We start from the raw sequence: 111,616 nt of genomic DNA, 5'->3' as shown, positions 1-111,616 counted from the left end.
AGCGGCTCTGGCCCGACCACCGGCGCATCCTCGCGGCGATCGACGCGGGCGACGTGGACGAGGCCGCCGAGCGCATGGCGTGGCACGTGCGCGAGAGCCGCATCGGCTACGCGGCCCGCTCCTCCCCCGAGCAGGCCGACGCCCTGCGCGAGGCCGGCCCCGCGGTCTGACGCGCCGGCCGCGCGGCCGAGGCTCGCGCCCGCGGACACGTTCGTGGCCCGGTGGCCGCGAAACTGTCCGCCCAGCCGAGCCTCGGGCAATCGCGCCGCCCCACCGCCCGCCGCTACAGCGTCGGGACGACCACCGCGCGACCGGACAGCTCGCCGGCCTCGAGCTTCCGGTACGCCTCGAGCGCGTCGCGCAGTGCGAACCGCTCGACGTCCGGCTCGATCTGCCCCGCCCGGTACATCGCGACGACCTCGTGCAGGTCCTCGATCGTGCCCCAGTAGGTGTTCGTGATCGTCGACTCGTACGGCGTCGAGAAGAAGTTCCACTCGACGGTCCCGCCGGCGATCCCGACGACCGTGAGCCGACCGCCGATCGCCATCGAGGCCTTCGCCGTCGCGATCGTCGGCGTCGCGCCCACGAAGTCGAACGCCGCGTCGACGCCCTTCCCGCCGGTGAGCTCGCGGATCGCAGCGGCCTGGTCGGGCCCCGCGGGCACGGTGATCGCGCCGCGGGCAGCCGCCCGCTCCATGGCGTCCTGCTTGGTGTCGGTCGCGATGACCGTGGCGCCGGTGAGCGCCGTCAGGATCTGCACCGCGATCTGTCCGAGCCCGCCGAGACCCACGACGAGCACGTGTCGACCACCGCCGGCCAGGTTCGGCAGCGCGGCCTTGATCGCGTGGTACGGCGTCAGGGCCGCGTCGCTGAGCGGAGCCGCCGCGATCGGGTCGGCGTCGCCGAGCGGCACGAGGTTGCGCGCCGGGACCGTGACGTACTCCGCCATGCCCCCGTCACGCCCGAGGCCGATGGCCGCGTACGGGTTCGTCGCGGCGTTCTCGCAGTAGGTGTCCTGCCCCTTCGAGCAGTACGAGCAGTGCCCACAGCCGACCGGCCCGTACACGAGGTACGCGTCACCCTCGGTGAACCCGGAGACGCCGTCACCGACGGCCTCGACCCAGCCGGAGTTCTCGTGGCCGAGCACGAACCCGGGGGCCTGCGCGCCCGGCTGCCCCTCCCGGAACTCGCGGTAGACGGCGACGTCGGAGTGGCAGGCTCCTGCGCCGGCGACCCTGAGGAGCACCTCCCCCGGGCCCGGGACGGGCTTCTCGACCTCGGTCAGGACGGGGAACGTCTGGTACTGCTCGAACACGACGGCGTGCATGGGTGTCCTCCTTCGACGTCATCCAGACTACGCCCGTCGCTCAGGACGACACGTGTTGCTCGGATGGAGGCTCCGGCGCAGGCGCGGACACCGCTGTCGACGACCAGGGAGCATCCCGCCGCCCCGCGAACGACCCCCGGTCGAACCGCGCCCCGTCCGGCCGCGACGACCGCAGCACCATCACGGCGAGCACGAGCGCGCCGAACGGCCCGAGGCACACCACGAGCAGGATCCACGCCCCGCTGTGGTCGCGGTCGTGCAGTCGTCGGACGAGCAGGGACCACCGTGGGACGAACGTCAGCGCGAGCCCGGCCAGCACGGCGAGGTCCCACCCGGACGGACGGACGTCGCGGCCCGCTCCGATCCCCCACCACGAGTGCTCCGAGGACACCAGCCGGAACGTCACCTGCGGCGCCGGGACGATCCCGAACGGGTCGGCCGAGAGCGTCCAGTGCGACGCGAGACCGGCGCGCTGCAGGAGCCACCAGACGCCGAGCGACACGGGGACCTCGAGGAGCAGGACCCACCAGTACTCGGAACGGCTCGCCCGCCCGTGGAAGCGCCACCCCTGTGTCCAGAACCGCAGCCACGCGACGACCGGGCGCGCCCCGACGTCGACCGGCCCCTGGTCGAGCACCTCGCCCCTGTCCCCCACGTGCCCGATCGTCGGGCAGACCTGCGTCTTCCCCGTGAGCCGGTTGCGAGAACGAGCGTTCTCCGATTGACTACCACACGTCGGCCCGCAGCGGGCCGGACCCCCACACGAAAGGAGCGGCCATGCCCACGCGCACCGCACGCACCGCCTGGAACGGCGGCCTCAACGACGGTTCCGGCCAGGTCGAACTGTCCAGCTCCAAGGTCGGCACCTACGACGTCTCGTTCCCGAAGCGCGCGGCCGACGAGGCCGGCGGCGCCACCAGCCCCGAGGAGCTCATCGCCGCGGCCCACTCGGCCTGCTACGCGATGCAGTTCTCCGCGATCCTCGGCGAGGCCGGCGGCACCGTCGAGGCCCTCGACGTCAAGGCCGACGTCTCGCTCGGCCCGGACAAGGACAACGGCGGCTTCAAGCTGACCGGCATCACCCTCACCGTCAACGGCGAGGTCTCCGGCATCGACGAGGCCGCCTTCCTCAAGGCCGCCGACGAGGCCAAGGCCACCTGCCCGGTCTCCAAGGCCCTCACCGGCGTCGACATCGAGCTCAAGGCGACCTTCGAGCAGTAGTCGTCACCAGCAGACGGACGGGAGGCGCGGTGTCGGCTGGCACCGCGCCTCCCGTCCGTCAGCCGCCTCTCCACAACACCGGCAGGCTTTCTTTCAAGTACGTCCCGCCCGGATATGCTTGCTCAACACCACCACAACAGGGAGCGTGCGCTTGCGATACCTCGGCGAGATACCGATTGAGAAGCTCCACCTAGACCTAGACAATCCGCGGCTGTCCCAGTTCCAGGGGCGTCGCACGGAAGGTGAGCTGCTGCGGGAGCTTTTCAAAACCGCGGCGCTCCACGAACTTGCAGAAAGTTACAAGGCCAACGGGTACTTCTCAAGCGAGCCGGTCATCGTTGGGGATGTCAGCAAAGATGGTGAATACACTGTACTGGAGGGTAATCGTCGCCTAGCAACAGCAATCATACTCACGGGCGACGAAAGAGCCCTAGAAGAGGGCCTTCGATTCTCCGAAGGTGCTGAGGGAACCGCCGCCGCAGAACTCACCGCGCTCCCCACAACGCAGGTTGACGATCCTGACGAGTTTAACGCATTCCTTGGCTACCGCCACATAAGCGGGTTGCGCGTTTGGGGTGCCGGTGAGAAAGCCAAGTACCTGTACGACGAGGTCAATCGCCTCAGAAGCAAGGAAGGCGACGCCACTTTCTACAGGATCGGTCGCACCGTGGGAAGCAATGCTCGGGGCGTGCGCTCGGCTTATGTCGCGTACGCTTTGCTTGCGCACGCCGCCGCCGAGGGACTACAGGCCGACCTTATCGATTACGTTCGCTCTCAGCGATTTGGCGTGTGGGTGCGGCTCCTTGGAACCGCCAACACTCCACGTTACTTCAATTACGATCCCGATGCGTCCACGCTGGGTGAAGTGGATGCCGCAATCAAGGCGGTCGACCTACGTAAGCTCACGGAAGTCCTCTCTGACCTCCGTCCGAAAGAAGGTCGAAGCCTTGCAGTCCTCAGCGATAGTCGACAAGTCACCGCGTATAGCGACGTACTCGCTCACGATACCGCGCGGAAGACCTTACGCCAGAATGACGATTTAGAGATTGCCCATTCAATCGCACGCGCTCCTAATCTGGCCGCCCAGTTGCGTCAAGTAGCAGACCGCCTTGGGAGCATCGTGGATCTTCTTGGTGAAGTCGACAGCGTGCCGCCGGACGCTGCGAGCGTCGCAAATCGTGTCGTGCGGCTAGCACGCCAGGTGTCGGCATCGGTTATCGCGTTCAACTCCGAAGAAGCGAGCGAGGATTGACTCAGCTCGCGCTATCTCTCGATCAATACGGACGGTACGCTCGCGGGTCTTGCCTCGCAGACTACATGGAACTTGTCGCCTTGAAGGGCACTGAAAGCGCCTCTGCAACCTCATTGGAGACAGCGCTGCGGCAAGCTGGATGGTGGAACACACGGCGAGGTTTGTTCACCGTCAATCCCGACATCGACCTCGATGAAGATCCCGAAGATAGCGAAGGCCTCGAAAGCAAAGACGATCCGGACTGGCCTGACTGGACTTTCAATCTACTGCGAGAGCGAGAGGAGGTGCTCGGCGAGCATTATCCCTTCGAGGTCAGGAGCAACGAGATCCACACGAAGGCTACGATCTCCGAGCACGCAGCCTACCTTCAACTGCTCGCAGTAACGGTCGCTCATTCGTACCAGGGCTCGACACGGAACGATCCGCGGCAGGTCTTCGAATTGATGGTCGTCTCTGCACTGCACTCCATGGGGCTGAGAGCAACGGGCATGGGGACAGCGACTACACAGGGCCGCGCGTTCCCCACAGAACTATTGGCAGCAGGGGAGAGAATCGGTCTCAAGCCATCCTTGGCGCCGTATCCTCGCAAGCGGTACGCGAAAGACGCCGGCGTCGACGCCGTGGCGGTCGCTGATTGGGCGGACCGGCGGACAGGGCAGCTCACCTTTCTCCTTCAGGCCACACTGGCGCGCAGCGAAGATTGGGAAAAGAAGATATCGGAGCCGCGTCCGGATCTTTGGGTGAACTATCTGAACGAGCGTTACCACCCAATCGCCGCCCTCGCCGTTCCTCATCACATAGAACGAGAACATCTGAATCACTTGATACGTGATAAGGCGACCGCCTTCGACCGCCTGCGACTCACGCGACTCGTAGATACCACGGTGGAGGGTATCGATGAGATTATCAATTGGCTTCTAGGCTGCGATGTCGCCTTGCTTTGATGTTGCCGGCGTTGCACCCAGTGCGCGCGCGAGACGCTTGGCAACCTCGGCAGCCAACGGCGGCGGTACCGCATTTCCAATCTGGCGAAACGCGACAGACCGAGGCAACACCCAGTCAATCTCGGTCGAAAAACCCTGCAGCCTCGCCGCTTCTGGAACGGAAAGTCGACGCCATGAACTTTCGATAGGTATCATTTTTCCAACGCGAAGAGCATCCATGTAGCGCCGAATCGAAGCTCCTCCCTCCTGTGGACTATCCAACCAAGCTTGGTCGACGATCGGCGTGTGATTCCCACCGAGGGAGGCGCTTATGGTTGGGGCGATACTGTCAAGGTTCAGGAATCTCCCCTGCCCGTTGAAAGGCATACCTGCGAAAGGTGACGTCCTCAAGACGGGCCGTGCGGCCGGAGTAATTTTAGCCGCACACTTGAGCGAGTCAGGCTGATCCTGAAAATGTTGAACTTCTTCTAATGCCTTCCGTACGCTTATCGAACACCTCGGAGAATTGGTACGAAGCTTTTGTAGATCTCGACGATTGCCGTCCCGTATGCCCATGAGAAACATACGCTTTCGCGACTGAGGCACTCCGTAATCCGCCGCATCGAGAACAATCAAAGCAGTAGCGTAGCCGCTTTTTTGCGCGGAGCGACGAACTGCCCGAAGCACCGGGATCCACCGCTCGTTTGTGGCAAGCGCGGCAACGTTCTCCATCACGAATGCGCGCGGTCTGACCGCGGCGACTGCTTCCATGAAGCGCCGAACATGCCTGGATCGCTCATCATTTGGATCCATTCTCCCGGCGCGAGAGAAACCCTGACATGGTGGGCCGCCGACAACAATTGCATCTTCGTTTGCAGCTAATTCGGCAAAATCTTCACTAATATCGCCCACCATATACCGATGTTCATCAGCCGCTTTCTTCTCAGCCACTGAATCAAGTACGGCTCGATAAGTAGATTCAGCCTTAGCGTCAATGTCATTGGCCATGAGCGGCTCGAACCCAACGCTAGCGAATCCTGAATCGAGTCCACCTATCCCCGAGTATAGAGAAATCATCGGTATATCGAGTCCCACTCGCAGGGCACCTTCCGCATTTGTAGCTGTCTCAGCCATCGCTTAGGACGATGATCTCACATCTGCGATCGCTCGTCTGCGCGCCCGCAGAGACGGCGCAAAGGGCGAATGTGCGCCGGCCGACGAGGCCGGCGGCGCCACCAGCCCCGAGGAGCTCATCGCCGCGGCCCACTCGGCCTGCTACGCGATGCAGTTCTCCGCGATCCTCGGCGAGGCCGGCGGCACCGTCGAGGCCCTCGACGTCAAGGCCGACGTCTCGCTCGGCCCGGACAAGGACAACGGCGGCTTCAAGCTGACCGGCATCACCCTCACCGTCAACGGCGAGGTCTCCGGCATCGACGAGGCCGCCTTCCTCAAGGCCGCCGACGAGGCCAAGGCCACCTGCCCGGTCTCCAAGGCCCTCACCGGCGTCGACATCGAGCTCAAGGCGACCTTCGAGCAGTAGTCGTCACCAGCAGACGGACGGGAGGCGCGGTGTCGGCTGGCACCGCGCCTCCCGTCCGTCCATCGGTACCGTGGGGCGCATGCGCCGCCTCTTCCGCACACCGACCCACGTCGTCCTGTGGACGGGGGTCCTCGTGGCCGTCGTCGGCGTCGTGCTCATCGCCACCACCCCGCAGTCGTTCGGCTGGTTCGGGTACGCGTCCTCGTCCGCGGAGCCGACGGACTTCGCCTTCGTCGCCGGTGCGCGGCCGTGGCAGTACGTCGTCGGACCGGTCCTCGTCCTCGTCGGTGCCGTCGTCGCAGCGTTCGCCGCCGGACGGTCCAGCGTCCAGCGCAACCGCTGAGCGCGTCCAGCCGACGTCCGGGCTCACGGCCGAGCGGCTGGCACCATGGACGGATGGCCGAGCAGTTCCTCCCGGGTGTCCCACGGCCCGGACGCCCCCCGCGGCCGGGCGTCCGCAACCTCGCACAGCACGACATCCGCGACGCCCGAGCGCGGCTCCGCGGCACGATCTACGAGGACGTGACTCCCGACACCCGGTCGCGCGAGCAGTACTCGCCCGTGCAGATCGTCGACTTCTGCCTCGACCTGGCCGAGGTGATGCTGGCCTCGGGCGCGGACACCCGCAGCGTCGAGACCGCCGTCGTCGCCGTGTCGACGAAGTGGAACCTCGCCCCGCTCGACCTCGACTTCTCGGGCAGCTCGGTGACGATCCAGTACGCCCCGTCCGACCACCCGCCGCTGGTGAAGGTCCGCACGGTGCAGTCCGACGGCTCCGACCTCGACCGCCTGGCACGGGCGAACCAGATCGTGGACGACCTCGTGCACGGCGTCCGGGACATGACCAGCGCGGTGAGCGCCCTGGTCGCCGTGCTCCGGATGCCGCCGCGGTGGCCGACGTGGCTCGCCGACGTCGGGCTGTCCGTGCTCGGCACCTCGATCGCGATGCAGGCCGGCGGCGGGTGGCGCGCGGGTGTCGGCGCGTTCGTGCTCATGCTCGGCATCATCGTGTCGGGCCGCTGGCTGACCGGCCGGGGCTTCCCGCAGTTCTTCGTCTCCGGCGCCCAGGCGGCGGTCGCCTCGGCGCTCGGCACGCTGGCCATCTGGGGCGACGTGCTCACGGCGACCGGCGCGGCGACCATGGTGGCGGCCCTGGTCGTCCTGCTCCTGCCGCACGTGTCCCTCGTCACCTGGGCCCAGGACGCGATCTCCGGCTTCCGGTCGATGGCGGTGGCCCGGGCGTTCTACATCGTGCTCGTGATCGCCGCGATCGTGGTCGGTGTCCCGGCCGGCATCGCGGTGCTGCACTGGCTCAGCATCGAGGTCGACCCGACCGGGATCGTCCTGCGCCCGCTGCCGCTCTGGGCGTCACTCTCGCTGACCGTCGTGTCCGCGGCGGCGAACTGCTTCGTGCAGCAGGCGAGCGCGCGGGTCATCCCCGTGGCGGTGGTCTTCTCGGTCGCGGCGGGGGCGTTCCTCTGGGAGCTCCGGCACCTCGGCATGCCGCTCCTCGGCGCGACCTTCGTGGCGTCGGTGCTGCTCGGCGTCCTGTCCACGATCGCGGCGGCACGGATGCGGACGGCCGTGGCGGCGATCGCGGTGCCGGCGTTCTGCGGCGCCCTGCTGCCCGGTGTCGCCGTGTCGAACGCACTGCTCAACTTCATGTCCGGCTCGTCCGGTGCCGCGCTCGACTTCATGGCGGCCGTGTCCGTCGCCCTGGGGATCGGCGCGGGTCTCGTGCTCGGCGGCCTCGTCGCGACCCCGGGGGCTCGACGCGCGCTGCGGCGGGCACGGCGGGTCACGGTGCACTCGGTCCACAACGACACGACCGCGATCCCGGTGCTGCGCGGGACCGGCTACGACCCGGGCAACGGCACCGTCCCGCGCTAGCCCGGCCGGCCCGGACACGAGACTCGGGCTGGGCGACCGTCCTCGGCCGGATCGGCTCGAGGAACGTCGCTCAGCCCGAGTCTCGGACCGCTCGGGCCCCGCAGGACGCAGGGCTCCGCGGATCAGTTCGCGTCGGAGACGGCCTTCGTCACCGCGGTCGGCGCGTCGTAGTCGCCGTCCGGGATGCCCTTGAGGGCCTCGAGGACGTCGTCCGGGGCGCTCTCCTTCTCGGCGGTCGCGACGATGTCGTCCTTCGACGCGGGGTAGTCGATGCCGCTGAGGTACTTCTGGACCTGGATCGGGTTCGGTGCTGCCATGTCGGCTCCTTCGCTCGGAGCGTCCAGCAGTACGCCGGAGGTCCTGCGTACCGGCCGGGCGAGTGCGTCCCCCGGCTCAGATCTCCCAGCTGCCGCCGTCGCTCCACCGCGAGAAGCGGGCTGCGGCCTGCGGCTCGTACCGCTCCATCCACCCGCGCTCGAGCCGTGCCACCGCCCGGTCGAAGGCGGGCACGAGGTCGAGGTCCGAGCGGAGCATGGCCTGCAGCTGCAGCCCCTCGTAGAGCGCGATGAGCTGCTCGGCACCGCGGCGCGGGTCCATCGTGTGGGGCGCCCGACCGACGGCGATGTCGTGCTCGAGACCGCGACGGATCTGTGACGTGAAGAGCTGGTAGCGCGAGCGCAGGTACGTGGCCATCGGGTGGGCGGGGTTCCCGGCGACGGACAGCAGGGCGACGAGGAGCCGCATGAGCGCCGGGTCCTCGGCGTTCGAGGCCACGATCGCCCGGAGCAGGTCGACCGTGGGGCCGCCGCCGACCTCGCGGGTGACCTCGTCCATCCGGTTGCCGTTCCACCGGTCGAGGGCCGCGAGCACGAGACCGTCCCACGAGGGGAAGTGCTGGTGCAGCTCGTCGACGGTGATGTCCATCCGGTCGGCGACCATGCCGGCGTGCGCCTCGTGGAAGGGCACGTCACGCAGCAGGTCGACGGTCGCCCCGACGATCGTGATCCGCAGGTGCAGGGTGGCGGCCGCGGCGGCTGCCGCCTGCGTGTCCGCACTGGTGTGTTCGAGCATCGTGCCCTCCGTCGTGCTGCGGACGTCCTGTCCGCTCCCCCATCAAACCGCAGACACGGGGGACACAGCAGCCCCGGTCCGGGTGTCAGCATGTCGGGGGACAACGACCGTCCCCGCAGCACCTCGTCGGGGTTCCGTGCGACCATGCCGGGATGCACCCGGAGGACCCCATCGCACAGGGACTCGCCACCATGGCGTCGGCGGGCTACGAGTTCGGCGGCGACGACGAACAGGTCGCGCACGACGTCCGGACGATGTGGCAGCAACTCGGCGCGCCCGAGGGCGCCTTCGACGCCGCGGCTCGGGCGATCGCCGGGTTGCCGCAGCGCCCGGAGGTCCCCGTCGCCGACCAGGCCCGGCGGCGGGCCTTCGAGCGCGCGGTCGGCATCAACCCGGTCGAGGTCGAGCTCACCGCGGCGATGTCCGCGCGCGAACTACTGGAGCGGATGGCGCGGTCCGTCGCCTGCTGAGACGACGGACGGCCTGGAGGCACGGTGCCAGCTGGCACCGTGCCTCCAGGCCGCGGACGGTTCCGTCTACGGGGTCGGCATGCCGCCGTCGACGTGGAGCGTCTCGCCGACCACGTAGGACGACTCGCCGCTCGCCAGGAACACGAACGCCGGCGCGAGCTCGGCGGGCTGGCCCCAGCGGCCGAGGTAGGTCTGCTCGCCCGCGGACGGCAGCGCCTCCGGCGGCTGGCCACCGGCCGGCTGCAGCGGGGTCCAGATCGGTCCCGGCGCGACGGCGTTGACGCGGATGCCCTTCGGCGCGAGCTGCGCGGCGAGGCCCTTCGCCATGTTGTTCACGGTCGCCTTGGTCGCGGCGTAGTGCACGAGGTGCGGGGACGGCGCGTAGGCCTGGATGGACGTCGTGTTGATGATCGTCGAGCCGGGCTGCAGGTGGGGGACCGCGGCCTTCGTGATGCGGAACGTGGCGTACGCGTTCGTCTTGAAGGTCTCGTCGAACTCCTCGTCGGAGATCTTCGTGATGTCGTCGACGTTCTGCTGCTTGCCGGCGTTGTTCACGAGGATGTCGAGCCCGCCGAGGCCGTCGACGGCCTGCTGGACGGCCTGCTCGCAGAACGCGAGGTCCTTGATGTCACCCGGGATCGCGACGGCCGTGCGACCGGCGGCCTCGATGAGCCCGACGATGCGGTCGGCGTCCTCCTGCTCCTCGGGGAGGTAGACGATCGCGACGTCGGCACCCTCGCGGGCGTAGGCGATCGCCACGGCGGCACCGATGCCGGAGTCGCCACCGGTGACGAGTGCCTTGCGGCCGGTCAGGCGACCCGAGCCGCGGTAGGTGTCCTCACCGTGGTCCGCGGGGACGTTCTCCGCCATCTCCTCGTCGGTACCGGCACCCGGGAGGTACTGCTCGTCGGGCTTCTTGTCGGCGTACATCTTCGTGGGGTCCTGCATCGTGTACTGGTCGATGCCGCCCTGGTCGTTCTGCTGCTCCGTCATGGCCTGGACGGTACGCACCCGGCCCGCTCCCGCCGTCCAGCCGGGTGTCCCCCGCGGTGGCGTCCTGTTGTGTCCCCGAGGTCACGAACACGTGACGACCGGGCTGCGATTCGGTAACACCTGTCGTCCGAGCAGTCGGGAGGTCGTACGGTCGAGTGGTGAACCTCCGTCCTGCGCTCGCGATCGGCACCGCCGTGCTCGCCGCCGTCGTCGGCACCGTGGGTGCGGACGCGAGCGGGATCGTCGCCGCGTCGCCGGCGTCCGCGGCCGAGGACCGCAGCGACCTCGTGTCGTCGCGACCCACCGTGCAGGTCACCAACCGCGAACTCCGACGGGTCGACTCGATCGAGCTCGACGCGGAGTCCCTCGTCTTCCGCGACGGGGACGACACCGTCGCCGACGTCTCCATGCGCGACTCCCGGTCGACGGTGGACCTGCTCGGCCGCCTGCTCGGCACGCCGTCCCGCACGCAGACCGCCGCCGGCGACGGGGGCGCGTGCTTCCCCGCCGGCACCACCTCGACGTGGGGCGGCGCGATCCGGGTCGCCGCGCTGCGGACCCCGGCCTCGGTGGGCAACGCCGTCGAGATCCGCGTGCTGAAGTCCTCGGTGCGCACCCGCATCGGGAGCCGCGTCGAGCTCACCGGGCCCGACGGCGTGCAGGTGGGCGACGACGTCGCGGACGAGCTGCACGACGCCCCGTCCGCCGACAAGGAGTCCTACGGCTCCGGCGACGCGCGCGCGTGGCAGCTGCTGCTCGAGCCCGGGTGGGAGGCGTCGGACGACGACGGGCCCCGGTCCGAGCACGACGCCGATGCCAACACCGACGCCGACGACCGCCATGGTGACGGCGACGACGAGCAGGGCTCGAACGGTGTGTCCGCGCTGACGGACGACACCGAGGTCACGGTCATCGGCGCCCCGATGCCCGTGCACGCCCGTCGCTCCTGCTGACCGCCCGCAGAAGCACGCCCGCTCAGACGCGCAGGGTGGCGACCACGGGGAAGTGGTCGCTCGCAGCCCAGGTCTCGGGACCGTCGTGGTCGATCACGACCCGCTCCACCTCGACGCCACCGCGGGTCAGCACCCAGTCGATGCGCTCCCCGGAGTCGACCGGTGCCTGCCAGCCGTTGAAGGACGCGGTGCGGTCGTCGGGATCGCCCGCGACGGCCCAGGCGTCCTGGTACCCGGCGTCGGCGAAGACCTGCCACGCCGGCCCCTGTCCGGCCGGCTCGTTGCAGTCGCCCGCGAACACCACCGGGCCCTCGACCGACCGGAGCCGCTCGACGACCAGGGCCGCGCTGCGCCGACGCACCTCGTCGCCGTGGTCGTTGTCCTCGTGGTCGAAGTGCGAGGTCAGGAGGGTGAAGGCCCCGCCGTCGACGTCGACGAAGAGCGCGTGGTTCGCGACGCGCGGGTACAGGCTGCCCCAGGTGTTCGACACCGGCTCGTCCGGGGTGTCCGACAACCAGAACGTGCCCGTGTCGACGGGGCGCAGGCGGTCGCGGCGGAAGAAGACGGCCGCGTGCTCGCCGGCGGTGCCGCCCTCGCGCCCCTGGCCGACGTCACCGTGGTCCGGCAGCCCGGCGCGGAGCGCGTCCATCTGGTGGTCGAACGCCTCCTGGACGCACAGCACGTCCGGGTCGTGTCGCCGGATGATGTCCAGGACCAGCGGCAGCCGTGCGGGCCAGTCGTGGCGGGGATCCGGGTTCTTCACGTTGTAGGTCATCAGGGTGATCGGACGCGCGACGTGGCTCACCGGTCGAACCTACCCGTCGACCCCCGTCAGTTGATGCAGACGCCTTCCTTGCCGTACGCCTTCACGTCGGTGGAGCTCGGCTTCGGCTCGGACGACCCCGACCCGTCGTCCTTCGGCGTCGCGGGTGCCGCGTCCTGCGTCCCGCCGTCAGCCGGCGCCGACGAGGCACCGCCGGCGGGGGCGGGAGCGCTCACGGTCTTCCCGTCGGACCCGAGCACCAGGGTCACACCGGTGACCCTCGTCGACCGGACCGCGACCGCACCGGGCACGACGGCGGCGACGGCCTTGGCCTGTGCCTCCTGCCCCGCCGGGTACTGCACCTGGGTGGTCTTCGTCGTCTCCGAGGAACCGGGGGCACCGGCCTGGAAGCCCCGCGCGGTCAGGTTCGCGCTCGCGGTGGCCGCGGCACCCTGGACCCCGCTGCCGTTCAGCACCGTCACGGTCGTGGACGCCGGCGCGGCGGCGGTGGCCTTCGTGTACTCCTCGGGCTCACCGACCAGGCCCTGCACGAACGCGGGGATGCCGACCGTGTCGACCTCGACGATGGACAGCGCGGACCCGTTCACGGTGATGGTCGGCGTCCCGAGGGTGGGGATCGTCGCCGACTGGATGTTGCCCGGGCGCAGGTCGCGCATCTGCGTCGCCAGGGAGACCAGGTCGGTGTCGGTCTGGATCGACCCGCCGACTGCGCTGAGGATCGCGTTCATCTTGATCGGGTTGAGGAGGGTGCCCGCCGAGAGCACCTTGCGGGCCTCCTGCGACAGGAAGTACTGCTGGCGGACGTTGCGGTCGAGGTCGCCGTTCGGCAGGCCGTGCCGCTGGCGGACGAACGAGAGCGCCTGCTTGGCGTCGAGCTGCGAGGTACCGGCGGGCAGGTCGACCCCGGAGTACGGGTCGTTCACCGCCTCGTTCAGGCACACCTCGACCGGCCCGAGCTCCTTGACCACCTGGTAGAAGCCGAGCAGCGACACCCGCACGTAGTGGTCGATCGACAGGCCGCTGAGGTCCTGGATCGTCTGGATGAGCAGCTTCGCGCCGCCGGTGTCGCCACCGCCGTTGAGGGTGCCGTAGTAGAAGGCGCTGTTGAGCTTGCCCTTGCCGACGCCGGGGATGTCGACGTACGAGTCGCGCGGGAAGGAGATCATCGTCGCCTGCGTGCCGTCGGCGTTGATGTGCAGGACGATCATCGTGTCGGTGTTGGTCGCACCACCGTCGCTGGTCGTGCTCAGCTCCGCCATCTGCTCGGGCGTCGCGTTGTCCGGCCGGTGGTCGTCACCGACGAGCAGGATGTTCTGGGCCGTGCCGTCCACGTCGTGGTCGCCCTGCGCCCGCGGGGCGATCGCGTCGATCTTCGTGACGCCGTTGTTCAGGCTCGTGAAGGCCGCCGCGGCGTAGCCGCCCATCAGGACCAGGCCCATCGTCAGCACACCGGCGATCGCGGGGAGGACGATCCCGCCCCCGCGCTTCTGGCGCCCGTGGCGCGGCGGCACGTGGCCGCGGCGTGCACGGCGCGTCGTCTGCTCGGGTTCGATGCTCACCCGGAAACCATAACCGCACAGCGTGGAACGGACAGGGAATCCGCTGAGGGTCGTGCGCGGACCCTGAGCGCGGTCAGTCCGCGCTGCGCGTGGGCAGGAGGTGGATGGCCTCCATCGCCAGCTCGGCCGCGATCGGGTCCTGTGCCAGCACGGCCGCGCGGAGCTCGTCGATCGCGGGACGGACCACGTCGGCCGGCACCATCTCGGTCAGCTCCGGCACGCGCAGCTTGAACGCCAGGCCGTCGGTGGTCGCCCGGCACAGCTGCGCGAGCGAGGCGTTGCCGCACGCCTCGACCCACATGGCGTAGATGTCGGAGCCCTCGCGGGCCACGTCGTCCATGTGCTCGCCGTCCACCCGCGCGGCGACGTCGTCGAGCATCGCCACGATCCTCTTCCGCTGCGCGGCCGTGAACCGCGGCACCGCGAGCCGCACGACACCGCCGTAGATGACGCCCAGCGTCCGGTAGGCGTCGAGGAGTTCGTCCTTCGTCGGCGCAGCGACACGGGTGTAGCGGTTCGGTGCCATCTCGATGAGCCCGGCACGCGCCAGCTCCGCCAGGGCCTCGCGGATCGGGGTCCGGGACACCCCGAGCCACGCGATCAGGTCGTCGTCGTTCAGGCGTTCGCCGGGCTCGAGCGTGCCGTCCATGATCGCTGCACGGATCTTGTCCTGCACGGTGTCACGGAGGAGCTTGCGTTCGGCGGCCGGCTGCGTCGAGGGGACTGGCATGGCACCAGCGTGTCACATGTGACGGCCGGTCGCGAGCAGGACGGTGGCCCCGGTTCCGCCCCGGCGCCGAGCAGTGCTGCCCGTAGGATCCGAGCATGCACGATCCCGCCGCGCAGTGGCCCCTCGGACGCCTGCTCTCGGCCGCCGCCCGTGCCGTCGAGCGCGAGTGGGACGAGCGTCTCCGCGCGGTCGGGCTGTCCCATGCGGCGCTCGTCGCCATCGACATCCTGCTGCGCACCGGGCCCACCGGCGCCGACACCATCGCCCGGACCGCGCGCGTGCAGCCCCAGACGATGTCGCGGACGCTCGAACGGGCTGAACGCGACGGCCTCGTGGCCCGCACAGCACACCCGGAGGACCGTCGTCGGCGGGTGGTGTCGGTCACCGCAGACGGTCGGCGCGCATGGGAGACCGCGCAGCACATCGAGCGCGAGGTCCTGCCCGAGGACGAGGGCCTGCGGGAGCGGCTCACCGCCCTCCTCCACAGCAGTACCGACTGAAATACTGCATCTGATAGACTGCCGGGGTCGGCGCAGGGCCGACCCGACCGGCAGGAGTCCCGCATGCCCGAACGTCGCGCCGATCGAGCAGCGGCCGCAGCAGCCCCGCCCGTGCGACGGCAGCGGCGACGGCGTCCGGTCCTCGTCGCACTGATCGCCTTGGTCGGGTCGCTCCTCGGCATCGCCACCGTCGTCGCGGTCGTGGCGGCGACCTTCGTGGGCGGTCTCGCCCGGAGCTTCGACGAGCACACCCAGGTCCTGGCCGAACCGTTCCCCACCGGGGCGCGTCCGTCGCCCACCGGGACCGCCGAGAACATCCTGCTCATCGGGTCGGACTCGCGGGCCGCCCTCGACACGGACGGCGACCACACGGCCGGCGGGCGATCGGACACCCTGATGCTCGCGCACGTCCCCGCGGACCGTCGTCACGTCTACCTCGTGTCGATCATGCGCGACTCGTGGGTCGACATCCCGGGGCACGGCACCGCGAAGATCAACGCGGCGTACTCCTGGGGCGGCATCCCCCTGACCGTGCAGACCGTCGAGCAGCTGCTCGACGTCCGGATCGACCACGTCGCCGAGATCGACTTCGCCGGGTTCGCCGGCATGACGGACGCCCTCGGCGGCGTCACGGTGCAGTCCTCCACCGACTTCACGGCGCGGGGTCACCACTTCACGCAGGGGCCGAACCACCTCGACGGCGAGCAGGCGCTGGCCTTCGTGCGCGAACGGTACGCCTTCTCCGACGGCGACCAGGCGCGTGTGCGGAACCAGCAGGCGTTCCTGCGGGGGGTGTTCCAGCAGGCGCTGTCCCGGGGCATCCTGACGGATCCCGGACGGATCGGGGACCTCGTGACCGCGACGAGCGAACACCTCGCGGTGGATCCGGGCCTCGACGTCCCGACGATCGCGCGCCTCGCGTGGTCGCTCCGGCACCTCGACGCGGACGACCTCGTCACGGTCACGATGCCGATCGAGGGGAGCGGGACGTCACCGGACGGACAGTCCTTCGTCCGGCTCAACGAACTCGAGCGTCGTGCGCTCTCGCAGTCCCTGCGGTCCGACGACCTCCAGCGGTGGGTCGATTCGCACGGGCGCTGACGCGCGAGCGGCGACACGACGCACGAGGCCCCGTGGCGTCGTGCCACGGGGCCTCGTGCTGGATCGGGAGGTCGATCAGGCCGGGAGCTGGAGCTCCTGGCCGGCGTAGATCAGGTTCGCGTCGTCCACGGTCGACGTGTTCGCGGCCCACAGCTTCATGTAGCCACCGTCGATGCCCAGCTGCGTCGCGATCTTGTCGAGCGTGTCGCCCGACTTGATCGTGTAGGTCTTGCCGCTGGTCGGGACCGCGGCCGGCTTGCTCGGCGCGGAGACCGCCGGCGCGGCCGGGGTGGTCGCCTTCGGGGCGGCCTGCTGCTGCGGCGCGGCCTGACGCTGGGGAGCGGCCTGCTGCGGGGCAGCCTGCTGCTGCGGCGCGGCCTGCTGGGGTGCGGCCTGCTGCGGCGCGGCAGCCTGCGGGGCGGCTCCGGCGGTACCGCTCAGGCCGAGCTTCGCGGAGCAGGCGGGCCATGCGCCCCAACCCTGGGACGCGAGGACACGCTCGGCCACGGCGATCTGGGTCGCGCGGCTCGCCGATGCGGGGTTGCCCGCGCCGCCGTTGGCCTGCCAGGTGCCGAGGTTGAACTGCAGGCCGCCGTAGTAGCCGTTGCCGGTGTTGATGGCCCAGTTGCCGCCGGACTCGCACTGCGCGAGGGCGTCCCAGGTCGAGCCGGACGCTGCGTTGGCGGGCGCTGCCGCGAGGCCGACACCGGTCGCGGCGATGCCGGCGAAGGCCAGGCCACCGACGATGGTGCGGGTACGGGAAAGCTTCTTCATGGTTGATCGCTCCACCGGGACCACGGACCGACGGACCGCCGGAGCGGTCTCGGTCGCCACTGCCCGTCCCGACCGATCGCGGTCGAGTTGTGGGGTGCGCCTCCGGGGGCAGTGGACTGGTGCCGGCGGCGTCTGGTCGGCAACCATAGGAAATTCGTCACTGTTATCAAACCGAGACAATGGGTTCTACCGGTAGATGCTATGTACCCCGACGGCGTTCCTGTACGTCCGCATCGGTACGGGGGCGGCGATCGGGACGTACCCGGGTACGCGACCTTGGCAGTTCCCTGGCAATGCCACGGACGGGAGGCCCGTGGCGGCCTGGCCGGGAGCCTCCCGTCCGCCTCCTGGTCACCGCCTGTTCACGCCCTGGACAGCAGGGTCACGGCTTCCAGGTGGCCGGTCTGCGGGAACATGTCGAGCACGCGTGCGCGCCGCAGGCGCAGCGAGGGCATGCGGGCGAGGTCCTTCGCGAGCGTCACCGGGTTGCAGCTCGAGTAGACGACGTGCTCGACCGAGGAGTCCTCCAGCCAGCTCGCGAGCGTCTCGCCGATGCCCCGTCGCGGCGGGTTCACCACGACGAGTCCCGGCACGGCGTCGGGGCGAGCACGGAGCGCGTGCTCGGTGGCGTCGTCGGCGGCGAAGCGGACGTCGGTCAGGCCGGCCTCCCGCGCCGACTGCTTCGCGGACCGGATCGCCTCACGACTCGTCTCGATGCCCGTGACCGCGCGGCCGGGTCGAGCGGCGTGCAGGGCGAACCCGCCGACGCCGCAGTACAGGTCCCACATCGACTCGGGCGCGACCTCGTCGATCCACGCGGACGCCTGGTCGTAGAGCTGGGCGGCGACGGCCGTGTTCGTCTGGAAGAAGCTCTGCGGGCGTAGGTGCATGGTGACCGCGTCGAAGCGCATCGGCAGGGTCTCCTGCTCCGTGAGCACCACCTCGCGGTTCCCCTCGGTGACGGCCTTGTGCTCGGGCAGCAGGTTCGCGGTCACCACGACGGCCTCCGGCAGCACCCGCCGCAGGGCATCGAGGTGGTCACGGAGCCGGGGCAGCTGCCCCTCCGAGCGCAGCACGAAGCGCACCATCAGGTCACCGTCGGGCGACTCCGTCACGAGGACGAACTTCAGCTCGCCACGGCGGGCGGCCACGTCGTAGGGGATGAGCCCGGCGTCGGCGACGAAGTCCGCCAGGATCGGCAGCGCGCGCCGGATGCCCGGCGTGCAGATCCCGCAGTGCCGCAGGTCCACCCCGCGCTGCCGGTGGTCGAGGATGCCCACCGTCGGCCGCTGCACCGTCCCACCGACGACCATCTTCGCCTTGTTCCGGTAGCCGGACTCGGGGCTGGTGATCGCCGGGAGCCACTCGACGGCCCCCGGGCCCCCGGACGCCTCGACCGCGTCGCGCAGGAGTTCGCGGGTGCGGATCTCCTTGTCGAGCACCTGGTCGGCGTAGGGCTGACCCATCAGGGTGCAGGACCGGCACACCCCGCGGTCGAAGTAGTCGCACTGCATGGCCGGGTCAGGATACGGCAGCGGCGTCCCGGGTCGTCGTCGCGATGCGGTACACCGACGTCGTCGCCGTCACGAACAGGGTCGTGCCGTCGTCGCCGCCGAAGCAGAGGTTCGCGACCACCTCGGGCACGGGCACGTCCCCGATGCGGGTGCCGTCCGCGGTGAAGACCGAGACGCCGCGGTGCGTGGAGGACCAGACGTTTCCGTGCTCGTCCACGCGGATGCCGTCCGGCACGCCCTCGCCCGCACCGAGCCGGACGACGACCCGGCCGTTCTTCACCCGGGCGCCGTCGACGTCGTACGCCCGCACGACCGGCTCGTCCGACGACGAGCTCGCGACGTAGAGCACGCGCTCGTCCGGCGAGAACGCGAGTCCGTTCGGCTCGTCGACGTCGAGGACGACCGGGCGGAGGTCCTCGCCGTCGGGACCGCACCGGAACAACCAGTGGTCGCCGTACTCCCGCTCGCCGGGGTGGCCCTCGCGCGGCTGCGTGATGCCGTAGGCGGGATCGGTGAACCAGACGCCGCCGTCCCGCGCGACGACGACGTCGTTCGGGGAGTTCAGCCGGCCGCCGCCCCACCCGTCGACGATGGGCGTGACGACCCCGTCACGGTCGCGCTCGACCCGTCGGCGTCCGTGCGAGCACTGGACGACCGACCCGTCTCGGTCGCGGGTGCGGCCGTTCGTGAACTCGACCCCGGCGGCGTACGTCGAGGTCTCGCCGGTGTCCTGGTGCCACTGGAGGATGCGGTCGCCCGGGATGTCCGACCACCGGAGCGTCCGCGAGGACGGGATCCAGCACGGCCCCTCGGCCCACGTGCTGCCGGTCGCGATCCGGTCGAGGGCGCTCGGGTCGGGGACGAGGTCGGTCAGCTGCACGGGTTCTCCTTCGAACGGCCAGCGGGGTCAGGCTGCGGCAGCGGCCTCGCTGCGTCGGCGCACGGCCTTCTCGATCGCCGAGATCGCGAGACCGAGCAGGATCGACGCCACGACCGCGAGCGTCGTGACGAGGAACGGCTGCTCGCGGCTCCAGTGCCCGGTGGCGGCGGCGATCCCGACGCAGTACGCGGCCCAGACGACGTCGGCGAGCGCGCAGCTGAGCAGGAACCGGCGGAGGTCGAGGCCGCTGTCGGCACCGACGAGGTTCGTCGTCAGTCGGCCCATCGGTATGAAGCGACCGAGGACCGCGATCCGGCCGGGCGCCCTGCGGTAGCGACCGTCGATGGCCTCGCGGGCCTTCCGGATCTTCGGACGCGTGAACCAGGCCCGGGAGCCGAGGTCGACGGAACGGGCCAGGCGCCAGAGCACGAGGTCCCCGAGCACCATGCCGACCGTCGCGGCCACGACGAGGAACAGCACGGGCAACAGACCACCGTCGCCCCCGACGAGCAGGGTGCCGATCGCGACGACCATCGCCTGGCTCGGCAGGAACACCGCGACACTGCCGACGGCGAGCACGAGGCCGACGGCGAGGAACGCCCACGGGGTGCCGACGAGCTGGACCACCACGTCCTGTGCTGCGTCCACCGGTCCACCTCCACGGGCGCGGGGAGGCACGCCGGCACCCATCATCCCAGGTCGGTGCGGGGTCCGTGCTCCGTCCGGTGCACGATCTCGCGCATCGTGTCGGCTGCGCCGTCCGCGTCCCCCGCGGCGACCGCCCGCGCGAGCGCGAGGTGGAGCCCGACGTCGTGGCGGTCGGGTCGGATGCTCCCGCGGTCCCGGAGGGCCTCGCCGACGACCCGGTGCAGTCGGCGGTAGAGGACGTTGCCGGACAGGTCGAGCACGCGCGCGTGGAACCGGATGTCCGCGCTCGTGAAGTCGAGGCGGCGGTCCTGGGCCGCGGCGGCGGCGAGCTCGTCCGCGGTGGCGAGCAGCGCCTCCCGTCCGGCCGCGCACTCGTCGAGCGACGCGCGTCGGGCCGCCGCGGCGGCTGCGAGCGGTTCCACGGCGGCACGGAGCTCGCGCAGCTCGGCCGATGCCCGCTCGCGGTCCGGGCCCTGCAGCCGCCACCGCACCACCCGCGGGTCGAGGACGTCCCACTCCACGGCGCCGAGGACGGTGATGCCGACCCGACGACCGGCGTGCAGCAGCCCGAGGGAGACCAGGACCCGGACGGCCTCGCGGACGATGCTGCGGCTCGCACCGGTCCAGGCGACCAGCTCGTCCGTGCTGCGTCGGCTGCCGCGGGCGAACTCCCCGGAGACGACCGCGGTGCCGATCGCGTCGAGGACCCGGTCGTAGGTGCTCGTCACCGCTGCGAGACGGGCGAGAGCACGAGTTCGTCGATCCGCACGTGCGCCGGCGACCCCAGCACGAACGCGACGGTCCGGCCGACGTCCTCCGGCTGGAGCATGCGCTGCCGCGCCGCTGCGTCGGGGACCTCGGGGCGCTGGTCGAGGAAGTCGGTCGCCACGTCGCCCGGGCAGAGGTGCGTCGCACGGACGCCGTGCTCGGCCTCCTGCTGGTTGAGCGTCCGGACGATCGACCCGAGCGCCGTCTTGCTCGCCGAGTACGCCACACCCGCGCCCGGCTGGAAGGACCACCCGGCGTAGGAGGACACCACGACGACGACACCGCCGGACGCCCGGAGCGCGGGCAGCGCGGCGTCGACGACGGTCACGACCGCGGTGGTGTTCGTGTCGAGGACCGCGCGGACGTCGGCGAGCGACTGGTCGGCCCACCGCCGGGCCGGGGTGTTGAGGCCCGCGGCAAGCACGAGGCCGTCGATCCGCCCGTGGCGTTCGAGCACCCGGTCCCGGGCGGCCACCACGGCGTCGGCGTCGGTGACGTCGAGCGGCAGCACCGTCGCGTTCCCGCCCGCGGCACGCACCGCGTCGGCGACCTGCTCGAGCCGGTCGGGGCGACGGCCGCTGAGCACGACCGTCCAGCCGTCCCGGGCCGCGGCGACCGCGCTGGCCGCACCCATCCCGCTGCCGCCACCCGTGGTCCAGAGCACCTTCGCCGTCATGCTCGAATAGTATGACCATTGGAGGCACGGGCGCCCACGGCACCCGGCCTCCGGAGAACGGGACCGACGGACCGGCCCGGTGAACGGGAGCGACGATGCACCTCGACCTGACCGACCGCGTGGTCGTCGTGACCGGAGCCGCCCGCGGCATCGGCCGGACCCTCGCCGCACGCTTCGTCACCGAGGGCTGCCGCGTGGTCGCCCTCGACCTCGCCTTCGACGACCCGGCGTCCCTCGGCGTCGACGAGGTGGTGTGCGACGTGGCCGACCCGGCGTCGGTGAGCGCCGCGATCGACGAGGTCGTCGCTCGGCACGGCACGATCGACGTGCTCGTCAACAACGCCGGCGTCAACGTCACCGGGACCGTCGCGGAGCTGGACTGGGACGCCTGGCGCCGGTGCATGGACGTCAACCTGGGCGGCACGTTCCTCGTCAGCCAGGCGGTGGCGCCCGTCATGCAGGCGGCGGGGCGCGGGCGCATCGTCAACGCGGCGTCCTTCGCGGCGATCGTGCCGAGCGTCGGCAGTGCGGCCTACGCGGCGTCGAAGTCGGCGGTCGTGGCGTTCACGCGCGTGCTCGCGTCCGAGCTCGGCCCGTGGGGCATCACCGTCAACGCCTACGCCCCCGGGATGGTCCCGACGGCGATGAACGGCTTCGCCGAGATGCCGACCGCCGAGCAGGACAGGCTGCTCGACACGTTGTCGCTGCGCCGGTGGGAGACCCCAGACGACGTCGCCGACCTGCTCGTGTTCCTGGCGAGCGACGCCGCGGGCTACATCACCGGCACGCTCGTCGACGTGTCGGGCGGGAAGTTGGCGACGCAGATCCCGGCGCGGGCGTACGGGCGCTGAGAACGGGACTGTCCGGCCGTTCAGGAAGTTGCCATCCGGCGTTCCGTAAGCTGTGAGGACCCAGTGAGCCGGACTGCTGCCCGACCCCGAGGAGGTGCCCGATGGTCTCCGTCCTCATCGCGTTCGCGATCGTCGCCCTGATCGTCCCCGCCCTGACCCCCCTGATCGGCCGCCGCGTCTTCTACGTGGCCGCACTCGCTCCCGCGGCCGCCGCGGTGCTGACGATCGCCCAGACCGACCGGGCGCTGCACGGCGGGGTGACGAGCCGGTGGCAGTGGATCCCGCAGCTCGACCTCGCGCTGTCGCTGCGGATGGACGCCCTGTCGTGGGTCCTCGCCCTCGTCGTCTCGGTCGTCGGTGCCCTCGTGCTCGTCTACTGCGCGTCGTACTTCGGCCGCGACGAGCCGGGACTCGGCCGGTTCGCCGGCGTCCTCACCGCCTTCGCCGGGTCGATGTACGGGCTGGTGGTCGCCGACGACGTCATCGTGCTCTTCGTGCTGTGGGAGGCCACGACGGTCTTCTCGTACCTGCTCATCGGCCACGACGCCGCGAAGCGTGCCAGTCGGGCGGCCGCGATGCAGGCGCTCGTCGTCACCACCGCCGGCGGTCTGGCGATGCTCGCGGGCCTCGTCGCGCTCTCGGTCACCGCGGGCACCACGAGCCTGTCCGGCATCATCGCGCAGGCTCCCGAGCTGGTCGACCGTCCGGGTCCGCTCGTGCCGGTGTCCGTCGTGCTCGTGCTGCTCGGCGCCCTGACGAAGTCGGCGATCGTCCCCTTCCACTTCTGGCTCCCGGCCGCCATGGCGGCACCGACCCCGGTCAGCGCGTACCTGCACGCCGCCGCGATGGTGAAGGCCGGCATCTACCTCGTCGCGCGCCTCGCCCCCGCGTTCGCCCTGATGACCGGCTGGCGCGAGACGGTCACGGTGCTCGGGGTGGCCGGCATGCTCGTCGGCGGGTACCGCGCGCTCCGGCAGACCGACCTCAAGCTCCTGCTCGCCTACGGCACCGTCGCGCAGCTCGGGTTCCTCGTGCTCGCCGCCGGTTGGGGCGCCCCCGCCGTGGCGCTGGGCGGCGTGGCGCTGCTCGTCGCACACGCCACGTTCAAGTCGACGCTCTTCCTGGTCGTCGGGTCGATCGACCACGTCACCGGCACCCGTGACCTCGGCAGGCTGAGCGGCCTCGGCCGTCGGATGCCGTGGCTCGTGGTGGTGGCCGTCCTCGCGCTGGCCTCGATGGCGGGGATCCCACCGACCATCGGGTTCGTCGCGAAGGAGGCCGTGCTGACCGGCTTCGTCGAGGAGCTGCACGGACCGCAGGGCGGGTGGGCCTGGGTCGCGCTCGTCGGCGTCACGCTCGGCTCGCTCCTCACCGTCGCGTACTCGCTCCGCTTCCTCTGGGGCGCCTTCGCCCGGAAGCCCGGCGTGCAGGAGACCGCACCGCACGGGCTGCACGGTCTCGGCGTCGTGCCGTCGGTCCTCGCGGTCACGGGCCTCGCACTCGGACTGCTCACCCCGGTCGTCGCGCACGGCATCGAGCCCGCGGCCACCGCGGCGGCGCTCCCCGAGGGCGAGGTCCCGCACCTGGCGCTCTGGCACGGCCTCGAGCCGGCGCTCGGCCTGTCCGCGATCACGCTCGTCGGCGGCGTCGCCCTGTTCCTGCTCCGGCGTCCCGTCGAGACCCTGCAGCACCGCCTCGCCGGCTCGCCGAGCGCCTCCGGCACCTACCGCGCGATCATGCGCGGGCTCGACCGCGTCGCCACGGGCCTGACCGCGGGCGTGCAGCGCGGGTCGCTCCCCTACTACCTGACCGTGATCCTCTCGGTGTTCGTCGCCGGGGCGCTCGCCAACCTCGTGCTCGGCGGCCCGTGGGCGTTCCACGTCCGGTTCGCCGACTCGTGGGGCCAGGTACCGGTCGTGATCGTCATGGCGGTCGCCGCGATCGCGGTGCTCACCGCCAAGACCCGGTTCGCCGCCGCCGTCCTCGTCGGGGTGACCGGCTACGGGATGTCCGTGCTGTTCGTCCTGCACGGCGCGGTCGACCTCGCGCTCACACAGCTCGTCGTCGAGACCGTCACGCTCATCGCCTTCGTGCTCGTGCTCCGTCGGCTCCCCCCGCGGATCGCGACGGCGAACCCCTCGCGCTTCCGGATCGCGCGTGCGCTGTTCGCCGCGCTGGCCGGCGTGACCCTGGCGATCGTCGTGATCGTCGCCGCCTCCGCACGGAACGCCGCACCGATCTGGCCGGACCTGCCCGCCCTGACGAGCTCGTTCGGCCACGGCCTGAACGTGGTGAACGTCGCGCTCGTCGACCTGCGCGGCTGGGACACCCTCGGCGAGCTGACGGTCGTCGTCGCCGCGGCCACCGGTGTCGCGAGCCTCATCTTCCTCGACTCGCGCGAGGACACGCTCCCCCGCCTGCGGGACATGCCCGCCAGCGTGGCCGAGGACAAGCACCGCCCCGACGGCGAGCCCCGCGCATGGCTGCCGACGAGCGCCGCGATCCCGACCGGGCGCTCCGCACTGCTCGACGTCGTCGTGCGGCTGCTGTTCCACGGCCTCGTGGTGCTCTCGCTCTACCTGCTGTTCGCCGGGCACAACGCGGCCGGCGGCGGCTTCGCCGGCGGCCTGGTCGCGGGCATCGCCCTCGCCGCCCGCTACCTGGCCGGCGGGCCCGCCGAGCTCGGTGCCGCCGCTCCGGTGCGTGCCGGTCGCCTGCTCGGGCTCGGCGTCGCGGTCGCCGCGACCACCGCCATCGTGCCGCTGTTCTTCGGCAAGCAGGCGCTCTACTCCGAGTTCTTCGAGGCGACCGTCCCCGTCCTCGGCCACGTCGAGTTCGTCACCGCCACCTTCTTCGACATCGGGGTGTACCTGGTCGTCGTCGGGCTCGTGCTCGACGTGCTCCGGAGCCTCGGCGCCGAGGTCGACCGGCAGCGCCTCGAGGACTCGCGTGCCCCGGTCCCGGACACCACCGAGGGCGACCCCGCCGACAACGTCGCAGCCACCACCCCGGAAGGGAGTGCCACATGACCATCACGCTGGTCCTCGTCATCGCGATGGCGGTGCTGTTCTCGTGCGGGGTGTACCTGCTGCTCGAACGGTCCCTGACCCGGATGCTGCTCGGCTTCCTGCTGCTCGGCAACGCCCTCAACCTGCTCCTGCTCGTCATGTCCGGCGCCGCCGGCAAGCCCCCGGTCGGCAAGTCGGCCGAGGGGATCACCGACCCGCTGCCGCAGGCGTTCGCCCTGACCGCCATCGTCATCACCTTCGCCGTCAGCGCCTTCCTGCTGGCGCTCATCCACCGGTCGTGGAAGCTCTCCCGCGCCGACGAGGTCGAGGTCGACGAGGCCGACGCCGCCATCGGCCGCGACCGCGACGACCCGGCCGACGAGGACCCCGAGATCGACACCGACCCCGAGGCCGCGCAGCGCGAGGAGGCCGCACGATGACCTGGCTCGTCCCGCTCCTCGTCCTGGTCCCGCTGCTCGGGGCCGCCGTCGCCCTCGGCCTCCTGCGCCACCGCAAGCTCCAGCGCGCGATCACCGTCGCGGTCCTCGCCGTCGCGGTGGCCGTCGCGGCGACGCTCATGGTGCTCGTCGACCAGCACGGCACCATCGTCGTGCAGGTCGGCGGCTGGCAGGCCCCGTACGGCATCTCGCTCGTGGTCGACCGGCTGAGCGCCCTGCTCCTCACCGTCAGCGCGAGCGTGCTCCTGCTCGTCCTGCTGTTCTCCATCGGCCAGGACCTCGCGCCCGACGACGAGGACGCCCCGGTCACGATCTTCTACCCGACGTACCTCGTGCTCGCCGCCGGCGTGCTCGACGCCTTCATGGCCGGCGACCTCTTCAACCTCTACGTCGCGTTCGAGATGCTGCTCGTGGCGAGCTACGTGCTCATCACCCTCGGCGGCAGCGAGCAGCGTGTCCGGGCCGGCACGACGTACATCGTCACGAGCCTCATCGCGTCGGCGATCTTCCTCGCCGCCATCGGCCTGGTCTACGGCGCGACCGGCACCGTGAACATCGCGCAGATCTCCGAGCGGGTCGCCGGTCTGCCGGAGCACGTGCAGCTCCTGCTCCACACGATGCTGCTCATCGGCTTCGGCATCAAGGCCGCCGTGTTCCCCCTGGCGTTCTGGCTGCCGGACTCGTACCCGACCGCACCGGCACCGGTCACGGCGGTGTTCGCGGGCCTGCTGACGAAGGTCGGCATCTACGCGATCATCCGGCTCGAGACCATCATCTTCCCCGGGCCGCAGCTCAACGACGTCCTGCTCGTCGTCGCGGTGCTCACGATGGTCGTCGGCGTGCTCGGCGCCGTCTCGCAGACCGACGTCAAGCGACTGCTGTCCTTCACGCTCATCAGCCACATCGGCTTCATGGTGATGGGCATCGGCCTCGGCTCGGTCGTGGGGACCGCCGCCGCGGTGTTCTACACCGTGCACCACATCGTGGTGCAGACCACGCTGTTCCTGGTGTCCGGCGTCATGGAGCGCATCGGCGGCACCACCTCGACACGGTCGCTCGGTGGTCTGCTCAAGGCCGCGCCGCTCCTCGCCGCGCTGTACCTCGTGCCGGCGTTCAACCTCGGTGGGATCCCGCCGTTCTCCGGGTTCATCGGCAAGCTCGGCCTCTTCCGGGCCGCGGCCGAGGACGGCTCCCCCATGGCGTGGGTGACGATCGGCGCCGGGGTCGTGACGAGCCTCCTCACCCTGTACGCGCTGATGCGCGTCTGGGACGCCGCCTTCTGGCGGCCCAAGCCGGCCGCCGAGGCGGCGGCGCCGCACGCCAGCACGGCGGAACCGCACGCGCACCTGCGGTCGCCGGAACCGGCGCCCCTCACCGTGTCCGAGGAGACCGGCGAGGCGTACCACCCGGGAGGCTCGACCACCGTCACCGACGCACCCCACGCGAGCAGTGCCTCCAGTCCGACCACCGGGCAGACCGCAGCGGTCGAGCCGTCGGCGCACACGCCGCTGCCGCGCATGCTGGTGGCCGTCACGACGGTGGCGGTCCTCGGTTCGGTCGCCCTGACCGTCGTCGCCGGTCCGCTCTACGGGTACGCGACCCGCGCAGCGGAGTCGCTGGAGTCGCCCGACCGCTACGTGCAGGCCGTCCTGGGAGGTGCACGATGAGCGACCTCCGCCGCACCTCGAACGCCCGACGCATCGCGCTCGCGTGGCGCTACGACGTCCCGCTCGTCGCCGGGCTGACCGTGCTGTGGGCGCTGCTCTGGGGGTCGTGGACCGTGCTGACGCTGCTCTGCGGCGTCGTGGTCGCGCTCCTCGTGACGCAGCTGCTGCCGCTCCCGCCGGTCCCGCTGTCGAAGCGCCTGTCGGTGCCGCGGCTGCTCTGGTTCCTCGTGGTCTGGGCGGGGCTCGTCGTCGTCGCGTCCTTCCGGGTCGCCTGGGTCGCCGTGCGACCGCGCGGTGTCCGCCGCAGCTCGATCGTGCTCGTGCAGATGCACACCACGTCCGAGATGACCTTCACGCTCGCCACCCTGGCGATCTCCCTCGTGCCCGGGTCGTTCGTCGCCGACGTCGACCTGCCGCGCCGTCGCCTGCTGCTGCACGTGCTCGACACCGAGCGCACCGAGCAGGTCGAGGCCGCCGCGCACGAGGCCCACCGCATCGAGGAGCTCGTCATCCGCGCCATCGGGTCGAAGCAGGACGTGTCCGAACTCGCCGAGCCGCTGCCGGCGGTGACCCGGTGAGCGCCGCCGTGGTCGTCATGGGCATCGGCGTCCTGCTCGTGCTCGCCCTGCTCGGGGCGACGCTCGCCCTGTCCGTCGGCCGGATCGTCCGCGGTCCGACCATCCTCGACCGCATGATCGGCTCGGACATCGTGCTGACCACCGCGCTCGTGGTGATCGCCGCGGCGATGGTCGTCCGGCAGGACCTGACCGCCGTCCCCGTGCTCGTGGTGATCGCGGCGACGAGCGTGTTCGCCACGATCGCCGTCGCCCGGATCGTCACGCCGTCCTCGGACCCGTCCGACGAGGGCGCCGACGCGACCACGCCGGAGCACGCCGTGGAGGAGGAGTCGAAGTGATCGCGATCCTGGAGTCCTTCGTCGACGGGGCCGGTGTCCGCGCCTGGATCGCCCTCGCGCTGCTGCTGGTCGCCTCGGCGCTCTCGCTCGCCGCCGCGATCGGCATCGTGCGGTTCCCCGACCCGCTCGTGCGCCTGCACGCGATGGCGAAGCCGCAGGTCCTGGGGTTGGCGCTCGCCCTCGCGGCGGTCGTCGTCGCGGTGTGGACGTGGACGGCGTTCTGGGTCGTCGTGCCGGTCCTCGTGTTCCAGCTGTTCCTGGTGCCGGTGTCGACGCACATGATCGCGCGCGCCGGTCTGCGGTCGAACGACTACCGGCACGAGGACCTGCTGGTGGACGACACCGAGGACTGACCCCGCCTGTTTCTAGGTTTAGACCGCTTTATCTGCGCACGATAAAGCTGCCGCAGCCGCTACCGCTGCCGTCGTCGCTGTCGGTGATCAACCGCACCGGACTGCGATCGAGCGTCGCCCGGCTCGAGCACGCGCGCATCGACGACACGGAGGACCGGCTCACCCCACGTGGGCCAGGACGGCGAGCTCGTCGTCGTCCGAGAGTCCTGCGCCGTGCGGGTGCACCGGCTGCAGTCGTTCCCACGCGAGCGTGTCCGCCAGCGTGTCGGCGAGTGGCCGCCGCGTCAGGCCTGCCGAGCGGGCGCGGTCCGAAGGACGGTCGTTCATGCCCTGGTGGTCGTCGTCGGGGATCCAGAGGGGCAGGGACCGCTCCCCCGCCCACGGTGCCACCCCGCGATCGAGAAGCACGTCGTCCGCCAGGGGCACGAGCTCGACGCCCGCGGCACCCGCGGCACGTGCGATCTCGAGGTGCCGCCCCAGCGTGACGACCCGACCGGTGACGTCGTGCACACCCGCTCGTCCACCTTCGGCCGCTCCGACGAGCCAGGCCGCGAGGTCACGGACGTCGATCACCGACGTGGGTCGCTCACTGCGCGCGGGGACGACCACCGCACAGCCGGTTGCGGCTGCACGAGCGAACCGCCACGGCCAGTACCCGGAGCGCCCGGTGTGGTCCCCCGGTCCGCCGACGAGTCCGGCTCGCGCGATCGACGCCCGCTCGGTCCCGAAGACGTCGAGGACCGCGCGCTCGCAGGCGACCTTGGCGGCCCCGTACTCGGCGGGGTCGTCGGACGACTCGAGGAGGGCGGTGTGCTCGTCGGCTCCCCGCTCCGCGTGTGAGGCGTACACGCTGACGGTCGAGACGAAGACGTAGCGCTCCGTCACGGGTTCGAGGGCACGGACGGATCGCCGCACGTGCTCGGGCGTCCGGGAGACGTCGACGACGGCGTCCCAGCGGACGTCGCCGGTCACCTCCGACAGTGCATCGTCCCGGTCGCGGTCGGCCACGACCGACCGGGCACCGTCGGGGACGTCGGAGCCCCGTGCCAGGCAGGTGACGTCGTGGCCGGCGTCGAGGGCGTGCTGGGCGACGGTCCGGCCGAGCCAGGCGGTGCCACCGAGGACGAGGATGCGCATGCCCCCAGCCTGCACCGCCCCCGGGTCAGGCGGTCGGCTCGGGCGCCGGCGAGCGGGTGTCCCGCCGCGCGAGCAGCAGGTCGGCCACGGCGGCGAGCACCACCAGCCCCGCCGCGAACGCCGGGAAGAGCATCGCGGCGCCCGTCCCCGCCCGCTCGGCGACCTCGCCGACGACCGCGGACGCGACCGACTGCCCGACGATGACCGCCGAACCGAGGATCGTCATCGTCGTCGCCGAGCGGCCGACCGGGGAGCGGTCCGACCCGAGGCTGTACTGCGCGACGAGCGTCGGACCGATGCCGATCCCCAGGATCCCGAGGACGAGCACGACGGACCCGATCGAGTCGGCACGGCTGAACGCGATCGCCCCGCCGAGCAGCACGAGGCCGAACACGAGCCAGCGCCACGTGACCCCGAAGGACCGTGGGAAGGCCGCCGAGCCGAGCGCGAGCGCCGCGGAGCCGATGCCCATGACACCGTAGAGCAGGCCCGCCTGGGACGCCTCGCCGTGACCTTCCACGAAGGCGGTCAGCGAGGTCAGCGTCGAGCCGAAGAACAGACCGACGCCGAGGATGCCGACGACCACGACGAGCAACCGGGGGCGGAGGAGCTGTCGGACGGGCGCCCGGGTCTCCTGCGCCGGCCCACCGACGACGAGCCTGCCGGTGGGGTGCAGCGCGAAGGCGGTGACGAACACGAGCGTCAGCGCAGCGGCCCCGGCGACGGCCACCCATGGTGCGATCGCACTCGCGAGCAGGCCGACCAGGAACGGGCCGATGATGAACACGGTCTCGTCGGCGGCAGACTCGTAGGCCATCGTGCCGCTGAAGACCCTGTCGCGACGGGCGGGCGACGTGTGGCGTCGGATGATCGCGACGAGTCGTGTCCGGGACATCGGGGCGACCTGCGGGGCGGTCGCGCCGATGCAGAACGACATCGCGAGGACCGCGAGGTCGGGCGCGGTCCCGGCGACGACGAGGGGCAGGACCCCGAGGAGGACGGCGTTCGCGAGGCCGACGGGCACGAGCACGGCGCGCTGGCCGAAGCGGTCGGCGGCGGCGCCGACGAGCGGGCCGAAGACGGCCGAGCCGATCCCGACGGACGCGGAGTTGATGCCGCCCAGCGCGACGGAGTCACGGGAGGCGACGACGAGTGTGAGGACGCCGACGACCATCATTGCGAAGGGCAGCCGGGCGATGAAGGCGATCGGGAAGTACCACCGACCGGCGAGGGAGACGAGGGACGCGTCGGCGCGACGTTCGTGGAGCATGAGGGGTGTGCCTTCTGGGGCCCGGCCTGGTCGGTCGACGGGCCCGTCGGGGTGCCGCCGTTGATCCGCCGGGGGTGCCGACGGCCGGTAGGTACACACTGCGTACTGTGGTGCCCGACCAGGGTAGCAAGCGTGACCGGGAGGCGGGCGGGAGGCGCGTGCCGGTCCCGCCACGCGCCTCCCGTCCGCCGTCAGTCCCGTCGGCGCAGGCCGTCGTCGATGCGCGCCAGCAGGTTCGCCGCTGCGGCGAGCCCCTCGTCGTCGCCCGCGAGGGCGGCACGGAGCCGCCCGGCCCAGTGCGCGTGCAGGCGCTCGATGCTCCCGTTCGCGCGGGACGTGGGGTGCAGCTGCACCGTGCGGGCGTCGTCCGGGTCGGTGCGGCGCTCGACCATGCCCTTCGCGACGAGCGAGCGGAGCGCGACGCTGCAGTTGCTGCGCTGGAGTGCGGTGGCGTCGGCCACGGCGCTCGGCGAGGCGCCGGGGTTCCGGTGCACCCAGCGCATCACGAGCGCCTCGGTCCCGGTGAGCGGCACGATGTCGGGGGCGTGCGGGCCGTGCGGGTCGACCTCGCGGCCGATGCGCAGGACGACGTCGGCGAACTCGGCGAGGGCGTCGTCGGAGACCGCTGGTGCCATGCCGTCACTGTACCGCTGCCGACGGATGAGTTATGGTTTCATAACCATGACGACCGACACCGGATCCATCCGCGCCGCGACGGCGAAGCCCTCCACCAGGCCGACGGGCATCACGACGCCGCTCCTGCTCGTGCTCGGCCTGCTCAGCGCGGTCGCGCCGTTCGCGACCGACCTCTACCTGCCGGCGTTCCCGCAGATGACGACCGAGCTCTCGGCGTCCGCGACCACCGTGCAGCTGACCCTGACCGCCTTCCTGGTCGGCGTGACCGCGGGGCAGCTCGTCTTCGGGCCGCTGTCCGACCGGTTCGGCCGCGTGCCGCCGCTGCTCGCGGGTGCCGCGCTGTGCGTGCTCGCGAGCGCGGCCGCGGTGCTCGCACCGAACGTCGGTGTGCTCGTCGTGGCACGCCTGCTGCAGGGCCTCGGCGGCGCGGCCGGCATGGTGATCGGACGCGCGGTCATCTCGGACCTCGCGACCGGCAGGCCCGCGGCCCGGGCGTTCTCGCTCATGATGATCGTCGGCGGGGTCGCGCCGGTGGTCGCACCGCTGCTCGGCGGGTTGCTCACCGGCCCGATCGGGTGGCGCGGGCTGCTCGCGATCGTCCTCGGCCTGTCGGTCGTGATGCTCGTGGCCGTGCTGGCGGTGGTCCGCGAGACGCACCTGCGCGAGCGTCGCGACGCACTGCGGGCCGAGCGCACCGCCTCCGGCTCCCCGCTCCGAGCGCTGCGCTCGCGGACGTTCGTCGGCTGGACCGCCGTGTTCGGCTTCGCGTTCGCGGTGATGATGGCGTACATCTCGGCGTCGCCCTTCCTGTACCAGGGCATGCTCGGCCTCGACACGGTCGGCTACGGACTCGCCTTCGGCCTGAACGCGCTCGCACTGATGGGCGTCAGCATCCTGTCCGCGAAGCTCACCGCGACCCGCTCCGTCGAGGGCGTCCTGACCCTCGGGATCGTCCTGGTGACGGCGTCGACCGTCGCGTTCGCGCTGCTCGTCGTCACCGGCGCGCCGGTCCTCTGGCTCGCGGTCCCGCTGTTCACCGCCGTCGGTTCGCTGGGCCTCGTGCTCGGCAACGCCACGGCGATGGCGCTCGGCGCGGTGCCCGGGGTGGCCGGCAGCGCCTCCGCCGTGCTCGGTGCGCTGCAGTTCGGGCTCGCGGCGCTCGTGTCACCCCTCGTGAGCATCGGCGGCGAGGGCACGGCGGCACCGCTCGCGATCGTCATGCTCGCCGCCGCGGTCGTCGCCGTCGTCGCGCTCGTCGTGGCGCGGCGCAGCCGGGCGTAGGACGTCGGCGGCGCGGCCGCGCGCGGGTTCGTCGGCAGGGCCGCGCGCGGGTTCCTCAGCGACGGACGCGCAGCGGGACGGCCGCTCCGTCGCGCGGGCGGAGGACCGGGATGCGCGGCATCACCCAGTCCACCCACACCACGCGCGCGGCGGGTGCCACGGCGACCGCCCAGAGGATCGACGCGGCCGCGTCGGTCGGGTAGTGCACGGCGTCGATCGACACCGACAGGAAGACGACCGCGATCGCGACGACGCCGAGGACCCGTGCCACCTGGTGCCACCGCGTCTCGCGGACGACCCAGACCAGGGCGATGACGAACGCGGTGATGTACACGGTGTGCCCGCTCGGGTAGCCGGGGTCCGGCTGCACGGGGAACGGGTGCGGCAGCAGTGCGACGTCCGGCCGTGCCCGGTGCACGAGCTCCTTCACCGCCGCCGACGGCAGCCAGGTGATCGCGATCGTCATGCCGAAGCCGAGGGCGGGGCGGACGTCGCGAGCCCGCCACCAGATGATCCCCGCGACGACGAACGTGATCGCGATCGCCGGCACCGGACTGATGACGTGGTAGACCGCCGTGGTGAACGCCCCGAGGGCGCCGACGTGCAGCGTGTTGAACGCCTTCGCGAGCCCCAGGTCGACCGTGCTGAGGAAGAACCCGACCACGGTGAGCACGAGCACGGCGACCACGGCGATCGCGATCGTCGACAGCGGACGGGGGTTCGGCTCGAGGATGCCGATGACGTCGGCCCTCCTGCGGCGGCGCTCGGGGTCGGTGCTCATCCGTCCATCGTCCCAGGGGATCGTCCGACCACCCGGCGTACCGGCCCCGCTCCGCATCAGAGACCGTTCAGCCCCGGCGCTGCGTTGCCACCGGTCGCGCATCCACAGGTCCCTCCGGGCGACTCCGCCCCGTGCGAGGCTGACGGGATGCTCGTCGCCTACGTCGATGAATCGTACGACCGCGACCGCTACTTCATCGGTGCCGCGATCGCGACGCTGGAGGGGTGGGAAGCGGTCTCATCGCGTCTCGCGGCGGTCCGGCAGCGAACTGCTCGTGAACACGGGACCGATCCCGAGATCGAGTTCCACGGGCACGAGCTCATGGGCGGCAGCGGCCCGTGGTCGCCACTGCGCGGCAAGCACCGCGAAGCCGCCGGCGTCTCACTCGCCGTCCTCGACGCCGCCCGGGACTGTGGCGTCCGGTACCTCTTCCGCGGCGTCGACGTGGCTCGACTCCATGCGCGATTCCGGTACCCGGCGCCTCCGCACGCCGTCGTCTTCGGTCACGTCCTCGAACAGATCGACCAGTACACCGCCGCGCACGGCGACGAGGAGCAGGCGATCGTGGTCGCGGACGAGATCGCGACACAGGCAGAACACCAACGCGCCTTCGCTGGCTACCAGGAGTTCGGGACGGGCGGCGCCGGATCGTCGATGCTCCGGCACATCTCGTCGCCGATCAACTTCGCCTGCTCCCGGTTCTCGGACGGGCTGCAGGTCGTCGACCTCGCCGTGTACGTCCACTTCCGACGTCAGCGCATCCACAACCCGCACCCCGCCGCCCGCCGGACGCTGGCCCGGCAATGGGCGGCGATCGCGCCCGCGGTGGCACACGAGCAGACCTGGGTGCCGTGAGCGGCACGACCCGGGCAGAACGAAGGCCCCGCGAGCGGGGCCTTCGGCTGGCGACGTCCCGGGAACCGGCCCGTCGTGCCCTCAAGGGTAGACGACTGTTCGCTCGCGCGCAGTCCGGGGGGTGCTTCGACTTCGCAACACCTAGGATGGACGGGTGCCCGCTCCCGTCCCGCCGCTCGACCCCGCCGAGCTCGGCGCGTACTTCTCGCTCATCGAGGTCAGCAGCCTGCTCCGGCACACGGTCGAGCAGCAGCTCAAGGACGTCGGCGGCCTGAGCTACGTGCAGTTCCAGCTGCTCGCGACGCTGGGCGACGCCCCCGACGGCAGCCTGCGCATGACCGACCTCGCCGACGGCGTCGTCTACAGCCGGAGCGGCCTGACCTACCAGGTCGGACTGCTCGAGCGCGACGGGCTCGTCGTGCGCGCGCCCTCGACCGAGGACGAGCGGAGCACCACGGTCGCGCTCACCGACGCCGGGCGCGACGTGCTCGGCCGGGTCTTCCCCGGGCACGTCGAGGTGCTCCGGCAGCTGTTCCTCGAGCCGCTGTCGGCCGACGACGTCCATGCCCTCGATGACGTGCTCGGACGGGTCCGCGACCACATGCGGACCGTCCCGCCGCGCTCTGCCCGTCCCCGACCGAAGCGCGGCTGACCCGCGCGTCAGTCGGCGACGTCGAACACCACGACCCGTCCGGCTGCCGCGCCGATCGCGTCGGCGACCGGGCGGTGCTCCGGGTGCGGCAGGTAGGCGGCGAGCGCGTCGGCGTCACGGAAGCGCACCGTCAGCATCCACCCGAAGTCCGCCTCGAGCCCCTCCGTGCTGATGCTCGTCCCCGAGTGCACCGACTCCACCCCGTCGATGCGCTGCAGGTGCTCGCGGCACAGCGCGTCGAGGCGCTCGGTGACACCTTTCCCGTCATCGGTCAGTGCCACCAGCACCACGTGCGTCACGCCAGCCATCCGCTGCTCCCGTCGTCGAGTCAACCCTGCCACCGGGGTACTGGGACACCACTCCGCCTGTGTCCGCACGCAACCCGGCGACCTACCGTCTCCCCCGTACGCAACGACGACGAGAGGCATCACCATGGCAAGTGGAGTGGCAGCGGTCTGGGTACCGGTCAGTGACATGCAGCGCGCGGTCGCGTTCTACCGCGACGCGCTCGGCCTGACGGTGAAGAGCGAGGACGACGACTGGAGCGAGATCGACGCGAACGGGCTGCTCATCGGTCTGAACGGACGAGAGTCGGCGGGTCCGTCGAGCGACGGCGGCGCGGTCGTGTCGTTCCAGCCGGACGGCCGCATCGAGGACGAGGTGGCCGATCTCAAGGCGAAGGGCGTCGACTTCGCGGGCGACGTCAGCGAGCACCCGTGGGGCAAGATCATCCCGTTCAAGGACAGCGAGGGCAACGACCTGCAGCTGTACTCGCCGCCGCAGGGCTGAGGCGAGCCGGTCGCAGACGCGACCCGGTGACGGACTGGAGGCGCGTGGCGGACCCGCCACGCGCCTCCAGTCCGTTGCTGGTCCTGCCTAGAACGCGGGCGTCCCACCGGCGATCGTGATGGTCGAACCGGACTGGTAGCTCGACTCCGGGCTCACCAGGTGCACGTACGCGGCACCGAGTTCGGCGGGCTGGCCCGGGCGACCGAACGGCGACTGCTCGCCGAAGTGCGCGACGGTCTCCGCGTCGTCGGAGCCGGGCTGCAGCGGCGTCCACACCGGACCCGGCGCGACCGAGTTCACGCGGATGCCCTTCGGGGCGAGCTGCTGCGCGACGGCTTCGGTGAAGGTCTTCACGGCGCTCTTCGAGATCGCGTAGTCGATCTTGTCCGGCGACGGCGTCGCGGCCTGGATCGACCCGGTGGTGACGATCGTCGAGCCGGGCTCGAGGTGCGGGACCGCGGCCTGGGTCAGCCAGAAGAGCGAGTAGATGTTCGTCTTGAACGTCGAGTCGAAGTGCTCGGTGGTGAGCGTGAGGATGTCGTCGTTGCTGTCCATGCGACCGGCGACCATGACGAGGGTGTCGAGCCCGCCGAGCTCGTCGACGGCCTTCTGGACGAGGTCCTTGCAGTACTGCTCGTCGGAAATGTCCCCCGGGACGAGGACGGCCTTGCGCCCCTCGGACTCGAGGAGGTCGCGGACCTGCTCGGCGTCCTCCTGCTCGTCGGGCAGGTAGGAGAGGACGAGGTCGGCGCCCTCGCGCGAGAGCGCGATGGCGGCGGCACGGCCGATGCCGGAGTCCGCGCCGGTGACGATGCCGCGGTAGCCGGTCAGGCGCTCCTTGCCGACGTAGCTCTGCTCGCCGTGGTCGGGCTCCGGGTCCATCTTCCAGGCGGCACCCGGCAGCGACTGCTCCTGCTCCGGGAAGGGAGGCTTCGGGTAGAGGCTGTTCGGATCGCGCTTCTCGTACTGGCTCATGGGGCCATGGTGCTCGCACGTGCCTCCGCGCCGGTCCAGTCGTCCGACTGTCACCCGGGCACCCAGGTGGCGCCAGGGCGACGGGCGTTGCCTGCTCGCCGTCACTCGAACAGCAACTGGAGGCAGCGAATGGCCAAGACCTGGTTCATCACCGGAGCGTCGAAGGGCTTCGGCCGCGAGTGGGCGGAAGCCGCCCTGGAGCGCGGGGACTCCGTCGCCGGCACCGCGCGGAACACCGACGACGTGCAGGCACTCGTCGAGCAGTACCCGGACACCTTCCTGGCGATCCGGCTCGACGTCACCGACAAGGCCGCCGACACCGCCGCGGTGCAGCAGGCCGCCGAGCACTTCGGTCGGCTCGACGTCGTCGTGAACAACGCGGGGTTCGGCCACTTCGGCATGGTCGAGGAGCTGACCGAGGACGAGGTCCGCGCGCAGCTCGAGACGAACTTCTTCGGCGCCCTCTGGGTCACGCAGGCGGCACTGCCGATCATGCGTGAGCAGGGCTCGGGCCACATCGTGCAGGTCTCGAGCATCGGCGGGATCAGCGCGTTCCCCACGGTCGGCGCCTACCACGCGTCGAAGTGGGCGCTCGAGGGCCTGTCGCAGTCGCTGTCGCAGGAGGTCGCGGGCTTCGGCATCTCCGTCACGCTCGTCGAGCCGGGCGGGTTCTCGACCGACTGGTCGGGTCCGTCCTCGAAGCACAGCGAGGAGCTCGACGCCTACGCGGACGTCCGCGAGGCCGCCTCGAAGCGCCCGTCCGCGTCGGACCCGGGCAAGCCCGAGGCCACGCGGTCGGCGATCCTCAAGGTCGTCGACGCCGAGCAGCCGCCGCTGCGGGTCTTCTTCGGCAAGGCGCCGCTCGGCATCGCGGAGCAGGACTACGAGTCGCGTCTCGCGACGTGGCGCGAGTGGCAGCCGGTCGCCGAGGAGGCGCACGGCGCCTGAAGCGAGCGTTGACGGACGGGAGGCGCGGTGCTGGCTGGCACCGCGCCTCCCGTCCGTCCGTGGGTTGCGCTGGTCAGACGCCCGCCGTGGAGCGGATCCACGAGGACGACTGCGACAGCAGCGCGTAGTTCGACCCTGCCTGGGTGTTCGCACCCGGGTCGGCGCTGTCGCCGGTGGAGCAGACGGCGACCACCTTGCCGTTGACGAGGAGCGGGCCGCCCGAGTCACCGTGGTTCGAGGCGCCGGTGACACCCGTGACGTGCTGCGCGCGACCGCTGTAGGCGTCCCGCGTCGAGCCGGTCAGGGACACCGTCGCCTGGTACAGCCCGTCCGACTGCTGCGCGTTCGCCCGCAGACCGTAGCCCTGGATGACGCCGGTCCCGCTCGACTTCGCCGCCGCCGTCAGGTCGAGGGGCGCGTAGGTGGAGAGCGCGTACGCGCTGCGCAGGTGCACGAGCGCAATGTCCCCGGCCGGTGCGGCACTGACCCGGTCGACGGCGACGGCGGACCCGCGGTTCGTGGTGGAGTTCGAGTGGTAGACGTTCATCGCACCGATGCCGTCGATGCAGTGCCGCGCGGTGAGGATCCACGAGGCGTTGATCTGCTCCCCCGTGCAGTTGCTCACGTAGCCGGACGGGATCGTCCCGCCGGAGGCCTCGAGCTGGACCGCCCAGCTCGTGGTGGGGGCCTGCTCGCCGCCGACGACCTCGATGTGCGCGGGCAGCGCGGAGGCGGGGGTGGCGGCGAACACGCCGCCGGCGACGACGGCGACGGCGGCGAGCGCCGCTGCGAGGGTGTGCTTCATGTGGACTCCTCGATCAAGGACCCTGCGACGTTGCAGGGTGCAACCAGGTGGCCATCCTGACCCTCGTCCGAGGGGCGTACCAGTCCGCACTTCCACCGACACCGGGGCTGCGTGACCGCTCCCTATGCTGATCCCGTGTCCGACCCAGCCGTCACCGCCACCGCCGCGCCCGCTGCACGTCGCCCGGTGATCGCGATCGCCGGACTCGCGATCGAGACGTCGACGTTCACGCCGACCCGCACCCTCGCGCCCGCCTTCCACCCGGACCGCGGCGACGAGGTCGTGGCGCGGTACCCGTTCCTGGCGTCGTACGCGGACTCCGCCGACTTCCGCGGGGCGCTCATCGGCCACGCACTGCCCGGCGGGGTCGTCGCCCGGCCGGCGTACGAGGAACTCGCCGACGAGATCGTCGCGCGCCTGACGGACATCGGGCCGGTCGACGGCCTCTGGTACGACATCCACGGCGCGATGGTGGTCGAGGGGCTCGACGACGCCGAGACCGACCTGCTCGGCCGCGTCCGTGCGGTCGTCGGGCCGGACGTCATCGTGTCGGCATCGATGGACCTGCACGGCAACGTCACGCGGGAGCTCGCGCACCAGGTGGACCTCGTCACCTGCTACCGGACGGCCCCGCACGAGGACGTCCTCGAGACGAAGGAGCGCGCGGTCCGGAACCTGGTCGACGTGCTCGCCACCCGGCCGGTCGGTCGACAGCGCCCGGTGAAGGCGTGGATCCCGATCCCGGTGCTGCTACCCGGCGAGCAGACGTCGACCCGCATCGAACCCGCGGCGTCGATCTACGCGCAGGTACCGGAGGTCGAACAGGAGGACGGCGTGCTCGACGCCGCGATCTGGGTCGGGTACGCCTGGGCCGACCAGCCCCGCGACCGTGCCGTCACCGTCGTCACCGGGTGGGACCGCGACGTCGTGGCCGCCGGCGCCGAGCGCCTGGCCCGGGCGTTCTGGGACGCCCGCGAGGACTTCGCGTTCGTGGCACCGACGGGCTCCTTCGACGAGTGCCTCGCCGCCGCGCTCGCACCCGGCGCCGCGCGCCCGTTCTTCGTCTCGGACTCCGGCGACAACCCGACCGCCGGTGGTTCCGGCGACATGACGTGGGGACTGACGCAGGTGCTCGCGCACCCGGCGTTCGCCGCGCCGGACGGCCCCACGCTGATCTACGCGAGCATCCCCGGCCCGGCCGCCGTCGCCGAGGCCGTGGCCGCCGGGGTCGGGGCGACCGTCACGGTGACCGCGGGCGCCGAGGTCGACGACGTGCACGCGGGGCCGGTCACGCTGACCGGTCGGGTGCACGCGGTGCGGCACGGCGACCGGGACGCCGAGACCGAGGTCGTGCTGCAGGTCGGCAGCGTCTTCGCGATCCTGACGACGCTCCGCAAGCCGTACCACCACGAGCACGACTTCACCGATCTCGACCTCGCCCCGCGAGACGCCGACGTCGTCGTGGTGAAGATCGGGTACCTCGAGCCGGAGCTGTTCGACATGGCGGCGGACTGGATGCTGGCGCTCACCCCCGGCGGCGTCGACCAGGACCTGCTGCGCCTCGGGCACCACCGGATCGAGCGCCCGGTGTTCCCCTACGATCGGGAGTTCGCGACGCCGCCGGACCTGACCGCGCGCATCGTGCCACCGTCGAACGAACCCCTCGGAGCCGCCTGATGTCCGTCGCCCTCGAGATCGCCGTGACCTCGCCCACCGGGGCACTGGTCGCCCGTGACGGGGGCGCCGACCGGGTCGAGCTCTGCGTCGGCCTGGAGCTGGGCGGACTGACGCCCTCGCAGGCCCTGGTCGAGGCCACGCACGAGACCGGGATCCCGGCGCACGCCCTGGTGCGCTGCCGGCCCGGCGGGTTCACGTACGACGACGGCGAGCTCGCGCTCATGGAGCGGGAGGTCCGCACGGTCCTGCGCTCGGGAGCAGCCGGGGTGGTGGTCGGTGCCCTCCGCCCGGACCGGACCCTCGACGAGGACGCCCTCCGCCGGTTCGTGGACGCCACCCGCTCGGTCTCCGCGCACGCCGAGGTCACGCTTCACCGGGCGGTCGACCACGCTGCCGACCCGGTCGCGACCGCCGCGCGGCTGGCAGACCTCGGGCTGACCCGGGTGCTGACGTCGGGCGGAGCCGCGAGTGCCCCGGCGGGGGCGGCGACGATCGCCCGGATGGTCGAGGCAGCCGGTCCGGTGCAGGTCATGGCGGGTGCGGGCGTGCGGCCCGAGGACGTCTCGGCCCTGGTGGCGACCGGTGTCGCCGCGGTGCACCTCTCCGCGAAGCGCCCGGTCGGCGCGACGGAGCACGGCGGTGTGCCGATGGGCAGCGGGGACGACGGTTCGACGTTCACGGTGACCGACCCCCGGGTGGTCGCCGCGGCGCGGGCCGCGCTCGACACCGACGGCTGACGCCGGAGCAGCCCGGAGCAGCAAGGGTCAGCCCGGAGCAGCCGGGTCAGTCGAGTGTCACGACCCGGTCGGCCGCCGTGATGGCCACGGGATCGTGGGCGGCGTGCACGACGACGACCCCGGCGGACGCCTCGTCGGCGAGCGCCGCCGTCACGAGTGCCGCCGACCCGGCGTCGACCCCCGCGGTCGGCTCGTCGACGAGCAGGACCGGCGCGCGCTGCGCGAGACCGAGGGCGACGAGCGTGCGCTGCCGCTGCCCGCCGGACAGCTCGTCGAGCGGCCGGTCGGCGAGGTCGGTGATGCCCATCCGCTCCAGCTGGGCGTCGACCACCGCGTGGTCCGCCCGTCCGAGCGGTCGCCACCAGGGCCGTGCCCGCCACCGCCCCATCGCGACGGTCGACCGCACGGTCAGCGGGAGCGCGGTCGGCGGGACGGCCTGGGTCACGTACGCGACACCGCCGGACGGGAGGCCCGACACGGCTCCGCCGACGGGCGTCACCACCCCGGCGAGCGCGTCGAGCAGGGTCGACTTGCCGGACCCGTTGGGCCCGGTGAGCGCCGTGACGACCCCGGCGGGGAACGTCGCGTCGAAGCCGTCGAGCACCGTCCGGTCGCCGCGTCGGACGACGAGGTGCGCGACCTCGAGGGCAGGGAGGACCGCGGTGGTGAGCACCTGAACACGCTATCAGTATCGATAGTCGTTTTCATGTAGCGTCTCGCAGCGTGACCTGGCTGACCGATCCGTTCTCCGTCGACTTCATGCTGCGCGCGCTCGTGGGCGGCACCCTGGCGGCGGTCCTCTGCGCGGTCGTCGGCACGTGGGTGCTCGTCCGCGGCATGGCGTTCCTCGGCGAGGCCCTGGCGCACGGCATGCTCCCCGGCGTCGCGGTCGCCACCCTGACCGGGATCCCGGCGATCCTCGGCGCCGCGGTGAGCGCGGGCGTGATGGTGCTCGGCGTCGGGGCACTCCGCCGCCGGGCGCGGCTGTCGTACGACACCTCGATCGGGCTGCTCTTCGTCGGCATGCTCGCGCTCGGGGTCATCATCGTGTCGTCGTCGCGGTCCTTCGCCACCGACGTGACAGCGATCCTGTTCGGGGACGTGCTCGCCGTGACCCGCGCGGACCTCGGCGGACTCGCGATCGCCGTCGTCGTCGCGCTCGTGCTCGCCGCCGTGTTCCACCGGCCCTTCACCGCGGCGGCGTTCGACGTCCGGAAGGCCACGACCCTCGGGCTCCGCCCCCGGCTGGCCGAGGTCGTGCTCATCGGCCTCGTGACGCTCGCCGTCGTCGCGTCCTACCGGGCGGTCGGCACCCTGCTCGTCGTCGGGCTCCTGCTCGCCCCGGCCGCGGCCGCCCGCGCGTGGACGAAGCACGTCGGGTCGACGATGCTCCTCGCCGCGGGCACCGGCACCGTCGCGGTCGCGGTCGGCCTGCTCGTGTCCTGGCACCTCGGCACCGCCGCCGGAGCGAGCATCGCAGCCGTCGCCGTCGCCTCGGTCGCCGTCTCCCGCGCCCTCGCGGCCCTCCGCCCGCGGGTGTCCGGCTCGCGACCGACCACACGCACACCAGCACCAGCACCAGCACCAGCACCAGCACCAGCACCAGCACCACGAGAGGCAGCATGAACCAGCCCACGAAGCGACGCACTCCCGCGCGCCTGGCCACCACCACCGCGATCGCGGCCGCCCTGGCGATCACCGCCACCGCCTGCTCGACGGGCGGGTCCACCGGGCCGGCGGCCGACGGACCGACCGGCACCGCGAAGCCCCACGGCTACGTCGCGGGCGCGAGCGAGGCACAGGAGCCGCAGGTGCGCCTCCTGGCCGTGTCCGCCACCGGCGCGACCGCGGTCCACGACCTACTCACCGGGGAGACCACCGACCTGGACAGGGTCGACGCCCCCGAGCACGCCGCCACCGACGGTCGCTTCCTCGTGACGAGCACCGACGACCGGACGACGATCGTCGACGGCGGCTCCTGGACGGTCGACCACGGCGACCACACGCACTACTACGCCGCGCGGCCGCGGGTCGTCGACACGATCGACGGCGGCGGTCCGGTCGAGGTGCACTCCTCGGAGACCATGACGACCATCACCTGGCCGGAGCGCGGCGAGGCGGTCGTCCTCGACCGCGCGGCCCTCGGGCAGGGCGAGGTCGAGGAGACGACCCGGGTCGACGCGACCGTCCTGCTGCCGTTCGGCGAGCAGCTCGTGGCCGGGGACGGTGACGTCGTCCGCCTGCTCGACGCCGACGGCGAACCGACCGGCACCGAGCAGGCGTGCGCCGACGCCGCGGGCGGCATCGTGACCCGCGCCGGGGCGATGGTCGGCTGCGCGGACGGCGCGGTCGTCGTCGGCGACGACGGCGGGACCGCCGTCGTCGCACTACCGGCCGGCGCGGAACGGCCGACGGCGTTCTCGGCACGCTCCGGGCGTCCCACGGTCGCCGGGCTCGCCGGGGACCGGGGCGCGTGGCTGCTCGACGTCCGTGAGGGCACCTGGCGCCTGGTCGAGACCGAGCGGCCGCTGCGCGCGGTGACGGCGGTCGACGACGAGGACGAGCACGTGGTGGGCGTCGACGACCAGGGACAGGTCGTGGTCGTCACGGCGTCGACCGGGGCCGTCGCCACCACGGAGCCGCTCCTGGACCCCGCTGCCGAGCCGCTCCTGCAGCTCGACGCGCAGCGCGCCTACGTCACGGACGCGTCCGGGGAGCAGGTGCACGAGGTCGACTTCGCCGACGGCGCCCGGGTCGCGCGGTCGATCGAGCTGCCCGAGGCCCCGGTGGCCCTCGCCGAGGTCGGGCTGTGACGCGCCGCCTCCGGGCCGCCGCCGCACTGGCCGTGGCCGCCGGACTCGTCGTGACCACGGCGAGCTGCTCGTCCGCCGGGTCGGACCGACCCCTCGTCGCGGTCACGACGAACATCCTCGGGGACGTCGTGACCGAGGTGGTCGGGGACGCCGCCGACGTCATGGTGCTCATGCCCGCGGGTGCCGACCCGCACTCGTTCGAGGTCTCCGCGAAGGAGGCCGCACAGCTGCGGACCGCAGACCTGGTCGTCGAGAACGGCCTGGGGCTCGAGGAGGGGGTCGCCCGTCACGTCGAGGCAGCTGCCTCCGACGGCGTCCCGGTGTTCACCGCCGGCGACCACGTCGACGCGCTCGAGTGGACGACCGAGGACGACAGCGGGCCCGACCCGCACCTCTGGACCGACCCCGAGCGCATGGTCGACGTCGTCGAGGCGCTCGACGCCGACCTGCGCGACGCCGGTGTCGAACCGACCGGCACCGACGCGTACCTCGACGAGCTGGCGACGCTGGACGGCGAGATGACCGAGGCGTTCGCGGGCATCCCCGAGGAGCGGAGGGCGCTCGTCACGAACCACCACGTGTTCGGGTACCTGGCCGACCGGTACGGCTTCCGCGTCGTCGGCGCCGTGATCCCGAGCGGCACCACGCTGGCCTCGCCGAGCGCTGCCGACCTGCGCGACCTGGCCACCGCGATCGACGAGGCGGGCGTCCCGACGATCTTCGCCGACCTCTCGCAGCCCGCACGGCTGGCCGAGGTGCTCGCCGACGAGGTGGACGTGCACGTCCGGATCCGGTCCCTCGCGACCGAGTCCCTGACCGCGGACGGCGACGCCTCCACCTACCTCGGGATGATGCGCTCCAACACGGATGCGATCGTCGCGGGCCTGTCGACTTCTGATTGAGAATGAGAATCAGTACAGTGATCGGCATGACACCACTGCGCACCACGCTCGCCCCCGCTGCCCTGCTCGGCGCCGCCGCCCTCGTCCTGACCGGCTGCTCGACCGGGCCCGCTGCCGAGGTCGAGGGCACCCGCACCACGAAGGCCGCATCCGCCGGAGGCGACCGCATCGTCCTCACCTACGACGGCGGCCTGCTCACCCTCGACCAGGACCTGCGGGTCGTCGCCGACGACGCGATCGACGGCTTCACCCGCGTGAACCCCGCCGGGGACGGCCGCCACGTGCTCGTCACGGTGCCCGAGGGCTTCCGGGTCCTCGACACCGCCGCGGCGCCCGCCCTGACCGACGCGGTCTTCCCCGCCGACACCGGCGGCCACGCCGTCGTCCACGGCGAGAAGACCGTCCTGTTCGCCGATGGTTCCGGCGACGTGACCGTGTTCGACCACGACGAACTCGACGGCGACCGCCTGCCCGACGTCGAGACCACGGAGTCCGAGGCCGCCCACCACGGCGTCGCGATCGTGCTGGAGGACGGCACGCTCCTCAGCACGATCGGCACCGAGGAGGAGCGCACCGGCGTCCGCGCACTCGACGAGGACGGCGAGGAGCTGGCCCGCTCCGAGGCGTGCCCGAACGTGCACGGCGAGGGGGCGGTGCAGGGCGAGGTCGCGGTCTTCGGCTGCACCGACGGCGCCCTCGTGTACCAGGACGGCGCGTTCACGAAGATCGACGCCCCGACCGAGTACGGCCGCACCGGCAACCTCTTCACCACCGAGGACTCGTCCGTCGCCGTCGGCGACTACAACGACGACCCGGACAGCGAGGGGTACCTGCTCGACCAGGTCGCACTCATCGACGCGGCCTCCGGCGAGTACCGCGTGGCGGACATGCCCGAGGGCGTCGGCTTCACCTTCCGCGACCTGGCCCGGGGCCCTGGCGACGAGGCCGTGGTCCTCGGCTCCGACGGCGCACTGCACACCTTCGACGAGCAGACGGGCGAGCCGATCGACTCCTTCGACGTCATCGACGCGTGGGAGGGTCCGACCGAGTGGCAGGACGCTCACCCCGCGCTCAAGGTCGTCGGCGACGTCGCCTACGTCACCGACCCGGCCGAGCAGAAGGTCCACGCCGTGGACCTGACCACCGGGAAGGTCGTCGCGTCGAGCGACGAGCTGCCGGGCGTCCCGAACGAGATCGCGGTCGCCTGACGGCGTACTGTCCGCGACATGCCCGCTCTCACCGACACGTTCACCCTGTCCAACGGCCTGCACATCCCGAAGATCGGCTTCGGGACGTGGCAGATCCCCACCGGCTCCGAGGCGTACGACGCCACGAAGACCGCCCTCGAGGCCGGCTACCGGCACATCGACACCGCGCTGGCGTACGGCAACGAGGCCAGCGTGGGCGAGGCGATCCGCGACAGCGGCATCGCGCGCGACGAGGTCTTCGTCACCACGAAGCTGCCCGCCGAGGTGAAGACCGCCGACGGCGCCCGCAGCGCCTTCGAGGAGTCGTCCCGCAACCTCGACCTCGGACACGTCGACCTGTACCTGATCCACGCGCCGTGGCCGTGGAGCGACATGGGCTCCGACCACCGTGACGGCAACGTCGAGGTGTGGAAGGTCTTCGAGGAGCTGTACGAGGCCGGCCGCACGAAGAGCATCGGTGTCTCGAACTTCGACGTCGCCGACCTGCAGGACCTGCTCGGCCGCACCGACGTCGTCCCGCACGCCAACCAGATCCGCTGGTTCATCGGCAACACGCAGGACGAGACCACCGCGTTCGACCGCGAGCACGACATCCTCACCGAGGGCTACTCACCGCTCGCGACGGGCGGCCTGCTCGAGAACGCGGCCATCCGCGAGATCGCCGGCAAGTACGACAAGTCGGTGGCCCAGGTCGCGATCCGTTACCTGCTCGACAAGGACGTCCTGCCCCTGCCGAAGTCGACCACGCCGTCCCGCATCGCGGAGAACGCGGACGTCGACTTCATGCTGTCCGCCGAGGACGTCGCGACGCTCGACGGGCTGCACGACACCGACAGCTAGCCCCTGCGCGCCCGTGGCCGCCCGGCCGAAGCCGGTGCCGGTGCCCTCCAATGGTCATACCATTGGAGGGCATCGGCGCGAGTTCCGGTCGCGGCTCGGGAGTCGATGCGACGGCCTCGTCCCGGGTCGTCGACGGCGACGAGTGAGCGAACCGCCGACCATCAGCGCCAGGTCCGTGCGACCACCCAACCGTCACCCTCGGGGACGATGTCGACGACGACCGCGTCCTCGTCGGCGCTCACCTGGAAGCGCCACCCGACCGTGCGCTCCGGCGCGTGCGTCATCGCCGACGGCAGGAACTCCGCCGTCGCGGTCAGCCGCGTCGGGCTGTCGCTCACCCGCCAGCGGCGATCCCGCCACACCATGCGGTCCGGTACCCCGCGCTCCCACCACACCGTGGCGACCTCGTGCGTCAGCATCATCCCGACCTCCCGTTCGAACGTGTGTTCGAATGCTAGACCACCGTCCGGACGTCCGCACGGTGCTCGCCAGGCCCACCGACCGTGAGCGGACAGCGTCATCAGCGGCCTGTGCGGTGGCGGGCGCACCATGGACCACGACCCGGGAACACGCGCCCGGGGTCGCCGGTTGCACCCGGTGATGCCGCAGCCAGCGGCAACGACGACGCCCAGGAGGCCAGCATGACCACGACCGAGACCGCCATCCTCGCCGGCGGGTGTTTCTGGGGAGCGCAGCAGCTCCTCCGCCGCCGACCCGGCGTCATCAGCACGCGCGTCGGCTACTCCGGCGGGGACACTCCGAACGCCACGTACCGGAACCACGGCGACCACGCCGAGGCCGTCGAGATCGTCTTCGACCCGTCGCAGATCTCGTACCGCGACCTGCTCGAGTTCTTCTTCCAGATCCACGACCCGTCCACCAAGGACCGGCAGGGCAACGACGTCGGTCGCAGCTACCGCTCGGCGATCTACTTCACCAACGACGAGCAGCGCCAGGTCGCACTCGACACCATCGCGGACGTGGACGCCTCCGGCATCTGGCCGGGCAAGGTCGTCACCGAGGTCGAGCCCGCGGGCGACTTCTGGGAGGCCGAGGAGGAGCACCAGGACTACCTCGAGAAGTACCCGGCGGGGTACACCTGCCACTTCGTGCGTCCAGGCTGGAAGCTCCCGCACCGCGACGAGGCGACCGCCACGGTCTGATGTCCTGATGTGACGGACGGGAGGCGCGGTGCCAGCTGGCACCGTTCTCCCTCGCAGGCTCGGTCGGCGCGTCCCGCGCAACGCTTCGCGTTGCCCTTGAGCGGGGCGCGCCCGTCCGTCGTCGGTCCGGCATGTCCGGGGTACGTCACCGACGCGCAGGGCACAGTCGCTGACCACTACAAGTGGGAGCATGACCACTTCCTCCCGCACCCCGCTCGGCGTGACGCTCGTCGACGGCGGCGCCAACGTCGCGCTCTTCTCCAGCACCGCCGAGCGTGTCGAGTTCTGCCGCTTCGACGAGGACGGCACCGAGCACCGCACCGAGTTGCGCAACCGCACCGGCTACACCTTCCACGACGTCGTGCCGGACGTGACCGTCGGCACCCGGTACGGCTTCCGCGTGCACGGCGCCTGGGACCCGGCGAACGGCCTGCGCCACAACGCCGCGAAGCTCCTGCTCGACCCGTACGCCACGGCCGTCGACGGCTCGTACGAGTGGGGCCAGGCCCTGTTCGGCCACGACATGGAGGACCCGGAGCAGATCGACGAGACCGACTCGGCGAGCGCCATGCCGAAGTCCGTCGTCGCCGACCGCGCGTTCGACTGGGACGGCGACCAGCTGCTCCACACCCCGTACGCCGACACGGTCGTGTACGAGGTCCACGTCAAGGGCTTCACGAAGCAGCACCCGGACGTGCCCGAGGAGATCCGCGGCACCTACGCGGGCCTCGCACACCCCGCCGCGATCAAGCACCTCACCGACCTGGGCGTGACCGCCGTCGAGCTGCTGCCGACGCACCAGTTCGTGCAGGACTCGACCCTCGCCGACAAGGGCCTCCGGAACTACTGGGGCTACAACAGCATCGGCTTCTTCGCCCCGCACGACGAGTACTCGTCCTCGGGCACGGCCGGCCAGCAGGTCACCGAGTTCAAGGAGATGGTCAAGGCCCTGCACGCCGCGGGGCTCGAGGTCATCATGGACGTCGTCTACAACCACACCGCCGAGGGCAACCACATGGGCCCGACGCTGTCCTTCAAGGGCATCGACAACGCGTCGTACTACCGCCTGGTCGAGGGCGACGAGGGCAACTACTTCGACACGACCGGCACGGGCAACAGCCTCAACGTCTCGCACCCCTCCGCGCTCGGGCTCATCACGGACTCGCTGCGCTACTGGGTCGAGGAGATGCACGTCGACGGCTTCCGCTTCGACCTCGCGACGACCCTGACCCGTCAGGACGGCGAGGCCGAGAAGCACTCCGCGTTCCTCGACATCATCCACCAGGACCCGGTGCTCCGCGAGGTCAAGATGATCGCCGAGCCCTGGGACACCGCCGGCTACCAGGTGGGCGGCTTCCCGGCCGACTGGTCGGAGTGGAACGGCAAGTACCGCGACGACCTGCGCTCCTTCTGGCGCGGCGACGAGGGCACGCTCGGCGACGCCGTGCAGCGCACCCTCGGCAGCCCGGACGTCTACGAGGGCTCCCGCCGCTCCCCGCTCTGCTCGGTGAACTTCGTCACCGCGCACGACGGCTTCACCCTGGCCGACCTCACGATGTACGCCGAGAAGCACAACGAGGCGAACGGCGAGGACAACAACGACGGCGAGAGCAACAACACCTCGTTCAACGGCGGCATCGAGGGCCCGACCGACGACGGCGCGGTGAACGACTACCGCGACCGCCAGCGCCGGAACTTCCTCGGCACGCTCATGCTCTCGGCCGGTGTCCCGATGATGCTCGGCGGTGACGAGATCGCCCGCTCGCAGGGCGGCAACAACAACGCCTACTGCCAGGACGACGAGATCTCGTGGTTCGACTGGGAGGCCGCCGACCAGGACCTGCTCGCCTTCACGACCGCGGCGATCGCGTTCCGCAAGCAGCACGCGGCGCTCCGCCCGATCTGGTACCGCACGGCGCCCGGCGACTCCGAGTCGACCGTGCAGGTGCTCCGCGCCGACGCGCAGGGCTTCGAGGACGGCGACTGGGCCGACGCGGGCAACCGTGCCGTGATCCTGGTGCTGCAGCAGGGCGACGACACCGTCGCGGTGCTCATGAACGCCTCGGACACCACCGTCGAGTTCACGCTGCCGGAGAAGCCGGGCGGTGGCACGTGGTCGCTCGGCCTGTCGAGCGACCCCGACCAGGCGGTCGAGGGTGACGCGACGTCGCTGCTCGTGCGCGACGCGTCCTTCACGGCGCTGGTGTAGTCGGGCACGACCCGCTGCGGACGGGAGGCGCGGTGCCAGCTGGCACCGCGCCTCCCGTCCGTCCTGAGGTCGTCTCGATGACTGGACAGGCGTTGTACATGTACACTCCTGTCCATGCCGGTCTCATCGAAGCGTCGTCTCGTCGCCGACGCGCTCCGCGACGCGATCGCGTCGGGCCGGTACCGCGCGGGTGAGCGCCTGCCCGGCGAGCACGACCTCGCCGAACGGTTCGCGGTGAGCCGCGGGACCATCCGGGCCGCCCTCGCCGACCTGGCCGACGACGAGTACATCGCCACCCGCGGAGGCATCGGCTCCGTCGTCACGTTCGACGGCGCCACACTCGACCCGCGCGGCGGCTGGGCCCGGTCGATCGCCGCGTCGGGCACCGAGGTGACCACGCGCATCCTGCGGCTCGTCCGGCTGGACGACCCGCGCCTCCAGACCGAGGTGGACGCGGCGGAGGCGACCTTCGTCGCCGTCGACCGGCTCCGCACCGTCGTCGGCGGGCGACCCGTGTCCCTCGAGCGCAGCGTGCTGCCGCACGTCGGGCGCCTGGCGGCGGCGACGACCGACGGCCTGGTCGACGACTCGCTCACCGCGACCATCGCCGAGGCCGGCCTCGTCCCCGCGGAGGCCGAGCAGTGGGTCGACGTCGTCCCGCTCGACGTCGACGACGCGGCGCTGCTCGACCGGCCCGCGGGCACCCCGTTCCTCCGGAGCCGCCGCGTCTCCCGCACCGCCGACGGCGCGTTCGTCGAGCGCGTCGACAGCCTCCTCGACCCCGACCGCTTCCGGCTGCACATGCGCTTCGGGACGGCACGATGACGACCCGACAGGACCCCGTGGACGACCAGACCGCAGCCCTCGCCGCCCTCACCGGACTCGCGATCGGCGACGCCCTCGGCATGCCGACTCAGTCGATGTCGCTCGCACAGATCCGCGCCGACCACGGTGTCCTGACGGGCTTCGTGGACGCCGGGCCGCACCAGCGGATCGCCGCCGGCATGCCCGCGGGCACGATCACCGACGACACCGAGCAGGCCGTGATGGTCGCCGAGCTGCTCCTGGAGGGCGACGGGCGCATCGACCCGACCCGCTTCGCCGAGGCGCTCATCGCCTGGGAGCGCGCGATGGAGGCGAAGGGCTCGCTCGACCTGCTCGGGCCGAGCACCAAGACGGCCGTGCAGCGGATCCTCGACGGCGTCCCGGCGTCCGAGGCCGGGTCGACCGGTACGACGAACGGCGCCGCGATGCGCATCGCCCCCGTCGGCATCGCCGTGCCGTCCGGCGACCTCGTCCGGCTGGTCGACGCCGTGCAGGACGCCTGTCGGGTCACCCACGACACCGGGCTCGGCGTGGCGGGTGCCAGCGCCGTCGCCGCAGCGGTCAGCGCGGGCATCGACGGGGCATCCCGCACCGAGGCGCTCGACGCCGCCGTCGCGGCCGCCACCATCGGTGCCGAGCGCGGCCACTGGGTCGCCGGTGCCGACGTCGCGGCGAAGACCGCCTGGGCACGCGGGTACCTGCCGACCGTGCCCGCGGCGGACCGGATCGACACGGTCTCGCGGCTCATCGGCACGAGCGTCGCCAGCCAGGAGTCCGTCGTCGCCGCACTCGCCCTCGTCGCACTCGACCTCGACCCGTGGGAGACGCTCTGCACCGCGGCGTCGATCGGCGGCGACACCGACACGATCGCCGCGATGGCCGGGGCCGTGCTCGGTGCCGTCCACGGTGCGGACGCCTGGCCCGCCGACGCCGTCGCCACCGTGACGACCGTCAACCACCTCGACCTCGGCCCGCTGGTCCACGGACTGCTCACGCTCCGCCACCGCGGCTGACCCTGACGCCGAGCGGTGGCGTCCCCCCTCGCCACCGCTCGGTCCCCTCCCCCACCCGCACCACCCCATCCGCACCACCCCTTCCGACGACGCAAGAGGACCCCATGGCCGACGCCACCACCACGCTCTCCAGCGGCACGCTGACGAGCATCGAACAGCGCGGCATCGAGCCCGTGCCCGCCGACGAGCGGAACGGCCGACCCGGCGCGCTCTTCTGGGTCTGGTTCGCCGCGAACATCTCGATCCTCGGGCTGCCGCTCGGCGCGACCCTCGTGGCGTTCCAGGGGCTGACCATCTGGCAGGCCCTCCTCGTCGCCGTGATCGGTGCGGCCGGGTCCTTCGCGGTGGTCGGCGTGATCTCCGTGGCCGGCCGTCGCGGCGGCGCTCCCGGCCTGACCCTGAGCCGCGCGGTGTTCGGCGTGCGCGGCAACGTCGGGCCGACCGCGGTGTCGCTGCTCTCCCGCCTGGGCTGGGAGACCGTGAACACCACCACCGCCGCGTTCGTGCTGCTCTCGCTCTTCGCGATCCTCTTCGGCACCGAGGGTGACGCCAAGGCCCACCCGGTGCTGACGATCGTCGCGATCCTGGTGTTCGTCGTCGCCACGGTGCTCGTCTCGGGCCTCGGCCACGCGTTCATCGTCGCCGTGCAGAAGTGGGCGACGTGGGTGTTCGGCGCCCTCAACGTCTTCGTCGCGGTCTTCCTGGTGCTCCGCGTCGACTGGGATGTCGTCGGCTCGCAGCCCGCCGGCCCGGTCAGCGCGATGGTGATCGGCATCGGCACGATCGCGGCCGGCACCGGCATCGGCTGGGCGACCGCCGGAGCGGACATCGCCCGCTACACCCGGACGTCCGTCCGGGCAGGGGCCCTCATCGCGGCGAGCGCCGCGGGCGCCGGGATCCCCCTCGTCGTGCTCGTCGGGCTCGGCGCGCTCGTGTCCGCCGGCGACCCGACCCTCGCCCAGGCCGGTGACCCGGTCGCCGCGATCCGCGACCTGCTGCCCGGCTGGATGGCGATCCCGTACCTCGTCGCCGCGTTCGGCGGCCTGCTGCTGTCGAACCACCTGTCCGTGTACTCGGCCAGCCTCACCACGCTCACCCTCGGCATCGCGGTCCCCCGCGTGTGGGCGGTCGCGGTCGACGTCGTCGTGACGACGCTCGGCGCGATGTACTTCATGCTCGTCGCCGACGGCTTCTACGCGCCGTTCATCACCTTCATCTCGGTGCTCGCCGTCCCGATCACCGCGTGGCTCGGCGTCTTCACCGCCGACATGCTGCGGCGCCGCTGGTACGACCCCGTCGCGCTCCTCGACCTCCGCGCCGGCGGCCGCTACTGGTACCGCGGCGGGGTCGCGTGGGGTGCCCTGGCCGCATGGGTCGTCGCGATCGTCGTCGGGTTCCTGTTCACCGCGGTGCAGGTGGGTGACGCCGACCCCGTGTTCGTCGGGGCGTTCTCGGCGAGCTGGATCGGTGCCAACGGCCTCGGCTGGATCGTCACCTTCGTCGTGGCCGCAGCCGTGTACCTGCTCACCGGCGGCGCACGCGGCCAGGTGCTCGCTCCCGAGCAGGGTCGCTGATGCCCCGTCTCGTCTCGGTCGGCAACGTGATCGTCGACATCGTCATGCGGGTCGACGCGATCCCGGAGCCCGGCGGGGACGTGATCGCCTCGGCGTCGACGATCACCGCGGGCGGCGGCCTGAACACGATGGTCGCCGCCGTCCGCGACGGCATCGACGTGGCCTTCGCCGGCCAGTACGGCACCGGCCCGTTCGGTGACGTCGTCCGCGCGGCACTCGCGACCTCCGGCGTCGAGGTCCTGCAGCCCGGCCTCGACGACGTCGACAGCGGCTACTGCGTCGCCCTGGTCGACGCCTCCACCGAGCGCACGTTCGTCACGAGCGTCGGCGCCGAGGGCCGCCTCGACCGGTCGGACCTCGACCGCGTGGAGCTCCGCTCCGACGACACCGTGTTCGTCTCCGGCTACGGCCTCGCACACGCCGTGAACGGCCCGGCGATCGCGGACTGGATCGGCACCGTGCCTTCCTCCGTCCGCGTCGTGCTCGACCCGTCGCCCCTGGTCGACACACTCGACCCGGCGGTCCTGGGGCCCGTCCTCGAGCGGGCCGACGTGGTCAGTGCCAACGGCCGGGAGGCGCGGCTCCTGGCCCCGACGGCCGCGGGACTCCCCGAGGCGGCCACCGCGATCGCCGCGTCCGCCCGCGGCACCGCCCTGGTCCGCGACGGCGCAGCGGGCTGCTGGGTCGCCGAACCCGGGGCCGCCCCGGTGCTGGTGCCCGGCTTCAGCGTCGACGCGGTGGACTCGAACGGCGCGGGGGACGCCCACGGCGGCGTGCTCGTCGCGGCCCTGTCCCGCGGTGCCTCGCTGCTGGACGCCGTCCGGCGGGCGAACGCGGCGGCGGCCCTCGCGGTGACGCGGCACGGTCCGGCGACGGCACCGACCGCGGCGGAGACCGACGCGTTCCTGGCGGCGCACCCGTCGGCCTGACACCGCCTGTCCGGTCGTCCCCCGACGGCCAGCGGGACACACGGGGCACACGGAGTTGACTGACCACTCCCCCACCAAGGAGACCCGATGCTGTCCCTCATCTACTCGAGCGTCGCCACCCGACCGCTGGACGACGACGACCTCGCCGGGCTGCTCGCGCAGAGCCGGCGCGCCAACGAACGGAACGACATCACCGGTGTCCTGCTCTTCCGCAACGGCTACTTCCTGCAGCTGCTCGAGGGGCCGGACCAGGCCGTCCGCGACAAGATGGCCACGATCAAGCACGACGAGCGCCACACGAAGGTCACCGTGCTGACCGAAGAGCTCATCGAGGAGCGGCAGTTCCCGGAGTGGACGATGGGCTACCCCGCCGAGGACACCGACGTTGAGCAGGCCCCGGGCTACCGCACGACCTTCGAGGACCTCGACGCCGGGGACGGCACGCAGTTCAGCTCCCTGCCGGCCCTCCGTGAGCTCATCCGCTGGTTCCGCCCGACCGGTCGCTGACCACTCCCGATCAGGCGCGTCCGTCCGTGTAGTACCCCGCCTCGAGGTCCTCGAGGTCCTCGAGGTCCTCGAGCAGGGTAGGTCCCGTCGGCCGCCAGTCGAGCAACTCCCGCGTCCGCACACTCGACGCCGGCTGGTCGCCGCCGAGGAGCGCGCCGAACACGCCGAGCTCCGTCGGGTCGACGGCTCCCACCGGCAGGCCGGTCCGCCGTCCGACCACCTCGGCGACGTCGCGCATCCGGACGCCCTCCTCGGCGAAGGCGTGCAGGACGGCCCCGGCGGGGGCGTCCTCGAGCGCCGTGCGGACGAGCCGTGCCGCATCGCCGACGTGTACCGCCGGCCACCGGTTCCGACCGTCACCGACGTACGCCGCCACGCCGAGCTGCCGATCGAGGCCGACGAGTGCCGCGATGAGTCCGTTGCGGTCCCCCTCCCCGTGCACCGTCCGCGGCATCCGGACGAGCCCGGCCCGGATCCCGCGGTCGGCGAGGCCGAGCACCGCCGAGGCCGTCCGCGCCCGGGCTCCCGCCGGTCCGTCCGGGTCGAGCGGATCGTCCTCGATGGCCGTCCCCGCGGCGTTCGTGGGCGTCCCGGAAGCGGCGAAGAAGGCCTTGCCGCTGTCCGCGAGGGCGTCGCCGACGGCGGCCAGCAGAGCGACCTCGTTGTCGATCGTCTCCTCGAACGCGCCGAAGTCGAGGGTGAAGGCCAGGTGCGCCGTGGCGTCCGCGAGCCGGACCTGCTCGACGATGCGGTCGTGGTCGGTCATGTCCCCGCGGACCGACCGCGCGCCCATGGTGTGGAGCCGTTCCTCCGAGGCGTCCGACCGGGCGAGGCCCACGACGTCGTGCCCGCGGGCGAGGAGGTCGCCGACGAGGGCGCTCCCGATCCATCCGGTCCCGCCGGTGATGAAGATGCGCATGAGTACTCCTTCGTGATGAGACTTGGTCTCGTCACCGTACACCCGATGAGACCGAGTCGCATCGGCTAGGATCGGAGCGTGGCACGCTGGGAACCGGACCCGCGCGGGCGGCTGCTCGACGCGGCGCTCGCGCTCTTCGGCGAGCAGGGCTACGACCGGACCACCGCCGCACAGATCGCCGAGCGCGCCGGGCTGACCAAGGCGACGCTCTTCCGACTCTTCGCGGACAAGCGGGAGATCCTGTTCCAGGGGCAGGCCGCCACCGTCGACACGGTCCGACGCGTGGTCGGCGACGCCCCGGACGACCTCGACGGCGCCGCGCTCGTCGAGGCGGTGCTCGATGCACTCGTCGCCGAGCACGTGCCCGAGCAGCAGGCCGTCGGCGCGGCCATCGCCGAGCTGACGGCGTCGAGCGAGGCCCTGCGTGAGCGTGCCGTGCACAAGCGCTTCGTCATCACCGAGGCGCTCGAGCACGCGCTCCGGAACCGACTGCAGGACGACGCCCGGGCCGCGGTCCTCGCCTGGACCGCCGTCCGCGCCTACTACGACGGCTTCGACCGGTGGACCGTCGCGGCACCGGGCGCGGACCTCCGACCGCTGGTGGCCGAGGAGCTCGCGCACCTGCGCGCTGCCGCGGCGGACCCGGCGGTGCGGACCGGCTGACGCTCAGTCGGCGAGCGCCTCCCGCAGCGCGTCGTACGCGGGGGTCGGGCTGCCGTCGTCGAAGAGCAGGTCGTGTCCCTGCTGCAGGCGGCCGTCCTCGTCGGTGAACCAGTCGTACCGGTCGTCCACGCCCCACGTCGTGTACGAGATGCAGGCCTCGGAGCGGAGGCACGTCGCCAGGATCGTGGCGTACTGCTCGGCCTGGGCGTCCTGGCCCTCACTGTCGGTGACGTCGTTCTCGGAGATCCGGACGAGCAGACCGGCGTCGTCGAACCGTTCGAGCGTCGTGGCGAGGTCGTCGACCGAGACGGTGTCGGTGTCGAGGTCGTAGACGTGCGCCTGCAGACCGACACCGTCGATGTACCCGCCCTGCGCGTTCGTGTCGAGCGCGAGTCGGCGGAGGGCGTCCTGCCGGGGCCCGGGCACGTCGGCCCCGTTCTCGTTGATGAACTGCCGGACGTCGGGGTCCGCGCCGTGCACCGCCTTCGACACGACCACCGGGTAGGAGGCACCGAACACCCTGTACCAGACGTTCTGCTGCAGGTCGGTCCCCTGGTCGACGTCGAACGGCTCGTTCACCACGTCGAGCGAGTCGAGCCGGCCCCGGAAGTGGGTGACCACCGTCCGCACGTAGTCGAGCAGGGCGTCCGCGCTGGCACGACGGTCCTCCGCGGAGTCGATGGGGAGGTCCCGCATCCACCGCGGCATCGCCTCCGTGAAGGCGATGGTGTGGCCGTGCACGGCGATGTCCTCGGTCGCCGCCAGGTCGAGCAGGGCGTCCGCCTCCTCGAACGTGTACACGCCCTGGCGCGGCGCGAGCGCCTGCGGTTTCATCGCGTTCTCCGGGGTCAGGGCCCCGAAGTTCCCCACGAAGTTGCGCGCGTACTGCCGGTCCGCGGCGAGCGGCCCGAGCGCCACCGCCGCACCGATCCGGAAGCCCGGCCTCAGCCGTGCCGCGAGCGCCTGGAGTCCGTCCGGAGACCGGTCCGCGTTCGCGGCGACGGGTCCCTCGACGGCCAGGGAGTCCCTCGCCGGCGCCGCAGCGGTGAGCGAGGACACCGTGAACGACCCCTCGTCGCTCGACAGCCCCAGCCAGAGCTCGCCCGAGTCGAACACGTCCCCGAGCGGCAGCGAGATCACGGCGTCGCCACCGCTCGTCACCGCGAGGTCGTCGCCGGAACGCTGCACGGACAGTTCCGCCTCGGGGTCGTCCACCCGCACGTGCTCGTCGCGCGCCGGCCGAGGGTGCGCCGCGTCGCGCAGCGGCGAGCCGTCGAAGACCACGACCTCGAGGTCGTCCCCGCGGAGCGTGAGGTGGACGCCGGCCGGCTCGATGCGGAACTCGTCCGCGATGACCGGCGGGCTGTCGTACACGGCGAGGGTCGCGTCGTCGGTCACGTCCCGCAGCGTCGTGCTGAGCGAGAAGTCACCGTCGGCCGACAGGTGCGTGCCGAAGAGGTTCACGGGCGGGTCCGGCTGCCCGCCGCCGCCGTCCTGCTCGACGATCCGGCGGGCGGTCTGCGTCACCCGGAGCGCATCGCCGTCGAGGGCGATGCCGGGCACGTGCTGCCAGTCATGGTGCAGGAGGTCGACGACCGTGTCGCGCTCGACCGGCGGCGGCGTCGTACTGCAGCCCGTCAGGAGGAGCGCGACGGCGGCCAATCCGCCGGCCGACCAGCTCCGGCTCCGCTGTCCCGCGGGGCGTCGTCGGGACCCCGACCGTGGTCGGTCGTCGGGCGCGGTCCGCATGCTCGGAGACTACGGGACGGGGAGCGTCCTACGCTTGCGGCGTGGGGACCTGGAGCGCCGAGCCGATCGGCAACGATGCAGCCGCCGACTTCGTCGCAGAACTCGACGGCGAGCGACGGTGGACGGTCGTCAAGGCCGCCTTTTCGACCGCGGCGAAGCTCGGCGACACCCTCGACAGCGACACCGCTGCCACCGCCATCGCAGCGGCGGAGGTCGTCGCCCACGGACTCGCGCGTCCCACGCAGACCGACGCCTACACCGAGAGGATCCAACAGTTCGTCGGCCGCGCAGATGTGCTTGCTCCGCAAGCCGAACTCTCAAATTTCCTCGACTCGGGACCGGAGCGATATGCAACTGACCTGCCGGGCGCTTTCTCCGTAAAGCTGCGATATGAGGACCGTGCAGGTACTGAACTAACTGATGAGTACAAGTTGGACTTCACGGCCGGTCGGGGCGATTTGAGGCCAGAAATCCACGGATTGCATCACATTGCCAAGACACTGCGCGCCATTGCAAAAAAGCAGGGTATCACGCACTTCTGATCGTTCGGACTGAAGCGCCAGGCAAGGTGAGTCGCTGGTTATATGCTATGCATGTCGGAATCGCCGGAGCCAGGGTTTACATTGGGACCGTCTTCGGATGTAGGTGACAGCCGACCATCCCGACCGGCCTGCTGGGTGGCAACCCAGCGTTCAAGGAGCTCGTCGACCTGCTCAATGGCCGCCGGCGCAGCCTGAGCGTCCTCGTCGCCCTTTCACCGATCGACCTGCGCGGCGGCGTCGCTCGGCTCCTGACCGGTCCAGCCGATCCCGGTCTGTCGGCGGTCAGGGCGTGCGTACGAAAAGCACTCCCTCCTGAGTCATTAACAGCCCGTGATGTGGGTCGACTGCTAGTGGATTCCGCTCGCGCTCCTGTTCGTAAACCCGAGGGTTGGCGCGGTCGACGATAATCACGTCATGGCGTTCGGACGCCAGCTGATTGAACATGCCGATCACTGCCGCGGCCAACTCTCGGAGGTCACGTCGCCGCGAAACCAGGCCCGCCTCGGCCGCAGCTCGAAGCAACCCGTCGACGTCGCCGATCGCGGAATCGCGCGCGCGAACTAGGCATAGCGTGACCAGAACGTTCGAAAGATCGTCGTCACGGTGGAGGCCTCGGAGCAGCTTCCGATCATGTTGAAACTGCGACATGATCGAGTACGCGTCCTCATACTGAGCAGTAAACGTTCCGATTCTCCAGAGCTCGTTGTCTGACTCTCTGAGGGAGCTTCGGAGATCCTCGAACTCCGTTGGGTCATACTTCCAGCCGTCAAGCATCTCGAGCCCGGCGCGTGCCTCTGCCTCATCGGTGGAGTTCACCTGGAACGCGTCCAGGCGGTTGCACGTCATCCACGTGTCGGCTGGCCTGGCTTCAAGGAACACAAACTCCGTCTCACCCTGAGCAAAGTAGTCATAGATGGCGCAAACGATGCGGCGCAATCGCGGCTCTTTCATGTTCTGTCTCAGTCCAGGGACAATCGGCTCGAGCGAAGAGCTTAAGCGTTCCAGCCGCTGCAAAGCAACTAGGATATCGTCCGCGGTCGCCGAGATTGGCGTTCCGTGCTTCGCGTCATTGCTAGTTCTACGTATCAAGTGAAGGTCGGGCGCGCCAGTCCAACCAAGCGTAGCGAGGTCCTCCGTCTGGTTGTAGAGATAAGTGTTCGTCCAATTATGGCCGCTCGCGACGAGAGTGGTTTCCCAAAGCGCACTCGCGTCTCGCGCGGCCCGTCCGACGTCCGACGTCAGATAGCCCGACGCGAGCTTCTCCTCGAGATTCCGACGAATGTCAGACGTGCCCAAAGCCAACTTCCCCAGAAGGTTCACATAGGCACTCTAGCGTGGCGCGTGAGCTTATCCCCAGCGCTACCGACGTTTGCCCACTGCGCGCTTTCGCGCGGTCGCACGTGCGATGGCGGCGATAGCGGCGACGGGTACCGTCCTCTGCCGCTCCGCGGCGGGACTGCAATGACGTCAAACGCAAGGCTGTTCAACTGGCCGGTGATGGGGGCCGTCCGGTGCCCGGTTGCTCACCGGACGCGGTAGAGGCGGCACTTGTCCGGTCCGAGGACGCGTCGAGTTCAAGGCCGGTCGGGGGACAGCACGGCCAAGCCCGACACCTCAGTCGACAGACTCGACGAAGACGGTCCGCACGCCTGCAGGAGCCTGTTCGAGGTTCGAACTTGCACGATTAATACGGGCCTCCGAACTGAACCGCATCCACACTCGGACCCAGCCGTCTGTCTGGCGGTCGGACGATGCTGTGAGGTCCGTGCCATGACGCCAGTCAGGGCCAACTTGCCGATCTGTCAGAGAGGCGACTGCCCTCGCGCCGTCAACCGGTTCGTGGTGCCAGCCGGTGGACACGCTAGGCATGAAGCGTTGATCGTTCAAGAGTCTCTCGACAACGCGCGCTGCACGCTCAGAGAGGCGATCAGCGACGAACCAGGGACCCGACGTGGGCCAGTAAACGCGCCACTCCCCTTCAACGCTGACCCCGTAAGTCTCAAGACGTCGGATGATCTGATCGAGCGATTCGTCGTCTGGGCCGACGTTGATCGCCTCGTTCACAAAGCCCTCGTACGTGATGGCGTGCACTTCTCTGATGTTCTTAGTCATGAACGCAACCTAGGGCAAGGACAAGAGCAGCTCCGCGCGCTGTCGTCCTTTCGCGGCGCTCTGTGTCGTGGGGCGTCCCTAGGGCGATCCTGTACTGGTCCCAATCAGCCGTGAGTGTTCACTTCGTCCACTCACTCCCGGGCCGGCCCGGCCCGGCCCGGGAAGTGCGAAGCCGAACACGGTGCGCGGCTGACGGGGAAGCACGACGGCACGACGGCACGACGCAGCGCCCCGTGCCATACAGCGCCCGCGTCATCCTCCACGTCCCGAGCGACCGGGGACCCTGCCCGGTCAGCAATCGGTCATCGTGCAGGTGAGGGACCGTGCTCGCGCAAGTCGCGCTGTCGGCTGTGGGCGACGTTCTCGCCTGCCTAGAGGCCTCGAAGGAAACCAGGTCATGGGCACCAGCCCAGCCCGCCGCCCACCGATCGGGGGCCTGTCGTGCAGCGGCCGTTTGTATACGCTCGACGAATGGCGATGACCGGGCTCCACGCGGCTGAGCAATCTCTCGACAAGGTTTTCTCGGACGACTACAACTTCTCCATCCCCGACTATCAGCGGCCGTACCGCTGGGGCGTGGAGCAAGCCGTCCAGCTGCTGGAAGACCTTGAGGAGAGCCTGAATCGAGGTGCAGGCGATGAGTACTTCCTCGGGTCGCTCGTACTGATCGAGCGCGACCGCACCACATATGACGTCGTGGACGGGCAGCAGCGCCTGACGACGTTGACGGTGCTGTTCGCCGTGCTCCGCGACCTCGCCGAGGACGACAAGGAGAGCCGGGAGCTCGGCGATCTCGTTTACGAGCCTGGCTCCACCATCCGAAACATTCCGCCGAAGGCGCGGCTCGCTGTACGCAAAGACATCTCGGACTTCTTCCGTGTCTACATCCAAGAAACCGGGAAAATCGCAGAACTCACGACCGCGAGCAAAGCGATTGCGGATCTGGAGCCGAAGCTGGCGGTTCGCGACAACGTGAACGCCCTTTATACGCGGCTCTCCTCGTGGTCGACGGAGAAGCGTCAGGCGCTCGCGACCTTCCTTCTGACGAAGACGTTCCTCGTGATCGTCACCACGCCAAGCCTGTCGAGCGCCCACCGGATCTTCTCCGTCATGAACTCACGCGGCCTCGACCTTTCGCCCGCAGACATCTTCAAGTCGATGGTGATCGGCGAGTTGCCCGCGCATTCGCCTCTCGCGGAGAGCTGGGAGGACAAAGAAGAGGAACTTGGCGCGGACGACTTCACCGAACTCTTCCGCGACATGCGTACGGTCGAGACCGCCCAGCGTGCCCGCCACGAACTGCTGCAGGAATTCCCCGAGCAAGTCCTCAACAAGTACTTGAAGAAGGGCAAAGCAGCCGAGTTCGTCGAGAAGATGCTCGTGCCGTACGCCGACGCGTTCCTGCGCACCGTCCATGCCGACTTCCCCGACGACAGCGAGTGGCAGCCGGTGAACCGGTGGTTGAAGCGGTTCTCACGCATCGACAACAGAGACTGGCGGCCGACCGCGATTTGGGCGCTCTACAACCACGGCGACGACGCTGCGTTCCTCACCAAGTTCTTCGCGAAGCTCGAGACGCTCGCTGCCAGCTTTCTCGTCCGAGGCATCTACACAACGCCTCGTATCGGCCGGTACCTTGACCTGCTCACCGAGCTTAAGGAAGGACAAGGGCTCGACGCGCCTTCCTTCGAGCTCTCCGCAGGAGAGATCGCGGAGACGCGGCACGCGATCAACGGGGACATCTACAACATGCAGAAGAGGCGCGCGCGTTATGTCCTCCTGCGCCTTGACGAGATGCTGACCACCGATGGCGCCGTCGAATACAATGAGCCGCTGATCCAGATCGAGCATGTGCTGCCGCAGACACCGACTGTCGACTACTGGCTCGAGCGATTCGACGAGGAAGCCCGCGAGACGTGGACCAACCGTCTCGGCAACCTGCTCTTGCTGAACGGCCGCAAGAACGCGCAGGTGAAGAACTACGCCTTCGACGTGAAGGCCTCGAAGTACTTCAAGGGTTCCGCGATCTTCCAGCTCACCTCACAAGTGATCCAGGAGACCGACTGGAACCTCGACATCGTGAAGCAGCGACAGCAGAAGCTCACCGAGACGCTCTACGACGCGTGGGGGTTGCAGTCCTACGAGGCGGAAGCCGGCGAAGTCACCGGAAGCTGAACGGGTCCACCGCGTCCGCAGAGCGCCCGAACGGGACGATCTGCGGGCTGGGAAGCGCCACAAAATGAATCGCGTACCGTCCGCACGCCGATCCCTCACCGAGATGGAGCGCCAAGGTTCAGCGAGGACGGCCTCCGTTGGATCGGAGCATCAGACGGGTGGTTCATACAGATGCAGCCTCCAGCCACTTCAAGGGGCGCGACTCGCATCGACGTTAATGGCCCTTATCGCAACTTTCCTGCGCAGGGGTCGAGCGGTTCTTCGTTCGGACGGTTGCTACTCTGCGGCTCCCAACCCCGCCTCCCCTCAGCTCACGAGGGAACACCGATATGCCCTCCTATTTCAGTTCTGGCAATTGAGGGCCTGCCAGCTGCCAGCCGCCAGCTGCCGACACAGGCTGGACGATCCACTAGCCGACCACTGTGGATATTGCACACAAAAGAGCAGCAATGGCGAGGGACCACAAAGCCAAACGAACTCCTCTATAATTTCGCACCACAATCTTCGAAATCTGTCCGAGCTGGTCTACCAACCGGTCATCCAGATTCTTGCCCGCAGCCCGAATGAGGCTCGCCAGTTCGTCCGAAGTTATATTCGCCATATCCGCATAGTAGCCGAAAATCGGACCTTCAGCAGGGCCAGAGCGCTTCGTTCGCGGAAACACCGAGTACCCAAGAGCGGCGATACCGACCGAAGCTGCAACCACGCCGGTCCACCACAGGTGCGCTCCGAGAAAGGTGAGTGAATTGGGTGACCAAGACCCGGCAAGAATCGCCGTCGAGACAGCTCCGACGGCTACGCCTGTAGCTGCGAGCAGCAAGGACGCCTTAGAGTCAGCGCGGACTAGCTCCTCACGTGTCTCAAGAAGTACTATCGCGGCTTGCTCTGCGGCACGCTTGGACAGTCTGGACCGGCTCAACGTTCCCCGCCCCTTGCTGTTGTGATGGACGAATCAGCAGAGAACTGGCGGCGAATTTCGGCCCGTCGACGAGCAAGAGTAACGAGCGTGGGACTGTAGCTGCCTCGGAGATTGCGCTCGCTTCTCAAGCCTTCGGGTACGTCAGGCCGGTACCTATCACCCTTGAGGATAGCGTGGCAGAATTCGTCGCCATGAACACTGCACCAAGGGCTGGATAACGACTGACCGAACCGCTCTTCGTCTGGGATTTTGTCCAGCTCCACGTCTTCCCAAAGAACACTCAGACCCGTGTGGTTCCCATTCCCGTCGCACCCACATGAGAAGCTGAGATAATCGTTCGATTGTATCTCATCCCAGACACTTGCCGTTATGACGAGGTTTCGGGGGTCGGTTTGCTGTGCGGCTTTTGCGGCGTAATTGACGGCATGGCCTGCCCATACCGGCTCTTGAAGATCAAGGTGCCTCGGTATGCCAACACGCTTTGCCATGATGGAGGAACTTGCAACTGCCACCTTGAATCCAGTCGAAGGAGCGGTTTTCCACTTTGCCTCGATCTGGGCGGTGAACTCGTCCGAGTAGGACCGAGTCGTGATCGCGGCGCACATGGCACGTTCATATCGCCGCTCGCCCCAGAAGAGACCAAAGCCGCCATCTCCCTGGATGTCTACAAAATCCACGTCAAACTCTCTCAGAATCCTTGCAACGCTTCCAACGCCTGCGTCGTAGATGCTGGCGGTGCTTGCAGCAGAGCGACCCTTCTCCAATTGGGTCGAGCCCCTCATGTCAAACACAACCGCTACGACGTCGCTAAGGAAGTGCCACGTTGCTGCGTCGATGGGCAACTTCGCCGGATCGAATGATCCATCCTTGAGTTCAACCTTTGGCTCGTGCGAGAGTTTCTCCGATGTGCGGTCGGCTACATCGGAAAGCAAGTTTCCTAGTTTCAGCACGCGTCCCTCCCTATGACATGAGCGCTTGTCACAAGCTAGCGGCTACAGCCGACTTCGCCCACTGCGGATGCGCGTCGGACTGGGCATACCTCAGTGCCACGGGCGCCGATGGCTGCGAGGTTGTAGTCCTGGACTCCGCTGCGGGCCGTCGACACCACGGATCTAGGCGCAGATCTAAAGCTTGCACAGCGCAACGTCGTGATCAGCTCGATCTCCCTCACCGCGGGAGTAGAGGTGTGAAGCCTCGGACTGGGCTGCCCGCGTGCTCAACGCACCGGGCTGACTCCAGCATGAGTTCGAAGAGACTTCGACTGTCCGGCGCGGGACGCCCTGAGCGAGATTTGCACCAAAGACGCATCACAGGCACTCGCCAAAACAAGAAAACCCCCGCGCGAACGGGGGTTTTCTGTGGCGGTACCGGTGGGATTTGAACCCACGGTGGAGTTGCCCCCACACATGTTTTCGAGACATGATCCTTCGGCCGCTCGGACACGGTACCGGGAAAGATCTTACACGATCCGGGAGGCCCGCTCGACCACCGCAGGTCGCCTCCCCTCCACAGGCGGTCCGATCCAGATCCCCGCTCACCCATCAGGCACAGCAGGGTCACCGACGAGGCAGCCCGCGTACGGTCTCCGGCATGAGAACCCGCACCCTCGTCGCATTGCTCACGTCCGTCATCGGTGGCCTGGCCGTCGTCGGCGGCGGGGCGTTCGGCGCCAGGGCCGGGATCCGCGGGCAACGAGCGGCCTCGCAGCGCGTGGTCGACATGCTGCCCGTGCACGCCGACTGGTGGCGGGAGCGCCTGCAGCACGAGGGGCAGCTGACCTACCTGGCGATCGGCGACTCCGCGGCACAGGGGGTCGGCGCCACCGCCCCCGGTCGCGGGTACGTCGGGCTCCTGGCGCGGCGGATCCGGCACCGGTCGCGCATGTCGGTCCGCGTGGTGAACCTCAGCATCTCGGGGTCGACGACGTGGGGCGCGAAGCAGGACCAGCTCCCGAAGCTCCGCAAGTACACGCCGGACGTGTGCACGGTTTCGATCGGGGCGAACGACATCGCCGACTTCCACCCGGACAAGTTCGAGCGGAACATCCGCGCGATCTACGGGGCCGTGCCCTCGCACGCGATCGTGGCCGAGCTGCCGTGCATGTTCGTGCCGGACCGGGAGCGCAAGGTCGCGGTCGCCAACGAGATCGTGCACCGCGTCGCGGGTGAGTTCGGGCTGACGGTGGCCCCGCTGCACGTCATCACGAAGCGCGTCGGGCTGCGGCGGACCTTCTTCAACAGCTACGGCGACCTGTTCCACCCGAACGACCGGGGGTACGAGATCTGGGCGAGCGCCTTCGAGCCGGCGGTCGACGCGCGGGTCGACACGGTGGCCGCGATCCGGCACTACCTGTCCGCTCGCGAGGCCGAGGACCTCGGTAGCGAGGCCGGCGCCGTCGCGAGCGCACGGGCGGAGCAGGACACCGAGCACGCGGAGGAGCTCGAGCACGGCGAGCGTCCGAGTCGGGTCGAGCGTCTGCGCCACCGCGTGACCGGCTCGATCCCGCTTCCAGTGCGGAGCGGCGAGCCCGAGCACGAGCGCAACCACAACGACGACGAACACGAGCACGAGCAGCCGCACGAGAACAAGCACGTGCAGGCGCAGGGCGCTCCAGCACCCGACACCGACGGACCCGGCACCGGCACCGGCACCGGCCACGACCGACCGCACGCCCCCGCACACCGCGCCGAGCCGGACGGGCAGCACGGTGGTGTCGGCGGAGCGGCATAGCCTCGATCCATGGCGCGCACCCAGTCCCTCTACCGCTGCACCGAGTGCGGGTGGACCAGCATCAAGTGGGTCGGCCGCTGCGGCGAGTGCCAGGCGTGGGGCACCGTCGAGGACACGACCGCCGCTGCCACCAGCTCCCGCGGCACCGCTCCGGTCGCCGTCGCCGGCACGCGTGTGGCCCGCCCCATCACCGAGGCACGCGGCACCGCGGTGCAGCGGTGGAACACCGGCATCGGTGAGTTCGACCGCGTGCTCGGCGGCGGGATCGTCCCCGGGGCTGCCGTGCTGCTCTCCGGTGAGCCGGGCGTCGGCAAGTCGACGCTGCTGCTCGAGGTCGCCTCACGCGCGGCGGCGACCGGTAAGCGCGTCCTCTACGTCAGCGCGGAGGAGTCCGTCGACCAGGTCCGGCTCCGTGCCGAGCGCACGAACGCCATGCACGACCAGCTCTACCTGGCGAGCGAGGTCGACCTCGGTGTCATCCTCGGCCAGATCGACCAGGTACAGCCCGACCTCGTGATCGCCGACTCCGTGCAGACGATCTCGTCGAGCACGATCGACGGCATCGCGGGCGGCACGTCGCAGGTGCGCGAGGTCGCCTCGACCCTGATCCGCGTGGCGAAGGAGCGGGGCCTCCCGGTCCTGATCGTCGGGCACGTCACGAAGGACGGCACGATCGCCGGACCGCGACTGCTCGAACACCTCGTCGACGTGGTCTGCCACTTCGAGGGCGACCGGCAGACGGCCCTGCGGTTCGTCCGGGCGCTGAAGAACCGGTTCGGCCCGACGGACGAGGTCGGCTGCTTCGACATGGCCGGCGACGGCATCCACGAGGTCCCCGACCCGAGCGGGCTCTTCATGTCACGGAACGGCACGCCCGTGTCCGGGACCTGCGTGACCGTGGCCCTCGAGGGTCGGCGCGCACTGCCGGTCGAGGTGCAGGCGCTCGTCGTACCGAGCTCGGCGCCGCAGCCGCGACGGGTCGTGAACGGGGTGGACGCGTCGCGCGTGGCGATGCTGCTCGCGGTCCTCGAACGTCGGGCGGGGCTGAAGCTCTCCGACGCCGACGTCTACGTCTCGACGGTCGGCGGCATGAAGCTCACGGAGCCGGGCGCCGACCTCGCGATCGCGCTGGCCCTGGCGAGCGCCGCCCGTGACCGCCCGTACCCGCACACGCTCGCGGCCGTCGGCGAGATCAGCCTCGCGGGCGAGATCCGCCCGGCGACCGGAGCGAAGCAGCGCGCGAGCGAGGCATCCCGGCTCGGCTTCACCACGGTGCTCGGCGCAGACGCGGAGCACCTGCGCGAAGCGCTGCGCGTCGCGTTCTCGCTGACGCAGTCCGTCCGCGAGCGCGAGCTCGACCGCGCGTTCTGACGGACGCGCGATCGCCGGTCGGAGGCGACCAGCGCCTCCAGGCCGGAGCCCGGAAGCGCAGCAAGCCCGGAGCCTCGGAGGATCGGGTAGCCGTGACCTACGCGCGCAGCGCGGCCAGCAGGTCCGCCGGCGCCGCCTGCATCGTGTGCGGCCCGGCGATGTCGAAGAACACGCCCTCGAGCGAGTCGAGGTGCGCAGCGAGGAACTCCTCGAGCCGGGGCCCGTCGTAGACCATGACCTGCCGGACCTTCTCGTCTGGCACCATCGCGGTGTAGGCGTCCGCCGACGAGAAGAGCAGCAGGATGCGCCTGTCGGAGCCCTCGCGCCCGAACACCCGGACCTGCATGTCCTTCTTCCCGGTCACGAGCCGCGGGACGATCACGATGTCGTTGCGCAGGGCGAACGCGACTGCGGCGACGTCCTGCTTCGCGAGGGCTTCCTCGAGCTGTTCGCTCCGGAAGCGCTGTTCCTTGTCTGCCATCGCCCCTAGTCCACCAGATCCTCGTGCGTCTGGCGACCAGGAAGGCGAACCGCCGGTGACCGGACCCGAACGGCCGTCATCGGACATCGCGACTGGCGATCTCCCGGATCCGCCGCTGATTTCTCCCCAGGACTCTTCCATTGCGGCGCTGGCGCGGTAGGTTGGTCACAACCGCTCCGGCGGGAGTCCATCGTTCTTCCGGTGCTCTGCACCTTCGAGCGCCATCGGTCACTGACCCTCTCAGGTCGCCTGGCCCCGAACCCGTGCCGCCGGCCCATGCCCGCGGAACGCAACGATCCGACGACACTCGTCGGCGGATCGGCGGCAGCAAGTGCCGTCCCGCAAGACAGGCAGCGAACGTTCGCCTGGCAAGAAAGTTAAGGAAACGCCATCATGGCAACTGGCACCGTCAAGTGGTTCAACAACGAAAAGGGCTTCGGCTTCATCGCTCCGGACGACGGCAGCGCTGACGTCTTCGCGCACTTCTCCGCGATCGCTGGCAACGGCTACAAGTCGCTCGAGGAGAACCAGAAGGTGGAGTTCGAGATCACCGAGGGCCGCAAGGGCCCGCAGGCCGAGAACATCTCGGTCATCGGCTGACCTCAGCTGCTCGGAACGGGCTCGTCGTCTTCGGACGGCGGGCCCGTTCGCTGTTCCCGGGGGCGGATGAGGGGCGGCCACGGCCGATCGGCGCACATTGCTAGACAACCTAGCGACGTGACGTACCGTTGACGCATGACTTCCTCGCACCCTGGGCCGGAAGACAGCGCGCAGCCGTTCGACCTGCAGACGTTCATCGACGACTTCCTGACCGGCCTCGACCCCGAGACCGTCGACGATCACCGGCACTAGCCCGGAACCGCGCTCGGGCCGGAGACGCTCGCGCGTTCTGGATACCCTGCTGCCATGACGCAGGACGCCCGCTGCACCTCGGTGTGGTGGCGGTTCTCCTGCAGCCGGTCGCTCGGCCACGGCGGGTTGCACCGGGACACGACTCCGGGCAGCCTCGCGGAGTGGAACGACGTCGGGTCCGGCAGTCAGTTCCGGGGGATCGACGACATCGCCGACCCACACCACCGGCGCACGAGTGGCCCGGGCCGGTCCGTCAGTTCAGGATGAACTGCGCCGACTCCTTCGACTCCAGGTCCCCCACCCCGACCTGCAGGTGGTAGCTGGCACCCCCACCGGTGACCGACGGCCGCGACGAGTCGCACGTCGTCGTCGACGACCGCGTGCGGTCCCACTCGATCGCCGGCGTCGTGAGCTCCTGGCCCGCCTTGATCGTCACGTCCTGGTTGGTGCCCCCGGTCTGGCAGTCCTTCGACGACCAGTACTGCTCCGTACCGGAGCTGATGGTGAGCACCTGCTGCGCCGAACCGAGGTCCATGTGGCAGGCGTCGGAGCCGGTGTTCTTGATCGACATCGCGATCTGCGGGTCCTCGGTGGGCCCGTAGGCGGTCTTGTCGAGCACCGGGGTGAGCTCGATCTGGTCGTCGGAGCAGGCGGCCGCATCTCCTGGAGCGGCGGAGGCGGACGGCGCCCCCGCGCTCGACGACGGTGCCGTAGACGGCGAGGACGACGGGGTCTGCGATGAACCCGCCCCGGTACCGGAAGCCGCTCCGGACGACTCCCCCGCGGAGGCCGACGCCCCCGGAGCCGATGCCGACGACGCCCCGCTCCCCCGCCCGACGACGATCAGGACGACCACGACGACGATGAGCAGCAGCACCCCGAGGACGAGCGCCCGACGACGCCAGTAGACACGGGACGACTCGGGTCCGACGGGGCGGCGGAACGACGACATGCGCACAGGGTAGGGCGAACCGGACGCCCGCCCGCGGCGCGACGCCGGAGCACACCCGAAAGCGTCAGAGGATCTTCAGCATGCGGGTGTTGCCGAGGGTGTTCGGCTTGACCCGGGCGAGGTCGAGGAACTCCGCGACCCCCTCGTCCGACGAGCGGACCAGCTCGGCGTACACGTCGGGTGCGACGACCTGCTCGCCGATCTCCAGGTACCCGTGCTTCGCGAAGAAGTCGACCTCGAACGTCAGGCAGAAGATCCGGGCGACCGCGAGCTCGCGGGCGTCGTGCTCGAGGGCCTCGAGCAGCCGGTGCCCGACCCGCTTGTGGATCCAGTCCGCGTCGAGTGCGAGCGTGCGGACCTCGGCGATGTCGTCCCAGAAGACGGCGAGGGCGCCGCAGCCGATCGGCACGCCGTCCGGTCCTTCGGCGATCCGGAACTGCTGGATCGAGCCGTAGAGCGCGACGTTCTCCTTGCCGAGCAGGATGCGCCGGTCGACGTACGGGGCGATGAGCCGCTGGATGTGCGGCACGTCGGAGGCCAGCGCCGGCCGCACCCGGATGCCGTGCTCGTCGCGCTCGTCGAACGTTGGTGTCCCGCTGCCACTCATCCCGTCGAGCATAGGCCAGCCCGACGAGCACAGCGTAGCCCGACGAACACAGGGCAGCCCGACGAGCACCGGGCAGGGGGACACCGCCCTGGACCGTGCCCAGCAGCACCGGCCTACCGTTCACCTCGAACCCGAACAGCACGACGAACGAAGGAGCGAGCATGCCCCAGATCATCGAGACCGTCGACGTCAACGTCCCCGTCCGCCAGGCCTACGACCAGTGGACCCGGTTCGAGGAGTTCCCCACCTTCCTCGACGAGGTCGAGAAGATCGTCCAGGTCGACGACAAGACGACCGACTGGACCGTCAAGGTCGCCGGCCAGGAGCGCGACTTCCGCGCCGTCATCACCGAGCAGCACCCGGACGAGCGCGTCGCGTGGACCGTCAAGGACGGCGACGTCGAGCACGCGGGCGTGGTCACCTTCCACAAGCTGTCCGACAACGAGACCCGCGTCACCGCGCAGATCGACTGGGAGCCGACCGGCCTCCTCGAGAAGCTCGGCTCGGCCGTGGGCGTCGGCGGCCACGCCGTCAAGAAGGACCTGCACAACTACAAGGAGCGCGTCGAGAACGCCCCGACCGACTCCGGCTGGCGCGGTGACGTCCAGGCCTAGGACGTCCAGTAGCGACTGACGGACGGGAGGCGCAGTGCCAGCTGGCACCGCGCCTCCCGTCCGTTCGTGGTCACCCCGCTGACGCGAACCCCGCGCTGGCAGAGTAGGGCCATGCAGCTGCTCCGCACCGCCCTCACCGGGACCGCGATCGCCACCGCCGGGAGCGTGGCCCTCGGGGCCGCTGCCGCTCGCCGGCTCCTCCACCCCGCCCCCTTCACGCCCGCAGAGTCGGAGCTGGTCTGGACCCGCGAGCAGGACGTCCCCGGCACCGAGCCGGACGGAGTCGCCCGCGTGCACGTCGTCCACGTGCACGGGCAGTCGATCGGCCCGCAGCAGGTCCTCCGCGGCATGCGGGTGTGGCGTGCGCTCGGCGCCGCGAACCAGGTGGTCGACACGACCGACCTGCCGCTGCGCTCCCTCGACCCGGTCGCCGTCGACCGCATCGCCGCCGCCGCGCACGCCGCCCGTGCCCGCGGCGCCGAGCGGGTCGTGCTGCAGGGCTGGTCCGCCGGTGCCCTCGCCGCGTCGGCCGCGGCCGCGCGCACGCCCGTCGACGGGATCGTCGGGGTGGCACCGCTGCTCGACGTCCGGTCGGCCCTGCGCGGCGCCGTGACCGCGGCACGGTTCCCGGCGGCCGTCGGCGTCGTCGCCGGCCGCATCGCCACCACACCCGGGCTGAGCCGCCTGGCGGGGGTGCCGTACCCGCTCACCGTCACACAGTGGCAGGACGAGGGCACGCCGACGCTGCTCCTGCACTCCGCAGCCGATCCGCTGGTCGCCGCGGACGACGTCGCCGCGCAGCGTGCCCGCGGGGCCACGACGGTCGCCTTCGACGAGGCCCACCACACGCTCGAGTGGAACGAGGACCCGGAGCGCTGGGAGACGGCCGTCCGCGACTTCGCGACTGCGCTGGACTGAGGCCGCGGGAACGGAAGTGGCCCCGGTCGGGGGAGACCGGGGCCACTGACCTCCGACCCGTTGGGGGGAACCGGTCGGACATCGGGTGCGAGGCGTTGGGGGGAACCCCTCGCTCCGCCAACGATACCCCCGGTCGAGGGCCACGTCCGCGCGCCGCCGCGAACACGCGCCGAGCGGAATGACGCGGCAACGACGGGAGACGCGGTGCCAGCTGGCACCGCGCCTCCCGTCCGTCGGCTGGTGGAGTCCTAGGACTCGATCTCGCCCTGCGGGGTCTCCGCGGACTCGACCGCGGCCGCCCCGGCGAGGACCTCTTCGCGACCCGGCTGACGCCCGGTCTCGAACTGGAACTTGCCCTCGGCGAAGTCGACCTTCACGTGGTCGCCGGCGTTGAGCTCACCCTGCAGGATGTGCTCGGACAGCTGGTCCTCGACCTCGTGCTGCATCGCGCGGCGCAGCGGTCGGGCACCGAGTGCCGGGTCGAAGCCGACCTTGATGAGCTGCTCCTTGGCGGGGAGCGTGAGCTCCACCGTCATGTCGCGGTCGAGCAGGCGGTCCGCCAGGCGCTTGACGAACAGGTCCACGATCTGCAGCAGCTCGGACTGCGAGAGCTGCGGGAACACGATCGTGTCGTCGACGCGGTTCAGGAACTCCGGCTTGAAGTGCTTCTTGAGCTCCTCGTTCACCTTCGAGCGCATGCGGTCGTAGCCGACGGCCGAGTCACCCTCGACCTGGAAGCCCACCGGGCCACCGGCGATGCCCTGCGAACCGAGGTTCGTGGTCATGATGATGACGGTGTTCTTGAAGTCGACCACGCGGCCCTGACCATCGGTCAGGCGACCCTCTTCGAGGACCTGCAGCAGCGAGTTGAAGATGTCCGGGTGAGCCTTCTCGATCTCGTCGAACAGGACCACGGAGAACGGCTTGCGGCGCACCTTCTCGGTGAGCTGGCCGCCCTCCTCGAACCCGACGAAACCGGGAGGGGCACCGAAGAGTCGCGAGACGGTGTGCTTCTCGCCGAACTCCGACATGTCGAGGGAGATCAGCGCGCCCTCGTCGTCGAACAGGAACTCGGCGAGTGCCTTGGCGAGCTCGGTCTTGCCGACGCCCGTGGGGCCGGCGAAGATGAACGAGCCCGAGGGGCGGTTCGGGTCCTTCAGGCCGGCGCGGGTGCGGCGGATGGTCTTCGAGAGGGCCGAGATGGCTTCCTCCTGACCGATGACGCGCTCGTGCAGGGCCTTCTCCATGAAGACGAGACGCGAGGTCTCCTCCTCGGTGAGCTTGAACACCGGGATGCCCGTGGCCTGAGCCAGGACCTCGGCGATGATGCCCTCGTCGACGGTGCCGGACGCGGCGACGTCACCCGCACGCCACTGCTTCTCGAGGCGGAGCCGCTCGCCGAGGAGCTTCTTCTCCTCGTCGCGCAGGCTCGCGGCCTTCTCGAAGTCCTGCTCCTCGATGGCGGCTTCCTTCTGCCCGCGGACCGTCGAGATCTTCTCGTCGAACTCGCGGAGCTCCGGCGGCGCCGACAGGATCGACAGGCGGAGGCGTGCGCCGGCCTCGTCGATCAGGTCGATCGCCTTGTCCGGCAGGAAGCGGTCCTGCACGTAGCGGTCCGCCAGGTTCGCCGCGGCGACGATCGCGCCGTCGGTGATGGACACCTTGTGGAACGCCTCGTACTTGTCGCGGAGGCCCTTGAGGATGTTGATCGCGTGCGGCAGCGACGGCTCGTTGACCTGCACCGGCTGGAAGCGACGCTCGAGTGCTGCGTCCTTCTCGAAGTGCTTGCGGTACTCGTCGAGCGTGGTCGCACCGACCGTCTGCAGCTCACCGCGGGCGAGGAGCGGCTTGAGGATCGACGCGGCGTCGATCGCGCCCTCGGCAGCACCGGCACCGACCAGCGTGTGGATCTCGTCGATGAAGACGATGATGTCGCCGCGGGTGCGGATCTCCTTCGTGACCTTCTTGAGGCGCTCCTCGAAGTCACCGCGGTAGCGGGACCCGGCGATGAGCGACCCGAGGTCGAGCGAGTAGAGCTGCTTGTCCTTCAGCGTCTCCGGGACGTCGCCCTTGACGATCGCCTGGGCGAGGCCCTCGACGACCGCGGTCTTGCCGACGCCCGGCTCACCGATCAGGACGGGGTTGTTCTTGGAGCGGCGGGAGAGGATCTGCATGACCCGCTCCATCTCCTTCTCGCGCCCGATGACCGGGTCGAGCTTGCCGTCGCGCGCGGCCTGGGTGAGGTTCCGACCGAACTGGTCGAGGACCTGCGAACCCTGCTGGGCGTTCTGCTGCTGCTCGCCGCCGACGGCGACCGCTTCCTTGCCCTGGTAGCCGGACAGGAGCTGGATGACCTGCTGGCGGACGCGGTTGAGGTCCGCGCCGAGCTTCACGAGGACCTGGGCGGCGACGCCCTCGCCCTCGCGGATGAGTCCGAGCAGGATGTGCTCGGTCCCGATGTAGTTGTGACCGAGCTGCAGCGCCTCGCGCAGGGACAGCTCGAGCACCTTCTTGGCGCGCGGCGTGAACGGGATGTGCCCGGTCGGCTGCTGCTGGCCCTGCCCGATGATGTCCTGGACCTGCTCGCGGACGGCATCGAGCGAGATGCCGAGCGACTCCAGCGCCTTGGCGGCGACGCCCTCGCCCTCGTGGATGAGGCCGAGGAGGATGTGCTCGGTGCCGATGTAGTTGTGGTTGAGCATCTTCGCTTCTTCTTGAGCGAGGACGACAACACGACGGGCTCGGTCGGTGAATCTCTCGAACATGTGCTCTCCCTTGCCGGGCTCGTGGGAGCTCGGTGACGTACATCGAGACTAACCAGCGGACCCCCGCAGGGCTGCCCCTGTTCGCCGTGGGCGTGACCTCTCTTCGCCAGGCGGGCAGCGGTCGGTCACGGACGTCGAGCTGCGCGCCCGAGGGCCCGTCGGAAGCGGCGGGGTTCGACCCCGATGCGCTCCAGCACGTCGTGCGCTGCTCCCCAGGACGGATCGTCGACACCGTCGCAGAGCGCGAGCAGCACGTGGTGCGGGCGCACCCGCTCGAGCGGGTCGGCGAGTTGCGCTGCCCGGGCCAGTACGCGGACCACCGCGGGCGTGCACGCGATGCGGTCGTCTTCGTGCGGCACCGTGGCACCGGCCCCGCCGCACGGACCGATCCCGTGCCGGACCGCCGCGACCGTCACGCCGTGCGCGACCAGGACGGCTCGGAGACGCGGCATGCCGGTGCACAGCGTGACGCCCGCGACGAGGAGGGAGATATCAGTTGCCCAGAGGGAGTCGGTGGAGTGGGCGGGTACGCTGCGGCCATGGAGCAGCCCGTCGTCGGCCTCGTCGTCCACCCCACCAAGAACGTGCAGGAGTCGATCGCGACCCTGCAGCGGTGGAACGCCTCCGGACGCGGCCAGCTCGTCGCCCGTCGGGCCGACGCGCAGCGCATCGGCGGGGGCGTCGACGTCATCGGCGACGACGACTTCACCGACCAGGTCGACCTGGTCGTCGCGCTCGGCGGCGACGGCACGATGCTCGGCGCCATGCGGCTCGTCGCCAAGCGTCCGGTCCCGGTGCTCGGCGTGAACTACGGCAACGTCGGCTTCCTCGTCGAGATCGAGCCGCCCGAGCTCGAGCACGCGCTCGACCGGCTGTCCGCCGGCGACTACCAGCTCGAACCGCACCACGCACTCGAGGCCCGGCTGTCCTGGAGCGGCGCCCGCACCGACTACCTGGCCTTCAACGACCTGACCGTGGTGCGACGACCCGGTGCCGGGCAGGTGTCCGCCGACCTCAGCGTCGGCGGGCTCGGCTACGGCTACTACCGTGCGGACGCCATCGTCGCCGCGACGCCCGCCGGCTCCACCGCGTACAACTACGCCGCGGGCGGACCGGTGCTCTCCCCCGCGCTGTCCGGCTCCGTCGTCACGCCGGTCGCACCGATGGCGGGCATCGACCGGTCCGTGGTCCTCGCGGCCCGCGAGCGCTACCGGTTCGACATCGCCGAGGGCACGCGGAGCGCAGCGCTCGAGGTCGACGGGCTCGTCGTGGGCGAGGTGGCGACCGGCGCGCAGATCGACGTCCGACTGCGGAAGGACGCCGGGAGCGTGGTGCGGCTCGACGCCGAGCGGCACGGACGCACCGGCCGGGTGAAGCTCAGCCTGCTCGACCTGCCGGTGCGGCCGGACCAGCTCATCGAGCTCATCCCGCACGACCTGCGCCAGAAGCTCGGCCGCGAGCTCGAGGACTAGCGGAGACCGCCGGGCAAGCTCCGTGCAGCTCCACCCCGGACAGACGAGTGGCCCGTCCAGGCAGTGCCTGGACGGGCCGTCCCATCACCCCACCGGGCAGCCTTCCCACAGGACGACCCGGTTCCCCCAGCCGACGCGCTCGCGTCGGCCGAAGCCTGCTGACCTCAGTCGGTCAGGTACAGCTGCATGTCCTGGCTCACGGCCTTCGCGAACAGGCGCAGCTTCGCACGCGACTCGACACGGCTGACCGCCTGACGGGTCGTGTGGACGATCTTCGAGATCTCGTCGAGCGTCATCGGCTTGTCGTCGTCCAGGCCGTAGCGCATGCGGATGACGTTGGCCTCGTCGCTCGGCAGCTCGGCGACGATGGAGCGGATGTCGCGGTGCAGGAGCGTCGTCTCGGTGAGCTCGTTCGGGCTCGCGGCGTCCTCGTCCTCGATGAAGTCACCGAGCTCGCTGTCGTCGGAGTCGCCGACCACGGTGTGGATCGACACCGGCTCGTGCGAGCGGCCCTTGAGGTCCAGGAGCTCCTCGGTGCTCATGCTGAGCTCGGCTGCGACCTCGTCGGGCATCGGCGCACGGCCGAGGTCCACGGTCAGGTCGCGCTCGGTGCGCGAGATCTTGTTGATGAGCTCCACGGTGTGGACCGGGATGCGGATGGTGCGCGCCTTGTCGGCGAGACCACGCGAGATCGCCTGGCGGATCCACCAGGTGGCGTAGGTCGAGAACTTGTAGCCCTGCGTGAAGTCGAACTTCTCGACGGCGCGGACGAGACCGAGGTTGCCCTCCTGGATGACGTCCATGAAGGGGAGGCCGCGCTGCGAGTAGCGCTTCGCGATGCTGACGACGAGGCGGAGGTTCGAGGTGATCATGCGCTCCTTGGCGCGCTCACCGTCGCGGACGAGCCAGCGCAGCTCGCGCTGCAGCTTCTTGTCGATGCCGGCCTCGGTGTTGAGCTTCTCCTCGGCGAACAGCCCGACCTCGATGCGGCGGGCGATGTCGGCCTCTTCCTCGGCGGTGAGGAGCGAGAGGCGGCCGATGTGGCGGAGGTAGTCGCCGACCTGGTCGACCGAGGCGCCGCGGACACCCGCGAGCTGCTCGTCGGCCTCGACCTCGACGGCCTCGAGCGTGGTGGTCTCCACCGCGGCGACGGCGGTCTTCGCGGCTGCTGCCTTCTTGCTGCGGCGCGCGGTGGTGGCGGTGGTCGTCGTCTTCGGTGCTGCGGTCGCGGTCGTCATGGTGACTCTCCCTGCGGTTCGACGGTGATGGCCTCGGTGGGGGGTGGTCATGAGTAAAGCGGTCGCAAGGTGTACCCCACAAACCGATCGGATCGATTCCCAGGGAACGCCGTGCTTCACCTCCCGAACTGTCCCCCGTGGGGTACAGGCCCGACGACAGCATGCCCCCGCTGCAGCCCCGCGCACAAGGCGATCGGGCCGGATCTCCGGTGTTACAGCGGTGTTTCATCGGTCGCGCAGAGGGTGTACCCCGAACCGCTGCGCGGAGCGGACACGAAAACGGGGTACGGCGTTCCGGATCGATGCGATCCGGACTCCGTACCCCGAAGACCGAGCGGCGGTCGGCGTCACCAGGAGGGTTCGAGCCACCCGTCCCGTCGCTCGGCGGTCTGGAGGTCGGCGTCGCGGTCGAACTCGTCGTACTCGCTCTCGAAGTCGCCGACGAGGCTGCGGCCGGTGAAGGCGTGCGTGCTGGACATGCGGACGATGCTCACCCCGGAGGGCGACGACTCGGTGAACGGCCGGTGACCGGTCGCGGTCGCTCAGACGTCGATGTCGTCGTCGTCGCCGTCCGACCAGACGGCATCGCTCGCGGGATCGGGCAGCACGGAGTGACCGAAGGCGTCCTCGGGGTCGAGGTCCGCCGGTTCGGTCGACTGTGCATCCGTCCGCGCTGCGTCCACACGGACGAGTCGACCACCCGCCGGTGAACGGCGGGTGACGCGACGAGCGCCCCGGGAGGTGCGGCGCTACTCCGCGGAGGTCGGTGCGGGGGCCGGGCGACCGTGCTCACGCTCGAAGCGTGCGCGCTCCTCGGCCTCGACCTTGGCGTAGGCGGACCGCTCGGTGCGGTCCGCTCGCATGATCGCGCGCATGACGAACCAGAAGATCAGGCCGACGACGACGGTCGGCGTCACGGCGAAGATGATCCCGGTCACGACTCCATCTGGCACCGGAGCATCGTACCTCGCTCCGCTGTGCCGGACGACGGCGCTACTTGACCAGCGGGAACAGGATCGTCTCGCGGATCCCGAGGCCGGTGATCGCCATGAGCAGTCGGTCGACGCCCATGCCCATGCCGCCCGACGGCGGCATGGCGTGCTCGAGGGCCCGCAGGAACTCCTCGTCGACGCGCATCGCCTCGGGGTCACCGCCCGCGGCGAGCTTCGCCTGCTCGACGAAGCGCTCGCGCTGCACGACGGGGTCGACGAGCTCGGAGTACGCGGTCGCGAGCTCGAAGCCGCGCACGTACAGGTCCCACTTCTCGACGACGCCCGGGCGGGTGCGGTGCTGCCGGGTGAGCGGCGAGGTGTCGACCGGGAAGTTCATCACGAACGTCGGGGCGTGCAGCTTGTCCGAGTTGAAGTGCTCCCAGAGCTCCTCGACGTACTTGCCGTGCGTGGCGTGCGCGACCTCGACGCCCTCGGCCTCGGCGAGCGCCACCAGTTCGGACAGCGGGGTCTCCGGGGTGACCTCGTGGCCGGACGCCTCGGACAGGGACTCGTACATGTCCATGCGGGCCCAGTCGCCACCGAGGTCGTACTCGGTGCCGTCCGGCAGCGTGACGACGAGCGACCCGCCGGTCACCGCCTTCGTGGCGTTCTGCACGAGCTCCTGCGTGAGTTCCGCCATCTGCTCGTAGTTGCCGTACGCCTGGTAGGCCTCGACCATCGCGAACTCGGGCGAGTGCGACGAGTCGGCACCCTCGTTGCGGAAGTTGCGGTTGATCTCGAACACGCGGTCGATGCCGCCGACGACGGCCCGCTTGAGGAACAGCTCCGGCGCGATGCGCAGGTACAGCTCGGTGTCGAAGGCGTTCGAGTGCGTGACGAACGGACGCGCCGAGGCGCCACCGTGCTGCGTCTGCAGCATCGGGGTCTCGACCTCGAGGTACTCGTGCCCGGTGAACGTCTGCCGGAGCGACGCCATGACGGCGGCGCGGGCGCGGACGGTCTCGCGGGCCTGGTCGCGGACGATGAGGTCGAGGTACCGCTGGCGGACCCGGGTCTCCTCGTTCAGCTCGTTGTGCAGGTTGGGCAGCGGCAGAATCGCCTTCGCCGCGATCTGCCACTCGTCGACCATGATGCTCAGCTCGCCGCGACGCGAGGAGATGACGCGACCGTGCACGAACACGTGGTCGCCCAGGTCGACGTACTCCTTCCAGCGGGCGAGCGACTCCTCGCCCACCTCCGCCAGGGAGACCATCGCCTGGATGCGGGAGCCGTCACCGGACTGCAGCGACGCGAAGCAGAGCTTGCCGGTGTTGCGGGAGAACACGATGCGGCCGGCGACACCGACGACGTCCTGGGTCTCCTCGCCCGTCTCGAGGTGCGCGTACTGCTCGCGGACCGCCGGGATCGTCGTGGTGATCGGCAGTTCGGCCGGGTACGCCTCGATGCCCGCGACGAGCAGCTTCGCCCGCTTGTCGAGCCGCACCTGTCGCTGCTCGCTGGTCTCGGCGGCGGCGAGCTCCTCGGCGGAGGGGCCGTCGCCCGAGGGCTCGGTGGCGGGTGCGGTCTCGTCGGTCATGCTGGTGCGGCTCCGATGGGTCGTGGGGATGCACCGATGGTACCGGCCGGTCGGACACGGTCCGGTCGACCGGCAGCACGCGACCGGATCGGGCCGGACCACGCAACCGATCCGGCCGGAGCTACGAGCCCGTGGACGCTCCAATGGTCATACCATTGGAGCGCCCGCGGGGCACCGCCTCAGACGGACCCCGCATGCCGCGGGTGCGCTACAGCGTCGCCTGGCCGTCGGCCGCGGCGAGGGCGTTGTCGACCGCCGAGCGGACGAGGGTGCCGAGGACCCGGCCGGGGTGCTCCACGCCGATCCCGGAGAGCGTGCCCGCGGACTGGTCGACGATCGCGGTCGAGAACGACACCGCGGCGCGCACGGCGTCGGCGTACGCGGGGCGGTCCTGCTCGGAGACGACGAACGGCTCGGCGCCCATCTCGACCACGAGCGCCTGGGCGATGGGGAGCACGGGCGCGGGAGCGGTCACGGCGCAGTACGCGTCACGGAGTCGGACGAGGTCGACGCTCGTGCCGGTGAAGGCCATCGCGGGGTGGATCGCGAGCGGGATGGCGCCGGCGGACATCGCTGGGCGCAGGACCTCGACGCCGTGGTCGGGGCTCGTGTGCACGACGAGCTGTCCCGGCTGCCAGATCCCCGCGTCGGCCAGGCCCTGCACGAGCGAGGCGAGCTGGTCGTCCGGCACCGCGAGCAGCACGAGCTCGCTGCGCTCCACGAGCTCCGGTGTCGCGAGGACCGGCGCGCCGGGCAGCATGGCCTCGGCGCGGTCGCGTCCCGCGTCGGAGACGGCGGTCACCCCGACGATGGCGTGCTCCGCGTTCGCCAGTGCCGCACCGAGGACCGGTCCGACCCGTCCGGCGCCGACGATGCCGACACCGAGTCGCCCGGCCCTCACCGTGCGGCCCCGGGTGGCGGGACGTCGGTCCACCGGCCGGGAGGCGCGGGGCGGGTCCCTCCGTCGGCGCGCGACGTGCCCGTGGGGGCGTCGGGGGCCGTGGTCGCCGCCCACTGCGGGTGCGGAGCGCGCGTGGCGGGACCGGGCCGGGCCTCCCGTTCGCGCCACCGGTGGGAGGTGTCGGCGGCGGCAGCCTCGACGGCGCGGTGCGCCGTCTCGGACCAGAGGCGCTGCGCGTCGCCCGCGTCGAGCGCGCCGATGCGGGGTGACACCGGTCCGGCGACCGTGTGGACGTGCGCCGAGGCGAGCCGGAGGACGCGCTCGAGCGGCCCCTGCTCGACCTTCACGCTCTGCACGCGCGGCAGCGGGACGATCACGAGCGACCGCCACACGGCGCCGAGGCGCAGGAGGACCGCGCCCTGGACGAACCGGTACCCGTTGCGGCGGGAGGAGAACGGCCGGAGCCAGGCACCGCGTCGGGGCGAGTGCACGAAGCCGCCGCGGTCCCCGGTCGTGGTGAGGCTGTCGTCGACCACGCCGACCGCCTCGGACGATCCCTCGCGGAGTGCCTCGCGGGAGGCGGTGGGGCCGACGACCGCGGCACCGACCAGTCCGGGGAGGATGATGTCGAGGACCTGCCGGACGTCCTCGGCCCGTCCGACGGGCAGCACGATCGACGACGCCTGCTGGTTCGTCGACGCCCCGTTGCCGGCGTTCGTCGCGCGGTTGATGCGGACGTCCCACCACCCGAACGGCCGCCACAGCAGCGGCTGCGCGACGCTCACGGCGTGGATGCGACCGGGCGGCAGCGTCTCGTTCGAGGTCGACACGAGGCCGAAGCCGATGCGGATGCCGTCGCGGGTCTCGGCGATCGTGTACTGCAGCGAGCGCGAGAACTTGCGGACGGTGTAGCCGCCGGCGCCGATCACCACGGGGAACAGGGCGAACAGGATGCCGTACTCACCGGTGACCGCGATGCTGACGACGATCGCCGCGACGACCACGACGAAGAACACGGTCGTGAACGAGAGCAGCATCGAGGCGATGAGCCGGCCCGGGTGGACCTTCACGACCCGGGTGGCCCGGACGGCGCCGGGGTCGAGCTCCGGCGAGAAGAGCTCGTCGACGCGGTCCTGCAGCACGCCGTTCGAGCCCCGGACCGCGGTCTGCTCGTCGTCCTGCGCGCCCGAGGCCAGGACGAGGATGCGCGACCGCAGGTCGTCCGCCGCGCGGGCGCCGAGGTAGGCGAGCTGCACGTTCGCGTCGTTGCCGGCCTGCGCGATCTCGAGCTTCGCGGTGCCGAAGATCCGCGGGACGACGGGTCGCGAGATGTTGATGCCCTGGATCCGGTCGAGCCGCGCCTTCCGGTGGTTCCGGAACAGCACGCCGGACCGGACCTCGACGACGTCGCCGGTCACGCGGAACTCGTGCATCCGCCAGGACACGTAGAAGAGCCCGATCAGCACGACGAGCAGCACCACGATCGCGAGCACCACCCAGCCGACGGCCCCGTGCTCCCACACGTAGCGGACGGGGTCGCCGTCGTCCTGCGGCCCGTCGCCCGGCACGAAGAACTCGAGCACCTGGTCGCGGAGGTTGTTCAGGACGTAGCCGAGGACGACGATCAGGAAGATGCCGCCCTTGAGCAGGGGCGTCAGGGGGTGCAGACGGTGCCACTCGCCGTCGGTCAGGGGTGCGGCGGCGGCCGCGTCGCCCCGTCGTGGTGGCGCGGGTGGGGGCGGTCCGGGTCGGAAGGTCATCGTCGCTCCCTAGAGCCCGGCGCGGCGGGACTCGGCGAGCTCGACGAGTCGGTCGCGCAGCTCGTCGGCGTCCGCGGCGGGGATGCCCGGGATGCGGACGTTGGTCGACGCGGCGGCGGTCACGAACTTCAGCTCGCTGAGCCCGAGGATCCGGTCGAGCGGCCCGCGGTTCACGTCGACGAGCTGCATGCGCCCGTACGGCACGGCGGTGAAGCGCTGCCACATCAGGCCGCGGCGGAGCACGAGGTCGTCGTCCCGCAGGGCGTACCCGATCGCGCGCACGCGGCGGGGCGTGAGGACGGCGGTGACCAGGGCGACGAGGGCCACCGCGATCGCGACCAGGGTCCAGACCGTGCCGGCCGGACCGCCGAAGCCGTCGAACAGCACCGCGAAGAGCACGCAGCCGGCGGTGACGACGATCCCGACCACCACGGTGCTGACGAGTTCGGTCCAGACGAGCTTCGTCGAGACACGCGTCCACTCGGTACCGGTCAGGCCGAGCCCCGCCTCGTCGAGTCGTTCGAGCGGCATCGCGGCCTCCTGCGGTCGTCGGTCAGTTCGCCGCCGTCCCGCCCCTCGGCAGGTCGTCATCGTCGTCGCCCGGTGGCGGCGCCATGCACATGCGCTCGGCGACGAGCGCGCACACCACGAGCACGAGACCGCCCCCGACCGCGACGGCGTTCGGCAGGACCGAGCCTAGCGGCGGCAGGGCCGAGCGGGTCAGGAGGTACACGAGCAGTCCGGCGGCGAAGGCACCGAAGAGCGCGCCCGCGATGCTCGAGGCCTTCGCGAGCACGACCACGCGGGTGGCGTACAGCGGGTCGACGGCGTGCTGGCGGGTCGCACCGTCACGGGCGTGCCGGCGGACGGGCCGGGCCATCGCGACGACGGCGACACCGATCAGGGCGAGGGTCACGCCGAGCGGCGTCGAGAGCAGGAGGGTCGGCGACTGGCGCGACGCGAGCACGGCGTCGAGGGCGAACCCGGCGACGGCGGCCACGACGGCGACGCTGACGAGGGTGGAGGCGCGGGTCGGCTTCACCGCGTGTGCTCCGGCCCCTGCTCGGTGCCCTGCCCGCTCCCCTGGCCGTCGAAGAGGCGCGGTTCGTCGATGCGCTCCGTGTCGTCGCCGAGTGCGGCGAGCAGGTCGGCGACGGGCCCGGCACCGGGCAGCTCGGCGTCCGGGTCGGCGTCGAGCCACGGGGCGAGCACGAACGCCCGCTCCCCCGCGCGCGGGTGGGGCACGGTCAGGGTCGCCGTGTCGATCCGGATGTCGTCGATGGCCACGACGTCGAGGTCGAGCGTGCGGTCGCCCCACCGGACCTCGCGGGTGCGCCCGTGGTCGTCCTCGATGCCGTGCAGGGCGTCGAGCAACGCGTCGGGCGTCAGGTCGGTGTCGACCACGACGACGGCGTTCCGGTACCGCGGCTTCGTCGTGTCGAGCCCGTCCAGCGTCAGGGCGACGGACTCGACCTCGCGGCTCGAGGCCACCGGTCGGATGCCCGGCACCGCGGCGATCGCGCGCGCGGCCGACCGCAGGGTGCTGCCCCGGTCGCCGAGGTTGGCGCCGAGGGCGATGACGGCGCGGGTCACTCTTCCTCCTCGGACACCGAGGCGGCGCCACGACTGCGCCGGATCGTGATCGACACGTCCGTGAACGGCACGGTGATCGGCGCCTGCGGCTTGTGCACGGTGACCTCGGTCGCCAGTGCCGCGCGGTGCGTCAGGACCGCGGCGGCGATGCGCTCGGCGACGGTCTCGATGAGGTCGACCGGGTCGCGTTCGATCTCGGCGACGACCTGCTCGGCGAGCACCCCGTAGTGCACCGTGTCGTCGAGGTCGTCGCTGCCCGAGGCCGCGCGGGCGTCGACCTCGACGGCGACGTCGACGACGAAGTCCTGGCCGTCCTGCCGCTCGTGGTCGAAGACGCCGTGGTGTCCGCGTGCGCGGATCCCGGTGAGTCGGATGGTGTCCCTCATGTTCGTGCTGCCCTCCAGGCATCCCAGACGTCGAGCACGGCACGGGTCGGTGCCGGGTCGTGCACGCGGACCCCCCACGCGCCGCGCTCTGCGGCGAGCAGGCTGATCGCAGCGGTGGCGAGGTCCCGGTCGGCGGGCGGCGCTCCCGCGGGGCTGCCGACGCCGTCGAGGAAGCGCTTGCGCGACGCCGCGACGAGGACCGGCAGCCCGATCGACGCGAACCGCTCGTAGCCGGCCAGGATCTCCCAGTTCTGCGCACCCCGCTTGGCGAAGCCGAGGCCCGGGTCGATGACGACCTGCTCCTCGCGCACCCCGAGGACGATGAGCTCCGCGACCCGGAACTCCACCTCGCGCCGGACCTCCTCGACCGCGTGCGTGTACTCGGCGTTCCGATACATACGGTCGCTGTGCCCGCGCCAGTGCATCACGACGAAGCCCGTGCCCGTGTCGCGGACGACGCGGACCATGTCGGGGTCGGCCAGCCCGCCGGAGACGTCGTTCACCACGACCGCACCGGCCGCCACGGACAGCTCCGCCGTGGAGGCGTTCATCGTGTCGACGCTCACCGCGATGCCCTCGGAGACGAGCTGCCGGACGACGGGCAGCACGCGCTCCTGCTCCACCGTCGGCGGGACCCGCTCGGCGCCGGGCCGGGTGGACTCACCGCCGACGTCGACCAGGTCGGCGCCGTTCGCCACGAGGTCACGGGCGTGGGCGACGGCGGCGTCCACCGCGAGGTGGAGGCCGCCGTCGCTGAACGAGTCGGGCGTGACGTTGAGGATGCCCATGACACGCGTGCCCGACTGTGCGGGGTGGGCGGCGCGGCGCACCTCGGCGAGCCGGCGCGCGCGCCTCGTCGGCAGGTCGGTCATGCCGGGCTAGGCGGGGGCGATACCCGGGTTGCCGAACGGACGACGACGGGGCTTCGACGACGACTCGGGGTCGCCCTGCTCCGCCGCGGTCGAGGCGGCCTTGCCCGGGAACTCGATCGCCGGCAGGTTCGAGACCGGCCGCTTGTCGCTCGAGAGCCACTGCGGGCGCTCGGGCAGCTTGCGGACGTCCTTGAAGATCTCGACGAGCTCCGGCGCGTCCAGCGTCTCCTTGTCGAGGAGCTCCCCGGCCAGACGGTCGAGGATGTCGCGGTTCGCGTTGAGCACCTCGTAGGCCTCGTCGTGCGCGGCCTCGAGCAGGGCGCGGGTCTCGGCGTCGACGGTCTCGGCGATGTTCTCCGAGTAGTCGCGGCCACTGCCACCGCTCATGTCGCGACCGACGAACGGCTCGCTCGAACCGGATCCGAGCTTGACGGAACCGACGGCACGGCTCATGCCGTACTCGGTGACCATCTTGCGCGCGGTCGAGGTGGCCTTCTCGATGTCGTTCGACGCACCCGTGGTCGGGTCGTGGAAGACGATCTCCTCGGCCACGCGACCGCCCATGGCGTAGGTCAGCTGGTCGAGCAGCTCGTTGCGGGTCACCGAGTACTTGTCCTCGAGCGGGAGCACCATCGTGTAGCCGAGGGCACGGCCGCGCGGCAGGATCGTGATCTTCGTGACCGGGTCGGTGTGCCGCATCGCCGCTGCCGCCAGGGCGTGGCCGCCCTCGTGGTAGGCGGTGATGAGCTTCTCCTGGTCGGACATGATCCGCGTGCGGCGCTGCGGGCCGGCCATCACGCGGTCGACCGCCTCGTCGAGGGCACGGTTGTCGATGAGCTGCGCGTTCGAGCGCGCGGTCAGCAGGGCGGCCTCGTTGAGGACGTTCGCCAGGTCGGCGCCGGTGAAGCCCGGCGTCTTGCGGGCGAGGAGCTCGAGGTCGACGCTCGCGGCGAGCGGCTTGCCCTTCGCGTGCACCTCGAGGATCTGCTTGCGGCCCTGCAGGCTCGGCGCGTCCACGCCGATCTGGCGGTCGAAGCGGCCCGGGCGGAGGAGCGCGGGGTCGAGCACGTCGGGACGGTTCGTCGCGGCGATGAGGATGACGTTCGTCTTGCCGTCGAAGCCGTCCATCTCGACGAGCAGCTGGTTGAGCGTCTGCTCGCGCTCGTCGTTGCCGCCGCCGATGCCGGCGCCGCGGTGACGGCCGACGGCGTCGATCTCGTCGATGAAGACGATGGCGGGGGCGTTCTGCTTGGCCTGGTCGAACAGGTCGCGGACGCGGCTCGCACCGACACCGACGAACATCTCGACGAAGTCCGAACCGGAGATCGAGTAGAACGGCACGCCCGCCTCACCCGCGACGGCGCGGGCGAGCAGGGTCTTGCCGGTGCCGGGAGGGCCGTACAGCAGCACGCCCTTCGGGATCTTCGCGCCGACGGCCTGGAACTTGGCCGGCTCCTGCAGGAACTCCTTGATCTCGTGGAGCTCCTCGATGGCCTCGTCGGAACCGGCGACGTCGGCGAAGGTGACCTGCGGGTTCTCCTTGTTGTTCATCTTCGCGCGCGACTTGCCGAACTGCATCACCTTCGAGCCGCCGCCCTGGGCGCTCGACAGGAGGAACCAGAACAGGGCGCCGATGATGAGGAACGGCAGGATGATGCCGAGCAGGGACAGGAACCAGTTGCCCTGCTGCACGGTGTCGTTGTAGCCGTCGGGGAGGTTCGCGTCGTTGACCGCGCTGATGACCTCTTCACCACGCGGCGTGGAGTAGTAGAACTGCTCCTTCGCGTTGCCGTCCTTGAGGGTGAGGTCGACGCGCTGCTCGGTCGAGTTCACGACCACGGACGAGACCTTGCCGTCGGCGAGCTGCTCGAGACCCTTCTGGGTGTCGATCTGCTGCGTGCCGGACTGCGCGATGACGCTCCAGCCGATGAAGATGCCGACCAGCGCGATGAGCACGTAGAGGTACGGGCCGCGGAAGATGCGCTTGAAGTTCATGTGATCCGGGCGCGATGGCCCGACACCTTTCTCTGCCGGAGTTGCGTGGTGGTCAGCATACGGCCGTCACTCTGTGGCGAGAATGGGTGTCCTCTGCGGGCGAACTGCACGCCCGCCCCCCCGTCAGGAGTACACGTGCGGTGCGAGGACGCCGATGCCGCGCAGGTTCCGGTAGCGCTCGTCGTAGTCGAGGCCGTAGCCGACCACGAACGCGTCCGGGATCTCGAAGCCGGCGTACTTCACGTCGACCTCGACCTTCGCGGCCTCCGGCTTGCGGAGCAGCGCGACGATCTCGACGCTCGCGGCACCGCGGGACGCCAGGTTCTGCTTGAGCCACGACAGCGTCAGGCCGGAGTCGATGATGTCCTCGACGATGATGACGTCGCGGCCGTGCAGGTCGGTGTCGAGGTCCTTGAGGATCCGCACGACACCGGACGACTTCGTGCCGGAGCCGTACGACGACACCGCCATCCAGTCCATCCGCGCCTGCATCTTGAGGTGCCGCGAGAAGTCCGCCATCACCATGACGGCGCCCTTCAGCACACCGACGAGCAGCGGGTCCTTGCCCGCGTAGTCGCGGTCGACCACCGCGGCGAGCTCGGCGAGCTTCGCGTCGATCTGCTCGGGGGTGAAGAGCACTTCGGACAGGTCTGCCTGGACGTCGGAGAGTTCCACCGGTCCAGGGTAACGGTCAGGACGCGGCGGTGAAGGCCACCCGCTCGCCCTCCCGCGTCGCCCGGACGCCCGGCAGGTCGATCGGTCCCTGCCCGCTCCAGTCGGTCACGAGCCGGCACACCTCGAGCGTCTGCACCCGGGAGAGCGTCACGCCGAACTCGCTCTCGACCGCGAGCCGGACGAGCCGTTGCCGCAGGGCCGGCGGGTTCGCGATGAGCTCGGGCACGGACAGCGAGATGCCGGCCTCGGAGTGCTCGGCGAGGTCCTCGGCCATCTCCTCGGCGAAGTGGTCGAGGGCGGCGGCGTCCTCGCGGAGCTGCTCGGCCGTGCGCGCGAGGGCCTCGGGCACGCCGGGACCGAGTTCGCGCTCGAGCGTCGGCAGCAGGCTGCTCCGGACCCGCACGCGGGCGTAGGCGTGGTCGTCGTTCTGCGGGTCGTCCCACGGCACGAGTCCCGCGGCGGCGCACGCCTGACGGGTCACGTGCCGACGGAGCCCGAGCAGCGGGCGGCCGTAGGCCGGACCCGCGGTCCGCCGCGCCAGCGGTGGCATGCCGGACAGTGCGTCCGGTCCGCTGCCGCGCAGCAGGCCCAGCAGCACCGTCTCGGCCTGGTCGTCCAGGGTGTGCCCGAACAGCACGAGCGGTGACCCGGTGGCGGACGCGACGTCCGTGACGGCGGCGTGCCGTGCCTCCCGTGCGGCGCCCTCCGGACCGCCGTCCGGGCCGACCGCCACCCGCCGGACCGTCACCGGGTCGAGCCCCAGTGCCGCGGCCTGCCGGGAGGCGCGGGTCGCCACCGCCTCGCTGCCCGCCTGGAGCGCGTGGTCGACCACGACCGCGCCGGCACGCAGGTCCTGCTTCGGCGCCTCGAACGCGGTGGCGGCGGCGAGCGCGAGCGAGTCCGGTCCGCCGCTCAGCGCTACCGTCACGAGGTCGCCCGACCGGACGACCCCGTCGGTCAGCGCCTGCGCGAGCAGCGTCCGCACCGCGAGGCGGGTCGCTGCGACGGCGGGGTCCAACCGGGGACGCGGAGAGATCACCCGGTAACGTTAGCCGCGCTTTCTTCCCGCACATGAGACCAGGAGCGCACCATGACCGCGTACGACGTCGTCGTCGAGATCCCCAAGGGCAGCCGCAACAAGTACGAGGTCGACCACGAGACCGGTCGCGTGTACCTCGACCGCGTGCTGTTCACCTCGTTCGTCTACCCGACCGACTACGGGTTCTTCGAGAAGACCCTGGCCGACGACGGCGACCCCGTGGACGCGCTGCTGCTGCTCGAGTACCCGACCTTCCCGGGTGTGGGCGTCAAGGTCCGTCCGGTCGGCGTCTTCAAGATGAGCGACGAGGCCGGCAACGACGCGAAGGTCCTCGTGGTCCCCGCGAAGGACCCGCGCTGGCAGCACGTCCAGGACATCTCGGACGTCGACGACCAGACGAAGGCCGAGATCGCGCACTTCTTCGAGCGCTACAAGGACCTCGAGCCGAACAAGTGGGTCAAGGCCGAGGGCTGGGGCGACGCCGCCGAGGCCGAGGCGATCGTGCAGGCCGGCCAGGCCGCGTACGTGCCCGCCGGTCACTGACGCACCGCGCACGCGAACGGCGCCCGCTCTCCGGTCGGAGGGCGGGCGCCGTTCTTCGTGTCGGTGCTCTCGGTGTCCGTGGCCCGGCTACATCGAGCCGCTCGGACGGGCCACGTAGGGCAGGAGCTGGCTCGGGGTCCAGATCGCCCGCTCGAGCACACCGCGCGTGGGGTTCGCGGCCTCGACCATCATCCCGCCACCGGTGTAGATCGAGTCGTGGTACGCCCCGCTGACCGAACCGTTGGTCGAGTAGAAGAGGATGTCGCCGGCCTGCCGCTGCGACAGCGGGACCAGGCGGCCGATCGACGCGAAGTGGTTGTACTGCCAGACGACGTTGTGGCCGCCCGTGGCGATGCCCTGGGAGTTGTAGGCCATCATCACCAGTCCCGAGCAGTCCCACTGGTTCGGGCCGGCGCCCCCGAAGACGTAGGCGTCGCCGATCTGCGCGCGGGCGTAGGCGATGGCGCCGGCGGCCTTGCTCGCACTCGGTGCGGGAGCGGGGGCTGGAGCGGGAGCGGGCGCCGGCTTCGGAGCGGGGGCGGGCTTCGGAGCGGGCGCGGGAGCCGGAGCAGGGGCGGGCGCGGGTGCCGGAGCGCTCGGGCTCGACGGCTTCGAGGTCGGCGTGCTCGTGGTCGGCGTGCTCGTGGCCGGTCGCGACGGGACGCTCGGCGACGACGGGTCGGTCCCGGTGCTCGTGCCGCCACCACTCGGCTGCCCGCCGGCGCTCGGCGCGGTCGTCGTGGCGCCGCCACCGTCCGCGTTGCCGTTGCTGTTGCCGTTGCTCGTGCTGCCCCCGCCGGCCCGGGCGGCGAGCTGCTGCTCGGCGCGGGCGGCCTGCTGCGCGTCCCAGTACGCCGTCTCGGTGGCGACGCTCGTGCCCTTGAGGAACGCGAGCTGCTCGAGCACCTCGGACTGCTTGGCCTGCTGCTGCTCGACCCGGCCGCTCGCCGCAGCCGCCAGGGCGTTCGCCTCGTCCAGCGCGCGTTCCGACTTCCGCGTCGCCTCGGCCAGGGCGGTGGTCGCGGCCTGCTGCTGCGCGGCGATCGACTCGACCGTGTTCTGGTCGGCCTGCGCCTGGGCGAGGACCCGGGCCGAGCGCTCGGACAGGTGCGAGACCGTGCCGACGCGGTAGAGCAGGTCCTTCGCGTCCGACGCGTCGACGAGCATCGAGGTCGAGAGGTCCCCACCACCCGTGCGCGAGAGCTCGACGACGAGCCCCGCGACCTGCGCCGCCGACTCGTCCGCTCGTGCACCGGCGCGCTTCGCCTGCGCGGTCAGGTCGTCGAGGGTGTCCTTCGCGTCCTGCTGCTCGGACGCCGCCATCGCGTAGTCCTGGCCCGCCTGGAGCTCCGCCACCTGCGCCGAGTCCGCGGCGTCCTGCAGGGTCTGCAGTCGGGCGCTCAGCTCGTCGGCCGTCTGCTGGGCCTGGGCGGTGTCCGCCTTGGCCTCGCGCACGTCGTCCCAGCTCGGGGCCGACGGCGCGGCCTGCGCGGGACCGGCGAGCACGACCGACAGACCGATGCCGAGGACGGCGACGACCGCGGTGCACGCGGTGCGGTGACGGGGGGAGGGCTTCATGTCGTGCTCAGGGCCTCTCGACGGCGCTGTTGCTCATACCGAGATCCCCCGCGCTGCCATGAAGGGGACCGGGTCGACGGCGGAGCCGTTCACCCGGGTCTCGAAGTGGAGGTGGCACCCCGTCGACCAACCGGTGGAGCCGATCTTCGCGATCTGCTGGCCGGCCTCGACGTGCTGCCCGACGGACACGAGGATGCCGCCGTCGACGATGTGCCCGTAGGCGGTGGAGATGCCGCCGCCGTTGTCGAGCACGACCTCGTTGCCGTAGCCGCCGCCGTTCGCCGCGAAGGTGACGGTGCCGGAGTGCGCCGCGTAGATCGGGGCGTAGCAGGCCGGCGCGAGGTCGACCCCGGCGTGCAGGGCGCGGTAGTGCGTGTACGGGTCGACGCGGTAGCCGTAGGGGCTCGTCTGGTAGCCGCCGGCGGGACGGACCCACCCGGAGGAGTTCGGCGTCCCACCACCGGAACCGCCCTGCGTGGTGGCCGATGCCTTCGCCGCCGCGGCCGCCTGCCGGGCCGCCGCGGCCTCGGCCGCTGCCCGCCGCGCCTTCTCGGCAGCGACGCCCTTGTCGTAGGCCGCCTCGACGTTCTTCGCGTTCGTCGTCAGCAGGGTGAGCTGCGCTTCGAGGCGGGCCTTGTTGTCGGCCTCGGCGTCGACTGCGGTCTGGGCGCGGTCTGCGGCGTCCTGAGCGGCCTGCATCTTCGCCTGGGCGGCGTCGGCGAGGGCCCCGAGGGCCTCCTTCGCCTGTTCGGCACGGTCGGCGAGGCCCTGGGCGACCCCGCGGTCCTGCGAGGCCTGCGAGTAGATGCCGTCCGCCTGCTCCGACAGCTTCGACATCGCGCCGAGCTCGTAGAGCAGGTCGCCGGACGCCGACGGGTGCGTGAGGATGTCGGTCGTCACGTCGTTCGCGCTCGCACGACCGAGCTGTGCGGCGAGCTGGCCCGCCTGCGCCTCCGACTGCTTCGCGGTGCGCTCGGCCTCGTCCGCCTGACCCTGCAGCGTCTGCTGCTCGAGGGTCGCGGCGTCGTACTTCGTCTGTGCGTCCTGGTACGCCTTGCCCGCCGCTGCGGCCGAGGCCCGGGCGGCCGATGCCTTCGACGTGAGGTCGTCGAGGAGCGCCTTGATCTCCGTCACCTTCGCCTGCTGCGCGTCCTTCGACGCCTTGGCCTGCTCGACGTCGGACCAGCTCGGGTACCCGGCGGCCGAGGCCGCGGCGACCGGACCGACGGCCGCGAGGGCCCCGGCGGTGAGCACGACGGCGACCGCGGCGGCGATCACGCGGCGGCGGGGGCGGAGGGAGGTGAGGGATTTCGACATCTGTCTCGTTTTCGTAACGGCACGGCGGGGCTCGCGCACGTGACGCTGTCAACAGACGCAACAGTAACAACAGCAGTCACACGGCGGACACCCCCGAGTGAGGGTGCCAGGACGCCCCGATGGTGGCACCGGGGACGCGTCGGGTCCGGGACGGGACGGCGCGACACGCCGGAGATGCACGCTTCGGGGGCGTTCGATTTGCACACCTCGCAGGGCATCCGTATGCTTGTCCATCGGTAGCGCACGGCGCAGCTTGCGGCCCTATCGTTTAGTGGCCTAGGACACCGCCCTTTCACGGCGGCAGCACGGGTTCGAATCCCGTTGGGGTCACTCAACTCGAGTGAGCAAGCAAGCAAGCGGAGCAACACCGAAGCAGTAACCACAACACAACATGGCCCTGTAGCGCAGTTGGTTAGCGTGCCGCCCTGTCACGGCGGAGGTCGCGGGTTCAAGTCCCGTCAGGGTCGCCACGGCTGGATAGCTCAGTTGGTAGAGCGTTCGACTGAAAATCGAAAGGTCCACGGATCGATGCCGTGTCCAGCCACGGTGAAGAGCCCCTCACGAGAGTGAGGGGCTCTTTTGCGTTCCCGGGCGGTCCCCGGGGACGCAACCGGGCCTAGGCCTCGCGGGTCTTCGGGCTGCTGTCGTTCGTCTTCGCCGGGTCGCGCTCGACGACCGACCCGAGGGCGTCGTCGATACTGGACATCAGCTCCGCGGGGATCTGCACCCCGGCAGCGCCGGCGTTGTCGTGCACCTGCTCCGGACGCGAGGCACCGATGATCGCCGACGCCACGTTCTGGTTCTGCAGCACCCACGCGACCGCGAGCTGCGCCATCGAGAGGCTGAGCTCGTCGGCGATCGGCTTGAGGTCCTGCACGGCGGTGAGCACCTCGTCGTTCATGAAGCGCTCGATCATCTTCGCGCCGCCCTTGTCGTCCGTGGCCCGGGAGCCCTCCGGCAGCGGCTGACCGGGCTGGTACTTGCCGGTCAGGACGCCCTGGGCGATCGGGGACCAGACGATCTGCGAGATGCCGAGCTCCTCCGAGGTCGGGACGACCTCGCCCTCGATGACCCGCCAGAGCGCCGAGTACTGCGGCTGGTTCGAGATGAGCTGGAATCCCAACTCCTTCGCCAGGGCCGCACCCGCGCGGAGCTGGTCCGCGGTCCACTCCGAGACGCCGACGTACAGCACCTTGCCCTGTCGCACGACGTCGGCGAACGCCTGCATCGTCTCCTCGAGCGGGGTCTCGTGGTCGAAGCGGTGCGCCTGGTAGAGGTCGACGTAGTCGGTCTGCAGGCGCTCGAGCGACCCGTCGATCGACTCGAGGATGTGCTTCCGGCTGAGCCCGGTGTCGTTGTGGCCCTTCGGACCGGTCGGGCCGAAGACCTTCGTCGCGATCTCGAGCGACTGGCGCCGCTCCCCCTTGAGGGCCTCGCCGAGGACGGTCTCGGCGCCGGTGTTCGCGTAGACGTCGGCGGTGTCGAACGTCGAGATGCCGACGTCGAGCGCGGCACGGACGCAGGCGATCGCCGCGTCGTTCTCGACCTGGGAGGCGTGGGTGAGCCAGTTGCCGTAGGTGATCTCGGACACCTTGAGGCCCGAGTTGCCGAGGTAGCGGTACTCCATGTGCGTGTCACTCCTGTCGTGGAGCGCGTCGGTGCGCCCCGCACGTGACGGTAGTCCTGCGGCCCCGGCACACGGCGGAGACGACGGAACCCCGGCGATGTGGCCAGAGCCAGTGATCGTTCCGGGGTCTACATCGTCAACCTAGCCGGCCTCCGTCTCTACGTCGAGGTCCAAGGCATCGTCGTCGCTCGGTGATCCGAGTCTCCGGTCACTCAGGTTGTTCACGTGGAGCGGGTCTTCGAGGTTGCGCGGCTCGCGACTCACACATTCCCACAAGCCGTCGATGTGCTCGTGGAGGGACTCGGAGATACGAGCCCACATCGGGTCGAGCACGAAGTCGATTCCTGCTCGACGCGCGTGCTTCGCGGCCGGAACGAAGTCGCTGTCCCCTGCGATCATGATGATCTGGTTGACGTGGCCGTTCGCCGCCAGGGTCGCGATGTCCAAGCCGAGGCGCATGTCGACACCCTTCTGCGTGATGTCGAGCGTGAAGTCCTGTTCCTCGAGATCCTCCACCGCGATCGACCCTGCCAGTAGCTTCTTGAGCTTCTCGGCCCGCAGCTGGTAGCCCGACTGAGTCTCCAACAGTTCACCTCGTCGCAGCGCGACCTTGCGTCGCTTGACGAGAGCCTTGTGGAACTCGACCATCCAGTCATGATCGGGCGTCTTGGCGAGATTGACACTCGTCCTCGTCAGCGGGTGGAACACGACCTTCTCGGACGGCGGGCAGTCGTAGTAGAAGATGCGGTAGAGCCGCGACTTCGCCTTCCGCGTGTGCCGCCGGCAATACTCGAGGAGTTCGTCCGCCCGCTGCTCCGGATCCTTGTGTCCGAACAAGCGTGCCGCCCGGCGCCGGTAGAACCCACCATCGACGAGGATCGCGGTGACCGGCTCGGCACGCACCGGAACAGGGGTGGAATCCACGTGCCCTGTGATCGATGTCAATGCCCCGCTTCGGCCTCGCCCGTTCGCCATGTCCGCCCCTCCCCACAGAGAAATACCCTTGTCATCGGCCTGCCCACAATCGGTAGGGCGGTCAACGGCAAGGGTTGTGCGTCGTAACTTACACGGAGTGTGCGCGTCCCGCCAGCCGACCTGGGCAACGCGATGACGCCTCTTCGTGGGTCCTCGACGCCCGACCCAGCGACTGAGGGGCAGGATCGTAGGGGCGCGGTGCACAGCGGCACCGCCGGAAGCAAGGGAGCATCCATGTCGGGACCGAGCGTGCTGTTCATCGGCGGCAGCGGCATCATCAGCGCCGCGTGCGTCCGCGAAGCCGTCGAGCAGGGGTTCGACGTCACCGTGCTCAACCGGGGCACGACCGACAAGCGGCCGATCCCGGAGAGCGTCACGCGCCTCCAGGCCGACGTGTCGGACCGCGCCGCGCTCGAGGCGGCGATCGGCGACCAGCGCTGGGACGTCGTCATCGACTTCGTGGCGTTCACGCCCGACCAGGTGCAGCGGGACGTCGAGGTGTTCACGGGGCGGACGAACCAGTACGTCTTCATCTCGTCGGCCTCGGCGTACCAGACGCCCGCGACGCACCTGCCGATCACCGAGTCGACGCCGCTGAAGAACCCGTTCTGGCAGTACTCCCGCGACAAGATCGCGTGCGAGGACCTGCTCACGAAGGCCTACCGGGAGGACGACTTCCCGATGACGATCATCCGCCCGTCGCACACGTACGACGAGACCCTCGTGCCGTTCTCCGGCGGGTGGACGGTGCTCGGGCGCATGCGCGCGGGGAAGCCGGTCGTGGTGACCGGTGACGGGAGCTCGCTGTGGACGATCACGCACGCGCGGGACTTCGCGGTCGGGTTCGTCGGACTGCTCGACCGTGCCGAGGCGATCGGCGAGGCGTTCCACATCACGGGCGACGAGGCGCCGACCTGGAACCAGATCGCCCACGAACTCGCGGCCGCCGCCGGCGTGGAGGACCTGCAGCTCGTGCACGTCCCCGCCGACGCCATCGACGCCCTCGATGCCGACTGGGGTGCGAGTCTGCTCGGCGACAAGGCGAACACCTCGGTGTTCGACAACACGAAGGTGCAAACGCTCGTGCCGGAGTTCGCGCAGTCGACGTCGATCCGGCAGGGTGCGCGGGAGATCGTGGCGTGGTTCGACGCCGACCCGGCGCGTCAGGTGACGGACGAGCACCTCGACGGGCTGATGGACCAGCTCGTGGAGCGGTGGCAGGTGCGCTGACGCGCGGCAGGACGGACGGGAGGCGCGGTGCCGGCTGGCACCGCGCCTCCCGTCCGTCAGGTGGCCGCGTCTAGCGCGCGGCCAGCACCTCGCCGAGGGTCCCGATCGCGAGACGAACCTCGTCGTCGGTGACGACGAGCGGCGGCGCGAAGCGGATCGTCGAGCCGTGCGTGTCCTTGACGAGCACGCCGCGGTCGGCCAGGTCGTGCGCGATCTCCTTGCCGGTGCCGAGCGCGGGGTCGATGTCGATCCCCGCCCAGAGGCCGGCGACCCGGTGCGCCACGACGCCCCTGCCGACGAGCTCGTCGAGCAGCCCGCGCAGGAGCGGCTCGCCGTCGAGCGCGCGCTGCTGGAACGTGCCCTCGTCGAGCATCGCGACGACCTCCGCCCCGACGGCGGCGGCGAGCGGGTTGCCGCCGAAGGTCGAGCCGTGCTCGCCCGGACGGAGGACACCGAGCACCTCGCGGGCACCGACGACCGCGGACACCGGGACGATGCCACCGCCGAGGGCCTTGCCGAGCGTGACGAGGTCCGGCCGGACACCGACGCGTTCGACCGCGAGGGTGTGCCCGGTGCGACCGAGCCCGGACTGGATCTCGTCGGCGACGAACAGCGCGCCGAACTCGTCGCAGACCTCGCGGACGGCCGGCAGGTAGTCGGCGGGCGGGATGACGACCCCGCCCTCGCCCTGGATCGGCTCGAGCAGCACGGCGACGACGGTCTCGTCCATCACCGCCCGGAGGGCCTCGGCGTCGCCGTACGGCACCGTGCGGAAGCCCGGCGTGTACGGGCCGAAGTCCTCGCGGGCCGAGGGGTCGTCCGAGAACGACACGATCGTCGTGGTGCGCCCGTGGAAGTTCCCGGACGCGACCACGACGGTGGCCTGTCCGGCCGGGACGCCCTTGACGCGGTAGCCCCACGCACGCGAGACCTTGATCGCGGACTCGACGGCCTCGGCACCGGTGTTCATCGGCAGGACGAGGTCGGCGCCGGTCAGGGCGGCGAGCGCCGAGGCGAACGGGCCGAGCCGGTCGTTCACGAACGCGCGGCTCGTCAGGGTGACCCGGTCGAGCTGGGCGCGGGCGGCGTCGAGCAGGCGGGGGTTGCCGTGGCCGAAGTTCACCGCGGAGTACGCGGCGAGTCCGTCCAGGTAGCGCCTGCCGTCGACGTCCGTCACCCATGCCCCCTCACCGGACGCGATGACGACCGGCAGCGGGCTGTAGTTGTGGGCGAGGGAGCGGTCCTCGACGGCGAGGGCGGCTGCGGTGGCGTCGCCGAGCGCGCTGGCGTCGCCGAGCGCGCCGGCACCCTGGTGGGTGCCGGCTCCGGTCGTGGTGCCCATGGCTACCGCGCGACCGAGGTGCCGGTGCCGACGGGGTGCAGGTCGAGCGTGCAGCACTTCACGCCGCCGCCGCCGAGCAGGAGCTCGGACAGGTCGACGCCGATCGGGTTGTAGCCCTTCTCGCGCAGCTGCTCGGCGAAGGTCGTCGCACGCGACGCGATCACGACGTTGTACCCGTCGGAGTACGAGTTGAGGCCGAGGATCGCGGCGTCCTCCTCGGTCGCGATGATCGCGTCCGGGAAGCGCTCGCGCAGGATCACCAGCGAGGGCTCGTCGAACGCGCTCTCCAGGTAGGCGATGTTCGACCGGCCGGACGCGTCGGGCTCGGGGTCGAGCACGGCGATGGCGGTGTCGAGGTGGTAGAAGCTCGGGTTGATCAGCTTGAGGGTGACGACCTCGCGGCCGTAGATGCGGGCGAGCTCCTCGTGCGAGGTGCTGTCGGAGCGGAACCCGGTGCCGGCGAAGATCGTGTCGCCGATGAGCAGGAAGTCGCCCTCGCCCTCGTTGGTCTCCTCGGGCTCGGCGACGGTGAGGCCGGCGCTGCGGAACCACTCCATGTACGCGGGACCCTCGGGCTGGCGCTCGGGGTACTGGAACTTCGCGCCGTACGCGACGCCGTCGAGCACGAAGCCGCCGTTGGCCGCGTAGACCATGTCCGGCAGACCCTCGATCGGCTCGATGTACGAGATGTCGAAGCCGAGCTGCTCGTAGACGTCGACGAGCGACTGCCACTGCTCGACGGCCTTCGACGTGTCGGTCGGCTCCTCGGGGTGCATCCACGGGTTGATCCGGTAGCTCACCGTGTAGTGCGTCGGCTTGCACATCAGGATCGTGCGCTTCGTGGCGACACGGGCCGGTGCTGCCTGCGGTTCGGTTGCGGTGTTCGACATCAGTTCCTCCTGGAAGGGACCGGGGCCCGAGCCTGCCAGGAACCACCACTCGTGAAGAGCTCCGGCGAGATGCAGGCTCACTCACCGCAGCGGACCAGGTCGACGCCGTTGCGATCCTCGCACGGATGGGCGCGCGCGTCGGGTCACGACTGGATCTCGGCTGGCACCCGTTCGGGTGACGCACGAATCATGCGTCGGACCCGGCTGCCTCGCAAGAAGCCCGCGTACGATGTTCGGCGATGGACACCCTCGACCACCGCATCCTGGACCAGCTCCGGGAGAACGCCCGCGCCGGGTACGGCGACATCGGGTCGGTGGTCGGACTCTCGGCCTCCGCCGTCAAGCGCCGCGTCGACCGGCTCGTGGCCGACGGGGTCATCCAGGGCTTCACGATCAAGGTCGACCCCGCCGTCGAGGACCGCGGCACCGAGGCCTGGGTCGAGCTCTACTGCCGCGGCACGGTCTCCCCCGACGAGCTCCGCACGCTGCTCGACACCGTGCCCGAGGTCGTCGACGCCGGCACGGTCACGGGCAGCGCCGACGCCGTCGTGCACATGCGTTCGCGGGACCTGTCGGCCCTCGAGCTCGCGCTCGACCGGGTGCGCCTCGCACCGCAGGTGGACCACACGCGCAGCGCGATCGTCCTGTCGAAGCTCGTGAGCCGCGAGTCCGCCTGACGCAGCGCGCGTAGGGTCGCGGTCGTGGGACACAGGAGGACGGCCGGGAGGCGCGGCGCGGCTCCCACGCGTCCGCCGGCGGCCCGGCGTCTGGTCACCGCGGCGGCCGTGGCCTACCTGGCGAACTGCCTGTGGGGCACCGCGGTCGCGGTCCGGGTGATCCGGACGAGGAAGCTCCGTGTCGTGCACCACGGCCTGTTCGTCGTCACCGCCGCCCTGACGGGCGCCGCCGCGACGACCCCGCTCTGGACGCGCGACCGGTCCGCCCTGTTCCTGCTGCCCGCGCTCGTCCCCCTCGCGGTCGCTCCACGCACCGACCCCCGTGCCGGAGCACACTGGAAGGTCGCGGTCGCCGCGGCACCGTCCTACCTGGGGGCGCTGCTCGCACGCGGCCGGCGAGGAGGGTGATCCGTGGAGCTGTTCGAGGCGATCCGACGACGACGGACGACCAACGGGGCGTTCCTGCCCGACCCGGTGTCCGAGGAGCACCAGCGGCTCCTCGTGGAGCTCGCCGGGCGCGCACCGTCGCAGCTCAACAGCCAGCCGTGGCGGTTCGTCATCGTCGAGGAGCGCGACACGATCGACCGGATCGCGGACATCAGCGGACGATCGATGACCCGGACCATGGCCGAGGGGTCGTTCTTCAGCCGCTACCGGCCGTACTTCCGGTTCTCGCAGGCCGAGATGGACGAGCGCCGCGACGGCATGCTGTTCGACAAGCTCCCCGGACCGCTCAGGCCCTTCACGAAGCAGGTCTTCACCCGTCGCGGCCAGCTGCTCATGAACGCGCTGCGCGTCCCGCAGACCCTCGGCGAGGAGAACCGGAAGCTCGTCGCCGGCTCGCCGCTCCTGCTCGGCGTGATGCTCGACCGCGACGAGTACCGGAAGGAGGCGCGCAACGCCTTCTACTCCGTCTTCAGCATGGGCGCGGCGATGGAGAACGTCTGGCTCGCGACGACCGAGCTCGGCCTCGGGATCCAGTTCGTGTCGTTCCCGATGGAGATCGAGGAGGCGTGGGCCGAGGTCGAGGACCTGCTGGCCGTCCCGCCGGAGCTCGAGCTCATGGCCGTGTACCGGATCGGGTACCTGCCGCCGGAGCGCCGACGACCCGCCATCGACTGGGTGTCGAACGAACGGAAGCGCCCGTCGCAGTACGTGTTCCGCGGGACCTGCGCGACCCCGCAGACCGGGTGGGACGACGTGTCGGAGGCGGGCGAGCCCGCGGAGAGGAGTGCCCCGTGACCGTGAGCCAGCCCGCCGGAGGTGCGCCCGACCTCCCGTCCGTCGCCCCCGGCCTGCCGGGCCGCCCCTGGATCGAGCAGGCGTGGCGTGACGTCGTCTTCGTGCACTGGCGGGTCGACGCGTCCGCCGTCGCGCCGCTGCTGCCGAAGGGCGTGCGGCCGGACACGCTCGGGGCCGACGGCGTCGACGACGGGGTGACCACCTGGGTGGGCCTCATCGCGTTCTCGTTCGAGGACACCCGGTTCCCACCCGTCTCCGTCGGCCGCGTCGGTGACTTCGTCGAGATCAACGTGCGTGTCTACACGGTCGACGACCGTGGACGGCACGGGGTCGTGTTCCTGTCGCTCGACGCGGGGAAGCTCGCGCCGACGGTCGGGGCGCGCGTCGCGACCGGGCTGCCCTACTGGTGGGCGGTCGCGCAGCGGCGTCGCGGAGCCGGGCGCATCGCCTACGCGATGCGGCGGCACGGCACCCGCCTGCGGTCGCGCATCGAGGTCGCGATCGGCGACGAGGTCACGGCGCCGACCCCGCTCGAGACCTTCCTCACGGCACGGTGGGGCATGCACGTGCGACGGCTCGGCGCGACGCGCTTCTGGCCGAACGAGCACGAGCCGTGGCCGCTGCACCGCGCCACCGTCCGACGGCTGCAGGACGACCTGCTCGCGGCCGCCGGGCTGCCGTTCGGGCTGTCGGGGCTCGAGCCGGACTCGGTGCTGTACTCGCCGGGGGTGACGACGCGGTTCGGGATCGGGCGGTGACCACCAGCGGGCCGGGAGGCGGTGGTCACGCTGCTGGGACCCGTCGCGGCGGTGCGTGGGTACGGTTCGACGCGTGACCGGAGCATCGCAGCAGCAGGACGTCCGCCGACGAGCCGGATGGCTCCCGCAGGACCAGTCGGGACTCGAGGCGTGGCTCCGTGGTCGCCGGGACCGCCACCAGCACCGCGACCCCGACCGCGCGCTGCACCCCGCGGTGTCCGCCCTCCGGGACCTCGTCGAGGGCGACCCGGTCCTGCGGATGCACGCGCACCAGATGATCGAGCAGGTCCCCACCGGTCGCGAGTACCAGGACCGGCACCTCGAGTCGTTCGACGAGCTGCTCGAACTCGTCGACGAGGTGATCACGTCCGCACCGGAGTACAGCGACGAGCAGATGGTGATGACCCCGCTCGACGGTGTGCTCGACTGGACGAAGGCCACGCCGGCCGGCTTCGCGTTCTACCGGGACCCCCGGGTGAACGACGCGCTCCGCGCGATCCTGCAGGGCTGGTGCGACTTCCTGTCGAGCGACAAGTCGCTCGGGGTGCTCGTGGACGCGCCGTCGGGCTGGCTGAGCGACGCCGCTCGTCGTGCGGTCGGCCTGGACCAGTTCGTGTACGACTCGGACGACGAGCACGGGGGCTTCGGCTCCTGGAACGACTTCTTCACCCGTCGCCTGCAGGACGGCGAGCGTCCCGTGGCCGCTCCGGACGACGACGCCGTCGTGGTCAGTCCCTGCGAGGCCACGCCGTACCGGATCGCGAGCCGCGTGCACCGGCGCGACGCGTTCTGGGCGAAGGCCGAGCCGTACTCGGTCGAGGAACTGCTCGCCGGCGACGAGGCCACCGACCTGTTCGTGGACGGGACGGTGTGGCAGGCGTTCCTGAGCGCGCTCGAGTACCACCGCTGGCACAGCCCGGTGGGCGGGACGGTCCTCCGCGCCTGGGTCGAGCCGGGGACCTACTACTCCGAGGCGTCGTCGCAGGGAGCCGAGGCCGCCGAACCCCAGCTGTCCCAGGGGTACCTGGCGCACGTCGCGACACGGGCGATCGTGCTCGTCGACGCGGACGACCCGAGCATCGGCACCGTCGCGGTCGTGTTCATCGGCATGTCGGACGTGTCGTCCTGCGTGATCGGCGACGGCATCGAGCCGGGCGCCCGGGTCGGCAAGGGCGACGAGCTGGGGTACTTCCAGTTCGGCGGGTCCTCGGTGTGCGTGCTGTTCGGGCCGGACGTCGTGGAGTCGTTCTCGCTCGAAGCGCTGCCGCAAGCGCCGGACGAGGAGCCGGTGCTGCTGCACGTGCGGTCACACCTGGCGACGGCGAGGCGGGCGGCGGGCGACTGATCGCCCGCCCTCCTGCGGTCACTCGAGCGGGGCGCGGCTCGCTCGTCGGGCGTGCACCGTTGCCAGGACGGCGCTGAAGAGCGCACTCGCGCCTCCTCCGCCGACCCAGACCGCGGCGCGCCAGTCGGGGAGGACCGGCTGCTCCGGCAGCGCCAGACCCAGCACCACGAGGACGACGGAGCAGGCTGCCACCGCGAAGAACGCCCAAGCGACGGCTGTGTAGTCGAATCGTGGGACGGACCGCGCGAACCGCGTGGTCTGCGAGAAGCCAGCGATCACGCCGAACGCCGTGGCGAACGGGAGGCCGACCGCAAGGCTCGCGACCATGACCGTCGCGCCGAAGGTCACCCCGACGCTGATCCGCGTGCGGTGCAGATCCCAGGACGCACCCCAGCTCTGCTCGTCGTACCCGCGACGAGCGGCGACGAACAGGAGGACCGCGCCGGCGACCACGACGAGGGCGGTCACGACACCGACGACGAGGGCGAGCACGTCCCCGAAGGCAGCACCGACCACGACGCTCAGCGCGGCCAGGACGAGCGCGAGCACCGGGATGTCCCAGACCTCTCGCCACCGCGTGGGCGTGCGCAGCACCCAGCCGGGCGGTGTCTCCTCGACCGGGTCCTCGTCGCGCGTCTCCACCGCGCCATCATGCTCCCCGTGGTGCCGTGCCGGGGGACGCCCGCTGAGTCGGCGGTGACCGTGCTCCGCGTACAACGGACAGCATGACGCGCGTGGCAGTGGTGACCGGTGGTTCGGCTGGACTGGGACGGGCGACCGTCCGCGAGCTCTCCGCGCGGGGGTGGGACGTCGCCGTCCTCGCCCGAGGGGAGGACGGGGTCGCGGCCGCCGTCGCCGAGGTCGAAGCCGCCGGACGTCGCGGGCTCGCGCTGGTCGCCGACGTCGCCGACCGCCAGGCGGTCGAGGCCGCTGCCGACCGCGCCGAGCAGGAGCTCGGGCCGATCGACCTGTGGGTCAACTGCGTGATGGTCGGGGTCTTCGGACGGTTCCTCGACACCGAGGCCGACGACTTCGAACGCGCGCTCGACGTGAACTTCCTCGGCTTCGTGCACGGCACCCGCGCGGCACTGTCGCGGATGGTCCCGCGCGACCGCGGACACGTCATCCAGGTCGGGTCGGCGCTGGGCTTCCGCGGCATCCCGCTGCAGTCCGCCTACTGCAGCTCGAAGCACGCCATCGTGGGCTTCACCGAGTCGGTCGTGTCGGAGCTCTCCGCGCAGGGGAGCAAGGTGGCTGTGAGCCGTGTGGACATGCCCGCGCTCAACACGGTCCAGTTCAACTGGGTGAAGTCGCTGCTGCCGCACCACCCGCAGCCGGTCGCCCCGATCTACCAGCCCGAGGTCGGCGCACGCGCGATCGCCGCCACCGCCGAGCGGCCCCGACGCCGCACCTGGGTCGGCGAGTCGACGGTCTACACGATCCTCGGCAACCGGATCAGCGGTCGCTTCGCCGACTGGTACGCCGCGAAGACCCTGGTCAGCGGGCAGCAGGCCGAGCAGAAGGACGGCGAGTCCCTGCCGACCAACCTGTACGAGCCGGTCGCGGGTGACCACGGCGCGCACGGTGTCTTCGACGACTCGGCGCACGCGTGGTCGCCGCAGACCTGGTGGGTGGAACACCGCCGACTCGGCAACGGCATCATCGGCGCCGCACTCGGCGCCGCCGGAGCGCTTGCGATCGCCGCGGGGAAGCGCCGATGAGCCGCCGCAGCCGCCGGGCACGCACCGAGCGTGCGCACTGGGTCGAGGGACTCCGCGCGGGCATCGGGATCGCGCACCTGATCGCGTCGCGCGGTTCGACGGGGCGCGTCGCCGTCTTCGGTCGGGTCCTCGGCGTGCGGCAGCTCGCCCAGGCGGCGCTGCTCGTCCGCGCGGGCTCGCCCGAGGCGCACGTGCTGGGCGCCGCCGTGGACGCCACGCACGGCGTCTCGATGGTGCCGCTCATCGCGCTCGACCGGCAGACCCGCGGGTTCGCCGTCCGGCAGCTCGTGGTCGCGATCGTCCTGACGGCGCTCGAGGTCGGGCTCGTCGGCACGGGAGGGCGTCGCCACGGCCGACGGTGACACACGGCTGACCGCGGTCGGGCAGGCAGCCGACCGCGGCCCGGCCGCTACTCGACCTCGGTGACCGGACCCTCGTCCTCGACACCGGTCTCGTCCATGCGGTCCCGCAGGTGGTCGGCCATGGCCCCGGCACCCTCGTCGCCGTGGTCGTGCTCGACCTGCTCCACCAGCCCGGAGAGCTTCTCCTCGTTGGTGGCCTCGGTGGCACCGTCCATCACTGGGGCGGTCTGGACCTCGTCGTCGTTCGCTCGTGCGTTCATGCATCGGACGGTACGCCGCCCACCGCGGCGACCGCTCAGAGCCGCAGGCGGCTGAACGCCGTCGAGACGTCGCCGTGCCGGTGCGCCGCGACGGACACGGTCTGCTCGCGCAGGAAGTGCAGCATCTCGACCAGGCCGGACTCCACCACCGGGTCGTCGTGGATCGTCGTGTCCGTCCCGGCTCCGAGCGCCGCCTCGAGCGCACGCGGGTCGCCGCCGAGCAGCCGCACGCGGGAGCCGGGGCCGCCGAACGCCGTGTGGCGTCGCCGCTCGACACCCTGGGCGAGGACGAGGTCGAGCGGGTCGAGGTCCTGCTCCGCCCCGTCCGACCAGTCGTCCTGCAGCAGGGCGCCGGACGCGGCACGGGCCAGGAACGCTGCGTCGTCCTCGACCAGCTGGTCGACGACGTGGAGCGGGGACCGCGCCGCGGAGAACAGCGGCAGCAGCTCGGCCGGCAGCGGGCGGGCGGTGCTGAGGAGCACGTGCGCTCGTGCCGCGGTCGCCGCGACGAGCACACGGACGAGGTCACCGGCACCGACGCCCGTCGACTGACGGACGACCACGGACTGCGGTCGGAACCGGATGACGTTCCGCTCGACGACGAGGTCGGCCGTGTCCCGTGAGCGACCGTAGAGGGTCGCACGCGCTGCCGCGTCACTCTCGGCGCCCGCACGGACGCGGTCGAACTCCTCGAACGACAGCCCGGCGCGCGCGGCCTCGATGACCGCCGTCACGCGGTTCCCGAGCCCCTGCAACTGGATGCTGCGCTGGGCGGTGCGCGCCGTCGGCCGCCAGCGGTCCGCTCCGAGCACGGCGAGCGGGCCCCCGCGGTGCACGGTGGGTCCGACCGCGGTCCGCCGCCATCCGCCGACCGGCTGTCGCCCGGGTCGGGCGCCGGTGGTCGGACGGTCGACGACGAGCAGGCCGGCCCTGGTGCGGTCCGACCAGGTGGCGACCTCGTCCGGGTCGAGCGTGTGCAGGGCCGCGACGGAGCCGCCGTCGACGGCTTCTTGCAGGGCGAGCGCGTCCTCGAGCGTGTCGACGCGGACGACGTCCAGCACGGGAGCGGGGACCGCGGACCGGGAGTGGTCGGCAGTGGGGCGCACGCCCTCCCGGACGCCCGGGGACCACAGTCGCCCGGAGTCGTCGAGGGCGGCGGGTTCGACGAGCCACGACTCCCCCGGCCGCAGTTCGGTCAACGCCGTCCGGACCGGACCGGACGGCTCGGCGACGAGCGGCCCGACCTGCGCGGACGGGTCCGTCGGCCACGCCGTGCGCAACCCACGGACCGCGTCGGCGAGCTGGTCGCGGAAGTGGTCGCTCTCGCCGACGGACCCGACGAGCACGAGCAGCGACACGGCGGCCGCCGACTGCCCGGCACGGTCGAACGCCGACGCCACGACGTCGCGCGCCGCCTGGTCGAGGTCGGCCGACGGGGTCACCACCGCCGTCACGACCCCGGTCAGCTCGGCGACGAGGGGCAGGTCGGCCCGCCACCACCGGTAGGACCGCGCCGTCTCCGGTGCCCCGGTGAGCACGACCCGGTCGACGGCGGGGTGGGCGACGAGGTCCCGTGCGAGGTCGCTGCCGTCGAGGTCGACGAGCTGGAGCAGGGAGTGGGGCACCCCGGCGTCCCAGAGCACCTCGGCGAACACGGCACCGGCCCGGCGCGCGGCGGTCGCGGGCTGCAGCACCACACCGCTCCCGGCGGCCAGTGCCGTCAGGACGCCGTCGGCGGCGTCGACGAGCGGGGCACTCCACGACGGCACGACCACGGTGAGCCGTGGTGGTGCCGGCTGCGCACCCGTGACGTCGACCAGGTGCCGGGTGCGGTCGGCGGCGTGCACGGCCGCGTCGACGGCGCGACTGACCTCGCCGTCGGCCTCGGCCAGGGTGAACCCGAGCTCGGAGACGACCACCTCGACCAGGTCGGCACGATGGCGTTCGACGGCGTGGGCGATGAGGTCGAAGAGCTCCGCCCGGTCCTCCGGTTCCTGCCGGCCCCAGTTCGCCCCGGCCGAGGCCGTGCGGGCGATCATCCGCTCGAGCCGCCCGCGGTCCGTGGTGCGCGCGGCGCGGATGGTGGCGGCACCGCGCTGGGACCCCGGCACGCGGGCGAGGACCTCGGCCGCCCACTCGCGGTTCCCCGGGACCGAGGGATCGGTGTCGGGCGTGCTGCCGGACCGGTCGAGCAGCCCCGGGTCGCCGGGGGGCCGGCGACGGTCCTGGATGCGACGGGAGGTCGGTGCCGGACGGACGAGTGCGGCGACGCCGTCGACGTGCGCGGCCAGCCCGCGGTCGTCAGCGGCTGCGTCGTCACCGTCGGACGTGGCGGCGACACCGTCCGCGACCTCGCGCAGGCGCCGGGCGAGGAACGGCACGGCCGCGTCGTACTCGTCGGGGCGGACGAGCGGGACGCGGACGACGACCCGGCCGAAGGAACCGCGGAGAGCGTCCGCAAAGCGGGTGGTGCCGAGGAGGACCTCGGGCTCCACCGCGTCGAGCACGCCGCGGCGTTCGGCGAGGACGGACGCGGCCGCCAGCGCGAACGGGTCGGAGGTGGCGACCCCGACGTGCACGGCGTCGGTGCGCTCGGGATCGATCGCCCGGTCGAGCAGTCGCAGGAACGCGGTGTCCGTCGCCAGGCGGTCGGCGGTGACCGCGAGCGGGCGGCTCTGCAGGACGGCGTCCACCCGTTCGGTCGCGAGGAGCGTGCCCGTGCTGAGGCGGACCCGGACGGGCGCTCCCCCGGCGGCACGGCGGTCCTGCGCCCGGGCCGTCACCTCGTCGAACGCGTCGAGCGACTCGGGCAGCTCGGCCGGCAGGGTCACGCCGAGGGTGACCCCGGCGGTGCCGTCGACCCGGAGCAGGGCGCAGAGCACCCCGACGGTCCGCTCGAGGTCGTCCGCCCGTCCGCTCTGCAGCGTGACGACCGGTGGGGTCGGACGACCCGCGGCGGTGCGCACGAGCGGTTCGAGGTGCTCGACGGCGTCGGCGACGGCCGCGTCGAGGTCCCACGGCGAGGTCGACGGCAGCACCGCGTCGAGGTCGACCGAGACGGCGTCGACGTCCTGCTGCACGAGTTCGGTGATCGCCGCGAGCCGACGGTCGCGCCCGGCGGGTCCGAGGACGGCCGGGCCGAGCAAGTCGACGTCGACCCGGGTGTCGGGTCCGCCCACCCGAGCCAGGGCCGCCGGGGTCCTGGCGACGGTCGCGTCGACGACGAGGTGTCCGGCGAGTCGACGGAGGACGCGGCGCGCCGAGGGCACGACGGCCCACGGCGCCATCGTCGCGAAGCCGCCGCCGACGGTCACCGCCCCACGGAGCCACCACGCGAGGTCCTCCGGCACCGAGCGGCTCGCCCGTTCCAGGTTGCGCGCGACGACCCGCGGGTCCTCCGGCCGGACGACGACGTCGACGAACTCCCGCGCGAAGTCGCGCCCGCGCGGGTCGGCGAGCAGCTCGGCCAGGCGGGCAGCAGCGGGGTCCGTCCGGACGCCGCGGCCGGCGTCGATCCACCCCTGTGCCCGTGCCACCACGTCGTCGGTGCAGTCACGGAGGTGCGGGGAGGGCATGGAACGATCGTATTCCGGCCCCCCGACGTGACCTCTGAGTACGCCGGGCGCCGACTCGGAGCGAGCCGGACGGATCGGCCGTGTGCTCGGGACGTCCGCTGCTGGCTACGCTGGCGGTCATGGCGGACGACGCTGGCGCAGGGCACGACTGGGCGACGTGGGACGCGTTCCACGACGTCTGGCGGCGACTCGACCGCGCGCTCGACCACGCGGTGCAGGAGGGCGCGGGCATCTCGATCCCCGAGTTCGAGATCCTCATCGGTCTCCATCGCGCTCCGGATCGCCGACTGCGGGTGCGTGACGTCGCCGCCGGCATCGGCTGGGAGAAGTCCCGGGTCAGCCACCAGGTCACCCGGATGGTCGGTCGCGGCCTCGTCGAGCGGGCCGACTGCCCGACCGACGGTCGGGGCAGCTGGGTCACGATGACGACGGAGGGCCGCCGTGCGGTGCTGGCCGGCATCCGCGCGCACACCGCGGCACTCGAGCAGCTGTTCTGGAGGCCCGTGGGGACCGACGCGGACACCCTGCGGTCCGTCTCCCACCGCCTCCTCGACGCGCTCGGCCCCGCGGACCCCGAGGACTGACCGGGACCCGGCAGTCCAGCCCGTCAGCGCCCGGAGGGCGAGGACGCGACGTCGGCGAGCACCCGCGCCACCGCCGCGGCGACGGCGTCCGCCCGCTCGTGGTCGTCGGCGGTGAGCGTCACCACCGCGTCGGCCAGGGGGTCGAGGAGCACGAGCTGCCCGTACGCGCCGTGCAGCCGCCAGAGCCGTCCGGGCCCGCCCCACCCGGCGAGGGCGTAGCGGTCGTAGGCGGGCGAGGACCCGGCCGTCACCCAGTCGCCGTGCATCGCGTCCACGATCGCCGCGGGCACGACCGGTCGCCCGTCGACGGTCCCCCGGTCGCGGAGGAGTCGACCGATGCGCGCGACCTCGGCGGTCCGGAGCCACAACCCCCCGCCGGCGACGACGTGACCGAGCGGATCGCGGTCCCACACGACGTCGGCGATGCCGAGCGGGGTGAACAGGCGGTCCTGCACGAAGGCGCCGACGTCCCCGACCCGCTCGGCGAGTGCTCGGACGGCGGTGTACGTGCTGGCGTTCGCGTACTGGAACCGGCGACCCGGGGTGGGCCGTCCGAGGAACTCCCGCGCCAGGTCGGGCCAGTCCGTCGCCTGCGTCGGTGACCACGGCATGTCGATGCCGCTCGTCATGGTGAGGAGGTGCCGGAGGGTCACGTCCTGCACGCCCGGACCGAGTCCCACGTCGGGCAGCAGTGCGCCGACGGGTTCGTCGAGCGCGACGACACCGTCGTCGACGGCGATCCCGACGGCCAGGACGGCGACGCCCTTCGCCACCGAGTGGACGTCGCGGCGGACGTCGGCGCTCCAACGCTGCTCGGAGGTGTCGTCGCCGACGAGGACGTGCAGGCCGTGCGCCCGGAAGCCGGTGCGTTCGACCTCGGCGACGACGGCGTCGCGGACGGGTTCGGCGGTGTTCACGGCACCATCATCGCGGCCGGACCCCTCAACCCTGGCGGAGGATCGAGACGAGGACGAGGACCCCGACGACGATGTTGAACGCGGTGAAGACGAAGCCGAGGACGATCGCCCACCGGGCGAGCGCGCGACCACCCTCACCCGTCCTGTCGATGTCGCGCAGGGCCAGGAACCCGACGATCGACCCGACGAAGGCGACGAAGAATACGAGGACGAAGGCGACGACGGCGAGTGTGTTGACCCTCGGGGTCACGTCCTGGGGTGCGGTCACCACTCCATCCTGTCGTCGAGGCGCTGGGAGGCGGGATCGGGGTACGACGGAAGGCGCCGTCCTCGTGCGGGGGCGGCGCCTTCCGGTGGTGGTGCTGGGTGTTACTTGATCTGGGCGGTGATGGTGGCGGTGCCGACGAGCAGGCCACCCTTGACGGCGTCGGTCTTGAAGGTGTCGTTGAGCAGCTTCGCGGCGTCGTCGGAGACGTGGACGGTGGTGCCGG

General features: G+C 71.1%; 117 protein-coding genes and 4 tRNA genes (1 of these 121 cut by a window edge). 59 read left to right on the top strand and 62 right to left on the bottom strand.

Annotation, left to right across the window (positions count from 1 at the left end; all coding sequences use genetic code 11):
• Positions 1–170: the 3' end of a GntR family transcriptional regulator gene (locus tag Cus16_RS06775; RefSeq protein WP_069711901.1), read on the top strand. The gene continues 532 nt to the left of window position 1, outside the view; only the last 170 of its 702 coding nucleotides appear in the window; its start codon lies off the left edge, out of view; it ends in the stop codon at positions 168–170.
• Between the two features lie 113 nt (positions 171–283).
• Here Cus16_RS06775 and Cus16_RS06770 read toward each other — a convergent pair whose 3' ends face one another.
• A complete protein-coding gene (locus Cus16_RS06770) occupies positions 284–1,327 on the bottom strand; it encodes an NAD(P)-dependent alcohol dehydrogenase (RefSeq protein WP_069711900.1) in 1,044 nt (347 codons plus the stop codon).
• A gap of 40 nt (positions 1,328–1,367) precedes the next feature.
• The gene (locus Cus16_RS06765; protein ID WP_189319547.1) at positions 1,368–1,982 is read right to left on the bottom strand and encodes a DUF805 domain-containing protein; all 615 of its coding nucleotides are present in this window, start codon (positions 1,980–1,982) and stop codon (positions 1,368–1,370) included.
• Positions 1,983–2,104: 122 nt separating this feature from the next.
• Between Cus16_RS06765 and Cus16_RS06760 the strand changes: the two genes are divergently transcribed.
• The 3 genes from Cus16_RS06760 to Cus16_RS16255 all read left to right on the top strand — a co-directional run bounded on the left by Cus16_RS06760 (position 2,105) and on the right by Cus16_RS16255 (position 4,744).
• The gene (locus Cus16_RS06760; RefSeq protein WP_069711898.1) at positions 2,105–2,548 is read left to right on the top strand and encodes an OsmC family protein; all 444 of its coding nucleotides are present in this window, start codon (positions 2,105–2,107) and stop codon (positions 2,546–2,548) included.
• Between the two features lie 118 nt (positions 2,549–2,666).
• The gene (locus tag Cus16_RS16260) at positions 2,667–3,800 is read left to right on the top strand and encodes a ParB N-terminal domain-containing protein (protein WP_141718857.1); all 1,134 of its coding nucleotides are present in this window, start codon (positions 2,667–2,669) and stop codon (positions 3,798–3,800) included.
• 65 nt (positions 3,801–3,865) lie between these two features.
• Entirely contained in the window at positions 3,866–4,744 is an 879-nt protein-coding gene (locus Cus16_RS16255) for a hypothetical protein (protein ID WP_141718856.1), read from the top strand.
• Here Cus16_RS16255 and Cus16_RS15955 read toward each other — a convergent pair.
• Positions 4,718–5,800: a DNA cytosine methyltransferase gene (locus Cus16_RS15955; protein WP_223246557.1), complete on the bottom strand. Its 1,083-nt coding sequence runs from the start codon at positions 5,798–5,800 to the stop codon at positions 4,718–4,720. The genes Cus16_RS16255 and Cus16_RS15955 overlap by 27 nt on opposite strands.
• A gap of 85 nt (positions 5,801–5,885) precedes the next feature.
• On the opposite strand from Cus16_RS15955, the gene Cus16_RS06755 reads away from it, so the two are divergent.
• From Cus16_RS06755 to Cus16_RS06745, 3 genes are all read left to right on the top strand, one after another.
• Positions 5,886–6,263: an OsmC family peroxiredoxin gene (locus Cus16_RS06755; RefSeq protein ID WP_083263779.1), complete on the top strand. Its 378-nt coding sequence runs from the start codon at positions 5,886–5,888 to the stop codon at positions 6,261–6,263.
• 79 nt (positions 6,264–6,342) lie between these two features.
• A complete protein-coding gene (locus Cus16_RS06750) occupies positions 6,343–6,606 on the top strand; it encodes a hypothetical protein (RefSeq protein WP_069711897.1) in 264 nt (87 codons plus the stop codon).
• A 53-nt stretch (positions 6,607–6,659) separates the two neighbouring features.
• Positions 6,660–8,153 carry a threonine/serine exporter ThrE family protein gene (locus Cus16_RS06745; RefSeq protein WP_069711896.1) on the top strand — a complete coding sequence of 498 codons (1,494 nt, stop codon included), beginning with the start codon at positions 6,660–6,662 and terminating at the stop codon, positions 8,151–8,153.
• A gap of 122 nt (positions 8,154–8,275) precedes the next feature.
• Here the strand turns inward: Cus16_RS06745 and Cus16_RS06740 are convergent, their stop codons facing one another.
• Positions 8,276–8,470, bottom strand: coding sequence for a DUF2795 domain-containing protein (locus Cus16_RS06740; protein ID WP_069711895.1), 195 nt, complete (start codon positions 8,468–8,470; stop codon positions 8,276–8,278).
• Positions 8,471–8,546: 76 nt separating this feature from the next.
• Positions 8,547–9,224 carry a TetR/AcrR family transcriptional regulator gene (locus tag Cus16_RS06735; protein ID WP_069711894.1) on the bottom strand — a complete coding sequence of 226 codons (678 nt, stop codon included), beginning with the start codon at positions 9,222–9,224 and terminating at the stop codon, positions 8,547–8,549.
• A 152-nt stretch (positions 9,225–9,376) separates the two neighbouring features.
• On the opposite strand from Cus16_RS06735, the gene Cus16_RS06730 reads away from it, so the two are divergent.
• Positions 9,377–9,694 (top strand): hypothetical protein, encoded by a 318-nt coding sequence (locus Cus16_RS06730; protein ID WP_069711893.1) that lies wholly within the window; start codon positions 9,377–9,379, stop codon positions 9,692–9,694.
• Positions 9,695–9,760: 66 nt separating this feature from the next.
• Here Cus16_RS06730 and Cus16_RS06725 read toward each other — a convergent pair whose 3' ends face one another.
• On the bottom strand, positions 9,761–10,687 hold the full coding sequence (locus tag Cus16_RS06725; protein WP_069711892.1) for an SDR family oxidoreductase: 927 nt from the start codon (positions 10,685–10,687) through the stop codon (positions 9,761–9,763).
• Positions 10,688–10,845: 158 nt separating this feature from the next.
• On the opposite strand from Cus16_RS06725, the gene Cus16_RS06720 reads away from it, so the two are divergent.
• Positions 10,846–11,640, top strand: a complete 795-nt coding sequence (locus Cus16_RS06720; RefSeq protein ID WP_141718855.1) for a hypothetical protein — start codon at positions 10,846–10,848, stop codon at positions 11,638–11,640.
• A gap of 22 nt (positions 11,641–11,662) precedes the next feature.
• Here Cus16_RS06720 and Cus16_RS06715 read toward each other — a convergent pair whose 3' ends face one another.
• From Cus16_RS06715 to Cus16_RS06705, 3 genes are all read right to left on the bottom strand, one after another.
• Positions 11,663–12,445 (bottom strand): endonuclease/exonuclease/phosphatase family protein, encoded by a 783-nt coding sequence (locus Cus16_RS06715; RefSeq protein WP_069711890.1) that lies wholly within the window; start codon positions 12,443–12,445, stop codon positions 11,663–11,665.
• A 26-nt stretch (positions 12,446–12,471) separates the two neighbouring features.
• Positions 12,472–13,983 (bottom strand): LCP family protein, encoded by a 1,512-nt coding sequence (locus Cus16_RS06710; RefSeq protein WP_069711889.1) that lies wholly within the window; start codon positions 13,981–13,983, stop codon positions 12,472–12,474.
• A gap of 73 nt (positions 13,984–14,056) precedes the next feature.
• Positions 14,057–14,713, bottom strand: a complete 657-nt coding sequence (locus Cus16_RS06705; RefSeq protein WP_069711888.1) for a GntR family transcriptional regulator — start codon at positions 14,711–14,713, stop codon at positions 14,057–14,059.
• Between the two features lie 95 nt (positions 14,714–14,808).
• On the opposite strand from Cus16_RS06705, the gene Cus16_RS06700 reads away from it, so the two are divergent.
• Both Cus16_RS06700 and Cus16_RS06695 read left to right on the top strand, forming a co-directional pair.
• The gene (locus Cus16_RS06700; RefSeq protein ID WP_069711887.1) at positions 14,809–15,213 is read left to right on the top strand and encodes a MarR family winged helix-turn-helix transcriptional regulator; all 405 of its coding nucleotides are present in this window, start codon (positions 14,809–14,811) and stop codon (positions 15,211–15,213) included.
• 63 nt (positions 15,214–15,276) lie between these two features.
• Complete coding sequence (locus Cus16_RS06695; RefSeq protein WP_069711886.1) at positions 15,277–16,314, top strand: LCP family protein; 1,038 nt, start codon at positions 15,277–15,279, stop codon at positions 16,312–16,314.
• 75 nt (positions 16,315–16,389) lie between these two features.
• Here the strand turns inward: Cus16_RS06695 and Cus16_RS17050 are convergent, their stop codons facing one another.
• The 6 genes from Cus16_RS17050 to Cus16_RS06665 form a co-directional block, all read right to left on the bottom strand.
• Positions 16,390–17,088 carry a transglycosylase family protein gene (locus Cus16_RS17050; RefSeq protein WP_069712052.1) on the bottom strand — a complete coding sequence of 233 codons (699 nt, stop codon included), beginning with the start codon at positions 17,086–17,088 and terminating at the stop codon, positions 16,390–16,392.
• Between the two features lie 362 nt (positions 17,089–17,450).
• Positions 17,451–18,602 carry a 23S rRNA (uracil(747)-C(5))-methyltransferase RlmC gene (gene rlmC, locus Cus16_RS06685; protein WP_069711885.1) on the bottom strand — a complete coding sequence of 384 codons (1,152 nt, stop codon included), beginning with the start codon at positions 18,600–18,602 and terminating at the stop codon, positions 17,451–17,453.
• A gap of 7 nt (positions 18,603–18,609) precedes the next feature.
• On the bottom strand, positions 18,610–19,482 hold the full coding sequence (locus tag Cus16_RS06680) for an SMP-30/gluconolactonase/LRE family protein (protein WP_317614860.1): 873 nt from the start codon (positions 19,480–19,482) through the stop codon (positions 18,610–18,612).
• 27 nt (positions 19,483–19,509) lie between these two features.
• A complete protein-coding gene (locus Cus16_RS06675) occupies positions 19,510–20,130 on the bottom strand; it encodes a DedA family protein (protein WP_069711884.1) in 621 nt (206 codons plus the stop codon).
• A 41-nt stretch (positions 20,131–20,171) separates the two neighbouring features.
• Positions 20,172–20,858 (bottom strand): FadR/GntR family transcriptional regulator, encoded by a 687-nt coding sequence (locus Cus16_RS06670; RefSeq protein ID WP_069711883.1) that lies wholly within the window; start codon positions 20,856–20,858, stop codon positions 20,172–20,174.
• On the bottom strand, positions 20,855–21,574 hold the full coding sequence (locus tag Cus16_RS06665) for an SDR family oxidoreductase (protein WP_069711882.1): 720 nt from the start codon (positions 21,572–21,574) through the stop codon (positions 20,855–20,857). The genes Cus16_RS06670 and Cus16_RS06665 overlap by 4 nt, the downstream gene beginning before the upstream one ends.
• Positions 21,575–21,669: 95 nt before the next feature.
• Between Cus16_RS06665 and Cus16_RS06660 the strand changes: the two genes are divergently transcribed.
• The 7 genes from Cus16_RS06660 (at position 21,670) to mnhG (ending at position 28,827) form a co-directional block, all read left to right on the top strand.
• Complete coding sequence (locus Cus16_RS06660; protein WP_069711881.1) at positions 21,670–22,425, top strand: SDR family NAD(P)-dependent oxidoreductase; 756 nt, start codon at positions 21,670–21,672, stop codon at positions 22,423–22,425.
• A gap of 101 nt (positions 22,426–22,526) precedes the next feature.
• Complete coding sequence (locus Cus16_RS06655; RefSeq protein ID WP_069711880.1) at positions 22,527–25,454, top strand: Na+/H+ antiporter subunit A; 2,928 nt, start codon at positions 22,527–22,529, stop codon at positions 25,452–25,454.
• Positions 25,451–25,873 (top strand): Na(+)/H(+) antiporter subunit C, encoded by a 423-nt coding sequence (locus tag Cus16_RS06650; protein ID WP_069711879.1) that lies wholly within the window; start codon positions 25,451–25,453, stop codon positions 25,871–25,873. Before Cus16_RS06655 ends, Cus16_RS06650 begins: the two co-directional genes overlap by 4 nt.
• Positions 25,870–27,558, top strand: a complete 1,689-nt coding sequence (locus tag Cus16_RS06645; RefSeq protein ID WP_069711878.1) for a Na+/H+ antiporter subunit D — start codon at positions 25,870–25,872, stop codon at positions 27,556–27,558. Before Cus16_RS06650 ends, Cus16_RS06645 begins: the two co-directional genes overlap by 4 nt.
• Complete coding sequence (locus Cus16_RS06640; RefSeq protein ID WP_069711877.1) at positions 27,555–28,136, top strand: Na+/H+ antiporter subunit E; 582 nt, start codon at positions 27,555–27,557, stop codon at positions 28,134–28,136. Before Cus16_RS06645 ends, Cus16_RS06640 begins: the two co-directional genes overlap by 4 nt.
• A complete protein-coding gene (locus tag Cus16_RS06635; protein WP_189319546.1) occupies positions 28,133–28,474 on the top strand; it encodes a sodium:proton antiporter in 342 nt (113 codons plus the stop codon). Before Cus16_RS06640 ends, Cus16_RS06635 begins: the two co-directional genes overlap by 4 nt.
• Positions 28,471–28,827 (top strand): monovalent cation/H(+) antiporter subunit G, encoded by a 357-nt coding sequence (mnhG, locus tag Cus16_RS06630; protein WP_083263777.1) that lies wholly within the window; start codon positions 28,471–28,473, stop codon positions 28,825–28,827. The genes Cus16_RS06635 and mnhG overlap by 4 nt, the downstream gene beginning before the upstream one ends.
• A gap of 159 nt (positions 28,828–28,986) precedes the next feature.
• On the opposite strand, the gene Cus16_RS06625 is transcribed toward mnhG, so the two are convergent.
• The 3 genes from Cus16_RS06625 to Cus16_RS06615 all read right to left on the bottom strand — a co-directional run bounded on the left by Cus16_RS06625 (position 28,987) and on the right by Cus16_RS06615 (position 31,869).
• Positions 28,987–29,964: an NAD-dependent epimerase/dehydratase family protein gene (locus tag Cus16_RS06625; protein WP_069711876.1), complete on the bottom strand. Its 978-nt coding sequence runs from the start codon at positions 29,962–29,964 to the stop codon at positions 28,987–28,989.
• Positions 29,965–29,989: 25 nt separating this feature from the next.
• Positions 29,990–31,234 (bottom strand): MFS transporter, encoded by a 1,245-nt coding sequence (locus Cus16_RS06620; RefSeq protein WP_069711875.1) that lies wholly within the window; start codon positions 31,232–31,234, stop codon positions 29,990–29,992.
• Positions 31,235–31,425: 191 nt separating this feature from the next.
• The gene (locus tag Cus16_RS06615) at positions 31,426–31,869 is read right to left on the bottom strand and encodes a MarR family winged helix-turn-helix transcriptional regulator (RefSeq protein WP_069711874.1); all 444 of its coding nucleotides are present in this window, start codon (positions 31,867–31,869) and stop codon (positions 31,426–31,428) included.
• Positions 31,870–31,915: 46 nt separating this feature from the next.
• Here Cus16_RS06615 and Cus16_RS06610 point away from each other — a divergent pair, with 46 nt between their 5' ends.
• The gene (locus Cus16_RS06610; protein ID WP_069711873.1) at positions 31,916–33,151 is read left to right on the top strand and encodes a multidrug effflux MFS transporter; all 1,236 of its coding nucleotides are present in this window, start codon (positions 31,916–31,918) and stop codon (positions 33,149–33,151) included.
• A gap of 55 nt (positions 33,152–33,206) precedes the next feature.
• On the opposite strand, the gene Cus16_RS06605 is transcribed toward Cus16_RS06610, so the two are convergent.
• Positions 33,207–33,932 carry a phosphatase PAP2 family protein gene (locus tag Cus16_RS06605; RefSeq protein ID WP_069711872.1) on the bottom strand — a complete coding sequence of 242 codons (726 nt, stop codon included), beginning with the start codon at positions 33,930–33,932 and terminating at the stop codon, positions 33,207–33,209.
• Between the two features lie 147 nt (positions 33,933–34,079).
• Here Cus16_RS06605 and Cus16_RS06600 point away from each other — a divergent pair, with 147 nt between their 5' ends.
• Positions 34,080–34,787: a DUF3800 domain-containing protein gene (locus tag Cus16_RS06600; protein WP_069711871.1), complete on the top strand. Its 708-nt coding sequence runs from the start codon at positions 34,080–34,082 to the stop codon at positions 34,785–34,787.
• Between the two features lie 154 nt (positions 34,788–34,941).
• Positions 34,942–35,439, top strand: coding sequence for a MarR family winged helix-turn-helix transcriptional regulator (locus Cus16_RS06595; RefSeq protein ID WP_069711870.1), 498 nt, complete (start codon positions 34,942–34,944; stop codon positions 35,437–35,439).
• A gap of 8 nt (positions 35,440–35,447) precedes the next feature.
• Here Cus16_RS06595 and Cus16_RS16605 read toward each other — a convergent pair whose 3' ends face one another.
• Positions 35,448–35,738, bottom strand: coding sequence for a Dabb family protein (locus tag Cus16_RS16605; RefSeq protein WP_069711869.1), 291 nt, complete (start codon positions 35,736–35,738; stop codon positions 35,448–35,450).
• A 133-nt stretch (positions 35,739–35,871) separates the two neighbouring features.
• On the opposite strand from Cus16_RS16605, the gene Cus16_RS06585 reads away from it, so the two are divergent.
• A complete protein-coding gene (locus Cus16_RS06585) occupies positions 35,872–36,228 on the top strand; it encodes a VOC family protein (RefSeq protein WP_069711868.1) in 357 nt (118 codons plus the stop codon).
• Between the two features lie 87 nt (positions 36,229–36,315).
• Here Cus16_RS06585 and Cus16_RS06580 read toward each other — a convergent pair whose 3' ends face one another.
• Positions 36,316–37,203, bottom strand: a complete 888-nt coding sequence (locus tag Cus16_RS06580) for an SDR family oxidoreductase (RefSeq protein ID WP_069711867.1) — start codon at positions 37,201–37,203, stop codon at positions 36,316–36,318.
• A 129-nt stretch (positions 37,204–37,332) separates the two neighbouring features.
• Here Cus16_RS06580 and Cus16_RS06575 point away from each other — a divergent pair, with 129 nt between their 5' ends.
• Complete coding sequence (locus Cus16_RS06575) at positions 37,333–38,151, top strand: SDR family oxidoreductase (RefSeq protein ID WP_069711866.1); 819 nt, start codon at positions 37,333–37,335, stop codon at positions 38,149–38,151.
• A gap of 73 nt (positions 38,152–38,224) precedes the next feature.
• On the opposite strand, the gene Cus16_RS06570 is transcribed toward Cus16_RS06575, so the two are convergent.
• Positions 38,225–38,956, bottom strand: coding sequence for a S1 family peptidase (locus Cus16_RS06570; RefSeq protein WP_069711865.1), 732 nt, complete (start codon positions 38,954–38,956; stop codon positions 38,225–38,227).
• A 135-nt stretch (positions 38,957–39,091) separates the two neighbouring features.
• Here Cus16_RS06570 and Cus16_RS06565 point away from each other — a divergent pair, with 135 nt between their 5' ends.
• Positions 39,092–40,633 (top strand): M81 family metallopeptidase, encoded by a 1,542-nt coding sequence (locus Cus16_RS06565; protein WP_069711864.1) that lies wholly within the window; start codon positions 39,092–39,094, stop codon positions 40,631–40,633.
• Complete coding sequence (locus tag Cus16_RS06560; RefSeq protein ID WP_069711863.1) at positions 40,633–41,370, top strand: copper homeostasis protein CutC; 738 nt, start codon at positions 40,633–40,635, stop codon at positions 41,368–41,370. Before Cus16_RS06565 ends, Cus16_RS06560 begins: the two co-directional genes overlap by 1 nt.
• Before the next feature lie 46 nt (positions 41,371–41,416).
• Here Cus16_RS06560 and Cus16_RS06555 read toward each other — a convergent pair whose 3' ends face one another.
• Positions 41,417–42,043: a metal ABC transporter ATP-binding protein gene (locus Cus16_RS06555; protein WP_083263775.1), complete on the bottom strand. Its 627-nt coding sequence runs from the start codon at positions 42,041–42,043 to the stop codon at positions 41,417–41,419.
• Between the two features lie 50 nt (positions 42,044–42,093).
• Between Cus16_RS06555 and aztB the strand changes: the two genes are divergently transcribed.
• Genes aztB through Cus16_RS06530 form a run of 5 tightly spaced genes read left to right on the top strand, consistent with a single transcriptional unit; the run spans position 42,094 to position 47,133 of the window.
• Complete coding sequence (aztB, locus tag Cus16_RS06550) at positions 42,094–42,996, top strand: zinc ABC transporter permease AztB (protein ID WP_069711862.1); 903 nt, start codon at positions 42,094–42,096, stop codon at positions 42,994–42,996.
• Positions 42,993–44,183, top strand: coding sequence for a hypothetical protein (locus Cus16_RS06545; RefSeq protein WP_069711861.1), 1,191 nt, complete (start codon positions 42,993–42,995; stop codon positions 44,181–44,183). The genes aztB and Cus16_RS06545 overlap by 4 nt, the downstream gene beginning before the upstream one ends.
• Positions 44,180–45,085 (top strand): metal ABC transporter substrate-binding protein, encoded by a 906-nt coding sequence (locus tag Cus16_RS06540; RefSeq protein WP_069711860.1) that lies wholly within the window; start codon positions 44,180–44,182, stop codon positions 45,083–45,085. Before Cus16_RS06545 ends, Cus16_RS06540 begins: the two co-directional genes overlap by 4 nt.
• Before the next feature lie 26 nt (positions 45,086–45,111).
• Positions 45,112–46,293, top strand: a complete 1,182-nt coding sequence (locus Cus16_RS06535) for a PQQ-binding-like beta-propeller repeat protein (RefSeq protein ID WP_069712047.1) — start codon at positions 45,112–45,114, stop codon at positions 46,291–46,293.
• A gap of 18 nt (positions 46,294–46,311) precedes the next feature.
• A complete protein-coding gene (locus Cus16_RS06530) occupies positions 46,312–47,133 on the top strand; it encodes an aldo/keto reductase (protein ID WP_069711859.1) in 822 nt (273 codons plus the stop codon).
• 161 nt (positions 47,134–47,294) lie between these two features.
• Here Cus16_RS06530 and Cus16_RS06525 read toward each other — a convergent pair whose 3' ends face one another.
• Positions 47,295–47,555: a hypothetical protein gene (locus tag Cus16_RS06525; RefSeq protein WP_069711858.1), complete on the bottom strand. Its 261-nt coding sequence runs from the start codon at positions 47,553–47,555 to the stop codon at positions 47,295–47,297.
• 219 nt (positions 47,556–47,774) lie between these two features.
• Between Cus16_RS06525 and msrA the strand changes: the two genes are divergently transcribed.
• From msrA to Cus16_RS06490, 7 genes are all read left to right on the top strand, one after another.
• Complete coding sequence (gene msrA, locus Cus16_RS06520) at positions 47,775–48,296, top strand: peptide-methionine (S)-S-oxide reductase MsrA (protein WP_066651533.1); 522 nt, start codon at positions 47,775–47,777, stop codon at positions 48,294–48,296.
• 190 nt (positions 48,297–48,486) lie between these two features.
• Positions 48,487–50,505, top strand: a complete 2,019-nt coding sequence (glgX, locus tag Cus16_RS06515; RefSeq protein ID WP_069711857.1) for a glycogen debranching protein GlgX — start codon at positions 48,487–48,489, stop codon at positions 50,503–50,505.
• 114 nt (positions 50,506–50,619) lie between these two features.
• Entirely contained in the window at positions 50,620–51,330 is a 711-nt protein-coding gene (locus Cus16_RS06510) for a GntR family transcriptional regulator (RefSeq protein WP_069711856.1), read from the top strand.
• On the top strand, positions 51,327–52,343 hold the full coding sequence (locus tag Cus16_RS06505; RefSeq protein WP_069711855.1) for an ADP-ribosylglycohydrolase family protein: 1,017 nt from the start codon (positions 51,327–51,329) through the stop codon (positions 52,341–52,343). Before Cus16_RS06510 ends, Cus16_RS06505 begins: the two co-directional genes overlap by 4 nt.
• A gap of 104 nt (positions 52,344–52,447) precedes the next feature.
• Entirely contained in the window at positions 52,448–53,917 is a 1,470-nt protein-coding gene (locus tag Cus16_RS06500) for a purine-cytosine permease family protein (protein ID WP_069711854.1), read from the top strand.
• Entirely contained in the window at positions 53,917–54,846 is a 930-nt protein-coding gene (locus tag Cus16_RS06495; RefSeq protein WP_069711853.1) for a PfkB family carbohydrate kinase, read from the top strand. Before Cus16_RS06500 ends, Cus16_RS06495 begins: the two co-directional genes overlap by 1 nt.
• Positions 54,847–54,933: 87 nt before the next feature.
• A complete protein-coding gene (locus Cus16_RS06490; RefSeq protein WP_069711852.1) occupies positions 54,934–55,353 on the top strand; it encodes a BLUF domain-containing protein in 420 nt (139 codons plus the stop codon).
• A 10-nt stretch (positions 55,354–55,363) separates the two neighbouring features.
• On the opposite strand, the gene Cus16_RS06485 is transcribed toward Cus16_RS06490, so the two are convergent.
• Positions 55,364–56,272 carry an NAD-dependent epimerase/dehydratase family protein gene (locus Cus16_RS06485; protein ID WP_069711851.1) on the bottom strand — a complete coding sequence of 303 codons (909 nt, stop codon included), beginning with the start codon at positions 56,270–56,272 and terminating at the stop codon, positions 55,364–55,366.
• Positions 56,273–56,350: 78 nt separating this feature from the next.
• Here Cus16_RS06485 and Cus16_RS06480 point away from each other — a divergent pair, with 78 nt between their 5' ends.
• Complete coding sequence (locus tag Cus16_RS06480) at positions 56,351–56,935, top strand: TetR/AcrR family transcriptional regulator (protein WP_069711850.1); 585 nt, start codon at positions 56,351–56,353, stop codon at positions 56,933–56,935.
• A gap of 3 nt (positions 56,936–56,938) precedes the next feature.
• Here the strand turns inward: Cus16_RS06480 and Cus16_RS06475 are convergent, their stop codons facing one another.
• The gene (locus tag Cus16_RS06475) at positions 56,939–58,684 is read right to left on the bottom strand and encodes an endo-1,4-beta-xylanase (protein ID WP_083263774.1); all 1,746 of its coding nucleotides are present in this window, start codon (positions 58,682–58,684) and stop codon (positions 56,939–56,941) included.
• A 41-nt stretch (positions 58,685–58,725) separates the two neighbouring features.
• On the opposite strand from Cus16_RS06475, the gene Cus16_RS06470 reads away from it, so the two are divergent.
• A complete protein-coding gene (locus Cus16_RS06470; RefSeq protein ID WP_069711848.1) occupies positions 58,726–59,226 on the top strand; it encodes a DUF4259 domain-containing protein in 501 nt (166 codons plus the stop codon).
• 282 nt (positions 59,227–59,508) lie between these two features.
• On the opposite strand, the gene Cus16_RS16250 is transcribed toward Cus16_RS06470, so the two are convergent.
• A complete protein-coding gene (locus tag Cus16_RS16250; RefSeq protein WP_141718854.1) occupies positions 59,509–60,546 on the bottom strand; it encodes a hypothetical protein in 1,038 nt (345 codons plus the stop codon).
• Positions 60,547–60,840: 294 nt separating this feature from the next.
• Positions 60,841–61,338 carry a hypothetical protein gene (locus Cus16_RS16245; protein WP_141718853.1) on the bottom strand — a complete coding sequence of 166 codons (498 nt, stop codon included), beginning with the start codon at positions 61,336–61,338 and terminating at the stop codon, positions 60,841–60,843.
• Between the two features lie 471 nt (positions 61,339–61,809).
• Between Cus16_RS16245 and Cus16_RS06460 the strand changes: the two genes are divergently transcribed.
• Complete coding sequence (locus Cus16_RS06460; protein WP_069711846.1) at positions 61,810–63,513, top strand: DUF262 domain-containing protein; 1,704 nt, start codon at positions 61,810–61,812, stop codon at positions 63,511–63,513.
• A 409-nt stretch (positions 63,514–63,922) separates the two neighbouring features.
• Here the strand turns inward: Cus16_RS06460 and Cus16_RS17115 are convergent, their stop codons facing one another.
• From Cus16_RS17115 to Cus16_RS06455, 3 genes are all read right to left on the bottom strand, one after another.
• Positions 63,923–64,333, bottom strand: a complete 411-nt coding sequence (locus Cus16_RS17115; RefSeq protein ID WP_223246548.1) for a Pycsar system effector family protein — start codon at positions 64,331–64,333, stop codon at positions 63,923–63,925.
• 95 nt (positions 64,334–64,428) lie between these two features.
• Positions 64,429–65,382 (bottom strand): adenylate/guanylate cyclase domain-containing protein, encoded by a 954-nt coding sequence (locus Cus16_RS16240; protein ID WP_141718852.1) that lies wholly within the window; start codon positions 65,380–65,382, stop codon positions 64,429–64,431.
• Between the two features lie 409 nt (positions 65,383–65,791).
• A tRNA-Ser gene (locus tag Cus16_RS06455) sits at positions 65,792–65,881 on the bottom strand.
• A 141-nt stretch (positions 65,882–66,022) separates the two neighbouring features.
• Here Cus16_RS06455 and Cus16_RS16235 point away from each other — a divergent pair.
• Together Cus16_RS16235 and radA are read left to right on the top strand one after the other, a co-directional pair.
• Positions 66,023–67,162, top strand: coding sequence for an SGNH/GDSL hydrolase family protein (locus Cus16_RS16235; protein ID WP_189319545.1), 1,140 nt, complete (start codon positions 66,023–66,025; stop codon positions 67,160–67,162).
• Positions 67,163–67,171: 9 nt separating this feature from the next.
• The gene (gene radA / locus Cus16_RS06445; RefSeq protein WP_069711844.1) at positions 67,172–68,533 is read left to right on the top strand and encodes a DNA repair protein RadA; all 1,362 of its coding nucleotides are present in this window, start codon (positions 67,172–67,174) and stop codon (positions 68,531–68,533) included.
• A 97-nt stretch (positions 68,534–68,630) separates the two neighbouring features.
• Here the strand turns inward: radA and Cus16_RS06440 are convergent, their stop codons facing one another.
• Positions 68,631–69,014 carry an SseB family protein gene (locus Cus16_RS06440; RefSeq protein ID WP_069711843.1) on the bottom strand — a complete coding sequence of 128 codons (384 nt, stop codon included), beginning with the start codon at positions 69,012–69,014 and terminating at the stop codon, positions 68,631–68,633.
• A gap of 393 nt (positions 69,015–69,407) precedes the next feature.
• Here Cus16_RS06440 and Cus16_RS06435 point away from each other — a divergent pair, with 393 nt between their 5' ends.
• The gene (locus tag Cus16_RS06435) at positions 69,408–69,614 is read left to right on the top strand and encodes a cold-shock protein (protein WP_022904520.1); all 207 of its coding nucleotides are present in this window, start codon (positions 69,408–69,410) and stop codon (positions 69,612–69,614) included.
• A 505-nt stretch (positions 69,615–70,119) separates the two neighbouring features.
• On the opposite strand, the gene Cus16_RS06430 is transcribed toward Cus16_RS06435, so the two are convergent.
• Positions 70,120–70,818, bottom strand: coding sequence for a hypothetical protein (locus Cus16_RS06430; protein WP_069712046.1), 699 nt, complete (start codon positions 70,816–70,818; stop codon positions 70,120–70,122).
• 64 nt (positions 70,819–70,882) lie between these two features.
• Positions 70,883–71,425, bottom strand: coding sequence for an amino-acid N-acetyltransferase (locus Cus16_RS06425; protein ID WP_069712045.1), 543 nt, complete (start codon positions 71,423–71,425; stop codon positions 70,883–70,885).
• 161 nt (positions 71,426–71,586) lie between these two features.
• On the opposite strand from Cus16_RS06425, the gene Cus16_RS06420 reads away from it, so the two are divergent.
• Entirely contained in the window at positions 71,587–72,039 is a 453-nt protein-coding gene (locus Cus16_RS06420; RefSeq protein ID WP_069711842.1) for an SRPBCC family protein, read from the top strand.
• 111 nt (positions 72,040–72,150) lie between these two features.
• Positions 72,151–72,957: a hypothetical protein gene (locus tag Cus16_RS06415; protein ID WP_069711841.1), complete on the top strand. Its 807-nt coding sequence runs from the start codon at positions 72,151–72,153 to the stop codon at positions 72,955–72,957.
• A 248-nt stretch (positions 72,958–73,205) separates the two neighbouring features.
• On the opposite strand, the gene Cus16_RS06410 is transcribed toward Cus16_RS06415, so the two are convergent.
• The gene (locus Cus16_RS06410; RefSeq protein WP_069711840.1) at positions 73,206–75,722 is read right to left on the bottom strand and encodes an ATP-dependent Clp protease ATP-binding subunit; all 2,517 of its coding nucleotides are present in this window, start codon (positions 75,720–75,722) and stop codon (positions 73,206–73,208) included.
• Between the two features lie 125 nt (positions 75,723–75,847).
• Entirely contained in the window at positions 75,848–76,174 is a 327-nt protein-coding gene (locus tag Cus16_RS06405; protein WP_141718849.1) for a hypothetical protein, read from the bottom strand.
• Between the two features lie 87 nt (positions 76,175–76,261).
• Here Cus16_RS06405 and Cus16_RS06400 point away from each other — a divergent pair, with 87 nt between their 5' ends.
• A complete protein-coding gene (locus Cus16_RS06400) occupies positions 76,262–77,194 on the top strand; it encodes an NAD(+)/NADH kinase (RefSeq protein ID WP_069711838.1) in 933 nt (310 codons plus the stop codon).
• A gap of 164 nt (positions 77,195–77,358) precedes the next feature.
• Here the strand turns inward: Cus16_RS06400 and Cus16_RS06395 are convergent, their stop codons facing one another.
• The 15 genes from Cus16_RS06395 to tilS form a co-directional block, all read right to left on the bottom strand.
• Positions 77,359–78,432: a sigma-70 family RNA polymerase sigma factor gene (locus Cus16_RS06395; protein ID WP_069711837.1), complete on the bottom strand. Its 1,074-nt coding sequence runs from the start codon at positions 78,430–78,432 to the stop codon at positions 77,359–77,361.
• Positions 78,433–78,779: 347 nt separating this feature from the next.
• Positions 78,780–78,911, bottom strand: coding sequence for a hypothetical protein (locus tag Cus16_RS17000; protein WP_259346175.1), 132 nt, complete (start codon positions 78,909–78,911; stop codon positions 78,780–78,782).
• A 63-nt stretch (positions 78,912–78,974) separates the two neighbouring features.
• On the bottom strand, positions 78,975–79,115 hold the full coding sequence (locus Cus16_RS16600; protein ID WP_189319544.1) for a hypothetical protein: 141 nt from the start codon (positions 79,113–79,115) through the stop codon (positions 78,975–78,977).
• A 66-nt stretch (positions 79,116–79,181) separates the two neighbouring features.
• A complete protein-coding gene (locus Cus16_RS06390; RefSeq protein ID WP_069711836.1) occupies positions 79,182–79,385 on the bottom strand; it encodes a hypothetical protein in 204 nt (67 codons plus the stop codon).
• Between the two features lie 40 nt (positions 79,386–79,425).
• Complete coding sequence (gene lysS, locus Cus16_RS06385; RefSeq protein ID WP_069711835.1) at positions 79,426–80,961, bottom strand: lysine--tRNA ligase; 1,536 nt, start codon at positions 80,959–80,961, stop codon at positions 79,426–79,428.
• Between the two features lie 208 nt (positions 80,962–81,169).
• Positions 81,170–81,862, bottom strand: a complete 693-nt coding sequence (locus tag Cus16_RS06380; RefSeq protein WP_223246547.1) for a Rossmann-like and DUF2520 domain-containing protein — start codon at positions 81,860–81,862, stop codon at positions 81,170–81,172.
• On the bottom strand, positions 81,859–83,622 hold the full coding sequence (locus tag Cus16_RS06375) for a PH domain-containing protein (protein WP_069711833.1): 1,764 nt from the start codon (positions 83,620–83,622) through the stop codon (positions 81,859–81,861). The genes Cus16_RS06380 and Cus16_RS06375 overlap by 4 nt, the downstream gene beginning before the upstream one ends.
• Before the next feature lie 9 nt (positions 83,623–83,631).
• A complete protein-coding gene (locus Cus16_RS06370) occupies positions 83,632–84,153 on the bottom strand; it encodes a PH domain-containing protein (RefSeq protein ID WP_069711832.1) in 522 nt (173 codons plus the stop codon).
• A 22-nt stretch (positions 84,154–84,175) separates the two neighbouring features.
• On the bottom strand, positions 84,176–84,664 hold the full coding sequence (locus Cus16_RS06365; protein WP_069711831.1) for a DUF3180 domain-containing protein: 489 nt from the start codon (positions 84,662–84,664) through the stop codon (positions 84,176–84,178).
• Positions 84,661–85,215 carry a 2-amino-4-hydroxy-6-hydroxymethyldihydropteridine diphosphokinase gene (gene folK / locus Cus16_RS06360; RefSeq protein ID WP_069711830.1) on the bottom strand — a complete coding sequence of 185 codons (555 nt, stop codon included), beginning with the start codon at positions 85,213–85,215 and terminating at the stop codon, positions 84,661–84,663. Before folK ends, Cus16_RS06365 begins: the two co-directional genes overlap by 4 nt.
• A complete protein-coding gene (gene folB / locus Cus16_RS06355) occupies positions 85,212–85,601 on the bottom strand; it encodes a dihydroneopterin aldolase (RefSeq protein WP_069711829.1) in 390 nt (129 codons plus the stop codon). Before folB ends, folK begins: the two co-directional genes overlap by 4 nt.
• Entirely contained in the window at positions 85,598–86,473 is an 876-nt protein-coding gene (gene folP / locus Cus16_RS06350) for a dihydropteroate synthase (RefSeq protein WP_083263771.1), read from the bottom strand. The genes folB and folP overlap by 4 nt, the downstream gene beginning before the upstream one ends.
• A 6-nt stretch (positions 86,474–86,479) precedes the next feature.
• Positions 86,480–88,468 (bottom strand): ATP-dependent zinc metalloprotease FtsH, encoded by a 1,989-nt coding sequence (ftsH, locus tag Cus16_RS06345; protein WP_069711828.1) that lies wholly within the window; start codon positions 88,466–88,468, stop codon positions 86,480–86,482.
• A gap of 123 nt (positions 88,469–88,591) precedes the next feature.
• Complete coding sequence (hpt, locus tag Cus16_RS06340) at positions 88,592–89,143, bottom strand: hypoxanthine phosphoribosyltransferase (RefSeq protein WP_069711827.1); 552 nt, start codon at positions 89,141–89,143, stop codon at positions 88,592–88,594.
• Between the two features lie 16 nt (positions 89,144–89,159).
• Positions 89,160–90,182: a tRNA lysidine(34) synthetase TilS gene (tilS, locus tag Cus16_RS06335; RefSeq protein ID WP_069711826.1), complete on the bottom strand. Its 1,023-nt coding sequence runs from the start codon at positions 90,180–90,182 to the stop codon at positions 89,160–89,162.
• Positions 90,183–90,233: 51 nt separating this feature from the next.
• Here tilS and Cus16_RS06330 point away from each other — a divergent pair, with 51 nt between their 5' ends.
• Positions 90,234–90,725 carry an inorganic diphosphatase gene (locus Cus16_RS06330; protein ID WP_069711825.1) on the top strand — a complete coding sequence of 164 codons (492 nt, stop codon included), beginning with the start codon at positions 90,234–90,236 and terminating at the stop codon, positions 90,723–90,725.
• Positions 90,726–90,812: 87 nt separating this feature from the next.
• Here Cus16_RS06330 and Cus16_RS06325 read toward each other — a convergent pair whose 3' ends face one another.
• Together Cus16_RS06325 and Cus16_RS06320 are read right to left on the bottom strand one after the other, a co-directional pair.
• Positions 90,813–92,303 carry an NlpC/P60 family protein gene (locus tag Cus16_RS06325; protein ID WP_069711824.1) on the bottom strand — a complete coding sequence of 497 codons (1,491 nt, stop codon included), beginning with the start codon at positions 92,301–92,303 and terminating at the stop codon, positions 90,813–90,815.
• Positions 92,304–92,336: 33 nt separating this feature from the next.
• Complete coding sequence (locus Cus16_RS06320; RefSeq protein WP_069711823.1) at positions 92,337–93,620, bottom strand: M23 family metallopeptidase; 1,284 nt, start codon at positions 93,618–93,620, stop codon at positions 92,337–92,339.
• A 257-nt stretch (positions 93,621–93,877) separates the two neighbouring features.
• On the opposite strand from Cus16_RS06320, the gene Cus16_RS06315 reads away from it, so the two are divergent.
• The 3 genes from Cus16_RS06315 (at position 93,878) to Cus16_RS06305 (ending at position 94,164) form a co-directional block, all read left to right on the top strand.
• Positions 93,878–93,950 (top strand) — tRNA-Glu (locus Cus16_RS06315).
• A 63-nt stretch (positions 93,951–94,013) separates the two neighbouring features.
• Positions 94,014–94,090, top strand: a tRNA-Asp gene (locus Cus16_RS06310).
• Between the two features lies 1 nt (position 94,091).
• Positions 94,092–94,164: transfer RNA gene (locus Cus16_RS06305), tRNA-Phe, on the top strand.
• 72 nt (positions 94,165–94,236) lie between these two features.
• Here Cus16_RS06305 and Cus16_RS06300 read toward each other — a convergent pair.
• Together Cus16_RS06300 and Cus16_RS06295 are read right to left on the bottom strand one after the other, a co-directional pair.
• On the bottom strand, positions 94,237–95,247 hold the full coding sequence (locus Cus16_RS06300; RefSeq protein ID WP_069711822.1) for an aldo/keto reductase family protein: 1,011 nt from the start codon (positions 95,245–95,247) through the stop codon (positions 94,237–94,239).
• A 141-nt stretch (positions 95,248–95,388) separates the two neighbouring features.
• Entirely contained in the window at positions 95,389–96,171 is a 783-nt protein-coding gene (locus Cus16_RS06295; RefSeq protein WP_223246546.1) for an NYN domain-containing protein, read from the bottom strand.
• A gap of 285 nt (positions 96,172–96,456) precedes the next feature.
• Between Cus16_RS06295 and Cus16_RS06290 the strand changes: the two genes are divergently transcribed.
• Positions 96,457–97,452, top strand: coding sequence for an SDR family oxidoreductase (locus Cus16_RS06290; protein WP_069711820.1), 996 nt, complete (start codon positions 96,457–96,459; stop codon positions 97,450–97,452).
• A 70-nt stretch (positions 97,453–97,522) separates the two neighbouring features.
• Here the strand turns inward: Cus16_RS06290 and rocD are convergent, their stop codons facing one another.
• Positions 97,523–98,794: an ornithine--oxo-acid transaminase gene (gene rocD, locus Cus16_RS06285; RefSeq protein ID WP_069711819.1), complete on the bottom strand. Its 1,272-nt coding sequence runs from the start codon at positions 98,792–98,794 to the stop codon at positions 97,523–97,525.
• A 2-nt stretch (positions 98,795–98,796) separates the two neighbouring features.
• A complete protein-coding gene (ddaH, locus tag Cus16_RS06280) occupies positions 98,797–99,684 on the bottom strand; it encodes a dimethylargininase (protein ID WP_069711818.1) in 888 nt (295 codons plus the stop codon).
• Between the two features lie 239 nt (positions 99,685–99,923).
• Between ddaH and Cus16_RS06275 the strand changes: the two genes are divergently transcribed.
• The 5 genes from Cus16_RS06275 to Cus16_RS06255 all read left to right on the top strand — a co-directional run bounded on the left by Cus16_RS06275 (position 99,924) and on the right by Cus16_RS06255 (position 103,706).
• Positions 99,924–100,361 (top strand): Lrp/AsnC family transcriptional regulator, encoded by a 438-nt coding sequence (locus Cus16_RS06275; protein WP_058741615.1) that lies wholly within the window; start codon positions 99,924–99,926, stop codon positions 100,359–100,361.
• 24 nt (positions 100,362–100,385) lie between these two features.
• A complete protein-coding gene (locus tag Cus16_RS06270; RefSeq protein WP_141718848.1) occupies positions 100,386–100,769 on the top strand; it encodes a hypothetical protein in 384 nt (127 codons plus the stop codon).
• A 3-nt stretch (positions 100,770–100,772) separates the two neighbouring features.
• Positions 100,773–101,603 carry a nitroreductase family protein gene (locus Cus16_RS06265; RefSeq protein ID WP_069711817.1) on the top strand — a complete coding sequence of 277 codons (831 nt, stop codon included), beginning with the start codon at positions 100,773–100,775 and terminating at the stop codon, positions 101,601–101,603.
• Entirely contained in the window at positions 101,600–102,361 is a 762-nt protein-coding gene (locus Cus16_RS06260) for a YqjF family protein (RefSeq protein WP_223246545.1), read from the top strand. Before Cus16_RS06265 ends, Cus16_RS06260 begins: the two co-directional genes overlap by 4 nt.
• Positions 102,362–102,434: 73 nt before the next feature.
• Complete coding sequence (locus Cus16_RS06255) at positions 102,435–103,706, top strand: phosphatidylserine decarboxylase family protein (RefSeq protein ID WP_069711816.1); 1,272 nt, start codon at positions 102,435–102,437, stop codon at positions 103,704–103,706.
• An 18-nt stretch (positions 103,707–103,724) separates the two neighbouring features.
• On the opposite strand, the gene Cus16_RS06250 is transcribed toward Cus16_RS06255, so the two are convergent.
• Positions 103,725–104,348, bottom strand: a complete 624-nt coding sequence (locus Cus16_RS06250; RefSeq protein ID WP_069711815.1) for a hypothetical protein — start codon at positions 104,346–104,348, stop codon at positions 103,725–103,727.
• An 83-nt stretch (positions 104,349–104,431) separates the two neighbouring features.
• On the opposite strand from Cus16_RS06250, the gene Cus16_RS06245 reads away from it, so the two are divergent.
• Positions 104,432–105,427, top strand: a complete 996-nt coding sequence (locus Cus16_RS06245) for an SDR family oxidoreductase (RefSeq protein ID WP_069711814.1) — start codon at positions 104,432–104,434, stop codon at positions 105,425–105,427.
• On the top strand, positions 105,424–105,789 hold the full coding sequence (locus Cus16_RS06240; RefSeq protein ID WP_069711813.1) for a hypothetical protein: 366 nt from the start codon (positions 105,424–105,426) through the stop codon (positions 105,787–105,789). Before Cus16_RS06245 ends, Cus16_RS06240 begins: the two co-directional genes overlap by 4 nt.
• Before the next feature lie 47 nt (positions 105,790–105,836).
• On the opposite strand, the gene Cus16_RS06235 is transcribed toward Cus16_RS06240, so the two are convergent.
• Both Cus16_RS06235 and Cus16_RS06230 read right to left on the bottom strand, forming a co-directional pair.
• Positions 105,837–106,049 carry a hypothetical protein gene (locus tag Cus16_RS06235; protein WP_069711812.1) on the bottom strand — a complete coding sequence of 71 codons (213 nt, stop codon included), beginning with the start codon at positions 106,047–106,049 and terminating at the stop codon, positions 105,837–105,839.
• A 35-nt stretch (positions 106,050–106,084) separates the two neighbouring features.
• A complete protein-coding gene (locus Cus16_RS06230) occupies positions 106,085–109,624 on the bottom strand; it encodes a proline dehydrogenase family protein (protein ID WP_069711811.1) in 3,540 nt (1,179 codons plus the stop codon).
• 119 nt (positions 109,625–109,743) lie between these two features.
• On the opposite strand from Cus16_RS06230, the gene Cus16_RS06225 reads away from it, so the two are divergent.
• Positions 109,744–110,208 (top strand): MarR family winged helix-turn-helix transcriptional regulator, encoded by a 465-nt coding sequence (locus tag Cus16_RS06225; RefSeq protein ID WP_069711810.1) that lies wholly within the window; start codon positions 109,744–109,746, stop codon positions 110,206–110,208.
• A 23-nt stretch (positions 110,209–110,231) separates the two neighbouring features.
• Here Cus16_RS06225 and Cus16_RS06220 read toward each other — a convergent pair whose 3' ends face one another.
• Both Cus16_RS06220 and Cus16_RS06215 read right to left on the bottom strand, forming a co-directional pair.
• Entirely contained in the window at positions 110,232–111,125 is an 894-nt protein-coding gene (locus Cus16_RS06220) for a serine hydrolase domain-containing protein (RefSeq protein WP_069711809.1), read from the bottom strand.
• A 25-nt stretch (positions 111,126–111,150) separates the two neighbouring features.
• Positions 111,151–111,393 (bottom strand): DUF4190 domain-containing protein, encoded by a 243-nt coding sequence (locus Cus16_RS06215; RefSeq protein WP_069711808.1) that lies wholly within the window; start codon positions 111,391–111,393, stop codon positions 111,151–111,153.
• Positions 111,394–111,616 lie beyond the last annotated feature (223 nt).

Source organism: Curtobacterium sp. ER1/6 (assembly GCF_001742745.1).
GTDB classification, from domain to species: Bacteria; Actinomycetota; Actinomycetes; order Actinomycetales; family Microbacteriaceae; genus Curtobacterium; species Curtobacterium citri.
The sequence above is the reverse complement of the archived record's forward strand: the minus strand, read 5'-3'. Positions and strand labels throughout refer to the sequence as shown.

Coding starts and splice junctions, on each gene's coding strand:
- Cus16_RS06770 (WP_069711900.1), bottom strand. CDS start 1,327: ATGCACGCCGTCGTGTTCGAGCAGTACCAGACGTTCCCCGTCCTGACC.
- Cus16_RS06760 (WP_069711898.1), top strand. CDS start 2,105: ATGCCCACGCGCACCGCACGCACCGCCTGGAACGGCGGCCTCAACGAC.
- Cus16_RS16255 (WP_141718856.1), top strand. CDS start 3,866: ATGGAACTTGTCGCCTTGAAGGGCACTGAAAGCGCCTCTGCAACCTCA.
- Cus16_RS15955 (WP_223246557.1), bottom strand. CDS start 5,800: ATGATTTCTCTATACTCGGGGATAGGTGGACTCGATTCAGGATTCGCT.
- Cus16_RS06750 (WP_069711897.1), top strand. CDS start 6,343: ATGCGCCGCCTCTTCCGCACACCGACCCACGTCGTCCTGTGGACGGGG.
- Cus16_RS06745 (WP_069711896.1), top strand. CDS start 6,660: ATGGCCGAGCAGTTCCTCCCGGGTGTCCCACGGCCCGGACGCCCCCCG.
- Cus16_RS06740 (WP_069711895.1), bottom strand. CDS start 8,470: ATGGCAGCACCGAACCCGATCCAGGTCCAGAAGTACCTCAGCGGCATC.
- Cus16_RS06735 (WP_069711894.1), bottom strand. CDS start 9,224: ATGCTCGAACACACCAGTGCGGACACGCAGGCGGCAGCCGCCGCGGCC.
- Cus16_RS06730 (WP_069711893.1), top strand. CDS start 9,377: ATGCACCCGGAGGACCCCATCGCACAGGGACTCGCCACCATGGCGTCG.
- Cus16_RS06725 (WP_069711892.1), bottom strand. CDS start 10,687: ATGACGGAGCAGCAGAACGACCAGGGCGGCATCGACCAGTACACGATG.
- Cus16_RS06705 (WP_069711888.1), bottom strand. CDS start 14,713: ATGCCAGTCCCCTCGACGCAGCCGGCCGCCGAACGCAAGCTCCTCCGT.
- Cus16_RS06700 (WP_069711887.1), top strand. CDS start 14,809: ATGCACGATCCCGCCGCGCAGTGGCCCCTCGGACGCCTGCTCTCGGCC.
- Cus16_RS06695 (WP_069711886.1), top strand. CDS start 15,277: ATGCCCGAACGTCGCGCCGATCGAGCAGCGGCCGCAGCAGCCCCGCCC.
- Cus16_RS17050 (WP_069712052.1), bottom strand. CDS start 17,088: ATGAAGAAGCTTTCCCGTACCCGCACCATCGTCGGTGGCCTGGCCTTC.
- rlmC (WP_069711885.1), bottom strand. CDS start 18,602: ATGCAGTGCGACTACTTCGACCGCGGGGTGTGCCGGTCCTGCACCCTG.
- Cus16_RS06665 (WP_069711882.1), bottom strand. CDS start 21,574: ATGACGGCGAAGGTGCTCTGGACCACGGGTGGCGGCAGCGGGATGGGT.
- Cus16_RS06660 (WP_069711881.1), top strand. CDS start 21,670: ATGCACCTCGACCTGACCGACCGCGTGGTCGTCGTGACCGGAGCCGCC.
- Cus16_RS06655 (WP_069711880.1), top strand. CDS start 22,527: ATGGTCTCCGTCCTCATCGCGTTCGCGATCGTCGCCCTGATCGTCCCC.
- Cus16_RS06650 (WP_069711879.1), top strand. CDS start 25,451: ATGACCATCACGCTGGTCCTCGTCATCGCGATGGCGGTGCTGTTCTCG.
- Cus16_RS06645 (WP_069711878.1), top strand. CDS start 25,870: ATGACCTGGCTCGTCCCGCTCCTCGTCCTGGTCCCGCTGCTCGGGGCC.
- Cus16_RS06640 (WP_069711877.1), top strand. CDS start 27,555: ATGAGCGACCTCCGCCGCACCTCGAACGCCCGACGCATCGCGCTCGCG.
- Cus16_RS06625 (WP_069711876.1), bottom strand. CDS start 29,964: ATGCGCATCCTCGTCCTCGGTGGCACCGCCTGGCTCGGCCGGACCGTC.
- Cus16_RS06620 (WP_069711875.1), bottom strand. CDS start 31,234: ATGCTCCACGAACGTCGCGCCGACGCGTCCCTCGTCTCCCTCGCCGGT.
- Cus16_RS06615 (WP_069711874.1), bottom strand. CDS start 31,869: ATGGCACCAGCGGTCTCCGACGACGCCCTCGCCGAGTTCGCCGACGTC.
- Cus16_RS06610 (WP_069711873.1), top strand. CDS start 31,916: ATGACGACCGACACCGGATCCATCCGCGCCGCGACGGCGAAGCCCTCC.
- Cus16_RS06605 (WP_069711872.1), bottom strand. CDS start 33,932: ATGAGCACCGACCCCGAGCGCCGCCGCAGGAGGGCCGACGTCATCGGC.
- Cus16_RS06600 (WP_069711871.1), top strand. CDS start 34,080: ATGCTCGTCGCCTACGTCGATGAATCGTACGACCGCGACCGCTACTTC.
- Cus16_RS06585 (WP_069711868.1), top strand. CDS start 35,872: ATGGCAAGTGGAGTGGCAGCGGTCTGGGTACCGGTCAGTGACATGCAG.
- Cus16_RS06580 (WP_069711867.1), bottom strand. CDS start 37,203: ATGAGCCAGTACGAGAAGCGCGATCCGAACAGCCTCTACCCGAAGCCT.
- Cus16_RS06575 (WP_069711866.1), top strand. CDS start 37,333: ATGGCCAAGACCTGGTTCATCACCGGAGCGTCGAAGGGCTTCGGCCGC.
- Cus16_RS06570 (WP_069711865.1), bottom strand. CDS start 38,956: ATGAAGCACACCCTCGCAGCGGCGCTCGCCGCCGTCGCCGTCGTCGCC.
- Cus16_RS06560 (WP_069711863.1), top strand. CDS start 40,633: ATGTCCGTCGCCCTCGAGATCGCCGTGACCTCGCCCACCGGGGCACTG.
- Cus16_RS06545 (WP_069711861.1), top strand. CDS start 42,993: ATGAACCAGCCCACGAAGCGACGCACTCCCGCGCGCCTGGCCACCACC.
- Cus16_RS06535 (WP_069712047.1), top strand. CDS start 45,112: ATGACACCACTGCGCACCACGCTCGCCCCCGCTGCCCTGCTCGGCGCC.
- Cus16_RS06530 (WP_069711859.1), top strand. CDS start 46,312: ATGCCCGCTCTCACCGACACGTTCACCCTGTCCAACGGCCTGCACATC.
- Cus16_RS06525 (WP_069711858.1), bottom strand. CDS start 47,555: ATGATGCTGACGCACGAGGTCGCCACGGTGTGGTGGGAGCGCGGGGTA.
- msrA (WP_066651533.1), top strand. CDS start 47,775: ATGACCACGACCGAGACCGCCATCCTCGCCGGCGGGTGTTTCTGGGGA.
- glgX (WP_069711857.1), top strand. CDS start 48,487: ATGACCACTTCCTCCCGCACCCCGCTCGGCGTGACGCTCGTCGACGGC.
- Cus16_RS06510 (WP_069711856.1), top strand. CDS start 50,620: ATGCCGGTCTCATCGAAGCGTCGTCTCGTCGCCGACGCGCTCCGCGAC.
- Cus16_RS06505 (WP_069711855.1), top strand. CDS start 51,327: ATGACGACCCGACAGGACCCCGTGGACGACCAGACCGCAGCCCTCGCC.
- Cus16_RS06500 (WP_069711854.1), top strand. CDS start 52,448: ATGGCCGACGCCACCACCACGCTCTCCAGCGGCACGCTGACGAGCATC.
- Cus16_RS06495 (WP_069711853.1), top strand. CDS start 53,917: ATGCCCCGTCTCGTCTCGGTCGGCAACGTGATCGTCGACATCGTCATG.
- Cus16_RS06490 (WP_069711852.1), top strand. CDS start 54,934: ATGCTGTCCCTCATCTACTCGAGCGTCGCCACCCGACCGCTGGACGAC.
- Cus16_RS06485 (WP_069711851.1), bottom strand. CDS start 56,272: ATGCGCATCTTCATCACCGGCGGGACCGGATGGATCGGGAGCGCCCTC.
- Cus16_RS06475 (WP_083263774.1), bottom strand. CDS start 58,684: ATGCGGACCGCGCCCGACGACCGACCACGGTCGGGGTCCCGACGACGC.
- Cus16_RS16245 (WP_141718853.1), bottom strand. CDS start 61,338: ATGACTAAGAACATCAGAGAAGTGCACGCCATCACGTACGAGGGCTTT.
- Cus16_RS06460 (WP_069711846.1), top strand. CDS start 61,810: ATGGCGATGACCGGGCTCCACGCGGCTGAGCAATCTCTCGACAAGGTT.
- Cus16_RS16235 (WP_189319545.1), top strand. CDS start 66,023: ATGAGAACCCGCACCCTCGTCGCATTGCTCACGTCCGTCATCGGTGGC.
- radA (WP_069711844.1), top strand. CDS start 67,172: ATGGCGCGCACCCAGTCCCTCTACCGCTGCACCGAGTGCGGGTGGACC.
- Cus16_RS06440 (WP_069711843.1), bottom strand. CDS start 69,014: ATGGCAGACAAGGAACAGCGCTTCCGGAGCGAACAGCTCGAGGAAGCC.
- Cus16_RS06435 (WP_022904520.1), top strand. CDS start 69,408: ATGGCAACTGGCACCGTCAAGTGGTTCAACAACGAAAAGGGCTTCGGC.
- Cus16_RS06430 (WP_069712046.1), bottom strand. CDS start 70,818: ATGTCGTCGTTCCGCCGCCCCGTCGGACCCGAGTCGTCCCGTGTCTAC.
- Cus16_RS06425 (WP_069712045.1), bottom strand. CDS start 71,425: ATGAGTGGCAGCGGGACACCAACGTTCGACGAGCGCGACGAGCACGGC.
- Cus16_RS06420 (WP_069711842.1), top strand. CDS start 71,587: ATGCCCCAGATCATCGAGACCGTCGACGTCAACGTCCCCGTCCGCCAG.
- Cus16_RS06415 (WP_069711841.1), top strand. CDS start 72,151: ATGCAGCTGCTCCGCACCGCCCTCACCGGGACCGCGATCGCCACCGCC.
- Cus16_RS06410 (WP_069711840.1), bottom strand. CDS start 75,722: ATGTTCGAGAGATTCACCGACCGAGCCCGTCGTGTTGTCGTCCTCGCT.
- Cus16_RS06405 (WP_141718849.1), bottom strand. CDS start 76,174: ATGCCGCGTCTCCGAGCCGTCCTGGTCGCGCACGGCGTGACGGTCGCG.
- Cus16_RS06400 (WP_069711838.1), top strand. CDS start 76,262: ATGGAGCAGCCCGTCGTCGGCCTCGTCGTCCACCCCACCAAGAACGTG.
- Cus16_RS06395 (WP_069711837.1), bottom strand. CDS start 78,432: ATGACGACCGCGACCGCAGCACCGAAGACGACGACCACCGCCACCACC.
- Cus16_RS17000 (WP_259346175.1), bottom strand. CDS start 78,911: ATGTCCAGCACGCACGCCTTCACCGGCCGCAGCCTCGTCGGCGACTTC.
- lysS (WP_069711835.1), bottom strand. CDS start 80,961: ATGACCGACGAGACCGCACCCGCCACCGAGCCCTCGGGCGACGGCCCC.
- Cus16_RS06375 (WP_069711833.1), bottom strand. CDS start 83,622: ATGACCTTCCGACCCGGACCGCCCCCACCCGCGCCACCACGACGGGGC.
- Cus16_RS06370 (WP_069711832.1), bottom strand. CDS start 84,153: ATGCCGCTCGAACGACTCGACGAGGCGGGGCTCGGCCTGACCGGTACC.
- folB (WP_069711829.1), bottom strand. CDS start 85,601: ATGAGGGACACCATCCGACTCACCGGGATCCGCGCACGCGGACACCAC.
- folP (WP_083263771.1), bottom strand. CDS start 86,473: ATGACCGACCTGCCGACGAGGCGCGCGCGCCGGCTCGCCGAGGTGCGC.
- ftsH (WP_069711828.1), bottom strand. CDS start 88,468: ATGAACTTCAAGCGCATCTTCCGCGGCCCGTACCTCTACGTGCTCATC.
- Cus16_RS06330 (WP_069711825.1), top strand. CDS start 90,234: ATGACCGCGTACGACGTCGTCGTCGAGATCCCCAAGGGCAGCCGCAAC.
- Cus16_RS06325 (WP_069711824.1), bottom strand. CDS start 92,303: ATGAAGCCCTCCCCCCGTCACCGCACCGCGTGCACCGCGGTCGTCGCC.
- Cus16_RS06320 (WP_069711823.1), bottom strand. CDS start 93,620: ATGTCGAAATCCCTCACCTCCCTCCGCCCCCGCCGCCGCGTGATCGCC.
- Cus16_RS06300 (WP_069711822.1), bottom strand. CDS start 95,247: ATGGAGTACCGCTACCTCGGCAACTCGGGCCTCAAGGTGTCCGAGATC.
- Cus16_RS06290 (WP_069711820.1), top strand. CDS start 96,457: ATGTCGGGACCGAGCGTGCTGTTCATCGGCGGCAGCGGCATCATCAGC.
- rocD (WP_069711819.1), bottom strand. CDS start 98,794: ATGGGCACCACGACCGGAGCCGGCACCCACCAGGGTGCCGGCGCGCTC.
- ddaH (WP_069711818.1), bottom strand. CDS start 99,684: ATGTCGAACACCGCAACCGAACCGCAGGCAGCACCGGCCCGTGTCGCC.
- Cus16_RS06275 (WP_058741615.1), top strand. CDS start 99,924: ATGGACACCCTCGACCACCGCATCCTGGACCAGCTCCGGGAGAACGCC.
- Cus16_RS06245 (WP_069711814.1), top strand. CDS start 104,432: ATGACGCGCGTGGCAGTGGTGACCGGTGGTTCGGCTGGACTGGGACGG.
- Cus16_RS06240 (WP_069711813.1), top strand. CDS start 105,424: ATGAGCCGCCGCAGCCGCCGGGCACGCACCGAGCGTGCGCACTGGGTC.
- Cus16_RS06235 (WP_069711812.1), bottom strand. CDS start 106,049: ATGAACGCACGAGCGAACGACGACGAGGTCCAGACCGCCCCAGTGATG.
- Cus16_RS06230 (WP_069711811.1), bottom strand. CDS start 109,624: ATGCCCTCCCCGCACCTCCGTGACTGCACCGACGACGTGGTGGCACGG.
- Cus16_RS06225 (WP_069711810.1), top strand. CDS start 109,744: ATGGCGGACGACGCTGGCGCAGGGCACGACTGGGCGACGTGGGACGCG.